Below are 113,686 nucleotides of genomic sequence, written 5' to 3' on the forward strand. Positions count from 1 at the left end.
ACCGTGAGGGAAAGGCGAAAAGAACCCCTGTGAGGGGAGTGAAATAGAACCTGAAACCGTGTACGTACAAGCAGTGGGAGCCCTTCGGGGTGACTGCGTACCTTTTGTATAATGGGTCAGCGACTTACATTTTGTAGCGAGGTTAACCGTATAGGGGAGCCGTAGGGAAACCGAGTCTTAACTGGGCGTCTAGTTGCAAGGTGTAGACCCGAAACCGGGTGATCTAGCCATGGGCAGGTTGAAGGTTGAGTAACATCAACTGGAGGACCGAACCCACTAACGTTGCAAAGTTAGGGGATGACCTGTGGCTGGGGGTGAAAGGCCAATCAAACTCGGAGATAGCTGGTTCTCCCCGAAAGCTATTTAGGTAGCGCCTCGGACGAATACTACTGGGGGTAGAGCACTGTTTGGGCTAGGGGGTCATCCCGACTTACCAACCCCATGCAAACTCCGAATACCAGTAAGTAATATCCGGGAGACACACGGCGGGTGCTAACGTCCGTCGTGAAGAGGGAAACAACCCAGACCGCCGGCTAAGGTCCCAAAGTTCTGGTTAAGTGGGAAACGATGTGGGAAGGCTCAGACAGCTAGGATGTTGGCTTAGAAGCAGCCATCATTTAAAGAAAGCGTAATAGCTCACTAGTCGAGTCGGCCTGCGCGGAAGATGTAACGGGGCTCAAACCAGGCACCGAAGCCGCGGATTCACACTAAGTGTGAGTGGTAGGGGAGCGTTCTGTAAGTCTGCGAAGGTGTGTCGAGAGGCATGCTGGAGATATCAGAAGTGCGAATGCTGACGTAAGTAACGATAAAGGGGGTGAAAAGCCTCCTCGCCGGAAGACCAAGGGTTCCTGTCCAACGTTAATCGGGGCAGGGTGAGTCGACCCCTAAGGCGAGGCCGAAAGGCGTAGTCGATGGGAAGCAGGTTAATATTCCTGCACGACTTGTAATTGCGATGGGGGGACGGAGAAGGCTAGGTGGGCCAGGCGACGGTTGTCCTGGTGAAAGTGCGTAGGTGGTGTTTCTAGGCAAATCCGGAGACACAACACTGAGACACGAGACGAACACACTACGGTGTGGAAGCCATTGATGCCCTGCTTCCAGGAAAAGCCTCTAAGCTTCAGATTACAAGTCATCGTACCCCAAACCGACACAGGTGGTCGGGTAGAGAATACCAAGGCGCTTGAGAGAACTCGGGTGAAGGAACTAGGCAAAATAGAACCGTAACTTCGGGAGAAGGTTCGCTCTTGACAGTGAAGTCCCTTGCGGATGGAGCAGTTGGGAGTCGCAGTGACCAGATGGCTGGGACTGTTTATCAAAAACACAGCACTCTGCAAACACGAAAGTGGACGTATAGGGTGTGACACCTGCCCGGTGCCGGAAGGTTAATTGATGGGGTTAGCGCAAGCGAAGCTCTTGATCGAAGCCCCGGTAAACGGCGGCCGTAACTATAACGGTCCTAAGGTAGCGAAATTCCTTGTCGGGTAAGTTCCGACCTGCACGAATGGTGTAACCATGGCCATGCTGTCTCCACCCGAGACTCAGTGAAATCGAATTCGCCGTGAAGATGCGGTGTACCCGCGGCTAGACGGAAAGACCCCGTGAACCTTTACTACAGCTTGGCACTGAACATTGAACCTACATGTGTAGGATAGGTGGGAGGCTTTGAAGGCGTGACGCCAGTTGCGCTGGAGCCGTCCTTGAAATACCACCCTTGTATGTTTGATGTTCTAACGCAGGCCCATGAATCTGGGTCGCGGACAGTGCCTGGTGGGTAGTTTGACTGGGGCGGTCTCCTCCCAAAGAGTAACGGAGGAGCACGAAGGTTGGCTAATCCTGGTCGGACATCAGGAGGTTAGTGCAATGGCATAAGCCAGCTTAACTGCGAGACGGACAGGTCGAGCAGGTACGAAAGTAGGTCATAGTGATCCGGTGGTTCTGAATGGAAGGGCCATCGCTCAACGGATAAAAGGTACTCCGGGGATAACAGGCTGATACCGCCCAAGAGTTCATATCGACGGCGGTGTTTGGCACCTCGATGTCGGCTCATCACATCCTGGGGCTGAAGTCGGTCCCAAGGGTATGGCTGTTCGCCATTTAAAGTGGTACGCGAGCTGGGTTCAGAACGTCGTGAGACAGTTCGGTCCCTATCTGCCGTGGGCGTTGGATGATTGAAGGGAGTTGCTCCTAGTACGAGAGGACCGGAGTGAACGAACCTCTGGTGTTCGGGTTGTCACGCCAGTGGCACTGCCCGGTAGCTAAGTTCGGAATCGATAACCGCTGAAAGCATCTAAGCGGGAAGCGAGCCCTGAGATGAGTCATCCCTGACCCCTTGAGGGTCCTAAAGGGCCGTTGGAGACCACAACGTTGATAGGTGGGGTGTGTAAGCGCGGCGACGTGTTGAGCTAACCCATACTAATTACCCGTGAGGCTTAACCATACAACACCCAAGAAGTGTTTCTGGCCTTGTAGCGAATGAGTGAACTACTAATTCAGTGATAGCGACCACCTCACCAGGTGACAGTTGTTATTCACGTCAGCTTTCCGAGATTGAAGAATTTGCCTGGCGGCCATAGCGCCGTGGAACCACCTGAACCCATGCCGAACTCAGAAGTGAAACGCGGTAGCGCCGATGGTAGTGTGGCATTCGCCATGCGAGAGTAGGACACTGCCAGGCACCCAATTAAACGGTGATGTGAAGAATCACATTACTGGCTGCGAGGATGACACCTCAATGAAGCGGCAGACAATTTAGCAAAAAGCTAACCAGACAGCGGAGCGGTAGTTCAGTCGGTTAGAATACCGGCCTGTCACGCCGGGGGTCGCGGGTTCGAGTCCCGTCCGCTCCGCCACTACTTAAGAAGCCCAGTCTAACGACTGGGCTTTTTTTCGTTTCCGACACCGCGCTCATGTTCCCCGAATTGCCTCTTTTGTCCTCACGGGACTCAGTAAAACACGCAGAGCCAGACGGTGGTCATGTCGGGATGGGTCCATTCCACCCTGTGTTTCTGGCGGGCGGGAAAGTTGATGTGGTCGCTGGCAATGAGCCAGCTTTGCGGCTGGGAGCCTTTCTTGATTGAAGATACACCATTTAAGAAGGTCTGAGCGAATGGAGGGGAGCTTTGTGGGTAGTGACTTGCCGGCTGCAGTACTAACCCAAAGCCGCGTTCGCGAAGCGGGGTTGAGAGGAGCTGGTATCTTGGCTGACATGAATATGGGAGCCGAGATCGAGGGGCACACACTATGTGCTGTGGCAGCGAATAGAGTCCTATGTCATTGACCCGCTCTGGTACAAAATGCACATAAAGAAAAGGGGACGGCGGCTGCCGTCCCCTCAAGTCATCTAGTCCAGTCCATGAACTGCAACGCTCCCTGCAATCCCTGACTTTATCCTGATCCTTCGGAATATCCCCTTCCCAATCCGTTGAGGTGTCCTGTGGCCATCCTAGCCTGGCAATCGCTCCTGATTGCTGCACTCTCTCCATCCTGGAGGTGTCCGTTACCACATCCCGTGGTGCTCCTTGCGTCATCCTGACAGACAACCGTCCGGGTTGTCTCGCCTCATCCTGAAGCTGTCCTGCTCGCTTCCTGCGAGGTCCATATTCTTCCTGAAGAGCAATAATCTGTTTGCTCTGCCTCATCCCGAGGTGTCCGCAACCACGTCCCGTGGTGTCCTGCAATCCGTTTGATAACCGTCCTGATTATCGGCCTCATCCTGAGGTGTTCCCTACCCACACCCTGTGGTTTATTCCCTGCTTATGCGCTGTTTCCGCATCCTGCCGAATCAGCTCCGTCCTTGTGAGACCCATATTAAGGGAACCAGGGGGCGGAACAAGGGAGGTCCCGGCGTTATTGGCGTGGTGATAACGGATTAATGACCAATACTACAGAGATAAAATCATATAAATCATGGAATTAGTTTGTTTCACAGGAAAGCATGTGGATTCAAAGATGGCTTCGCGTACGGTTCGACACAGTGGCCTCTTACAGCTGCCATGGCGGATCTCTTACACGCAAAAACGGGGCGAAAACGATGGTACAAGCAGGCTCAATTCGGTGGGTAAGACTTAAAAATTAGTTGAATAAATATGCTCAAAAAGAATACAAAAAGCCGGGCTTGGCCCGGCTTTTTCTGAGGTGGTCAGCTGACACGGCTACCCGGTGTCGGATATGCCTTGCGCAAGGACTCAGGCGCCAGCACTTCAAGGTTCCCGCTCATGTTGTTGAGCCAGGTACGGAACTCGGGGGTGTCCTGCACCTCGGTTTCTACCACCACGCTGCGCTTGTCGTAGCGGGTCATACGCGGGTTGTGGCCAGGGATCTGCCCGTCGACCAGGGTCGGGCAGTTGGCATCGATGCGACCGACGAAGCGGATCGGTCCGCTGACATCCTGGTACCCCTGATCGCGGATCAGTTTCTGGATATTGAAATCCTTCGGCTGGGTCGCGCTGAAGTTGGTCAGCTCCACGTTCTTGATGTGATCAAACGGGATACCGTAGACCTTGGGATCCAGCTCGGACAGGGTGCAGAGCAACGTCGGCCCTTCCGCCTGATTCAGGATACCGAGCGGATTGATGCGGTCGTAGCAGAGCCATACCGTGCGCTCCTTGATGACACGCTGGATCTCGGCACTGAACTTGCGACCGCGCCACAATGCATCGCGGATCAGGGTGCTGCGGCGGATCTCCGGGTTGCCAGCAAACGGACGCGGTGACTGGTGCACGCTCTCGAGCCAGCGTTCAGCCAGTTCGCTCTGGCTGTCGCGGATCACCTGGCTGGCCTTGTCGACCAAGGGGTTCAGTTCGGTCAGTACGCTGGCCGGCAACAGCTGGCTGGCCTGATCGCTCCAGGTTTTCAGCGCCACTGCCAGCGACAGCGGCATGATGTTGGCAAAATCGTTGAGGCCATGGCGCTCGAAGCACCAGCCGTGTGGTTTGCTGCGTTCATCCGAGGTGAGATCGAACAACCCCATGCCGGACATCTCTTCCAGGTCCCGTTGCACGGTACGCAGACTGACATGGATGCCTTCTTCTTCCAGTTTTACCTGGAGTTGGCTGGCGGTCAGCTTGTAAGGGCGGTGCGGGATGCAACGCGCCAAGGTCAGTTGTCGTAACAGCTTCTTACTCATGGTGCATGCCTTCACTGGTTTAGCGTTGAGTGTATCCTAGCCATGCCTTGCGACAGTCTATGTCGCAAGTTTTGCTGCGACAACTGTCGCCATTTTCATACAAACCAAGCTAACCACATGATCCTAAACATAATTGCCATCATTTTGGGCAGCAATCGAGGCTAAAAAATGATGAAAATTCACCAAATGAAAGTGCTGTCTTACGGATTTGGGATAGAGGAAAAAACAGAAATGACGGGGAAATGCAGAATATGATGTGGAGGGGATGGTACCGGTACCCCTCCATTAGGCTGGTATTTTTTGGCTGGATCAGGCCAGCCAGGACAGGGCGGATTTGGTGATGGCGGCGCCCACCATGTAGCCAAATACCGCCAGGGCAGCGAGGCCGGCCACCAGCTTCTGGCTGCGCGCAGGGCGCTTGAGTGCCATGACGCCGAGGCCGATGTAAACCACCAGAGCGATCAGCTTGGCCATCAGCCAGGGTTGTTGGCCTGGGCTCATTTGCAGGGTCACCGCCAGCAGCACCCCGAACAGCAACAGGAAGGTGTCGTTGACATGGGGCAGGATCTTCAGCCACTTCTGCTGCAGGCGGGCACTGCCCCCCAGGGCCAGCAGCCAGCGATAGAGGAACAGCAGCACGCTGACCAGCGCCAGCGTCATGTGCAGGTGTTTGAGCATGGGGTAATAGGCAATCATATTGCTTCCTTGTCGTTGTCGGGCAGACCGCTGTTCCAGTTGTGAGCGTGAATGCGCTCTTGTCCTTCCTGATCGTCTTGCAGCAGATCGGAGAGGATGTCCCGGTATTGCAGGCTCTTGTTGATATAGGTGTGTTCGTCGTCCAGGTAGTTGACTTGCTCCCGCAGCAGCCAGTTGTCGTGCTGCTTGAAGGTCTGTCCGGCCCGCCAGGCCTGGTTGGCCCGAAAGCCGAGCTGGGTCAGGGCTTCTACCCCCAGATCCACGGCAGAACCCAGGGTTTCCCGGTACACGCTGCCCACGCCCTGGCGCAGGATTTCGTGAGCATGGGGACGATCCTGGGCTCGCGCCAGTATCTTAAGGTGCGGGAAGTGTTTCTTCACCATTTCAATCACTTCGAGTGACGTGGCCGGATCGTTGATGGAAAGCACCAGCAGCTTGGCCTTGTGGGCGCCGGCGGCGTGCAGCAGGTCAAGCCGGCTGGCATCGCCATAGAACACCTGATAGCCATACTTGCGCAGCATCTCGATCTGGCTGGCATCCTGCTCGAGGATGGTGGTGCCGATGCCGTGGCCGTGCAGCAGACGGCCCACGATCTGACCGAAACGGCCGAAGCCGGCGATGATGACCGGGTGCTCCACCAGCTCCGGCTGCTCGTGCTGCGGCAATTCACTCTGGTTGCGATAGTCGAACCAGGGCTGGATGACCCGATCGTTGAGGATCAGCAGCAGCGGCGTCAGCGCCATGGAGAGCGCCACCACCAGCGTCAGCAGGGCGATGGTATCCCCCGGCAGCACCTTGTTCTGGGCAGCGAACGAGAACAGCACGAAGGCGAACTCCCCGCCCTGGGCCAGCGCCAGCCCGAAGGTCCAGCGCTGACTCGGCGAGATGCGAATGGCAAAGCCGAGCGCCATCAGCACCAGCCACTTGAGCACCATCAGGCCGACCACCAGAGCCGGGATCAGCAGCGGGTGCTCGGCAAACAGCCCGAAGTTGATGCCGGCGCCCACCGACATGAAGAAGAGGCCGAGCAGCAGTCCCTTGAACGGCTCTATGTCTGCCTCCAGCTCGTGGCGATATTCGCTGTCCGCCAGCACCACGCCGGCGAGGAAGGAGCCGAGAGCGGGGGAGAGGCCGACCGATTCCATCAACACGGCGATGGCGATCACCAGCAGCAGGGCGGCGGCGACGAAGATCTCCCGCATGTGGGACTGGGCGATGGCGCGAAACACCGGTCGCATCAGGTAATGACCACCCAGCACTATGCCGGAGATGGCGGCCACCACCAGCAGGCCGTGTTGCCAGCCGGCCAGCTCCGAGCTGCCGCTGCTGGCCACCGGCGCGATGGCCAGCAGCGGCAGGATCGCCAGGATGGGAATGACGGCGATGTCCTGGAACAGTAGCACGGCGAAGGCGGAGCGGCCGCTCTCGCTCTGCATCAGTTTGCGCTCCTGCAGGCTCTGCAGCACGATGGCGGTGGAGGAGAGCGCCAGGATGAGGCCGATGGCCAGCCCCTGTTGCCAGGGCAGGCCGATGAGGTGGGCCACGCCGGTCAGGGCGGCCGTGGTCAGCAGCACCTGCAGCCCGCCGGTGCCGAGGATCGGTCCCTTCAGCTGCCACAGCAGCGCCGGCCTGAGTTCCAGCCCGACCAGAAACAGCATCAACACCACCCCGAACTCGGCGAAGTGCATCACATCCTTCTGTTCACCCACCAGCCCCAGCAGGAAGGGGCCTATGATGATGCCCGCCAGCAGGTAACCGAGCACGGAGCCCAGCCCCCAGCGTTTGGCCAGCGGCACCGCGATCACCGCGGCGGAGAGGTAGATGAAGGCATCGAACAGCAAACCATGTCCCATCAGCGGATCCTCCGTACTGTGGTGGAGGCCGATGTCGGCAGGCCGGGCCGTCGCCCGGATCGAGAGCGGGTCATGAGAGTACCTCCAGCAGATCGCGCAGATAGGGGCTGCCGGCAAGCTGGGCCGGGGTCAGCTGTTCGTCGCGCAGGGCACACAGCAACTGGCGATAGTCCTGGCCACAGCGGCGCAGCGCCTCCTGATCCCGGATCTTGTGAAAGGAGTGCAGCACGAATGGCGGCAACCAGCTCATGCCGCACAGCTGGGCCGTCTGCCGGAACGGCAGCAGAAAGTCGAGCAGCGGGCGCTGGTTGTAGCCTTCACTGCAATAAGACTCGGGGGCGCCGCCGGTGGTGATGGCTGACAGCCACTGCTTGCCGTTGAGAGCGTGGGCTTCCGGGCCGTAGGCGTAGCCATACTCCAGCACCAGATCCATCCACTCCTTCATGATGGCCGGGCAGGAGTACCAGTAGAAGGGGTGCTGGAACACGATGATGTCGTGTTCAGACAGCAGGGCCTGCTCCCGCTTCACGTTGATGAACATGTTGGGGTAGTGCTGGTAGAGGTCGTGCAGGGTGACGCCTTCCAGGCCATCGATGGCCTGCAGCAGCTGTTTGTTGGCCCGGGAGCTCTGCAGCGCCGGGTGTGAAAAGATAACCAGAATGCGTTTCATGGGTTCCTGATCTGAAGAGGGGCCAAATACCGGTGCAAGCGACCGGCGAAAAAAAAGATGCATTGAGCAGCGACGTTATCAAGAAGCGCCATGGCTCGCCAGTTCCGGGATCAGCTCGCGCAGCGCCGGATTGAGGGTCTGGTGGGCGGGATAGCAGAGGCCGATGCGCCGGAACATCCGTGGCCCGCGCACCGGCACGGTACACAGACCCGCTTCGTCCTCCACCAGCCCGTCCGGCAGAAAGCTGATGCCGACCCCGGCCAGCACCAGCGCCATCACCAGCCCCTTGCTCTCGGCCTTGGCCACCAGATTGAGGGTCAGTCGGTCACAGGCCAGCAGGCCTATGGTCTGCTGATGGGCTTCGCAGGGAGGGCACTCAATAAAATCATAATGTTGCAGCTCGGCCAACTCGAGTTGCGGGCGGCTGGCGAGGGGATGGTCGCTTCGCACGCACAAGACATAATCCTCCTCCCACAGCGGCAGGAAGATTTCGTCTTCGCGGCGCAGGGCATCCAGGGTCAGTCGACAGTCGGCAGGCGTCCCGTAATCGGAGAGGGTGAGATCCAGCTCGGGCAGCACAGCCTGCACCTGCTGCAGTAATCCCGCCACCCGCCGCCGGCTCAGGTCCGGCATGATGGCCATGTTGAGCCGCGCACGCGTCGCCTTCTGGCGAAACAGCGCCGGCAGCCGGCGCGCCTCTTCCACCAGCTTGACCGCGTAGGGATAGAGGTAATGGGCCTGATCCCTGGCCGCCACCCCCTTCTTGCCCCGAATGAACAGGCTGTCACCCAGGGTCTCTTCCAGCTGGCGCAGCCCCGCCGAGAGGGAGGGCTGGCTGACGTGGCAGCGTTCGGCCGCCGCCGTGATGTTCTTCTCTTCATAGATGGCGATGAAGAAGCGCAGCAGTCTCAAATCCAGCATAAGCCCAACCATAGTTTTTTCAGATGATAACCAGCGGAAAACAATATTTATCACTGATGGATGCAGTGACTATAGTGATCCCGTTCCGTGCTGGCCAGCCGCTTGTTTGCTCAAACCGACTCTTGAATCAGAAGGAAAACATCATGTCCAAGCCTCTCGTCGTGATCACCGGTGCCTCCGCCGGGATCGGTGCCGCCATCGCCCGCGCCTTCTCCGCCACCGGCCATCCGCTGCTGCTGCTGGCCCGCCGGGTCGAGCCCATGCAGGCGCTGGTGCTGCCCGATACCCTCTGCATCGGGGTCGATGTGACCGACACTGCCGCCATGAAGGCCGCCATCCAGCAGGCCGAGGCGCAATTCGGCCCGGTCGGCTGCCTGGTCAACAACGCCGGCGTCATGCTGCTGGGACAGGCCGACGTGCAGGACCCGGTGGAGTGGCAGCAGATGCTCAACATCAACGTGATGGGGGTATTGAACGGTGTTCACGCCGTGCTGGCCGGCATGAAGGCCCGCCGCAGTGGCACCATCATCAACATCAGCTCCATCGCTGGTCGCAAGACCTTCCCGAACCATGCCGCCTACTGCGCCACCAAGTTCGCGGTGCACGCCCTGACCGAGAACATCCGGGAAGAGGTGGCCGATGTTGGCGTGCGGATGGTGACCATAGCCCCGGGCGCGGTGGAAACCGAGCTGCTCAGCCACACCACGGACGAGAGCATCAAGGCCGGCTACCACGACTGGAAGGATCAGATGGGGGGCGTCATTGCGCCTGAGGTGATCGCCGACGCCGTGCTCTATGCATGGAGCCAGCCGGCCAATGTCTGCGTGCGCGAGATCGTGCTGGCGGCCACCCGTCAGCAACCTTGATGGCGGCTGACTGGAAGCGGGGGAGGGCTTGACCCTCCCCCTGGGCCAAGGGTTACCATATGCCACCTTTCGTCAATGAGTCGTCTCATGGTTCTGACCCGTCGCCAACTCGCTCGCGCCCGCCGCTGGCTCCCCCTGTGGAGTCTGCTGATGGTGCTGATGTCGTTTGGCAGCCGGGCGGCGACCGATCTCTGTACCCTGACGCCTCATTGCAGCCAGAGCGAACGTACCCTGGAGAAGGCCATGCCCTGCGGCAGCTTCACCTCGGCGCTCGCCATGACGGTGCTCACCGGCGACAGCCTGACGGTTGCCATGCTGGAACCCGATACCCCGGATTTCATCTCCCCCTCCCAGTTCATGCCGGATGTTCCGACCGACCGGCTGGAGCGTCCGCCCCGTCATCTCGGTTGAGTCGAGTCCCCCTGTTTTTTGGGCATTTCTTCTTATCCGAGGTGAGTTATGTACAAGTCCCTGTTATTGGCCGTGCTGGCCGGTACCGTCAGTTTTTCTGCTCTGGCAACCGAGCAGATGACCGTCTACAAGTCCCAGTATTGCGGCTGCTGCAAGACCTGGATCAAGCACATGGAAGAGAACGGCTTTGAGGTCAAGGTCGTCGAAACCGAGCAGCTTGAACCGGTCAAGCAGCAGTACGGCATCACTCCGCAGCTGGCTTCCTGCCACACCGGGGTGGTGAACGGCTATGTGGTGGAGGGGCATGTACCCGCCGCCGACGTGCAGAAGCTGCTCAAGGAAAAACCGGCGATCCGCGGCCTGACCATTCCGGGCATGCCCCAGAGTGCGCCAGGCATGGATATTCCGGGTCAGCCCTATCAGGTGCTGAGCATCAGCAACGAGGGCGCGACCAAGGTCTGGTCGAGCTACCCCGGCTGATGAAAACTGGCCGTGAGCAGACACACTTCCATCATGTGAGGCACACCTGAGCGAGCCCGTGTCGCTCACGGTCAGGTATGGGGGCCGCCATCGCGAGATGGCGGCCCTTTTACATCAGGGCGCGGGAGAACTTGCAACTGAAGGCGACAAGGGGCAGATTGATCCCCTGTCCAAGGAGCCAAGGCTCAGGTCCGCCAACCCTTTTACAGCGCAAAGGATGCGACATGTTCACCTTTTCCCGAGGGCTTCTGCTGCTGGCTTGTCTGGCCGCCGTTCCCTGTTCATATGCCAATGATGAGTCCGCCATGCCCACAAGCGACACCCTGATCCAGCCTCCCGTGGCCGCCAAACACCCTCACGCCATCAAGAAACACGGGGATACCCGGGTCGACAACTACTACTGGCTGCGCGATGACGAGCGCCAGAAACCCGAGGTGCTGGCCTACCTCGAGGCTGAAAATGCCTACACCGACGCCATGCTCAAACCGATCAAGCCGCTGCGCGACCAGCTCTATCAGGAGATGGTGGCCCGCATTCCGCAGCAGGACGAGTCGGTGCCCTACGTGAAAAACGGCTACCGCTACCAGACCCGCTACGAGCCGGGCAAGGAGTACGCCATCTATTCGCGCAGCAAGCTGGGTGAAGAGGCTGCGAGCCTGCTGCTGGACGGCAACCAGCGTGCCGAAGGCCACGAGTTCTACGCCCTGGGGGCGCTCGAGGTGAGCCGCAACAATCGCTGGCTGGCGGTGGTGGAAGATTTCCTCTCCCGCCGTCAGTACCAGATCCAGTTCCTCGACCTGGAGAGCGGCAAATGGGCCACTGACACGCTGGAGAACACCTCCGGCAATCTGGTTTGGGCCAACGACAGCAAGACGGTGTTCTACGTGCGCAAGCACCCCAAGACGCTGCTGCCCTACCAGGTCTATCGCCATGAGCTGGGCACGGATCCAGCCAAGGATCAGCTGGTCTATGAGGAGAAGGATGACTCCTTCTATGTGAGCCTCTACGCCACCACCTCGGAAGATTTCATCGTCATCGCCCTCTCCAGCACCACCTCAGGCGAGGCGCGCCTCATCGATGCCAACGTGCCGACCCAGGCGCCGCGGCTGTTCCTGCCGCGCCAGGTGGATCACGAATACAGCCTGGATCACTACCGCGGCCGCTTCTATGTGCGTTCCAACAAGGACGGCAAGAACTTCGGCCTCTACGAGACCAAGGAGAGCCCGGTGGATCGCTGGAAGGCGGTGATCGCCCCCAATCCGGACGTGCTGCTGGAGAGCTATGCCCTGTTCAAGGAGTGGCTGGTACTGGAGGAGCGCAGTCAGGGACTGACCCGGCTGCGGCAGGTCAACTGGCAGAGTGGCGAGCAGAAGGAGATTGCCTTCGACGATCCGGCCTATGTCACCTGGCTCGCCTACAACCCGGAGCCGGATACCAGCGCCCTGCGCTATGGCTACTCCTCCATGACCACCCCCTCGTCCACCTACGAGCTCGATCTGAACAGCGGCAAGCGCACCCTGCTCAAGCAGCAGCCGGTGGCAGGCTTCAAGGCCGACCAGTATGCCAGCGAGCGGCTCTGGATCACCGCCCGTGACGGTGTGGCCGTGCCGGTGTCGCTGGTCTATCGCAAGGACAAGTTCAAGCAAGAGGGGGCCGGTGCGCACACCAATCCGCTGCTGGTCTACGGCTACGGCTCCTACGGTGCCAGCATGGACCCGGACTTCAGCAGCGCCCGGCTGAGCCTGCTGGACCGCGGCTTCGTCTACGCCATCGCCCACATCCGTGGCGGCGAGGAGCTGGGGCGCCACTGGTATGAAGATGGCAAGCTGCTGAAAAAGCAGAACACCTTCAATGACTTCATCGACGTGACCGAGGCGCTGGTGGCACAGGGCTACGGCGCCAGGGATCAGGTCTACGCCATGGGCGGCAGCGCCGGTGGCCTGCTGATGGGGGCCGTCATCAATCAGGCGCCCCAGCTCTATCGCGGCGTGGTGGCCCAGGTGCCGTTCGTCGACGTGGTCACCACCATGCTGGACGAGTCCATTCCCCTCACCACCGGGGAGTACGACGAGTGGGGCAACCCGAACCAGAAGCGCTACTACGACTACATGAAGGCCTACAGCCCCTACGATCAGGTCAAGGCGCAGGCCTATCCCAACCTGCTGGTGACCACCGGCTTGCACGACTCCCAGGTGCAGTACTGGGAGCCGGCCAAGTGGGTCGCCAAGCTGCGCGAGCTGAAGACGGATGATAACAAGTTGTTGCTGAGCACCGACATGGACGCCGGCCACGGCGGCAAGTCGGGTCGCTTCAAGGCCTACGAGGATATCGCGCTGGAGTTCGCGTTTATTCTGGATCTGGCCAAGCCACAAGCATAAGTCACCACAGTTGCAGCCCTTGCCAGTCAAGGGCTGCAAAAGAATCTCACTCCTCCCACTCTGTCTGCCGACCGGTAGCACATCCAATTAATCTCTGATCAGTAAATTAATGATCGGCTTCAAATTTCTCGTCATCCATATCCATCATTTTGTGTTTTTGTTTGATTTATGTTGGCGCCGTGTGCTTAATCGAAACCGTTATGACTCTTTAATTGGCCCCCTCGGGGCCAATTATCTTCGGTTGGCATGAAGCCGACTGTCTCACCACAGGATGCTGGTGGCTTTTTGGGGAACGTTCGCCGTTCACCCGATTCCTCATATCGAGGTCATGGGCAACCGCCGACGCAGAACGGTGGTTTGTCCGGCATTCGCCCGTGGAACGGGCGAGCTGAATCAATCAAAAAGGATGAACAACATGAAAGGATTATCCCTGGCGTGTGCCCTGTCGGCTGTCCTGGCCGGCGTCTCGTTCGGTGGCCCGGTGCAGGCGCAGGAGCGCTTCGTGACCATAGGCACCGGCGGTCAGACCGGTGTCTACTACGTGGCGGGCCAGTCCATCTGCCGCTTCCTCAATCGCGGCGCCGCCGATCACCAGATCAAGTGCAACGCCCCGGCCAGCGGTGGCGGGGTGGCCAACGTCAACGGCATCCGCAGCGGTGAATTCAACTTCGGCATCATGCAGTCCGACCATCAGTACAAGGCGATGAAGGGGCTGCCGCCGTTCCAGGCCGAGGGGGCCATGGACGACATGCGCGCCGTCTTCTCCCTGCAGAGCGAGGTGTTCACCATCCTGGCCCGCAAGGACGCCAAGATCGCCGGTTTTGACGATCTCAAGGGCAAGCGGGTCAACATCGGCAACCCGGGCTCCGGCCAGCGCGATACCTTTGAAGAGATCATGGCGGTGAAGGGCTGGAAGAAGGGCGACTTCGGTCTGGTCTCCGAGCTCAAGCCGGCCGAGCAGGCCTCGGCATTGGGCGACAACAACATCGACGCCATGAGCTACTTCGTCGGCCACCCCAACGGCGCCATCCAGGAAGCCTCCACCACCACCGACGCCGTGCTGGTCCCGGTGACCGGCGCCGACATCGACAAGCTGCTGGCAGAGAAGAGCTACTACAGCAAGGCCGAGATCCCGGGCGGCATCTACAAGGGCAGCGACCAGCCGACCCCGTCCATCGGCGGCAAGGCAGTGCTCTCCACCAGTGCCAAGGCCGATCCGGAAGTGGTCTATCAGCTGGTGAAGTCGGTGTTCGACAACCTGGATCGTTTCAAGCGCCTGCACCCGGCCTTCGCCGACCTGAAAGAGGCCGACATGATCAAGGTGGGTCTCTCCGCCCCGCTGCATGAAGGGGCTGCCCGCTACTACAAAGAGCGCGGCTGGCTCTGATAGCGGGCCCAAGGGCCGCTGTCACTCTCTTCGACACCCGCCTGCCGCAGCCCGTGGCAGCGGGTGTCGTGTCGTTGTACTCGTTGGCACAAGTTAACCCCTATGCAAGATAAACAACTCTCTACCGAGGAACTGATCGCCCAGGATGTGGGGGCGCGTCTGCCGCTCGGCATCATGGGTGGGTGCATCACCACCCTGGCGCTCGCCTGGTCGCTGTTCCAGCTCTGGATCGCCTCGCCGCTGCCCTTCATGCTGGGCTTCGGCGTGCTCAATGACACCGAGACCCGTGCCATTCACCTCACCTTTGCCCTGCTGCTGGCCTACCTGGTGTTCCCGGCCTTTCGCCGCTCACCGCGCGACCGGGTGCCGCTCGGCGATCTGGCGCTCGGGCTGGTGGCCGCCGGCGCCGCTTCCTATCTGTTCGTGATGTACGAGGCGCTGGCCCAGCGGCCGGGCAACCTCACCACTGCCGATCTGGCGACCGCCTGCATCGGCATCCCGCTGTTGCTGGAAGCAGCCCGCCGTGCGCTGGGGCCGGCCCTGGCGGTGATCGCCCTGGTATTTCTCGCCTACAGCCTGGCGGGGCCCTGGATGCCGGGCCTGCTGGCTCACCGCGGGGTGAGCTTCACCGCGCTGGCCAATCACCAGTGGATCACTACCGAGGGGGTGTTCGGCATCGCCCTCGGCGTCTCCACCAGCTTCGTGTTCCTGTTCGTGCTGTTCGGTGCCCTGCTGGAGCGGGCCGGTGCCGGCCACTACTTCATCCAGCTAGCCTTCAGCCTGCTCGGCCATCTGCGCGGTGGCCCGGCCAAGGCGGCGGTGGTGGCCTCCGGCCTGACCGGCCTCATCTCCGGCTCCTCCATCGCCAACGTGGTGACCACCGGCACCTTTACCATTCCCATGATGAAGAAGGTGGGGTTCAGCGCCGAGAAAGCGGGGGCGGTGGAAGTAGCCTCCTCGGTCAACGGCCAGATCATGCCGCCGGTGATGGGGGCTGCGGCCTTTCTGATGGTGGAGTACGTGGGCATCCCCTACGTCGAGATCATCAAGCACGCCTTCCTGCCGGCGACCATCTCCTACATAGCGCTGCTCTACATCGTCCACCTGGAGGCGCTCAAGCTCGGCATGCAGCCCATCGGCGATCATCAGCCCAAGCCCTGGCTGCGCCGGTTGACCGGCTTTGCCTTTGGCGCCGCCCTGATCAGCGGGCTGTCGATGGCGGTCTACTACGGCCTGGGCTGGCTCAAGCCGGCGCTGGGCGACCATGCCCTGCCCGGTATCGCCCTGCTGCTGGCTGCCACCTATCTGGGGCTGCTGAAGATTGCCGCCAGCAACGAGCCGCTGGCGGCGGAAGATCCGGACAAGCCGCTGACCGAGCTGCCCAACACCCGTACCGTGCTGCTCTCCGGCCTGCACTTCCTGCTGCCGGTGGTGGTACTGGTGTGGTGCCTGATGGTGGAGCGCCTCTCGCCCGGGCTGTCGGCCTTCTGGGGCACCGTCATGCTGGTGATCATACTGCTGACCCAGCGCCCGCTGCTCAACTGGCTGCGCAGCGATGGCCGGCACGATTACGGTTCCCTGCAGGACGGCTTGATCGATCTGCGAGAGGGGCTGGTGGCCGGTGCCCGCAACATGATCGGCATCGGCATCGCCACCGCCACGGCGGGGATCATCGTCGGTGCCGTCTCCCAGACCGGGGTTGGTCTGGTGCTGGCGGATCTGGTGGAGATGCTCTCCATGGGCAACCTGCTGCTGATGCTGCTGCTGACCGCCCTGCTGAGCCTCATCCTCGGCATGGGGCTGCCCACCACCGCCAACTACATAGTTGTCTCCAGCCTGCTGGCGCCGGTGGTGGTGACGCTCGGGCAGCAGAACGGGCTGATAGTGCCGCTCATCGCGGTGCATCTGTTCGTCTTCTACTTCGGCATCATGGCCGACGTGACGCCGCCGGTGGGGCTCGCCTCGTTCGCGGCGGCGGCCGTTTCCAAGGGCGATCCCATCAAGACCGGCATCACCGCCTTCTACTACAGCCTGCGCACCGCCGCGCTGCCGTTCCTGTTCATCTTCAACACCGACCTGCTGCTGATCGAGGTGGACTTTGCCCACGGGGTGCTGATCTTCATGGTGGCCACCGTTGCCATGCTGATCTTCGCCGCCGCCACCCAGGGCCATTTCCTGGTGAAGAGTCGCTGGTACGAAAGCGTGCTGTTGTTGCTGGTGGCCTTCACCCTGTTCCGCCCCGGTTTCTGGATGGACATGGTGCATGATCCCTATCGCGAGACACCGCCGGCCCAGCTGGCCCAGACCCTGGGCGAGGTGGAGGCGGAGAGCACCCTGCGGCTGCGGATCCAGGGTGAGGATGCGGTGGGCAAGCTGCGTCAGTCGACCGTGCTGCTGGCTGTGCCGGCAGGGGAGGATGGGGCAGCCCGTCTCGCCAGCCTGGGGCTCGCGCTCTATGAGCAGGATGGCAAGACCCTGATCGACAGCGTCACCTTCGGCAGCCCGGCGGCGGCAGCCGGCATGGAGTTTGACCAGGAGATCCTGGTGGTCAAAGCGCCCACCGAGCGCTGGCGCAAGGAGCTGATGTGGCTGCCCGGCTTCCTGATGTTTGCGTTGATCGTCTGGCTGCAACGGCGCCGGGTGGTGCGAGCATAACCAGGGTCAATAAAAACGGCGCCATCATGGCGCCGTTTTCATGCTCCCCGCTGGGGGGCTTATTCTTGCGGATCCTGCTCCTGCAGCAGGCTCAGGGTCTGTTGTTCCACCTGGCTCAGGCCAAGCTGCTCGCAGGCTTGCTCGACGCTGATGCCAAGGCGGCACATCATGATATCCATCACCGGGAGGGATTATTCCTGCGGATCCTGCTCCTGCAACAGGCTCAGGGTCTGTTGTTCCACCGGACTCAGGCCCAGCTGTTCGCAGGCTTGCTCGAAGCTGATGCCAAGGTGGCACATCATGATATCGATAGCGGGCAGATAGTTTTTCATTGCGTCTTCCATGGTGATCCTCCGAACCCGTCCCTTATGCCCGAACAGGGTGGGCGGGACAATTAGACTTTAGGCGTAGACTGCTCGTTTGCTGAGCGCCTCTGCCACTGGGCGGGGGAATTTGTTACTCTGTTTGTCAGCAAGAAGATGTTGCCGTATGACTGCGAGCAACACGTGAGGAGCAGGGCATGTTATTGAGTTTCTTGATCATCGTATCGGGCTGGTGGCACATTCGTGCGGCCTATGGCTCAGACTCCCGTCAGTTCTACATCAGCAAGCCGTTGACCATGCTGCTCATCATAGCGCTGGCCTTCGGCTATCAGAGCTATGACCACGACGGTTCCCACGCCTGGATCCTGCTCGGTCTCTGCCTGTCGCTGGCCGGCGACGTGCTGCTGATGTTGCCGAGCGACCGCTTCATCCAGGGGCTGGCGGCGTTTTTTGTCGCGCACCTCTGCTACATCGTCGGCTTCGCCCAGGGGCCGCTGGTGCTGAATCTGGTGGATGGCCTGCTGTTGCTGCTGGTGGCCGGCATGGTGTTCGGCCTGCTGTGGGGCAAGCTCGGGGAGATGAAGGTGCCCGTGTTCTGCTACATGCTGGTGATCATCGGCATGGCCTGGGTCGCCGCCGGCGCCTGGCACGCCTCCCTCACCGCCGGCAGTGCCGCCGCCCTGGTGGGGGCGCTGATGTTCCTGTTCTCCGACAGCATGCTGGCGCTGGACAGATTCCGCCGCCCTTTCCCCCATGCCACCGCCTGGGTGATGACCAGCTACTTCGCCGCCCAGTTTCTGATTGCCGCCTCGCTGGCGGGGTGAGGGTGTCGGAGTTACCCCCTCACCGAGGGGAGTGTGCAGACAAAAAAACGGGCCCTCAGGCCCGTTTTGCTATTCCATTTTCACCATTTTTCACGCCTCGAGCGGTTCGGCATCGGCTGCCCTGGGGGCGGGCTGCTTGAGCAGCAGCATCAGGCCGCTGGCAAGCAGCAGGAAGATGCCCATCACGAAGAACACCTGGTTGTAGGCCATGATGGCCGCCTCCCGGCTGATGGTGTTCGACAGCATGGCCTGGGCCTGCTGGCGGGCCAGCTCGGGGCCGGAGCCCTGCGCCATCATGGTCTGGGCCAGCTGCAGCAGGTAGCTCTGCCCCTCTATGCTGCTGGCGGCCAGGGTGCTGCTGATCTGGCTGACATGGATGCGGGTGTCGTTGTCGATCAGGGTGGCGATGATGGCGATGCCGAAGGCGCCACCCAGGTTGCGCAGCACGTTGAGCAGGGTCGAGGAGGAGGGGATCTCGTCGTGGGTCAGGCTGGCGGTCGCCACCAGGGAGAGCGGCACCATGATGAAGGGCTGGCCCAGCGCACGCACGATGAGCGACTGGATCAGCTGGGGCCCGGCGTAGTCGGCACTCATGTTCATGTTCATGAAGCAGCTGACGGCAAACACCAGAAAGCCGAAGCTCACCAGATAGCGCGGATCTATCTTGTGGGTCAGTCTGGGCACCAGCGGCAGCACCAGCAACTGCGGCAGCCCCATCCACATCAGCACCTCACCGATTTCCAGCGCGTTGTAGTTGTGGATCTGGGTCATGTAGAGCGGCAGTACATAGATGGAACCCATCAGCGCCATGCCGAGCACCAGATAGGCGAAGCAGGCCAGCGCGAAGCGCGGGTTGTGCAGCAGCCGCAGGTTGACCAGCGGGTGGCGCCGCAGCAGCTGGCTGATGACGAAAAATACCAGCGCCACCACCGAGATGACGGTGAGCCGCACGATGAAGCTGGAACCGAACCAGTCCTCCCGGTTGCCCTCTTCCAGCACCACTTCCAACAGGCCAAGTCCCACCGCCATGGTAAGGATGCCGATAAGATCCACCCGCTTGATCACCTCCCAGTCCACCGGCTTCTTGTCGAGCCCGTGGGCCAGCATGGCCATCACCAGCAGTCCCGGCGGCACGTTCATGTAGAAGATGTAGTGCCAGGACATCTGCTCGGTCAGCCAGCCGCCCAGGGTCGGCCCGATGGCGGGGGCGAAGGTGGCGCACAGGCCGAACAACGCCATGCCGGTGGCCCGCTTGTGCAGCGGCAGCAGGCTGACGATGAGGGAGAAGGCCATCGGGATCAGCGCCCCGCCGGTGAAGCCCTGCAGCGCCCGAAAGACGATCATGCTGGTGAGGTTCCAGCTGAATGAGCAGAGCACGGAGGCGACGATGAAGGCGCCGGTGGTCCACAGCAGGTAGCGCCGCACGCTCAACCCCCGGCTCAGCCAGCCGCTCAGCGGGATGGCGATCATCTCCGCCACCAGATAGGAGGTGGAGATCCAGGAGCTTTCGCTCAAGGTGGCCGACAGGGCCCCCTGAATGTCCTTCAGGGAGGCGTTGGTGATCTGGATGTCGAGGATGGCCATGAAGGCGCCGATGAGGCCCCCCATGACCGCGATCCAGTTGCGACGCGGGATGGGTTCCATCAGTGGGCCGCAACCACGGGATCAGGGCTGCGGGTGTCGACGATCACCTCGGTGGAGAGGCCCGGCAACAGCTTGCCCGCCAGCGGCCCCGGCTCCGGAATGCGGATCTTGACCGGCACCCGTTGCACGATCTTGGTGAAGTTGCCGGTGGCGTTCTCCGGCGGCAGCAGGGCGAACTTGGCGCCGGTGGCGGGGGCCAGGCTGTCGATGATCCCCTCGACCGGCTGATCCGGATAGGCATCCAGGATCACCTCCACCTTCTGGCCGGGCTGCATGTGGAGCAGCTGGGTCTCCTTGAAGTTGGCCTCGACCCACACCTGCTGCAGCGGCACCAGGCTGGCCACCTGCATGCCGGACTGGACGTAGAGCCCCGCCCGCAGACTGCGCTTGCCGATGATGCCGTCGGCCGGTGCCCGCAGCTCGGTATAGGCCAGCTCCAGCTTGGCCTGCTCCAGCTGGGCGGCGCTCAATGCCAGCTTGGCCTGGTTCTGCTTGGCCTCGGCATCCAGCACCAGCAGCCGCTCGCGGGCGGCCTGCAGGGCCGCTTTGGCCTCCTGCTCCTGGGCCTGGTTGACCTGCAGACCGGCCCGCACCTCGTCCAGGCTGTCCTGGGAGCTGTAGTGGCGCTGGTTGAGCTGGCTGACGCGGCGTACCTGTTGCTGGGCCCGCACCTGTTCGGCATTGGCCGAGCTGACCTTGGCTTCGGCCTGGCGAATGAGGCTCAGCTGCTGGGTGCGGGTGGCAGAGAGATTTTCCGCCGTCGCCTGATTGAGGCGCAGGTCGGCTTCGGCCTCGGCCACCTTGGTCTTGTACTCCCGGTCGTCGAGGCGGGCGATGAGCTGGCCGGCCTTCACCGGCTGGTTGTCGGTCACCAGCACTTCGCTGATGTAGCCGGACAGCTTGGAACCGATGCCGGTGACCTCGCTCTGCAGGTAGGCGTTGTCGGTGCTCTCGAAATAGCGGCCGTGCAGATACCAGTAACCGGCAAACAGCAGGCCGAGCAGGGCCAGGAGCATGGCTGCCAGCAGGGGGATCTTCTTGTGTTGACTCATGTGGGGGATTCCTGAACTTAAGAGAGGCAGGCTAACACTGGCCGACTGTTTCGATTAGTATCCATTTATGAGATATACAGTTTCACTGGTGCAACAATGGATCTGAACGCTGCATTGATTCTAGTGCGGATCGTCGACAAGGGTTCCTTCACGGCGGCTGCCCAGGAGCTGGGCATGACCAAGGCGACGGTGAGCCGGCGCATTGCCGAGCTGGAGCAGCGCCTCGGCGTACGGCTGCTCTACCGTTCGACCCGCCAGCTCACCCTCACCGAGGCCGGCGAGCAGTACTATCTGCGCTGCAGCAAGGCGGTGGACGAGCTGGCGCAGGCCGAGCTGATGGTGAGCGCCAGCCAGCAGGAGGTGACCGGCACCCTCAAGCTGGCGGTGCCCATCGAGGCAGGGCAGCTGGTGGTGGGCAGGCTGGTGGCTGAGTTTCTGCAGGCCTATCCCGGTCTGCAGGTGGAGCTGGAGCTGACCAATCGCATCGTGGATCCCATCAATGAAGGGCTGGATGCGATCGTGCGGATCGGCGACATGAGCGATTCGAACCTGGCGGCACGGCGGCTGTGGAGCAACGCCCGCCTGATCTGTGCCAGCCCGGCATACCTGGCGCGCAGCCCCGCCATCACTCATCCCGAGGATCTGGTGCATCATGAGCGGGTGGCGGTGACCAGCGGCTTTCTGGCGTCGCACTGGTGCTTCGAGCGGGATGATAGAGAGGTGCTGGTTGACCCTCCCTCCCGCTTCCGGGTTAATAATATAACCTGTGCCAGAGAGGCGGCGAAGGCCGGGCTGGGGCTCGCCTCCCTGCCCGCCATGCTCTGCCACGAGGAGCTGGCGAGCGGGACCCTGGTGTCCGTGCTGCCCGAATGGCAGCAGCCCAGGGTGCCGATTTACCTGCTGTTTCCGGAGCGGCGGCTGATGCCGCGAAAATTGCGGGTGTTCATCGACTTCATCGTGGCCAAGGGGGCCGACTACGGCATCGATACCCTGCTGTAGCCGGTCAGAGGCGGTGCCGTGGTTACGGCATCGTGAGTGGATCTGAGGGGGAAGACATGGATCACTGGATCAATCTGTATCGGGCTTCCCATTCGCTGGAGGCCCATGCCCTGAAAGGGGCGCTGGAAGTGGAGGGGGTGCCGGTGCGGCTCAATGGCGAGGCGCTGTCAGGCGCCCTGGGCGAACTGCCGGTGGATCTGCTGCAGGTGACCCTGATGGTGCGCGAACAGGATCGCAGCAAGGCGGGGCGGGTCATCGAGCGCTATCAGCAGCGCCAGGGCAACGGCTGGCTGTGTGGCCAATGTGGGGAGGAGAACGGCGCCAACTTCGATGTCTGCTGGCGCTGCCACCACGATCCCCACGAAAATTAATCGCTCGCCCTGCCTCAGCGCAGGGTGAAGTCGATGTCCTCGCCTGCGCTGGCGTCGTGATAGGTCGCCAGATCCAGCTCCCGCTCGCTGCGGGCAATCAACACGGATACCAGAATATCGCCGGAGACGTTGACCGTGGTGCGCGCCATGTCGAGGATCCGGTCGATCCCGGCGATCAGTGCCACCCCTTCCAGCGGCAGTCCCACCGCGGTCAGCGTCAGCGTCAGCAGCATCAAGCCGGTGCCCGGCGTACCCGCCGTGCCGATGCTGGCCAGGGTGGCGATGCTGATGATGGTCAGGTAATCCACCATGTGCAGATCCACCCCGAAGGCCTGGGCCACGAACAGGGCCGTTACCCCCTGATAGAGCGCGGTGCCGTCCATGTTGATGGTGGCGCCGATGGGCAGCACCTTGGCGGTGATGGCGGGAGAGACCCCGAGCCGGCGCTCGGCGCAGGCCAGGCTGATGGGCAGGGTACTGTTGCTGGAGCTGCTGGTGAAGGCCACCGCCTGGGCGTCAACGATGCTCTTGAAGTAGTGCAGCGGATTGAGGCGGGCCAGCAGGATCAGCAGGCTGCTGTAGACGCCGAGCACGTGCAGCAGGCAGCCGAGGTAGACGGCGCCGATCACCTTGAGCAGCGGCAGCAGCAGGCTCATGCCGTACTTGCCGGTCATCCAGGCCATCAGGGCGCAGACGCCGTAAGGGGCCAGTGCCATCACCATCTGGGTCAGCTTGAACATCCCCTCCGCCAGCGAGGTGAAGAACAGGATGGCGGGGCGGCCGCGCCGACCGGTGGCGTTGAGGGCGAGGGCGAGGGCCACCGCGAACACGATCACCTGCAGGATCTTGCCGTCCACCATGGCCTGCACCGGGTTGCGCGGCACCAGGTGGCTCAGCACGCTGGCCAGGGTGGGGGATTCCGCCATGCCGACCCGCTCATAGGGCCCCATGTTGGCGCCCATGCCGGGCTCCAGCAGCCAGCCCATCATCAGGCCGATACAGATGGCGACCGCGGTGGAACAGAGGTAGAGGCCGATGGCCTTGCCGGCGATCCGATCGAGGGTCTTGCCCTTGAGCAGCGAGGTGAGGCCGGCGATGACCGAACAGAAGATGAGGGGCACCATCAGCATCTGGATGGTGTTGACGAACAGCACGCCGATGGGCTTGAGCAGCAACGCCTGCTCGCTGAAACCGGCGCCGAGCCCGATCCCCGTCAGCATGCCGAGCAGGGTCTTCAACCAGAGCGGGCGGCGGGTCCAGATCCGCCAGGGCTTGAAAGCCAGTCCATGGAACAGCATGACGCCAATGTCCTTATATTCGGTCTGCGGTGGCAAAAAGGGGCGTTAGTGTAGCCATCCCCTGCTCAGGTTGCCACATTATCGACAAAGCCGCGGCCATCACCAGTACGGACGCAGGGAAATCGGCAATTTGTTGGCCTATATCAAGGTCGTCGGCAGTGGGGCAGGATTTAATAGGTATCAAATATGTCTATTCAAGAGGTTTGCAATGACTCAATCGGTACACGGTCACGAAGTGATGGAGATGATGCTGGCGCAAGGCGGTCAGTTTACCCGGGCCAGCCTCAAGCAGGCCATCGACGAGCGCTTCGGCGCCGAGGCCCGTTTTCATACCTGCAGCGCCAGCGAGATGGATGCCGAGGCGCTGATCGACTTCCTGGCCAAGCGCGGCAAGTTCATCGAATCGGAGCAGGGTTTCCAGACTCACGCCGACAAGATCTGCAACCACGGTTGATCCCCGCCGGCGAGCGCCCGCCGCGCTCGCCGAATCCCGCCGCCTTTGTTATATTTCGCCCTCTTTCCCCCTCCTTTTGTTGAAGGCTTAGCCTGGGCGTTGTATGGACACTTTCTCCGCTGCCGTCATGTTGTTTCTGATCATGGATCCGCTGGGCAACCTGCCGGTCTTCCTGTCGATCCTGCGTCATATCGATCCCAAGCGACGCCGCAAGGTGATGATGCGGGAGCTGCTGTTTTCACTGGTGATCATGATGGCCTTCCTGTTCGTCGGCCAGCAGATCCTCAATTTCCTCAACCTGCGGCAGGAGGCGGTCAGCATCGCCGGCGGCATCATCCTGTTCCTTATCGCCATCAAGATGATCTTCCCGAGTGAAGGCGGAGTGACCGGGCTGGCCGCGGGTGAGGAGCCCTTCCTGGTGCCCATGGCCATCCCCATGATTGCCGGTCCCTCGATCCTGGCGTCCTTGCTGCTGCTGGCCAACCAGGAGCCGACCCGGATGGCGGACTGGTCGCTGGCGCTGTTGATGGCCTGGGGCGCCAGCGCGGTGATCCTGATGTTCTACGAGGTATTCAACAAGCTGCTGGGTGAGCGAGGGCTCACCGCGGTGGAGCGTCTGATGGGCATGCTGCTGGTGATGATCTCGGTGCAGATGCTGCTCGACGGGGTGCATCACTACCTGGCGGTAACCGGTCAGAACTGACCGGCCGGCAGGCCAACAGAAAAGACACGGGGCTCGATGAGCCCCGTTTTTTTACCTGTGATCCGGCGTTGTGACCGTCAGGGTCTTGCGGCCCTGTGCCGGCAATCAGGCCGGTTCGGCAGCAGTGGGCTCCAGCTTGCCCATGATGAGGGTCAGCAGGGTTTCTCGCAGCCAGCGGTGGCCCGGATCCTCCTCGTGGCGCTGATGCCAGATCAGCAGGTGGGAGATGCTGTCGAGGGCGATGGGCAGCGGCAGCGGCACCAGCGGATAGACCTGGGTGGCGTGGCGGGCGTAGAGCCGGGAGAGGGTCACTATCATGTCCGAGTGCATACCCATCCGCAGCGCCGCCTCGAAGGAGGGTACGGTCGCCTCGATGCGGCGATAGAGATCCTGCTCCGCCAGTTTGTGATCCAGCATCCAGCGGTCGCGCCCCTCGCAATAGGTCTGCACGTGGGGATAGGCCAGGTAGCGGGTGAGATCCCACTCGGGTTCGTGCAGGGCGGGGTGGTCGTGCTGCACCAGGCAGGTCAGATCGTCGATGGCGAGCAGCCGCTGGCAGATAGCGTTGGGCAGGGTGTCGAGCCGAAAGTCCGAGTTGATGCAGTTCTCCCGCACCGTGAAGGCGATGTCCACCTGGCCCTGACTCATCTCGGTCAGGCTGTTCTCGGTCCACTCCTCGTAGCGCAGCCGGATGCCGGGGGCCTGTCGTTTCAGCTCGCTCAGGTAGAGCGGGGCGAACAGAGTAAAGGCGCTGTCCATGCTGGCGATGACGAACTCCCGCTCGGTGGTGGTCGGGTCAAAATCCGGCGGCTGGATCAGGTTGTCGAGCGACAGCAGGATGGGCTGCAGTTGCTGCTGCAGGCTGAGGGCGCGGGCGGTGGGTTCCAGCCCGTAGGCCGAGCGCACGAACAGGGGGTCGTCGAAGGTTTCCCGCAGTCGGCCGAGCGCCTTGCTGACGGCAGACTGGCTCAGGTGCAGCCGACGGGCCGCTCGGCTGCCGTTCCGCTCTTCCAGCAATACTTGCAGGATAATCAATAGATTGAGGTCTATGCGCCCCAACTGTTCCAGCAACATGATATGAATCCTCTTCAATTCTTAGATGAATTTATACCATTTGTTTTCATATCTAGGCGAATTTATGCTCGAAACGTCTCTCGCCTTCGATGGCGGCTGGTACAGGATGTAGTGGTTGAGGGGACAAGTAGCATCAAGCAATACGGCGACCCTGGGTCGCCGTATTTTTTGAGTGATTTATTTGCAAACTTGCACCTGTCTTGATTTTGCCCAACAATCTTTGCGCCTTCTTTTGATACAAACAATCGGTATCTATCAGTCAGGAGTATCCCTATGGGACTCGGTGGAATTCATATCTGGCATTTGTTGATCCTGCTCGTCGTCGTGGTCGTGGTGTTTGGCAGCAAACGCCTGGCCGGCGCCGGGGAAGATCTGGGCACCGCCATCAGGGATTTTCGTAAAGCCTTGCGTGACGATGAATCACAGCCGAAATAAGTGGGAGTTGAATGATGTCCGTAGAAGAGAAAGTGGAATTGAACGAGACCTGTGACAGCTGCGGCTGCTTCGCCGAAATTGGTACCATCATCGGCGAGGGTGATGATGTGATGGAATTGGTGATCGAGGCCGCTGCAGAAGCCGACGCTCGCGCCAAGCTGGCCGCCTACGAGGCGCTGGCCAAGCAGGTCACTGCCGAAGCCACAAGCAGTAGCGAACTGAGTCAGGGCGCCAACGGCGTGATCCTGAAAGCCCGCCTGCAATTCACCTGCACCGCCGAAAAACTCATTTTCGAGATGCGTGCCCGCTCTATCTGAGCCTGCTGATGACACGGCAGGCTTGCCTGCCGTGTTGACCCTTCTGCTGTGGGTCCGCGTTCTATAGTTAGTTATCCCACAGACGGTTTTGCCCGACGCGAGTCGGCCAACAGAAGGCGATCTCATCATGGTTCAGCGCTGGCTCTTCGCCATTTTCCCCACCCTTGTTCGCCACCCGTTTGACGGGATCTCGCTCGCAGCGAAGCAACCGCAGGCGCTTGCATCATGAGGCTGCGCTGGTGCTGGGGTCTGCTCGCTCTGTGTGCGCTGCCGCTGCTGGCGGCGGATCTCAAGCCGCAACAGCTGCCCCAGCCCGGGGATCTCGCCAGCATATTGCAAAAGAAAGAGCTCAGGGCCCTGGTGGTCTATGAGCGGGGTTTCTTCTTCTTCGACAAGGGGGCCCAACACGGCATCCTGGTCAACCAGCTGCAGGGGTTCGAGCGCTGGCTGAATCAGACCTACCTGGCCAAGGAGAAGATCAAGCTCAAGATCATCTACATCCCGGTGCGCCAGGACAAGCTGCTGGACTACCTTACCGAGGGGCGGGGCGATCTGGTGGCCGCCAACATGACGGTGACGCCGACCCGGCGCGAACAGGTGACCTTCTCCAACCCGGTGATTGCCCCCATCGAAGAGTGGGTGGTGAGCCAGCACAGCCTGCCGACCTTCAACCGTATCACCCAGCTCTCCGGCCGGCGGGTCTGGGTGCGGGCCAGTTCCAGTTATTACGAGAGCCTGCGCCAGCTCAACTGGCTGTTTCGCGAGCTGGGGCTGCCGCCCATCTATATCGAGACGGTGCCTGAATATCTGCAGGACGGGGATCTGCTGGAGATGGTGGCGGCCGGCATCATACCGCTCACCGTGACCGACAGCTTCAAGGGGCGGATCTGGCTCGGCATGATCAGCGGGCTGCGAGCCCACAAGCTTATCCCGCTGCGGGACAACGGCCGCAGCGCCTGGGCCCTGCGCAACAACAGTCCCGAACTGCTCAAGGCGGTCAACGACTATCTGGCCGATGCTGGCAAGCGTACCCTTTACAGCGACATGGCTCTGCGCCGTCTGCTGGCGCGCAACGACCAGATGAGCAATATACTGGCGCCGGATCCGCTGGGCAGGCTGTCGACCATCCGCAAGGTGCTGGAGCAGCAGGCCGACAAGTACCGGCTGGACTGGCTGATGCTGGCGGCGCTGGCTTACAAGGAGTCGGGGCTCAATGCCAACATCCGTTCCGAACGGGGGGCGGTGGGGATCATGCAGCTGTTGCCGAGCACCGGCGGCGAGGTGGGCATTCGCGGCGCCCGGCTTGCCAGCCTGGAGGGCAACGTGGAGGCGGCTTGCCGCTATATGCGGCTGATCCTCGACACCTATTTCAATGATCCCAAGCTGGATGTGCTCAACCGCCATCTGTTTGCGCTGGCGGCCTACAATGCCGGCCCGAACCGGGTGCAGGCGCTCAGGGCAAAGGCCGAGGCCGCCGGGCTGGATCCCAATGTCTGGTTCGGCAACGTGGAGCAGCTGGTGGCCAACGAGGTGGGTCAGGGGCCCATCAACTATGTCAGCACCATCTACAAGTACTATGTGGCCTACCGCTTCAGCCTGCCCCAGCTGGAGGGCAAGGCGGCCGCCATCGAGGCGGTGGCCCAGCCCTGACGTCCTGCTAGTGCGGTTGGGCGGGCGGGGCGAAGGGCTGCCAGGCCTGATCCTTATGCTGCAGATACCAGGGGGCCAGCTGGCCGCTTGGCGAGGGATCCGGCTCACTGGCCTGCGGTCTGTGACTGATGGCGGGGCGATCCGTGAGTTCCATGGTAAATTCCTTCATCCTGTTGCTACGAGGCCCTTAGCCAGCGTTATGCCATTTTCTCATGACAGGCGGATGACGCCATGATCCCTGCTGAATTCGCCCTGATAGACCAGCCCGAGCTGGCACTCAAACTGCGCTGCCAGCTGATCCGCGGCGCCAGAAGCCGGATCCAGGCCCAGTACTACAGCTGGGAGGAGGACAGCAGCGGCAAGCTGTTGCTGGCGGAGCTGCTGCATGCCGCCCGGCGCGGAGTGCGGGTACAGCTGCTCATCGATGACCTCTATGCCGGCGACAACCGTTTCCTGGAGATGGTGGCCCATCAGCCGGGCATCGAGGTGCGCCTGTTCAATCCCTTCTGGCTGCGCGGCTGGCGGCCGCTGACCCTGCTGCTGGAAGGGCTGCTCAGCTTTCGCCGCATCAATCACCGCATGCACAACAAGCTGTTGCTGGTGGACGGCAGTCAGGCGGTGATCGGCGGTCGCAACATCGGGGACCGTTACTTCGGGCTCGGTGGGGCGCCCCAGTTCGTCGATCTGGATCTCGCCTGTCGCGGCCCGCTCTGCCAGCAGGCCGAGCAGGGTTTCGATCAATTCTGGCGCAGCCGCTGGAGCCACCCGATCCGCCGTCTGTTGCGGCGCCCGTTGCAACGGGCCGAGGTGCAGGTGGTGAACGACTTTCTGCTGACGATGAACGAGCCGCAGGTGGCGGCCGTCTATGACCTGCCTGCCAGCCTGTTCGACCCCGAACCCGTCCCCCTGCGCTGGCATGCCGGACAGGCAGAAGTGTGGTTTGATCGACCGGGCAAGGGGCTGGTATCTCGACCCACCACCGCACGCCTGCTTTGGCGCAAGCTGGCCGACAATCAAGGCACGCTGAGTCTGGTCACCCCTTATCTCATCCTGACCCGGGGGCTGCGCCGCCGGCTCAGACAGCAGCGACAGGCGGGGGTGAACATTGACATCCTGACCAACTCCCTGGCCAGCACGGATGTGCCGTTGGTATACGGCGCCTACCGCCGTCACCGTCCCTGGTTGATACGGCAGGGCATCGCACTGTCGGAGCTGGAGGGGGAGTCGCTCAGTCTGCACGCCAAGCTGATCCTGGTGGGGGAGGAGGAGGCGCTGCTCGGCAGCTTCAATCTGGATCCGCGCTCTCTGCTGCTCAACACCGAGCTGGTGCTGCATCTGGCCTGTCCCGCATTGTGTGCCGAGTTGCAGCAGTGGCTGACGACCTGGCAGCAATGCTCTTCCCACTCGGTGGCGGCCCCGCCCTCCACCCTGCGCCGCCTGCTGGCGAGGGTCAGTGACTGGTTGCCGCTGCAGCGCTGGTTGTGAGCGGGCCGAGCGTGTGCGAGATCTCGCAAAGCCTTGTGCGCCTTCGAGGATAACGTTTGCCATCCTATGGCGATGAACTGGTCTATCGTATTGTTTTTAATCGAATTGTTTTCTGACTGAAGTTCCATGAAGGGTTGCGGCTTGCATACATGGGCGCATAAAACGGTTTTTTATTTTATTTATCTGCGTAATATTTCAACAGCAAGGACAACACGGTGGCTTGCCGCCGTGCGGAAGAGGGTCGTGAAGGGAACTGGCCGACTGGATTGCTCCAGCAGGCACCTGCTTCAGATGGGTAGCGGAAACTCAGGAAACAGGAGCAGCACCCGACAGGACCGGATTCCAATATGGAACATGCTATTTGCGAGGGGGTGACATGCGAGTGTCACCCCATTTTTTATGGCTCTGTCCCAGTTATGTGTTGAAAGGCTAACCTTGAAGTAGGTCATCACCTTGAGGGCCGCCATCATGGATACCCAAGCCTTTCAACATCTACTGTCCCTCTTCCCATTGCTCACTTTGCGTCAGCGTCGTCTCGCGCAACAGGAACTCACCACCCCTCACCCCATCACCTCGTTGGCCACTCAACTTCCCGCATGCCAATGCTGCCCTCACTGCCAGGCCGAGGCCACACAGCTGGCTCCCTGGGGCTGGTCTCGCGGGCTGCGTCGTTATCGCTGCAAGCAGTGTCTGCGCACCAGTTCCGTGCTCACCAACACGCCTCTCGCCCGACTTCGCAAGCCACAATGCTGGGAAGACTATGCTCAGGCCCTCATCGACGGTCTGACCGTCCGGCAGGCGGCGCTCCGCTGTGGGGTCGGTAAAAACACCGCCTTTTTGTGGCGTCACCGCTTCCTGAAGGCCATGGCCAGCCACCAGGCGGTACGGGAAGAGGGTATTGTCGAGGTCGATGAGACCTTCTTCCTGGAGTCGTTCAAAGGACAGCGCGGATTGCCCCGCCCGGCCCGCCATCGTGGAGGTAAAGGCCGTACCCGAGGCACAGGACCGGATTACATCCCGGTGATGGTGGTGCAAGACCGGGCAGGCCACCTGGCTGACTTCCAGTTGGAACAGTTGAATGCCAGGGCGGTGAAGGCAGTGCTTCAGCCGCTTATCGCCCCGGATGCCGTCCTGTGCAGCGATGGTGCCGGGGTGTATGCGAGTTTCAGCAAGGGGCAAGGGATAACACACCAAGTGGTGCGCAATCGAGCGGGAGAGCGGGTGGTGGGTGCATATCACATCCAACATGTGAACGGGTACCACAGGCGATTGAAGGAGTGGATGGAGCGGTTCCATGGGGTAGCGACCCACTATCTGAGGAATTATCTGGGTTGGCGCAGGATGTTGGAGCGCTATGGGCGGGAAGTGAATATCTCACGCTGCTTGCATGAGGCGCTGGGGCGCCCCATGCAACACGTAATTGGGACATAGCCTTTTTTATGGCTCGCTGGCTGAGTAGCACCCAGAAAAAGACCGCCGATTGGCGGTCTTTTTCTTTGTTAAGCCCGACGTTCCAGGGTCAGGCGATGCCTGCCAGCAGTCGGCTCCAGTTGCGTTTGGCGGCGATGAAGGCATCGTGCAGGTTGCGATACTCCAGCTGCAGCTTCAGTTGGTCGTAGCGGGCCAGTGCCTTGCGCTTGCGCTGCTCCAGCAGGCGTTTGCGGCTGGCGTAGTAGTGCTGCAACTGCTGGTTCAGCTTGTCGTACTCCTCCTGCAGCAGGGCCTGCCACAGCTCCCTGTCATCCTGCTTGCGCAGCTTGGCCTGGGCCCGTTTCAGCTGCATCTCCAGCCTGGCCTGTTCGATCCGCTCTTCCGGACAGGCGCGCAGATCCCGAGTCAGCCCGCACCAGGAGGCGCTGCGGATCAGCCACTTGGTGGGATCGAACTGCCACCAGTGGATGCCGTTGCGATAGTCGTTCTCGAACAGGTGATGAAAGTTGTGGTAACCCTCGCCGAAGGTGAAGAAGGCCAGGATGCCGTTGTCCCGTGCGCTGTTGCGGTCGGTGAAGGGCTGGCTGCCCCAGATGTGGGCCAGCGAGTTGATGAAGAAGGTGGTGTGATGAGTCATCACCATGCGCAGCACCCCGGCCAGCAGCAACATACCGAGCAGATCGCCGTGGACGAGCCCCAGCAGCAGCGGGATGCCGATGTTGGTGGCCAGGGTCAGCGCCAGATAGTGCTTGTGCTGGAAAACGACGATGGTGTTGTTCTGCAGATCTCGCACGTTGCTGTAGTCGTGATAGGTGTCGCCCTGATATTCACGCAGCATCCAGCCGATGTGGGAGTACCAGAAACCGCGTCCCGCACTGTAGGGATCCTGCTGGTTGTCATCCACGTGGCGATGGTGGCGGCGATGGTCGGAAGACCAGTGCAGGGCCGAGTTTTGCAGGGCGAGGGCACCGCCGATGGTGAAGATCCACTGCAGGATCGGGTGTGCCTTGTAGGCCTTGTGGGACCAGAGCCGGTGGTAGCCGGCGGTGATGGAGATGCCGCAATAGCAGAACAGCAGCAGGAAGCTGCCCCACTGCCAGAGGTCATAGCCATGGGTCATGCCGTACCAGGGCACGGCGATCAGTGCGGTCAGCCCGGAGAGGGCAAACAGCAGGGTGTTGGTCATGATGATCGGGGGGCGTTCCATCTCACTCGGTTCCTTTCAGCGAACAGCTGTGCGCCATTCTCCATGCAGCCAGAATTCGGGTCAATGGTAAAAAAGTAGGAGACAAACCTGATCCTGGCGCAGCCTTCGGGTTATCATTTGGCCTCGATAACCTGAAGGTGACTGTTTTCGTGGGTATTCGCGCGCAACAAAAAGAAAAAACCCGGCGTACTCTGATCGAGGCGGCGTTCAGCCAACTGTGCGCCAACCGCAGTTTTTCCAACCTCAGCCTGCGGGAAGTGGCGCGGGAGGCCGGCATAGCGCCCACCTCCTTCTATCGTCATTTTCGCGACATGGAGGAGCTGGGGCTGACCCTGGTGGATGAAGGCGGCCTGACCCTGCGCCAGCTGATGCGCCAGGCGCGCCAGCGCATCGCCGGGGGCGGCAGCGTCATCAGCACCTCGGTGCAGACCTTCATGGAGTTCGTCGAGAACAACCCGAACATCTTCCGGCTGCTGCTGCGCGAGCGCTCCGGCACCTCGGCGGCATTTCGGCAGGCGGTGGCGCGGGAGATCCAGCACTTCATCGCCGAGCTGACCGATTACCTCGAGGCCACCACGGGGGCACCGCGGGAAGAGGCCTACATCCAGGCCGAAGCCATGGTGACCATCGTCTTCAGCGCCGGTGCCGATGCCCTCGACATGACCAGCGAGGAGTGCCGGGCCCTGTCCGATCGCACCATCCGTCAGCTGCGCATGATCGCCATGGGCGCCGAGGTCCAGAACCAGAAGCGCCGTGAACCTCTCTCTTAAGTCAAAGGATGGACAGCTCCATGCATGATCAGAACCCGATCCCGAAGAAACCCCTGCTGCTGGCCCTGCTCATCGGCATCTGTGGTGATGCCTCCCTGACGGTCTTGTCGGAGTCGGTGGTGCCCTTCTCCTTCTTCCCGATGATCGCCCTGGTGCTGGCTGCCTATCAGCTCTACCAGCACTATCGTCATGTCTCGCTGGAGGGCAACACACCCGTTTGCATGCTGCTCTGCTTCTTCATCGGCGTGTTCGGCCACTCGGCGCTGGTCAAGGTGCAGTACCCCGAGCTTGGCAGCAACTTCTTCTCGCTGATCATGATGTTGCTGCTGCTGGCGGTGCTCTCCATCAAGCTCGGCATCAGCGTGGGGAAAAAAGAGAAGGAGTGACCAGCACTCCTTCCAGAACCACCATGACAGAGCCGGGATCACCCGGCTTTGTTGTCTGTGCCGCGCTGTTTGGCATCGACGATGGCCTGCAGCCTGGCGCGGATCTCCACCATGCCGAACACCCCGAACACCAACACCTGGGTGAACTCGAGCCGGCTCACCGCGAAGTAGGGCTTGCAGGCCGCCTTGACCATGCTGGCCTGCACCCAGTGCATCAGGGCCACGATCACGCCGCACACCGGCAGAAAGCCGTTGAGCTTGCCCGGCAGCGGGGCGATCAGGCTGACCAGCACGCCGAACCAGAAGAACAGGATGAGGCCCATCGCCAACAGATTAAACACCCGCTTCATCGTTTACCTCCCGCAGATAGAGTTGATAGCAGACTTGGATTTGATCGACCTGCTTGTCCTTGAGCCGTTGCCCAAATTGACGGGGAGGGGCACCGCGCCCACCTCCCTCTTTTAAACTGCAGCGTCATGCTTGGTGTCTCGCAGATAGAGCTGATAGCAGACCTGGCCTGCCTGTTTGTCCTTGAGTAGTTGCCAGCTGGCCGGCAGCGGCAGATCGGCCATCTCCTTCTCCCGCTCCAGATAGATGAGGGCATCCGGTGCCAGCCAGCCGCGTTGCTCCAGCAGCTCGCACACCTGAGGCAGCAGTTCGCGGCGAAAGGGGGGATCGAGAAACACCAGATCGAACGGCGTGGCCGGCCCCTGCAGCCAGCTGACGGCATCGGACTGGATCACCTGGCCCTGGCTGCTGCCAAGGGTGGTCAGGTTCTTCTTGATCTGGTCGGCGGCGCCCTTGTCCATCTCGATCAGGGTGACCTGCTCGGCATAGCGCGACAGCGCCTCCAGCCCCAGGCCGCCGCTGCCGGCGAACAGATCCAGACAGCGGGTGCCACGAACATGCGGAGCCAGCCAGTTGAAGATGGTCTCTTTGACGCGATCCGTGGTGGGTCTGAGTCCCTCCACATCCCTGACCGGCAGTTTGCGGCCTCGCCACTGGCCGCTGATGATTCTTACAAAGCCCGATTTCCCCTGCGGGGCTGGGCTCTTGCTCGGGCCGTTACGGCTGGATTTCACTCTGGGCATCGCGTTTCGTCGTCAGAAAATAAAGTGGTAGTATAAGGCGGTTCATTTTTATGCCGACCCGCCGAGGGACGGCTATCTTAGCAGTCAGCCTTTGATGTGAGTATTTTTAGATGGCAAAAGGTTTGTTTTCCTGGCTGGGTTTCGGCCGCAAGAAAGAAGAGGCTGAGGCTGTCCAACCACAGACACCGCAAGCCACCCCGATTACCGCTGAGCCCGAGGTCGCTGCTGCCCCCGCTCCCGTTTCCGATCCTACGCCAGCCGTGGCGGCTGAAGTGCCCGCCAGCGCACAGAATTCCGTTTTGCATGATGATTGCTGCCCACCTGCCGAGCTGGACGACCATGGTCCGCTGGTAGTGGAGGAGTGTGCCTCCGATCTGGAGCCGGTGATCGTCAATGAAGCCCTGCTGGCCGAAGAGGAGCGTGCCGCTGCCGAAGCGCAGGCGCAAGAGGCTGCCCGTGTTGCTGCAGAGCTCAAGGCGGCGCAAGAAGTTCGTATAGCTGCCGAAGCCCGCGCTGCAGAAGAGGCCCGCATTGCCGCCGAAGCCCGTGCTGCGGAAGAGGCGCGTATTGCTGCCGAAGCCCGTGCCGCGCAAGAGGCCCGTATCGCTGCCGAAGCCCGCGCTACGGAAGAGGCTCGTATTGCTGCCGAAGCCCGCGCCGCAGAAGAGGCCCGTATTGCCGCCGAGGCCCGTGCAGCAGAAGAGGCTCGTCTTGCCGCCGAAGTCCGCGCTACGGAAGAAGCGCGTATTGCTGCCGAAACCCGCGCTGCAGAAGAAGCCCGTATTGCTGCCGAAGCCCGCGCCGTAGAAGAGGCCCGTATTGCCGCCGAAGCGCAGGCTGCCGAGGAAGCCCGTCTCGCCAAAGAGGCCCAGCGAGCGGAAGATCTGCGCCTGGTCGCTGAGATGGAGGCTGAGGCCGCAGCCCTAGCCGCCCTGCCGCTGGCCGCCAAGGTGGATGACGACACCCAGGAGAAGCCGCAGCGGGAGGGCTTCTTCGCCCGCCTCAAGCGCAGTCTGGTGCGCACCCGGGAGAATATCGGCTCCGGCTTCTTCGGCCTGTTCCGTGGCAAGAAGATCGACGACGAGCTGTTCGAGGAGCTGGAGACCCAGCTGCTGACCGCCGATCTCGGTGTCGATACCACCAGCCGCATCATCGAAGGGCTGGTGCAGCACGCGGATCGCAAGCAGCTCAAGGATGCCGAGGCGCTCTACGGCCTGCTCAAGCAGGACATGGGCGAGATGCTGGCCAAGGTCGAGCAGCCGCTGGTGATCGACACCAGCAAGAAGCCTTACGTGATCCTGATGGTGGGCGTGAACGGCGTCGGCAAGACCACCACCATCGGCAAGCTGGCCAAGCAGTTCCAGGCCGAGGGTAAGAGCGTGATGCTGGCCGCCGGCGATACCTTCCGTGCCGCCGCCGTCGAGCAGCTGCAGGTGTGGGGCCAGCGCAACAACATTCCGGTGATCGCCCAGCACACCGGCGCCGATTCCGCCTCCGTCATCTATGACGCCATCGAGGCTGCCCGCTCCCGCGGCGCCGACGTATTGATCGCCGACACCGCCGGCCGCCTGCAGAACAAGAGTAACCTGATGGAAGAGCTCAAGAAGGTGGTGCGGGTGATGAAGAAGCTGGACGATGCGGCGCCCCACGAGATCATGCTGACTCTGGACGCCGGCACCGGCCAGAACGCCCTGAGCCAGGCCAAGCTGTTCAGCGAGGCGGTGGGCCTGACTGGCATCACCCTCACCAAGCTGGACGGCACCGCCAAGGGCGGCGTCATCTTTGCGGTGGCTGACAAGTTCCAGATCCCGATCCGCTACATCGGGGTGGGCGAGGGGATCGACGATCTGCGTCCGTTCGTCGCCAACGACTTCATCGAGGCGCTTTTCAGTCGCGAGGAGTGATCTCCTTCGCGATGAGCAAGCTCGGGCGCCGCGAGTCGTGCGCCCCCAACCCCGACCCTGGTCGGGGTTGGTCACTGTCAGGGAACCGTTATGATCCGTTTTGACAAGGTCAGCAAGGTCTACAGCGGCGGCCATCAGGCGCTGCAGAAGGTCAGTTTTCACCTGCGCAAGGGGGAGATGGCCTTCCTGACCGGGCACTCGGGTGCAGGCAAGAGTACCCTCCTCAAGCTCATCAGCGTGATGGAACGGCCCACCGACGGCCGTGTTTTCTTTCATGGCGACGACGTCAGCCATATCAAGCGGGGGGAGATCCCCTACGTGCGCCGCCAGATCGGCATGATCTTCCAGGATCACCGGCTGCTGATGGACCGCACCGTGTTCGACAACGTGGCGCTGCCGCTGGTGATTGACGGTTACAGCCATGCAGACATCAACAAACGGGTGGCGGCGGCGCTCGACAAGGTCGGGCTGCTCGGCAAGGAACGCTACCAGCCGCGCATGCTCTCCGGCGGGGAACAGCAGCGGGTCGGCATCGCCCGCGCCATCGTCAACAAGCCGCCGCTGCTGCTGGCGGATGAGCCGACCGGCAACCTGGATCCCCAGCTCTCCATGGACATCATGCGGCTGTTCGAGGAGTTCAACCGCTTCGGCGTCTCCGTGCTGATTGCCACTCACGATCTGGGGCTGATCGCCCGTATGCGTTATCGCACCCTGACCCTCAAGGCGGGTCGCATGTATTCGGCAGGGGAGGAGCTCTGATGGCTATCGTTCGTCATAAACAGCCACCGCTACGTCGCTTCATGATGTACTGGGTCGACCATGCCCGGCAGGCTTTTTCCAGCCTGGGAGAGCTGTGGCGCAACCCGCTCGCATCGCTGATGACGCTGGCGGTGCTGGGGGTCAGCCTGGCGCTGCCCTCCTGTTTCCACGTGCTGTTGAAAAACGCCGAGGTGGTAGAGGGCAGTTGGCAGACCAGCTCTCAGATCTCCCTCTATCTGCGCAAGGATCTGCCCGAGCAGAACATCCTCGACATGAAACAGCGGATCCTGCTCTACCCGGAGGTGGAGTCGGTCACCTACATGAGCCGGGATGAGGCGCTCAAGGAGTTTCGCGAGATCTCCGGGTTTGGCGATGCGCTCGACTACCTCGACAGCAATCCGCTGCCGCCGGTACTGAGCGTGATCCCGGATCCGCGTTGGCAGAACCCGGAAGGGGCGGCCGAGCTGCTCAACAAGCTCAACAACGAAGACGGGGTCGAGCAGGGCAAGCTGGATCTGCAGTGGCTGACCCGGCTGCAGGGGATCATGAACCTGCTGCGCCACACCATCACCGGCATCGCGGTGCTGCTGCTCTCCGCCGTGTTGCTGATCGTCGGCAACACGCTCAGGCTGAATATTCTCAACCAGCGCTCCGAGATCGAAGTGCTCAAGCTGGTGGGGGCGACCGATGCCTTCATCCATCGTCCTTTCCTTTATACCGGTATCTGGTTCGGGGTCATCGGTGGCATGCTGGCCTGGTGGTTGACCGAAGTGATGGTGATCTGGAGCGAAGGGGTGGTGAAGGAGCTGGCCGGCCTCTACAACAGCAACTTCCGGTTGGTGGGGATGGGGGCGGTGGACGGGATCAACCTGATCCTGCTGGGCGCCTTGCTGGGGCTGATCGCCTCCTGGTTTTCGGTCCATCGTCACATTCGCGACATCGAACCGTCCTGATTAATTTATCAGCGTTTTAAAGCGCTGGATTTTGCGACCTGGATCAAGTAAAAGAGTGGCCGTTTCTGGCACGGCCGCCGTTCTGGGAGTAATCTGAACATTGCCGATCTTCGGGATCTTCTCTGGATCCTGTGAACCTTCTGATTTATAAGCAGTCTACAAATGCTGAAGAATTTATACGGGTGTGGCCCCTATGCCTTGCTCGTCTGACTTGGCAAGCATGTGAAGGTTGCGAGCTCCGCAACAATGGACTTAGCATGCTACTTTTCGGGGGTCCTTTATTGTGACCCCCTTTTTTTGACTGTTCATTCATGATTCATCCTGCCGGCCTAAGATAACCCCGGTTCAAACATGTTCAGCATGTTTGATGCAGGCCGCAGAATGGCGTCCGGTCAGTAGACAGGCCCTCTCAGGGTGTTAGACTGATTCGATTGAAAAGTAAGAGGTAGAACATGGGAACTTCATTGCAGCGCACTATGGCTCTGATTCCGCAAGGTAGTCTGGAAGGCTATATCCAGGCAGTAAACTCGATTCCGGTGCTGAGCGCAGAGGAAGAGCGTGAACTGGCTGAGCGTTTGCAGCAGGGTGGCGATCTCGAGGCTGCCCGCCAGCTCGTTATGTCGCACCTGCGCTTTGTCGTTCATGTCGCCAAGAGTTATGCCGGCTACGGTCTGCCCCAGGCCGACCTGGTGCAGGAAGGCAACATCGGCCTGATGAAGGCGGTCAAGCGCTTCGACCCGAGTGTCGGTGTGCGCCTGGTCTCCTTTGCCGTGCACTGGATCAAGGCCGAAATTCACGAATACGTTCTGCGCAACTGGCGCATGGTCAAGGTGGCGACCACCAAGGCCCAGCGCAAGCTGTTCTTCAATCTGCGCAAATCCAAGAAACGTCTGGGCTGGCTGAACCACGAAGAGGTGCAGGCCGTGGCTGCCGACCTCGGCGTCTCCGCCGCCGACGTTACCGAGATGGAAGCGCGCATGAGCAACTACGACCAGGCGTTCGATCTGGTCGGCGATGACGAAGAAGAGGGCGGTTTCGCACCGGTCCACTATCTGGAGGACAAATCCTCCGATCTGGCCGCAACCATCGAGAACGACAACTGGGACGATCACGCGACCCGTCGCCTGAGCTCGGCCCTGGCTACCCTGGACGAGCGCAGCCAGCACATCATCCGTGCCCGCTGGCTCGACGATGACAGCAAGACCACCCTGCAGGAGCTGGCCGATACCTACGGCGTCTCCGCCGAGCGGGTGCGTCAACTTGAGAAAAATGCCCTCAAGAAGCTGAAGGATGCGATGGAAGCATAAGCCTGTGCGCCGAGCGGGTCCGTCAACTTGAGAAAAATGCTCTCAAGAAGCTGAAAGATGCCATGGAAGCCTGATGCTTCCTCTCATAACAACAGGGCCTGATGGCCCTGTTTTTGTTTGACGGGGATCTGGTCGGCCTTGCCTTGGTTACCCTTGTGTATGGTATGTTGCCGCCACTGCCACAGTAGGGAGAGCAGATAGTGAAACTCTTGAACGACTTGTTTACCAACAACCGCGAGTGGGCGGAACGGATCAAGGCCGAGGATCCCGAATTCTTTGCTACCCTCTCCGCCCAGCAGGCCCCCGAATACCTCTGGATCGGCTGCTCCGACAGCCGGGTACCCGCCAACCAGCTGATGGGGCTGCTGCCGGGGGACGTGTTCGTCCACCGCAACGTCGCCAACCTGGTGGTACACACCGACTTCAACTGCCTCTCGGTGCTGCAATACGCGGTCGAGGTACTCAAGGTGAAGCACATCATCGTCTGCGGCCACTACGGCTGCGGCGGCGTCAAGGCGGCGATGCAGAACCAGGAGCTGGGGCTCATCGACAACTGGCTGCGCAACATCAAGGATGTCTACTTCAAGTATCGCGAGCAGCTGGATGCCATCGAGGATGAGCACGAGCGCTTCGACTACCTGTGCGAGCTGAACGTGGCCGAGCAGGTGGCCAACGTCTGCCACACCACCATCATCCAGAACGCCTGGCGCAAGGGTCAGGAGCTTGCGGTACACGGCTGGATCTACGGCATCAAGGACGGTCTGCTGCACGATCTCGATCTCTGCATCAGCGGGCCCGAGCAGATCCCGGACGTCTATCGCGCCTGGCCGGACATGCGTCCGCCCCACCGCCGTCGCTGAGGAGCATCCCGTTGGCACCGGCCCTCTATCTGCAGATCAAGCAGCACATCCTGGACGGGATCCGCGAACGCCACTATCAGGCGGGCGACCGGATCCCGACCGAGGCAGCCCTGTGCGAGCAGTTCGCCGTGAGCCGGATGACGGTCAACAAGGCGCTGCGCGAGCTGGTGGCCGAGGGCTGGCTGGTGCGCACCGCCGGCTCCGGCAGCTTCGTGGCGGACAGGCGCACCGAATCGCCGCTGCTGGCCATTCGCAATATCGCCGACGAGATCGCCGAGCGGGGCAGCGAGTACAGCGGCCGGGTGATCCGGCTGCAGCGTCAGGCCGCCGACGAGAAGGTGGCGGTGCAGCTGGGCCTGCGGGTCGGCGCCCCCATCTTCCACAGTCTCATCGTCCATCAGGCCGATGGTGAGCCGCTGCAACTGGAAGAGCGCTTTGTCGATGCCGAGCGGCTGCCGGCGTATGGCGAGCAGGATTTTGCCAGCCAGACCCCCAACCGTTATCTGATGGAGGTCTGCCCCCTCTCCGAGATGGAGCACGTGGTGGAGGCGGTGCTGCCGAGTGCCGGCGAGGCCGGCTTGTTGCAGGTGCGGGTCGACACCCCCTGCCTGCTGCTGCACCGGCGTACCTGGTCCGATGGTTATCTGGTCTCCTATGCCCGTTTGCTGTCGCCTGGCTCCCGCTACAAGTTGAGCTCCAAGACCAGCCTTAGTTAATTGTATATACATATTCTTTTTGACAAAGCCCGCCTCTGGCGGGCTTTTTTGTGTTTAAGCTCTAATGAACACGCTGTTATCAAGATGTGAACTTGATCCTTTCTTTCCCGTCAGAGATCGGATATAAGTTAATGTATATACATTTAGAGGTCGGTATGAACAAGGAACTGTTGAACTGCGAGCGGGTCTGGCTCAACGTGACACCCGCCACCCTGCGCTCCGATCTGGCCGACTACGGTCTGCTGGAGCCCCATGCCCTCGGCGTTCACGAGGGGCGGATCCACGCCCTGGTGCCGATGCAGGATCTCAAGGGCCCCTATCCCGCCCATTGGCAGGAGATGAAGGGCAAGCTGGTCACCCCCGGCCTCATCGATTGCCACACCCACCTCATCTTCGCCGGCAGCCGTGCCGAAGAGTTCGAACTGCGCCAGAAAGGGGTGCCCTATGCGGAGATCGCCCGCAAGGGCGGTGGCATCATCAGCACGGTGCGCGCCACCCGTGCCGCCAGCGATGAGCAGCTGTTCGAGCTGGCGCTGCCGAGGGTGAAATCCCTGATCCGGGAAGGGGTCACCACGGTGGAGATCAAGTCCGGCTACGGCCTCACTCTGGAAGACGAGCTCAAGATGCTGCGGGTGGCCCGCCGACTGGGGGAGGCGCTGCCGATCCGGGTCAAGACCACCCTGCTGGCGGCCCATGCGGTGCCGCCGGAGTATCGCGACGATCCCGACTCCTGGGTCGAGACCATCTGCCAAGAGATCATCCCGGCCGCCGCCGAGGCGGGCCTGGCCGATGCGGTGGACGTCTTCTGTGAACACATCGGCTTCTCGCTGGCCCAGACCGAGCAGGTCTATCTGGCGGCGGATCAATACGGTCTGGCGGTGAAAGGACACATGGATCAGCTCTCCAACCTGGGCGGCAGCACGCTGGCCGCCAACTTCGGCGCCCTCTCGGTGGATCATCTGGAGTACCTGGATCCGGAAGGGATCCAGGCGCTGGCCCATCGCGGCGTGGTGGCCACCCTGCTGCCCACCGCCTTCTACTTCCTCAAGGAGACCAAGCTGCCGCCGGTCGCCGCGCTGCGCAAGGCGGGGGTGCCGATGGCGGTCTCCTCCGACATCAACCCGGGTACGGCCCCGATTGTGTCGCTGCGGATGGCCATGAACATGGCTTGCACCCTGTTCGGCCTGACCCCGGTGGAGGCCATGGCCGGGGTGACCCGCCACGCCGCCCGCGCGCTTGGCGAGCAGGAGCAGCTGGGGCAGCTCAGGGTCGGCATGCTGGCGGACTTTCTGGTCTGGAACTGCGGCCATCCGGCCGAGCTCAGTTACCTCATCGGCGTCGATCAGCTGGTGAGCCGGGTGGTCAACGGCGAGGAGACGCTCTATGGATAAGTTCAACCCGGTCGACATGTCGGTCTGGCAGGGGCGTCAGGATCCGGAAGATGGCGAGCTGGCCCTGCGCTGGCACGACAAGGTACAACCCTGGCTACAAGCCGGCCGCGCCGCCCCGGGCGTAGCCCTGGTGGGCTTTGCCTGTGACGAGGGGGTGCGCCGCAACAAGGGGCGGGTCGGGGCCGCCGGTGCCCCGCTGGCGGTGCGCAAGCTGCTGGCCAACAGCGCCTGGCATCTGGGTCGGCCCGTCTATGACAGCGGTGACGTGAACTGTGAGGATGGCGATCTCGACGCCGCCCACAGCCGCCTGGCCGAACGGGTAGCCCGCTTGCTGGACGAGGGGCACTTCCCACTGGTATTGGGCGGTGGCCACGAGGTGGCCTTCGGCAGCTGGAGCGGCCTCAACCGTCACCTTCTGCAACAGAACGCTGGCCGTGGCCGGGTCGGCATCATCAACTTCGACGCCCACTTTGACCTGCGCATGAAGCTGGAGCAGGCGAGCTCCGGCACTCCCTTCTTCCAGATTGCCGAGCAGTGCGCCGCCCAGGGCACGCCGTTTACCTACGCCTGCCTCGGGGTGGCCGAGACCGCCAATACCCAGGCGCTGTTCGCGCGCGCCGAGGCGCTGGGGGTGTGGCACGAGCTGGACGAGGCGATGACGCCGGCCGAGCTGCCGGTCTTGCTCAGCGGGCTGGATGCCTTTATCGCCCGCTGTGATCACCTCTATCTGACCATCGATCTCGACGTGCTGCCGGCGGCCGTGATGCCGGGAGTGAGCGCCCCCGCCGCCCGCGGTGTGGAGCTGGCGGTCATCGAACCCCTGATTGCCCATATCCGGGCCAGCGGCAAGCTCAGGCTCGCCGATCTGGCCGAATACAACCCGAGTCTGGATCAGGACAACCGTAGTGCCCGCGTGGCCGCCCGGCTGGTCCACCAGTTAACCAAGTAGCGGCCTGCCACTGGCCGGCCGCCACCCTGCTGCATCGATAAACAAGGAGTGTATATGTCTGAGCAACACCAGGATCCCCGTCACGATCCCAATCGCGTGATCCGCGCCCCGCGCGGCACCACGCTGACCGCCAAGAGCTGGCTCACCGAAGCGCCGCTGCGGATGCTGATGAACAACCTGGATCCCGAGGTGGCCGAGCATCCCCAGTCGCTGGTGGTGTATGGCGGCATCGGCCGCGCCGCCCGCAACTGGGCCTGCTTCGACAAGATCGTCGAGGTGCTGACCCGGCTGGAGGAGGATCAGACTCTGCTGGTGCAGTCCGGCAAGCCGGTCGGGGTGTTCCAGACCCACAAGGACGCACCGCGAGTGCTGATCGCCAACTCCAACCTGGTGCCGCACTGGGCCAACTGGGAGCACTTCAACGAGCTCGATAAGAAGGGCCTGATGATGTACGGCCAGATGACCGCCGGCTCCTGGATCTACATAGGTACTCAGGGGATCGTGCAGGGCACCTACGAGACTTTCTTCGCGGTGGCCAACCAGCACTTCAACGGCGAACCCAAGGGGCGCTGGATCCTGACCGGGGGCCTGGGTGGCATGGGCGGCGCCCAGCCGCTGGCGGCCACCATGGCCGGCTTCTCGATGATCGCGGTGGAGTGCGACGAGACCCGCATCGATTTTCGTCTGCGTACCCGTTATGTCGACAAGAAGGCCCACAGTCTGGATGAGGCGCTGGCCATGATCGAAGAGGCCAAACAGAGCGGCAGCGCCGTCTCGGTCGGTCTGCTCGGCAACGCCGCCGACGTGTTCGCCGAGCTGGTGGCCCGTGGCATCACCCCGGACGTGGTGACCGACCAGACCTCGGCCCACGACCCGGTGCACGGCTACCTGCCGCAGGGCTGGAGCGTGGCCCAGTGGCGCGCGCTGCAAAAATCCGCGCCCCAGGAGGTGAACGTCGCCGCCCGCCACTCCATGGCCCGTCAGGTCGAAGCCATGCTGACCCTGCAAAGCCGCGGTGCCGCCACCCTGGATTACGGCAACAACATCCGCCAGATGGCGCTGGAGGAGGGGGTGAAAAACGCCTTCGACTTCCCCGGCTTCGTCCCGGCCTATATTCGCCCGCTGTTCTGCGAGGGGATTGGCCCGTTCCGCTGGGTGGCGCTCTCCGGCGATCCGGAAGATATCTACAAGACCGACCAGAAGGTGAAGGAGCTGATCCCCGATGATCCTCACCTGCACAACTGGCTCGACATGGCTCGCGAGCGCATCGCCTTCCAGGGCCTGCCGGCGCGGATCTGCTGGGTCGGGGTCAAGGATCGGGTACGCCTCGGCCTGGCCTTCAACGAGATGGTCAAGAATGGCGAGCTGAAAGCGCCCATCGTCATCGGCCGCGATCACCTGGACTCCGGTTCGGTGGCGAGCCCGAACCGCGAGACCGAGTCGATGATGGATGGCTCCGATGCCGTCTCCGACTGGCCGCTGCTCAACGCCCTGCTCAACACGGCCGGCGGCGCGACCTGGGTCTCCCTGCACCACGGTGGCGGGGTCGGCATGGGCTTCTCCCAGCACTCCGGCGTGGTGATCGTCTGTGATGGCTCCGATGACGCCGCCAAGCGGGTCGGTCGGGTGCTGCGCAACGACCCGGCCACCGGGGTGATGCGTCATGCGGATGCGGGCTACGAGATTGCCATCAACTGCGCCCACGAGGCGAAACTGGATCTGCCGATGATTGACGGCGCCAACGGTGTCAAAGGAAAGGTGTAACACCATGTTTGAATTGACTATTACCCCGGGCGAGCTGGATCTTGCCACCCTGCGCCGCGTCAGCCGCGAGCCGGTACACATTGCACTGGATCCCGCCGCGCTGGCGGGGATCCACGCCTCCGCCGCCGTAGTCACCAAGGTGATCGAGCAAAATCGGGTGGTGTATGGCATCAACACCGGCTTTGGTCTGCTGGCCAACACCCGCATTCCGGTGGAGCAGCTGGACGAGCTGCAGCGCTCCATCGTGCTCTCCCACGCGGCAGGGATTGGCGAGTACATGGATGACGCCACCGTGCGGCTGATGATGGTGCTCAAGCTCAACTCGCTGGCGCGCGGCTTCTCCGGCATCCGGCTGGTGGTGCTGGAGGCCCTGATGCGGCTGATCAACGCCGAAGTCTACCCGGTGGTGCCGAAGAAGGGCTCCGTCGGCGCCTCCGGCGATCTGGCGCCGCTGGCCCACATGAGCTGTCTGCTGATCGGGGAGGGCAAGGCCCGCCACGCTGGCGAGCTGATCGACGCCGCCACGGCCCTGAAGATTGCCGGGCTCGAGCCCATCGCGCTGGCCCCGAAAGAGGGGCTGGCCCTGCTCAACGGCACCCAGGCGAGTACCGCCTTCGCACTGGAAGGCTTGTTCCACGCCGAGGATCTCTACGCCGGCGCCATCACCATCGGCGCCATGAGCGTGGAAGCCGCCCTTGGCAGCCGCCGCCCGTTCGATGCCCGCATCCACGCGGTGCGCGGTCAGCGTGGCCAGATCGATGCGGCCGCCTGCTACCGCCACCTGCTGGTGGATGGCAGCGAGATCGGCATGTCCCATCACAACTGCGAGAAGGTGCAGGATCCCTACTCCCTGCGCTGCCAGCCGCAGGTGATGGGCGCCTGCCTGACCCAGATCCGCCAGGCCGCCGAGGTGCTGGTGTGCGAGGCCAACGCGGTCTCCGACAACCCGCTGGTATTTGCCGAGGACGAAGACATCCTCTCCGGCGGCAACTTCCACGCAGAACCCGTGGCCTTCGCCGCCGACAACCTGGCGCTGGCCATCGCCGAGATCGGGTCGCTGTCCGAGCGGCGCATGGCGCTGCTGATCGACTCGCGGATGTCCGGTCTGCCGGCCTTCCTGGTCAACAACGGCGGCGTCAACTCCGGCTTCATGATCGCCCAGGTCACCTCGGCGGCGCTCGCCTCCGAGAACAAGACGCTGGCCCATCCGGCCTCGGTAGACAGCCTGCCCACCTCCGCCAATCAGGAGGATCACGTCTCCATGGCCACCTTCGCCGGCCGTCGACTGGCGGACATGGCCGAGAACACCCGCGGCATTCTGGCGGTGGAACTGCTGGCGGCAGCGCAAGGACTGGATTTTCGTGCTCCCCTGCGCAGCACCGAGCTCATCGAGCTGGCCAAGGGCCGACTGCGGGAAGAGGTCAGCTTCTACGACAAGGACAGGTACTTTGCGCCGGACATCGAGGCGGCCGCCGCCCTGCTGGGCCGCGCCAGTTACAATGACCTGCTCCCGGCCGGCGTGTTGCCGAGCCTGTAAGCAGCGACTTTGCCCATAACAAAAGACCGCCCAATCGGGCGGTCTTTGCGTTGCTGCGGTTGGTGCGCGGTTATTCGTGCTCGAACATCAGGAACAGGTACACCACGAACAGCACCAGGTGAGTGGCCCCGTGCAGCACATTGGTGCGGCCGCTGCTGAAGGTCACCTTGCACACCATGAGGGTGGTGAACAGCAGCACCATGTCGGCAGCGGAGAGGCCCAGGCGCACCTCCTGCCCCAGCATGGCGCCGATGAACAGCACCGCAGGCACGGTGAGGGCGATGGTGGCCAGCACAGAGCCGAAGTAGAGGTTCATGGCCCGCTGCAGCTGGTTGTTGAAGGCCGCCTTGATGGCGCCGACCGCCTCGGGGGCCAGCACGATACAGGCGACGATGAAGCCGCCCAGCGCTGGCGGCGCCGCCAGCACCTTGACCCCGTGGTTTATGGGAATGGCGAGGGTCTTGGCCAGCAGGATCACCACCACCAGATAGGCGAGCAGCAACAGGGTGTGGTAGACGTTGCTCTGCAGCGGGCCGTGGTGTTCCTCGTAATCCTCGTGATCGCTGTCGATGAAGAAGTGGCTGTGGCTGCGGGTCTGGATCAGCAGGAAGACGCCGTAGAGCAGCACCGAGATGATGATCAGCATCCAGGACATGGCGCTCGACATGCTGCCGATGTTGCCCCCTTCGGTGAAGTTGGGCAGCACCAGGCAGAGCAGCGCCAGCGGAATGATGGCTACCAGATAGGATTTGACCCCGTCCAGATTGAAGCTCTGGGTGTGGTAGCGCCAGCCGCCGAACAGCAGGGTGAAGCCCACCAGGCCGTTGGTCACCAGCATCACCACGGCAAACATGGTGTCGCGGGCCATCACCGGATTGGGTTCGCCGGTCAGCATGACCGAGGAGATCATCACCACTTCCAGCGAGATGACCGACAGGGTGAGGATCAGGGTGCCAAAAGGCTCGCCAAGCTTGATGGCAAGGGCATCCGAGTGGCGCACCACCGAGAAGATGGCCCAGGTGACGATGGCAAGCAGCACCGCCGAGACAGGAAGATAAATCCCGAGCGGAGTGGCCTCTGTCAGCAGGTCGCTGCCGAGCGTCTTGAAAAAGAGCAGGGTGAGCAGGCCAACGGGCAGGGCAATCTCTTGCCGGATAAATGACTTCATAGGCAATGGTTCTCATCATCAGGGCGGCGTGAGCCGACGGGTAAGGAACAGGGTGGCGGCGCCACACGAGGTGGCGCGCCTGTTCATGATAAGGGGAGTTGTCCGCTCAAGGGAAAATCATTTTGTTGCTCATTTTGTTGCAAGATATGAGCGGCCGGCCTCGGCAGCGTGGATCAGCGCTCACCCGTGTGGTTCTGATACCAGGCCAGCAGCCAGATCTTCAGCTTGGTCAGCGCCATGGGCGGGGCATAGACATAGCCCTGGATCAGGTGCACGCCGTGCTGCTGCAGATAGTCGACCTGCTCCTGGCGCTCCACCCCTTCGGCGATCATCTCCATGCCCGACTCGCGGCCGAAGGCGATGGTGGCATCCAGTACGCTGCGCTTGAGGTCGTCGGTACCTATGGTGTCGACGAACATCTTGTCGATCTTGATCTGGCGGATGCCGAGCCGCTGCAGGTAGGCGAAGCCGCCGTAACCGGTGCCGAAATCATCCAGCTTGAAGTGGTAGCCCTGCTGCTGCAATGCGGTGATCTCGATGACGGCCGTCTTGATGTCGGTGATGGGCTTGCGCTCGGTCAGCTCGAAGGTGAGCTGGGCGGGCGAGGGCCAGCCGTGCTGCAACAGCAGGTTGCGCAAATGCGGGTGCTCGAGGTGGGCGGCCACTATGTTGACGCTGACCCACTGGCCGGGGGCGAGCCTGGGCAGATCGGCGATCACCTTTTCCAGCAGCTGGCTGGTCATCGGCAGGATCAGCTGTTGCTCCTCTGCATAGTCGATGAAGGCGCCGGGCGGGATCAGCTCGCCGCCCCGCTGCCAGCGCAGCAGCGCCTCGAATCCCACCACCTGCTGGCTGCGGCTGTCGACCACGGGTTGATAGAAGGGCACGAACTCCCGCCGTGCCAGCCCGGCCTGCAGCAACCCCTTGAGCGAGCGCCGGTAGTTGCGCAGCCCCCAGTAGGCGGCGACCAGCAGGGCCCCGACCGCCGCGCCACCCCAGAGCCCGTCGTGGCGGGCCTGCTGCTGGGCGTAGCGCTCCAGCGCCTCGCCCGCCCACAGGGTTTGCCGGATCTGTTCATCGGGATCGAGGAAGCTCAGACCTATGCTCTGACTGCCGGCCTCCTGCTTGATGGCACTGTCGCCGCGGGGAAAGGTCTGGCTCGATGTCCCCGGTTGCTGGTCGAATTCCAGATAAAAGCAATCGGAGCAAGGATATTGCAGCAGAGCATGGCTCCAGCTGTTGCTCAGCACCCAGTAGACTATGTTGCCAGCGGTGCGGTAGTAGGCGACCAGCTCCTGCTCGGTATGGAAGCGGGCCTGGGTGGCGGCGACTCCGAACGGCTCCAGGTTGGTGTAGGGGGGCAGTTCGGCCGGGGTGAAGGGCAGATCCAGCCCCAGACTGGAACAGCCGCCACCGGCGGCGAGCAGGATCCCCTGGATGCGGATGTGGCTGTTGTAGAAACGGGGATCCCGCAGCAGCGCCATATCTTGCTCGCCGCAGTCGAAGCGAAACTGGGTCAGCTGACTACGAATGTTGTCGTCCAGCAGACGGTGACGTTCCGCCAGCGCGGTCTCGATCTCTTCTTTCTTCTCCTGCAACAGCTGGTGGGCCAAGGGGCCGCCGAGCAGCTGACTGAGAGGCAGGCTGACCAGCAGGGGCAGGCAGAACAGCAGCAGGTTGAGCCAGAGGGGGGAGATGGGTCGCATGGTGCACCTGCCTGGTGTGCGGATGGGATGCATATGGGTGGCATCATCATAGTGCATTAGCTGGATCGATTTGAGCGGAGGCGATCACACTTGTGGCGTGAATTTATAATCTGCTGATAAATAATGGTTTTATAAAATGAGTTGCTGAAGATTCAATCGCTGACCTGTCATAAATGACAATTGTCCAGCTTATCTGAAGTGGCTAGAGTAGCCGTGCGGTTTGACTCACCGTGTGTTCAATACTCCTGTATCTGTTTTTTTGTCAGTAGCACAGAGTGTTAGTTTTGATATGAGTGTTTCTTTTGGTCCCCTTTGTGGGACCATTTTTCTGCCCGTCGCTCAGCCAGTGCGCTGAGTTCCCTCCCGTTTCTCCCCCGTCATCCGTCATTTTTTGGCCGTCACCCCGCCCGGGGCTTGGTGTTCTCGTACCGGTTTGGGTATGCTCGCCCGCTTAATTCCAGAAGCGGGATCTTCGTCCATAGGCGCGCTTCGAGGTTGGCTGATACGATGAAGCCACATGGATGTTGTCGGGCATACGGAAAGGCACATGAAACTGACCACTCAGCTTGTCTCGTTTATTACCCTGTGTGTCATTGCGGCCATGGCCATGGTGCTGCTTGGCGGGGTGTTCAGCTTTCGTGAGCTGGGCATGGAGATGCAACAGAAGAAGGTCAACTCGCTGGTCGAGATCATCGACAAGCAGCTGGAGGTGGCCGACGATCATCAGGATCTCACCCGCTGGCTGCCGATCCTGCTGCGCTCGGCCCACGTGGTGGAGCTGGAGATCCGCCAGGACAAACAGCGGATCTACTGGTTTCGCGACGTACAGCAGCCGACCGACGAGAGCCTGCTGATCCCCTATCACCAGCCCATGCCCCATCAGTCTGGCATGCAGGCCGACTTCAAGCTGGAGCGGCCGTTCAAGGAGTTCGAGTACTCCATCAAGGCGATGTCCGGCATCTCCCTCGGCGTCTTCATCGTGGTGTTCGGCCTCTGGTACTCGATTCGCTGGCTGCGGTTGCAGTTGCGGGGAGCCGAGCTGCTGGCGGAACGGGCCCAGCTGATCCTCGACAACAAGCTCACCAAGCTGGCCCATGATCCGGCCGACGAGTGGCCGCAGTCGGCCAGCCAGGCCCTCGACTATCTGCTGGCCGAGCTGGCGGATGCCCGCAAGGAGCGCAGCCGCTTCGACAACTTCATCCGCAGCAACGCTTTCGTCGACAAGCTGACCGGCATCGGCAACCGGCTGTTCTTCGACAACCGGCTGGAGAGCGCCATCATGGAGGCGAGCGTGATGAGCGGTGGCGTGCTGCTGATCGAGCTGGCCGGCCTGGAGGAGCTGGATCCCGAGCTGAACGGCCGCCAGAGCCAGGATCTGCTGATGGAGGCGAGCGCCTCCATCGCCGCCTTCGTGCGCAAGCACAACGGTGCCCTGCAGGCCCGCTATGCCGGCCAGGTGTTTGCCGTGCTGCTGCCCAACATGTCGGAAAGCGAGATGGTGGATGGTGCCGGCCAGCTGCACAAGAGCCTGCAGCGGCTGCACTGGCCCGAGGCGGTCAATGCCGACACCGCCGTCTATCTCGGCGCGGTCTGCTATCAGGCCGAGGATTCTCTGCTCAAGGTGCAGGAGGAGGCGGAGCTGGCGCTCAAGAGCGCGCGGTTGCAGGGCCACACCGGCTGGTTCCTCTACGAGAAACAGCTGGACGAGGAGCAGAGCAGCAAGGGCACGGTGCGCTGGCGCACCCTGATCGGCCGGCGTATCGAGGAGCACGGCATCGATTTTTATGTGCAACCGGTGCAGCAGGAGCGGGATCAGGTAGTGTTGCAGCAGGATCTGCTGATCCGGATCCACGACGAGCAGGGGCGGGAGCTGCAGGCCGGCGTCTTCATGCCGATGGCGGAGAAGGCGGGGCTGTTGCTGCCGCTGGATCGGCTGGTGGCGGAGCAGACCCTCGGCCTGCTGCGCCAGCGCTCCGAACAGAGCTGCCCCATCAGCCTGACCCTTTGCGCCCAGAGCCTGCTACACCGGGAGTTTCAGCGCTGGCTGTTCTTCGATCTGTTCCAGCTGCCGCGCAGCACCAACGAGCGCTTGATCCTGCAACTCTCCGAGGCTCAGGTCACCCGCCACTACGAGGCGCTCAAGCGGCCACTGCGGGCACTGCGTATGCTGGGCTGCCAGCTGGCTATCGACCACGCCGGCCAGGATGTGGTGAGCACCCAGTACATCAAGGAGTTCGAGATCAACTTCCTCAAGTTGCACCCCAGCCTGGTGCGCGAGATCCATACCCGCCAGGTCAACCAGATGGCGGTGCGCAGCCTGGTGGGAGGCTGCGCCAACACCCGCACCCGGGTCATCGCCGTGGGGGTGGAGAGCGGTGACGAGTGGAAGATGCTGCGCCACCTCGGGGTGCACGCCGGGCAGGGCCCCTGGTTCGCCGAGCCGGAACGGCTGGTGCTGGAGCCGGCCGGCGCCTGATGGTTGCAAGAGAGGGTCGCCTGGGCGACCCTCTCTTTTTGTGGTTCAGCGCCGGTATTGCGCCCGGCACGCCGTCACAGGCGCCCCTGCTCCCTCAGTCCCGCCAGCCCCTGCATGCCGCCGGTGTGGATGAAGACGATCTTGCTGCCGCGCGGGATGCGGCCTGCCGCCAGCTCGCGAAACAGCCCCCACATCGCCTTGCCGCTGTAGATGGGCTCCAGCGGCAGGCCGGTCTCGGCGCAGAAGGCCTGCACCCACTGCCAGAGCGCCGGGCTGAATTTGGCATAGCCGCCGTCGTGGTGATCCAGCGCGATCCGCCAGCCGGGCGTGTCGGCGGCAGCGGGATGGAGTCGGCGTACCTCGTCGGCGATGAAGCTTCCCCCCTTGAGCACCGCGATGGCGAGGATCTGCTGTGGTGCCCGCTTGCCGGTGATGAGCCCGGCCAGGGTGCCTCCGCTGGCGCAGGGCAGCACCCAGAGATCCGGCGAGAAGGGCACTTCATCGACCAGCTCGGCTACCCCGGGAATGGCCAGCGGGCTGCTGCCCCCTTCCGGCACTATCAGGGTCTCTTCATCCTCGAATTGGGCCAGCCAGGCGGGATCCTGCCGCCGCCGGTAGCTTTGGCGGTCGACAAAAACGAGATCCATGCCCCAGCCTTTTGCAGCGCTCAGAGTGCAGTTGCTGACGGCTTCCGGCTCCCCGCGTATGATGCCGGTAGTGCGCAGGCCAGATTGGCACCCCGCTGCCGCCAGGGCATGGATGTGATTGGAGTAGGCCCCGCCAAACGAGAGCAGATGGCGTTTGCCCTGCTCCCTGGCGTGCAACAGGTGGTACTTGAGCTTGCGCCACTTGTTGCCCGAGATGGCGGGGTGGATCAGATCGTCCCGTTTGCACCAGAGCTGGACTCCATAGGCGCTCAACAGCGGGTGCGAGACAGCTTGCAGAGGCGAGGGCAGCAGGGCGGGTTGCAGCGGCAGCGGTGCCCTTGGGCCGGTCTGGGATGGCAATGCGTAATCGGTCATTTATCTGGAGGCTAATGCTCTGTTTATGCTAAGGTTTAATCCGTTTTGGGCAGCCAGGTGCGGGTTTCAATGAAACAACTTTTCAGACGTTCGACCCCCAGCCGTCAGGTAGGACTCCTGCTGGCCAGCGATCGGATCATGCTGGCTTCGCTCGGCAACCCGCCCATCTTCGCCACCCGCGCCATCAATGGCCCGCAAGAGTGGCCCCAGGCCATGGCCGAGCTGTTCAGCCGCCACGGTCTCGCCAAGTCTAAGGTGCGAGTCGCCCTCGCGGCCAGCCTTTATCAACAGGTCCAGATCGACAAGCCCGCCGTCCCCGATGCCGAAATGGCCGGTGCCCTACCCTGGGCGATCAAGGATTATGTCAGCGAATCCGTGCTGCAGCTCGCCATGGATTATGTGGATCTGCCCACCCCGCCGGCGGGCCGGCCGCGCATCAACGTGATCTGCGTGCCCAAGGCGCGAGTACAGCAGCTGGCGGATGCGGTCAACGGCATCGCCAGCCTGGACGCCATCGTCAGCGACGAGCTGGCGATGACCGCGCTCTACGAGCCGGATCAGACGGTGCGCATGCTGCTGTGGCAGCCGAAGGGGCAGGATCTGCAACTGCTGGTGTTCCATCAGGGGGGGCTCTGCTTCTCCCGCCAGTTGCGCGGTTTCGGCGCCCTCACCGGCGAGCATGAGCCTGACGCCATGCTGCTCGATTCGCTGGCGCTGGAGATCCAGCGCTCCCTCGATTACCTGGTGGGCCAGCTCAAGCTGCCGGAACTCGGCCAGATGCAGCTCGCCATCGCCTCGCCCTTTATCGGTACTCTGGTGCGCCACATGGAGCAGACCTTCGGCTTTGCCGTCTCTGCCATGGCCAACAAGGCGATCCTGTCCGGTGTGGAATATCTCTCGGCCTATGCAGCCGCCCTGGGAGGTGAGCAATGAGCGCGCTTGCCATGTCGACTGCCAAGGCCAGCAAGTCCGAGTTACTGTTTGGCATCGAGTATCTCTCGGCCTATGAAACTGTCCTGGGGGAGGATGCCTGATGAAACGCCAGATCAACCTCTACGGCGCCGAGTTTCGGCCCAGACGGCAGTGGGCCAGCCTCAACCAGATGGCGCTGGTATGGGGCGGCAGCGTGCTGTTGCTGCTGTGTGCCGCCGGCGTCATCGCCTGGCAACAGCACGTTGTCGGGCGCGAGCTGGTGCAGGTGCGGGCGGCGCTGGAGATCAAGCGCGGCGAGGCGCAGCGGCTGGATGCCGAACTGGCCCGCCATCAGGCCGATGGCCTGCTGCAACAACAGCTTGCCACCAAGCAGGAGGAGCTGACCGCCAAGCAGGGCTTGATGCGGCAGCTGGGCAGCCTGGCGCTGCAAAAATCCCAGGGCTATGCCGGGCTGATGGCCGATCTGTCCCGTATCCGCGATCCGCAGCTCTCCTTGCAGCGGATCGAGATCGCCGACGGCTACGTCAACCTGTCCGGCTTCGCCGGGCGCAGCCAGGATGTGCCGGCCTGGGTCAACCGTTTCAAGCAGACCCCGTCGCTGGCGGGCAAGCAGTTTGGTGAGCTGACGTTAAGCCGTGACAAGGAGGGCCGGCTGGCCTTCCAGCTCAGCGGCATCGAGCGGGAGAAGCCCTGATGAGCCTGAAAGAGCAGTGGCAGGCCTGGGCCGACAAGATCGCCGCCCTCAGCCAGCGCGAGCGGGTACTGATCCTGCTGACCGGGGTGGTCGTGGTCGGCGCCGTTGCCATTTATGGCTGGCTGGATGGGGCCGCGGTGCGGCTGGAGCAGGAGCGGCTGGCGCTGAGCACTGCCCAGCGGGATCTGGAGATCATGGATCTCGAAAACCAGGGCAAGCAGGCCAAACTGGCGCGAGATCCGGATCTGCATGTGCGTACCCAGCTGGCACAGCTGGATGGCGAGCTGGGCAAGCTGGACGCCGAACTCAAGGCCCAGACGGTGGATCTGATCCAGGCCCATGAGATGCCGGCCGTGCTGGAGGCCCTGTTGTCGCGCTCCGTCAATCTGCACATGGTGGCACTCACTTCGCTGACGCCGGAGCCGCTGATGGCGGGCGAGCAGCGCATCAACCTGTTCAAGCACGGCATCCGGCTCAAGCTGGAGGGCGGCTATTTCGATGTGTATCAGTATCTCAAGGCGCTGGAGGGGCTGCCGCGCCACTTCTACTGGAAGCAGTTTGACTACCAGGTGCAGGAGTATCCCAAGGCGGTGGTGGAGATGGAGATCTACACCCTCAGCACCAGCAAGGAGTTTATCCGTGGCTAGATGGTTTCCCCTGTGGGCGTGTCTGTTCAGTCTGCTGGCCCAGGCGCAGCCCGAGCTGTTGCAGGATCCCACCGCGCCTTTGAGCGGCGCGACCAGCGGCGCCAGTGCAACCGGCCAGCGCGAGGCCGGTCTGCCCAGGCTGCAGAGCATCATGCTGGGCAACGGCCCGGCACTGGCGGTGCTCAACGGCAGCAGTTATCGGGTCGGCCAGCAGGTCGACGGTTATCGCGTGGTGGCCATAGGTGCAGATGCCGTGGTGCTGGAGAAGGGGGGCAAGCGCCAGTCGCTGACCCTGTTTGCCAGCAAGGTCCGGATCTGAACGCGCTCCACCCGGGATGGGCGGAGCCAGGTTTGTCGAGTTTAATTGCAAGTCAGGGTGCACTTATTACATGAAAAAACATCATCTCTGCCTGATCTCCGCCGCCGTGCTGACGGCAGGCTGTACCAGCTACCGGCACCCCGAACCCGTGCAGGCCAAGGACGCACTCAGGCATGCCATGACCGAGCAGAACAAGGGCGGAGCGCTGACCAGCGTACCCAAGTCGGTACAGAGCGAACTGCTGCAGCTCAATCGTCCGCCCCAGGCCATCAGCATGCCGGAAACGCGGCTGCGCATTGCCGCCCACGACGTGGATGCGGTGGAGTTTTTCGGCTCCCTGTTCAAGGGCTCCCGCTACAGTGTGGCGGTACACCCAGGGGTGGCCGGCCAGATCTCGGTCGAGCTCAAGGACGTGACCCTGACCGAAGTGCTGGCGGTGGTGGGCGACATGTACGGCTTCGACGTGCAGCGCAAGGGCAACGTGTTCCACGTCTATCCGGCCGGGCTGCGCACCGAGACCATCCCGGTCAATTACCTGATGATGTCCCGGCGCGGCCTCTCCCGCACCTCGGTCAGTACTGGCGGGGTGACGGCCAACGACAATAATTCAAATAACGGCGGCATCAATTCCAGCAGCAGTGCTGAAATATCTTCCAACCAGAATGGCACTGGTATCTCGAGCAGTTCCAAAACCCAATCAACATCTAATGGAACCCAGATCGAAACAGATACCAATAGCGACTACTGGACCGATCTGCGCGACACCCTGCAGACCCTGATCGGCAGCGGCGACGGCCGTGCCGTCATCACCAGCCCGCAGGCGGGCCTGGTGACCATCCGGGCCTATCCGAAGGAGCTCAAGGCGGTGCGCGAGTTCCTCAACCAATCAGAGAGCCACTTGAAGCGTCAAGTGGTGCTGGAGGCGCGGATCCTGGAGGTGGCCCTCAACGAGGGTTACGAGCAGGGGGTGGATTGGAGTGGCTTGACCGCTAGTTGGGATGGCAATAAGGGGATTCCCAAGGTGGCTCAGCCAAAGTTAGTAGCCCCTGGTGCTACACCTGAGTATAACCTGTTGAATGGTGGCGGTTCTCTCGGCGATAGCTTGGTTGGTGCTGTGAACCCTATCTTTAACGCGATTGGTGGTGGCGCCGGTTTTACTATTACTGATGGTAACTTCAACGTGGCGGTCAATCTGCTCAAAACCCAGGGGGACGTGAATACCCTTTCCAGCCCGCGGGTAACGGCGACCAACAACCAAAAGGCAGTTATCAAGGTGGGGACGGATGAATACTTTGTGACCAACGCGACGACAACCATTACCTCTACCACGACGGGGTCTGAGAGGACTCCTAATGTAGAGCTAACCCCCTTCTTCTCCGGCATCGCGCTGGACGTGACGCCGCAGATCGATGAAGAGGGCAAGGTGTTGCTGCATATCCACCCCTCCGTCATCGACACCGAAGAGCAAAATAAGACAATCGATTTGGGTACCACAGGCGGGAAGATGACTCTCCCGCTGGCCAAGAGCTCGATCCGCGAGTCCGATACCGTGGTGCAGGCCAACAATGGCGACATCATCGTCATCGGCGGCCTGATGAAGACCGACAAGCAGGAGATCGTCAGCAAGGTGCCGCTGCTGGGGGACATTCCCTGGGTCGGTGAGGCCTTCACCAACCGCCGCGAAAGCACCAAGAAGGTGGAGCTGGTGATCATGCTCAAGCCGACCGTGGTGGAGAAGGACACCTGGCAGAATGAACTGCAGCGCTCCTCCGAGCTGCTCGACAAATGGTATCCGCCCAAGGGCTGAGTCATGATCCTGGACCGGTTTGATCACGTGCCGGGGGCCATCACGGGCTCCCTGGCAGAGATGGCAAGGGATTGCCCATGTACCTGAACCACTTCGGTTTGCAGGAGGCTCCCTTCGGCCTCACCCCCAACACCGGTTTCTATTACGGGCTGCCCCCGCACGAGGAGGCGCTGCAGGTGCTCAACTGGGCGCTGGCGCAGGGGGAGGGCTTCATCAAGGTGACCGGCGAGGTCGGCACCGGCAAGACCCTGCTCTGCCGCAAGCTGCTGAGCGAACTGGGCTCCGAGGAGCGGCCGGTGCGTCTGGCCTGGCTGCCCAACCCCCACCTCAACCCGGCCGAGCTGCGCATCGCCCTGGCGCTGGAGCTGGGACTGGCGGTGCGGGATCAAAGCGAGCTGGATCTGACCGATCGCATCCATCGCCACCTGATCGCCTTGCACCAGCAGGGGAGCCGGGTGGTGGTGCTGATCGACGAGGCGCAGGCGCTGCCGGACGAGACGCTGGAGGCGATCCGGCTGTTCGGCAACCTGGAAACCGAATCGAGCAAGTTGCTGCAGATCGTGCTGTTCGGCCAGCCCGAGCTGGACGCCAGGCTGGCCAAGCCCCATCTGCGCCAGCTGCGCCAGCGGATCGGCTTCTCCTACTGCCTGCGGCCGCTGCGTTTCGATGAAACCCGGGCCTACCTGGAGCACAGATTGCAGATTTCCGGTTATCGCGGGGCCCCGCTGTTTGGCGGCCGGGCGCTGCGCCAGCTGTGGCGCGCCTCGCGCGGCATTCCGCGACTCATCAACATACTGGCGCAGAAGTGCCTGATGCTGGCCTATGGCCAGGGGGCGCGCCAGATCGATAGCCGGCTGGTGCGGCTGGCCGTGCGCGACACCGACGATGCCCGCCGCTTGGTGCCGCGGCGCTGGTGGCCACTCGTGCTGCTGCTGGGCTGTGCCCTCGCCTATGGAGTCTGGCAATGAGCGTGATCAATCAGATGCTCAAGGATCTGGAACAGCGCCAGCAGGGGGGCGAGGGGGCCGTCTATGTGCCACCCGTGCGCCAGCAGGGCTGGTGGATGCTGCTGCTGACACTGATCTGCGGGCTGGCGCTCGGCATTCTGGGCTGGCGTACCTGGATTTACTGGCAGCAGAGCCAGCGGGTCGTCGAGGCCCGCCAGCTGCAGGCGGAGCCCACACCGGACGCCATCGCCCGAGCGGTTCCCGCAGCGGTGCCGGCCAGTGCAGAACAAGAGCCGGTGGATCAGGTGGTGGCGCTGCCAACCCCGCGCCACCTTGCTGCCCCGCCTGCCGACGCTCCGCAGCAGGCGCAGGAGAGCGCAGCCGATGATGCCGACGTGGCCGCCATCGATGAGGAGGGGCCGAGCGACGAGGAGCTGCAACCTGACCTCTATGCCGAGCTCGCGGCGGAGCAGGAGGCCCCCGCGGCCGCGCCGCGCAAGCCCGGCGTGCTCAAGATAGAGACGGTCAACCTCTCCGAGGCCGAACTGGCCACCCTGGCCGAGCGCAAGGCCACCACCGCCATGGCCAAGGGGCAGCTGCGCGATGCCCAGGACAACTACTATCAGGTGCTGGCCCACGACCCGCGCAATCAGGGGGCGCGCGAGCAGCTGGCGGGCCTGCTCTACGGCGAGGGGCGGCTGAGCGAAGCGAGCCAGTTGCTGGAAGAGGGGCTCAGATTCGATCCCGAACAGGCCGATTTCCGGCTGCTGCTGGCGCGTCTCGCCATCAGCGGTGGCGATCAGCTCAAGGCGCTCGGCTGGCTGACCGGCCATCGACCGGATCTGGCCAGCAATCTGGATTATTACGCTACCTGGGCCGGGCTCAGCCAGGAGCTGGGTCAGCATGCCGAGGCGGCGGATCTCTACGTGAAATTGTTGCGCCAGCAGCCGGATCAGGGCCGCTGGTGGCTCGGGCTCGGCGTGGCCGAAGATGGCCAGGGCCATAGCCAGCGCGCGCTGGATGCCTATCGCAATGCCCAGTTGCACGGCAACCTGGGCGAGGCGTCGACCAGCTGGCTCGAACAGCGGATTGCCCAGCTCGCCCCCTGACGGGCGGCCGGGATCACTTTTTTGGAGTTTGCATGGCACAACCCAGACTGAAAATGCGCCTCGGCGACCTGCTGGTACAAGAGCAGATCATCTCGGATGATCAGCTGCAGCTCGCCCTGCAGCAGCAGCGTCAGACCGGCCGCAAGCTGGGCACCACCCTGATCGATCTCGGCTTCATCAGCGAGGTGCAACTGCTGCAGTTCCTCGCCCGCCAGCTGGATGTGCCCTTCTTCGATCTCAACAACCTCACCATAGATGCGTCGGCGGTGCCGCTGCTGCCGGAAGTGCAGGCGCGCCGCTACCGTGCGCTGGCGGTCAACCTCACCGACAACAAGGTGACGGTGGCCATGTCGGATCCGGCCGACCTTAGCGCCCTTGACGCCATCGCGGCGCTGCTGCGCCCGCGGGAGATGGGGCTGGCGGTGGCGCGGGAGGGGCAGCTGCTGGAGTATTTCGACCGTCTCTATCGCCGCACCCGCGAGATAGAGAGCTTCGCCGAACAGCTGCACGAGGAGTATCAGGACGCCGGCTTCGAGCTCGGCTCCAGCAACCTGGGGGCGGGTGACGAGGGGGAGGCGACGGTGGCCAAGCTGCTGCGCTCCCTGTTCGAGGATGCGGTGCAGGTGGGGGCTTCCGATATTCACATCGAGCCGGACGAGAAGGTGCTGCGCATTCGCCAGCGCATCGACGGCATCCTGCACGAGAACATCCTGAGCGAGGTGCGTATCGCCCAGGCGCTGGTACTGCGCCTCAAGCTGGTGGCCGGGCTCGACATCTCCGAGAAGCGGCTGCCGCAGGATGGCCGCTTCAACATGAAGGTGCGCGGGCGCGATGTGGATGTGCGGATGTCGACCATGCCGGTGCAGTACGGCGAATCCGTGGTGATGCGACTGCTGGACCAGTCCTCCGGCATCCTGTCGCTGACCGAGACAGGCATGCCGCCGGAGATCCTGACCCGCTTCCGGCGTCAGCTCAAGCGACCCCACGGCATGATCCTGGTGACGGGGCCGACCGGCAGCGGCAAGACCACCACCCTCTATGGCGCCCTCTCCGAGCTTAACCAGGCCAGCCAGAAGATCATCACGGTGGAAGATCCGGTGGAATATCGGCTACCCAGGGTCAATCAGGTACAGGTCAATCCCAAGATCGGGCTCACCTTCTCCCACGTGCTGCGCTCCACCCTGCGTCAGGATCCGGACATCCTGCTGGTGGGCGAGATGCGAGACAACGAAACGGTGGAGATCGGCCTGCGCGGCGCCATCACCGGTCACCTGGTGTTGACCACGCTGCACACCAACGATGCGGTCACCAGCGCCCTGCGCCTCATTGACATGGGGGCTCCCGGCTATCTGGTGGCGAGCGCGCTGCGGGCCGTGGTGGCCCAGCGACTGGTGCGGCGGGTGTGCGAGCACTGCGTGGAAGAGAAGGCGCCGGATGAAGGTCAGGCCACCTGGCTGACCGTGCTCTCCGGCGAAGCGCCGGGCCAGCACGTCTATCACAAGGGGCGCGGTTGCCAGAGCTGCAACTTTACCGGCTATGCCGGCCGGATCGGGGTGTACGAGTTGCTGGAGCTGGATCAGCCCATGATGGACTCCCTGCGCCGCAACGACGCCGAAGGGTTTGCCAAGGTGGCCCGCCTACACCCGCACTACCGGCCGCTGGCGCTGACCGCACTCGATTACGCCCGCCAGGGGATCACCTCGGTAGACGAGGTGCTGCGGCTGGCGGAGGACCTGGGGTAAGTGATGACCAACTTCATCGGCAATGAACGCGGCTGGCTGGCGCGAGGCACTCCATGAGCAGCTTCGCCTACAAGGGGCGCGACAGCCAGGGCAATGCCGTCAGCGGGGTGGTGGACGCGGCCACCGAGATGGCCGCGGCCGAGCAACTGATGCGCCGCGGCGTGATGCCGACCGAATTGAAAGCCGGCAAGGCGAAGGCGGCCGCCCTCGACTGGTCCCTCTTGCTGGAGCGGGGCGTGCGGCTGGATGAGCTGGTGGTGTTCAGCCGCCAGATGTATGCCCTGACCCGGGCCGGCATCCCCATCCTGCGCGCCATCGCAGGGCTGGAGGAGAGCGCCCACAGCAAGCCGCTCAAGCGGGCGCTGCACGCGCTGGGAGAGGATCTGGGCAACGGCCGGCCGCTGTCGAGCTCGATGCAGGCCCACCCCAGGGTGTTCAGCAGCCTGTTCGTGGCCATCATCCACGTGGGGGAGAACACGGGTCAGCTGGAAGAGGCGTTCTTGCAGCTTGCCAACTATTTCGAGCTGGAGCTGGAAACCCGCAAGCGGATCAAGACCGCCATGCGCTATCCCAGCTTCGTGCTGATTGCCATCGGCATCGCCATGGTGATCCTCAACATCATGGTGATCCCGGTCTTTGCCGGCATGTTTGCCAAATTTGGCGTCGAGCTGCCGCTGGCGACCCGGATCCTGCTCGCCACTTCCCACTTCTTCGTGCACTACTGGTGGGTGATGCTCGGCGTGTTGCTGGCCATGGTGTTTGGCTGGCGGCGCTGGGTGAGCACGGTCAAGGGCAAGCTGACCTGGCACAGATGGCAGCTCAAGTTGCCGATCGTCGGCACCATCATAGAGCGCTCCCTGCTGGCCCGTTTTGCCCGCAGCTTCTCCATGATGCTCAAGGCCGGGGTACCGCTCAACACGGCGCTGAGCCTGGTGGCCGATGCGGTGGACAACGCCTGGATGGCGGGCCGGATCCGCGACATGCGGGCCGGCATCGAGCGGGGCGAGAGCCTGCTGCGCACCGCCGGCAGCAGCGGCCTGTTCACCCCGCTGGTGATGCAGATGATCGCGGTGGGGGAAGAAACCGGTCAGGTCGATGATCTGCTGCACGAGGCGGCCGAGTATTACGAACGGGAGGTGGATTATGACCTCAAGAGCCTCACCGCCCGGATCGAGCCGATCCTGATCGGGATCGTGGCGGTCATGGTATTGATCCTGGCGCTGGGCATCTTCACGCCCATGTGGGACATGATGCGGGCCGTGCGCGGCAAGTAACCGGGCAATAAGGCGGGCGGTATGGATAAATGGCAGAGCGTGGAGCGAGATGGGTGAGTCGACAGTCACAACAGGATGAGCACTGGCTGGGGAGCTATCGGCGGCTGGCCGTGGGGATCCTGTTGCTGATCATGGTGGCGACCCTGGCCCGGAGCTATCTTGTCCACCGGGAGGAGGCGCTGGCCGTCAGCCTGACCCTGCTGGGGGAGCAATTTGCCGAGCGCGCACAAAGGTTGCATGGGCTCTGGCTCGATCAGCGGCGTCCCGCCGTGCTGCATGCCGATGGGATGGCCTGGCAGTTTGATGAGCGTGGCTGGCCACTGGGTGCCGGTACAGTGATGACGCCGTCGGAAAACTGCCGCTGGCTGTGGGAGCAACTCATCGGTACCGCGGCGTCGACCCAGCCGCCGGTGCAGGCCTTGGCGAGCCTGGATGGCGAAGGGTGCCAGTTCGGCTGGGAGAATAATTGGCTGATTTATCAATTTTCTGACGGCAGAGTACAACAAAAGCCCTGAATGAGGCTTGTTTTGCGATTCAGTTAAATGATTTTTTTATATCTGCATGAAATAATGCGGGTTATTACGGAGGGTCCATGACAACAACGCGACTGGTACCAAGATATTCCGGTGTGGCGAGTCCCCATCGGGCGGCGGGTTTCTCGTTGATCGAGCTGGTGATCGTCATCGTCATCCTGGGGATCCTGGCGGTCACCGCCTTGCCCCGCTTTCTCGATGTCACGGACGAAGCCAAGAAAGCCAGCGTGGAGGGGGTCTCCGGCGGGTTTGCCACCGGCGTGTCGCTGGTGCGGGCTCAATGGGAGGCCGAAGGGCGCGCCAAGCAGGACAGCCTCAACACCGTGCTCTATGACGGTTCACGTTTTTATCTGACCACGCCGACCGACACCCAGGTCAGCAACGGCGAGCTGTCGCCCGGTTACCCCATGGATACCTCGGCCGGTGGCGGCATCGACGTGGATCCGGCCAACCTGACGGCCCCGCGCTGTCTCAAGATTTGGGAGGGTCTGCTGCAGAATCCGCCCAAGGCTACCGCCAGCTTCAGCGAGGTGCGTGGTAGCGGCAATGACCTGAAATACTATGTCAGTGTGACCAATAACGGCCTGGACTCGGTCTGCCGCTACTATCTGGTCAATAGTTTGAGTAAGGGTAGTGATGGCAAGTATCAGGATCCGCAAGGCAGTACTGATGCATTCATGAGTTTCAGTTACCGTCCGGCTTCCGGTCAGGTGACCACCAATATCAATTGACAGAGGAAAGTAATATGAAAAAACAGGCGGGTTTTACCCTGATCGAACTGGTCATCGTGATCATCATTCTGGGTATCCTGGCAGTGACCGCGGCTCCCAAGTTCCTGAATCTGCAGGATGATGCCAAGAAGTCCGCCGCTCAGGGCGTGCAGGCCGCAGTCAGCAGCTCGGCTCAGCTGGTTTACAGCAAGTCAGCACTGGTAGGTGTCGAGCGTGCTGCAAGCGGTTCGGTAAGCACCAGTGACGGAGCCAGCATTGATGTTGTGTATGGTTATCCGGCTGCGACCAGCACTGGCATCCAGCGTGCCGTCACCATCGATGGTTCTTGGGCTGGTGCCGTGTCTGGTTCCACTTTCGTATTCGCCACCAGCGGATCCAAGTGCACCGTGACCTATGCTCCCGCTACCAGCACTGCGGGTGCCACCACCACTCTGGGTGGATGCTGATTCAGAGTCAGTGTCAAGGAGGCGAGGCTTATGCCTCGCCTCCTTGTTTATGAACAGGGAGCAAGAATGCAACGAGGTTTTACCCTGATTGAACTGGTTATCGTGATCCTGCTGCTCGGGATTCTGGCCGCTTTTGCCGTGCCCAAATTGCTGGGCAAAGGCGGCTTTGAAACCCAAACCCTTCGTGATGAGCTGCTGACCCGGCTGCGGCTGGTGCAGACCATCAACATGCATGAACCCGCCGACCGCTGTACCCAGCTGGTGGTGGAGGCTTCCCGTGTTGCCCATATCACGCTGGCGGTTGCCGGTGCGACATGCCCGGCTCCCGGCCCCATGACCGGCTGGAGCGACAATCAGCGCACCCGTGGCCGCCTTGTGACCCCTTCCGCCGGTATGGCGGTCTCCCTCAATAACGCCAGCAGCTTTGTGATCCGTTTTGATCAGATGGGCAGACCCCTCGGCAGCTGTGCCACGGGTTGTACCCTGCTGGTGAGCGATGGCCGCGAAACCGGCCGCATCAAGATCGAATCCGAGGGCTATATCCATGAGAGCCCTTGAGCGCGGTTTTACCCTGATCGAGTTGATCGTCGGCATAGTGCTGCTGGCGGTGGCACTGACCGGCATCCTCGGCCTGTTGATCAATCAGGCTCCCCAGGCGGTGGATCCGGTGCAGCAGGTGCGGGCCGCCCAGCTGGCCCAGCGCCTGGCCGGCGAGCTCCAGCAAACATCGTTCGATGAACAGTCGGATCACAACGGTGGCCGCTATCGCTGCGGCGAGACGGTGGCCGGCGTCACCATCCCCGCCTGCTCGACCGATTATGGTCCGGACGGTGAGCCCACCCCCTACATGTTCAACGACGTGGATGATTTCGATACTGCTGGCAGCTGGAAAGATGCCAGCTTTTACACCCAGAGCGGCGGCATTATCGCCAGCGACGAGTATCGCAACTATCGAGTCAAGATTGCGGTGAGCCCGGTCGACTTCAGCGATGGCACCTTCAAGAGCTGTACGTCGCCCTGCTCGGTGGGCAAGCGCATCGATCTGCAGGTGCGCCTGCCTGACGAGAGCGTGCTCGACTTCTCCTTCTATCGGGGCAACTACTGATGCGGACGGCGGGCGGTTTTACCCTGATCGAGCTGGTGATGGTGATCCTGCTGCTGGGCATCATGGCCACCTTCGCCAGCCAGTTCATCGGCATCGGCAGCCAGATCTACGGCGATGCCAGCAGTCGCGAGCAGCTGATGAGCGATGCCCGCTTCGCCATGGAGCGGCTAAACCGCGAGGTGCGCGATGCGCTGCCGGGCTCCGAGCGGATTGAAACTCTGGATGGCAGCTGGGATGACAGCGGCCCCTGCCTGCGTTTCTGGCCCATCAGCACCTCCAGCCGCTATCTTGCCCTCAACCGAGCCCAGTCCGGCAGCACATCCACCCTGGAGCTGGTTATGGCAATCCCCGCCTCTGCGGCCAATCCGCTCAACCAGGATGCCAATGCGGTCAAGGCAGGGGATCTGATGGCCGTCTTCCCTGTGCCGAATTCAGGCGTGGATTCACTGACCGCTGGTTGCGAGTATGGCCGCTGTGTCGCCAGGGTCACCGAGGTGCTGGCGCCGGTATCGGGGGCCCAGACCGTTCGCTATACCAGTGGCGAGACCCTGGCCGGGATCTCGCCCGGCAGCCGGGTCTATTTTGCCAATCAGCAGGTACGCTACTGCGTGGAAGGCAGCACGATGACCCGATCCAGCGCCGCGATCGGTGCCCCTGTTGCAGCGGGTGTGCTGATGGCCGAGTCGCTTCGTGCCGGCAACTTCTATCGGGAGGTCTCGGCCTTCAACGCCGAAGGGGAATTTGGCCTGCGGCTGGTGTTCGAGCGCAAAGGTGAAACGGTCACCTTCAACCACAAGCTGGGGGTCTTCAATGTTCCCTGAGCGTCGCCAGAGCAAGAAGATGGGGGGCAGTGCCCTGATGATCGCCTTGTTCGTGATCGTGGTGATGGCCATATTGGCGGCGGCCATGGGGCGCTTTTTGCTCGACAGCAGCGAGAAGAATACGGTGGAGGTGCGCAGCGTGCGTGCCTTGCTGGCGGCCCAGAGCGGGTTGGAAGTGGCGCTCTATCGGCTGTTTCCCAACCGGACGGCGGCCCAGCCCCAGCCACCTGCAGTGTGTGAGTCGAGCAGAACTATCAGCTTCACCGGCAATCCGGGGCTGATCGACTGTCAGGCGGTGGTACAGTGCCGCAGTGTCTCGGCGACCTATAACGGCGTGACCAGTGCCGGCTATCGCCTTCAGAGTGTCGGCACCTGCGGTTTGCGCAATGACCTGACCAGTGCCAATCCAGACTTCAGGGTGAGCCGCACCCTGATGGTCGAAGCGTATGACGGAGGCTGATGATGAAATGGCTGTGGGCACTGGCCCTCTTCACTAGCCAGGTCTGGGCGTTCGATCCCATCGACACCAGCACCGTCTTTCCGGCAGTGGCGCAGGGCCACCATGGCAACAACAACAACAGCTGCCACCAGATCAGCGGTTATCAGCTGAGCCAGCTCAACAATCCCAAGATCAATGGTACCGGCGGGCTGCCGCTCAACTTCTGCTCCATCCGGCCTGATCAGAACAACACCCCCCGTTGCGATAACGGGGCTGGCGGCTACAAGGTTTGTGCCATCACCGGCAGCGATATTCGCGGCCTCCCTCTGACAGGAAACAACACGTTTCCGACCATTACCTCGGTGATGCCGCTTCTTTGTCTGCAGGGTCAGCAAACCGCCCTCTTTTCCGACTATGGGTCCGCTGCAGTCGAGAATTGCACCGTGACTTTTCCCAGCCGCAGTACCTACCAGATCAAGTCGCTGAGCGTGCGCAACAACGGTGTGCTGGTATTGGGGGACGGGGATTACTTTATCGACTCGCTGACCCTCGACAACGCCACCATCCGTCTCTCCGGCAGCGGCACCACCCGCATTTTTGTCAATCAGGACGTGAAGCTGCTCAACACGGTCAATATCAATGCGATCAATCAGGGCAGCCTGGTCTGGGTCAACTATGGCGACATGACCATCGACAACAGCTCCAAGTTTTATGGCTACCTCTACACCGACGGCCGTTTGACCATGAACAACAATGCCACCGTCTATGGACGGGTGACGGCCCGCTATCTGAGCATGGATACCCAGTCCAGCATCAACGACTATGCCGTTCCTCCCCCGTTGACCTGTTTTGACGATGGTTTTGACAGCGCCCAGATCAACCCGGACAGCTGGGTGGTGGCCCAACGCAACAACAGTACCCTGCCATCGGTGCAGAATGGCCGCCTGCGCCTCACCCAGAACGTGACCGATCAGGCGACTTCGGCCACCTTCCAGCGCCTCTTCCCGGGGGCCGGCAACCTGGTGACGGTCGAATTCGATCAATTTGCCTACAAGACCTTTGGCACGAGCGGGGCGGACGGCATGGCGGTGGTGCTCTCGGATGCCACCCTGACACCGCAGCCGGGGGCCTTTGGCGGCCCGCTGGGTTATGGCTACAAGCCCGGGATCAGCGGCTTTGCCGGCGGCTGGCTCGGGGTGGGGCTTGACGAGTACGGCAACTATGCCAACGAGGGAGGCACTTACAACCTGGGGTCGCGGCCGCAGGCGGTTTCCATCCGTGGCTCGGGGTCTGGCACCTCCGGCTACAACTATCTAGCCGGTACCGCCAGCAACCTGAACCCGCCCGTCGACAGCGGTACCAACGGCAACCGCCCTCACCGTTACCGCATCACGGTCGACTCCCGCACCGCGGGCAGCTCGCTGACCAAAGTCGAGCGGGATACCGGCTCGGGTTACAGCACCCTGGTCGGCCCCATCAACATGACGAGCCAGAGCGGTCAGGCGGCGGTGCCTGCCAATTTCCTGCTCTCCCTGACCGGCTCCACCGGCTCGGTGACCAACTTCCACGAGATCGACAACGTGCGGATCTGTGCCCTGCGCTCCAATCCGGTGGGGGTACAGATCGACCACTTCCAGCTCGATCACTCGGGTCAGGCGCTGACCTGCAATCCGGAGACGGTGACGGTCAATGCCTGCGCCGATGCCGCTTGTACCACACTTATCCAAGATCCGGTGACCGCGACCCTGAGTCTTACCCCTACTTCTGTCAGCAATGGTTGGATTGGCGGCAATACGGTGACCTTCAGTGGTGGTTCCACGACCGTTCAACTGCGCAACAACACCGCCACTGCGGTCACCATAGGGGTATCCGGTTCGGTCCCGACTACCAAGCCGTTCAGCACCACCCTGTGCAAGGCTGGCGCCGGGACACCCAGTGCGGCTGCCTGCACCCTGAGTTTTGCCGACAGCGGCTTCTTCTTCGATGTGCCTGATACCTATTCCAATCAGCCGCAGACGGTAGCCATCAAGGCGGTCAAGAAGAGCGACGTGACCAAGCTGTGCGTGCCGGGGTTTGCCAATCAGAACAAGAGCGTCAAGTTCTGGAGCAGTTATATCTCGCCGACCAGCAATAACTACAACAGCAAGATAAGCGTCAACAGCAGTGTGATTGGTACCGATCTGGGCAGCGCGACCCTGGTGCCGCTCGCTTTTGACGCGCAAGGCCAGTCGACCATCACGGTCAAATATCCGGATGCCGGCCAGATGCAACTGGATGCCCGCTACGACGGCACGGGCAATGAAGCGGGGTTGGTGATGACCGGCGCCGACCAGTTTGTGGCGCGGCCGGTCGGCTTGTGCATTACGACCCCGCAAGGAATTTGCTCGGCAGGGGACAGCAGTTGTCCGGTGTTCAAGAAGGCGGGAGATAGCTTCCAGATAGATATCAAGGCGATGGCCTGGGAATCGGCCAATGATGGGGATATTTGTGCCGGGAACCAGACCACGCCCAACTTTGCCCTGCCCAATATTGCCCTGGGCAGCATCTTGGTGGCGCCAAACCCCGGCACCAATGCAGCGGTGGGAATGGCTACCTATAACCATGTTCCCGCGAGCAACAGCCTCAACAGCGTTACCCAGACGGTGAGCGAGGTCGGGGTATTCCGGATGACGGCGACGCCACCGGTGGCAATGCAGCCAGAGGGAAGCACTGTATCTACGGGTTATTTCGGTTACACCATCCCTCCCGCCAGCAGCGTGCCGGTGGGCCGTTTTATTCCCGCCGACTTCAATCTGGCCAGCGGAGACATAGTGCCGGCCTGCAATGTCTTCTCCTATATGGGGCAGCCCTTCGGGGTCGCGCTGGATGTGCTGGCCCGCAACGTGTCGGGTGGCCAGACCAAGAACTATACGGGGTCGTTTGCCAAGGGCAGCGCCTATCTCTCGGTTGCCAACAACAAGGATGGCAAGTCCCTCGCTAACCGGTTGCGCAGCCTGCCGTCGCTGCCATGGCTCAATGGCCGGGCGGCGTTGGCGGCCGGCAGCAGCGAATTTGTTCGCCTCTCCGATACCCAGTCGGATGGCCCCTACAAGTCGCTCTTGTTTGGCCTCTATATGCGTGACAACGATGGCGACAGAACAGTGATTGCCAGCCCCGATTTCAACGATGCGGTGGTTGGCAATTGCAGTGGAGCCAGTTGCAATGCCCGTCTGATCGACAGCGTGCCGATGCAGGTCTATTTCGGTCGCCTGCTGGCGGGGACGGGGGCGGGTCTTGCCTCTGCGCCGCTGGCCGTGCCTCTCCAGCTGCAGTATTACGAGGCAGGCAACTGGCAGTTGAACAAGCTGGACCAGTGCACCCAGTTCTCTCTGGCCAATCAGGGCTTCACTTTCCTCAATCCGAGCCATGTCTTTGATGCGGCCAGCCGCGACCTGAGTCTGGGGAACAATCGCAAGATCCGGCTGGGGTTGGGGAGTTCGGCGCCGGGCGGGGCTTCTGCACAGGCAACCGATGGCGAGATCCTGTTCCAGTTCGCCAGGCCGGATATCTCGGTGCGCATTCCCTACCGGGTCGATTTGAGCAAACAGCCGTCACAGCCGCTCTGGTTGTCTGATCCGGCCACCCTGCAAGGAGAGGCGATTTTCGGCTCCAGCCGGGGTAATGACAGAATTATTTATCGGCGCGAAGTGATGCACTGAGCGGGGAGTTGGGGCGGATCTGTCAGCTTCGCCCCCCTATCCCCTTGTTTATTAGCGTTTGTCGGCTTGTGCGGGTGAGTGATGACTCGCATTTTTGTCGCGCCCGATGGGGTGGCGACAGTTTGAGCGCTTGCCGATTGGGGTGGGCATTGGTAAAGTTAGCCGGTTTTCTGCACCTCCAAATTCTTAGGATTTCCCGTAGCCATGTTCAAAAAGCTCAGAGGCGTCTTTTCCAACGATCTGTCGATCGACTTGGGAACTGCCAACACCCTGATCTATGTAAAAGATCAAGGGATCGTCCTTAACGAACCCTCAGTTGTCGCCATTCGCCAAGAGCGCGGGAACGCCAAATCGGTCGCTGCCGTCGGTCATGCCGCCAAGCAGATGCTGGGTCGTACCCCTGGTAACATCTCCGCCATTCGCCCGATGAAAGACGGCGTGATCGCCGATTTCTACGTGACCGAGAAGATGCTGCAGCACTTCATCAAGCAGGTTCACGACAACAACTATTTCCGCCCCAGCCCGCGTGTGCTGGTGTGCGTGCCGTGCGGCTCCACCCAGGTGGAACGTCGTGCCATCAAGGAATCCGCACTGGGCGCCGGTGCCCGCGAGGTCTACCTGATCGATGAACCCATGGCTGCCGCCATCGGTGCCGGCCTGCCGGTCTCCGAAGCGACCGGTTCCATGGTGGTCGATATCGGTGGTGGTACCACCGAAGTGGCCATCATCTCCCTGAACGGTGTGGTGTACTCCCAGTCCGTCCGTATCGGCGGCGACAAGTTCGACGAAGCCATCATCAGCTACGTGCGCCGCAACTACGGCAGCCTGATCGGGGAAGCCACCGCCGAGCGCATCAAGCACGAGATCGGCTCCGCCTACCCGGGCGAAGAGGTGCGCGAGATCGAAGTGCGTGGTCGCAACCTGGCTGAAGGTGTGCCGCGCAGCTTCACCCTCAACTCCAACGAGATCCTGGAAGCGCTGCAAGAGCCGCTGTCCGGCATCGTTTCCGCAGTGATGGTAGCGCTGGAGCAGTCTCCGCCCGAGCTGGCCTCCGACATCTCCGAGCGTGGCATGGTGCTGACCGGTGGTGGTGCTCTGCTGAAAGATATCGACCGTCTGCTGATGGAAGAGACCGGTATCCCGGTTGTGGTTGCCGAAGATCCGCTGACTTGCGTGGCCCGTGGTGGCGGCAAGGCACTGGAGCTGATCGATATGCACGGTGGCGATCTGTTCCACTACGAATAAGACCCAAAGCCGGCCAGCGTGCCGGCTCTTTTTTGACGACCCATGAAACCCATTTTTGGTAGAGGCCCTTCGCTTCAGTTACGGTTGTTTCTCGCCGTCATCATCTCCATTGCTGCCATCGTAGCGGACTCCCGCTTCGGTGTGTTCAGCCACGTCCGCGTCTACCTCAGTTCGCTCGTCAGTCCGCTGCAATACATGGCCAATGCGCCGGGTATCATGCTCGATACCATGTCGACCCAGGTGCAGACCCGGGCCGGCCTCATCGAGCAGACCAAGCAGCAGGAACAACAGCTGTTCACCCTGCGCTCGCGCCTGCTCAAGATGGATCATCTGGAGCACGAGAACCAGCGCCTGCGTGAGCTGCTGGGTTCGCCGGTGCACAAGGAGTCCCGCAAGATGGTGGCCGAGCTGCTGTCGGTGGATTCCGACCCCTTCAGCCATCAGGTGCTGATCAACAAGGGGGCGCTGGACGGTGTCTACAACGGCCAGCCGGTGATCAACGATCAGGGGGTGATCGGTCAGGTGCTGCACGTGGGTTCCACCACCAGCCGCGTCCTGCTCATCACCGACTCCAGCCACGGCATCCCGGTGCGGGTGCTGCGCAACGACTTGCGCGCCATTGCCTCCGGCAGCGGCGAGCTCGACAAGCTGGAGCTGCGCAACCTGCCGCGCAACACCGACGTCCAGGTCGGCGATCTGCTGGTCACCTCGGGCCTGGGCGGCCGCTTCCCGGAAGGTTATCCGGTGGCGACCGTGACCCGCTCCGACTACGTGGAGGGCAAGCCCTTCGCCCAGGTCGAGGCCAAGCCGCTGGTGGCGCTGGACCGCTTGCGCTATCTGCTGCTGCTGTGGACCGACAAGAAACCGGAAGTGCATGACGATGAAGAGGCGCCGACCCCTGCGGCAGCCCCGGCTGCGGCGCCTTCGGCTGCGGGAGCGACGCGCTGATGTTGCAACCCGCCAGCGGCAGGATCTGGATCTGGATCTCGATCCTGCTGGCCCTTAGTCTGTCGATCCTGCCGCTTCCTTTCCAACTCGAACCCTTCCGCCCGGACTGGCTCGCCATGGTGCTCATCTACTGGGCGCTGGCGCTGCCACACCGGACCAACGTCGGCACCGCCTGGGTGGCGGGCCTGCTGCTGGACGTGCTGCTCGGCAGCACCCTCGGCGTGCGGGCCATGGCGATGGCCATCACCACCTATCTGGCGGCGTTCCAGTTCCAGAAGATCCGCAACTTCTCCCTCTGGCAACAGGCGCTGATCATCGGCTGTCTCTCGCTGGTGGGCAAGGTGACCATCTTCTGGGCCGAGCACCTGTTCAGCCGCGCCAGCCTCAATTTCGCCTACTTTTGGTCGACCCTGAGCACGATGCTAATATGGCCCTGGGTTTTCCTGGTCTTGCGCAAGGTGCGCCGGCGCTTCAATATCAAGTGAATATGAGTAAAAACAACTCATTGTAACCGTACCCTGGCTCGCGAAGTGATTATGAACAAGCACAACGAACTGCAACTCTATCTCGCCTCGGGCTCGCCCCGCCGTCACGAACTGCTGACCCAGCTGGGCTACCGCTTCGAGGTACTCAGGCTGGATGTGCCGGAACAGCGGGAAGAGGGCGAGAAGCCCCAGGACTATGTCTGCCGGTTGGCCCGCGACAAGGCAACGGCTGGCGTGGCCGCCGCGCCCACGGCGCCGCCGGTGCTGGGCGCCGACACCATAGTGGTGCTGGGTGACCGGGTGCTGGAGAAGCCGTCCGACCTGCTCGACGCCAAGGACATGCTGGAGGCGCTCTCCGGCAAGGTGCATCAGGTGATGACGGCGGTGGCGCTGGCCACCCCGGAGCGCTGCGACGTGCGGCTGGTCACCACCAACGTGGCGTTTCGCAAGCTGGACGAGGCCGAGATTGAGGCTTACTGGCGCACCGGTGAGCCCTGTGACAAGGCCGGCGCCTATGCGATTCAAGGCATTGCCGGCAAGTTCGTCAGCCGCATCGAGGGGAGCTACAGCGCCGTGGTCGGCCTGCCCCTGCTGGAAACAGACCTGCTGATCAAGCATCATCTGGAACAGTCCCGGTAATCCAACCGCAGCCTTGTTGCGCAGACCGGTTCCGCGAACCGCTGGCAACAGGGCGATCAGAATTTGAAGCCATCACAGGCAAGGCATAGGTCGGTGACATGCACCGGCTGTTTCTTACTGCGTTACTCACCGGGCACGTGCCGGTTTGGCTGCCAGAATTTAAAACTAGAAAGGCAAGGTAACTTATGTCGGTAGAACTGCTGGTAAACGTCACCCCCTCCGAAACCCGGGTTGCCCTGGTCGAGAACGGTCTGCTGCAGGAAGTGCACGTGGAGCGTCAGGCCAAGCGCGGCATCGTGGGCAACATCTACAAAGGCAAGATCAGCCGGGTACTGCCCGGCATGCAGGCGGCTTTCGTCGATATCGGCATGGACAAGGCGGCCTTCCTGCACGCCTCCGACATAGTGCCGCACACCGAGTGCGTGGCGGTGAAGGAGAAAGAGCAGTTCCAGGCCGGCAACATCGCCGAGCTGGTGCGCCAGGGGCAGGACATCATGGTGCAGGTGGTGAAAGACCCGCTGGGCACCAAGGGTGCCCGCCTCACCACCGACATCACCCTGCCGTCCCGCTATCTGGTGTTCATGCCGGGCAGTGCCCACGTCGGCGTCTCCCAGCGCATCGAGTCCGAGGCGGAGCGCGAGCGCCTCAAGCGCACCGTGGCCGGCTATGTGGACGAGCTGGGTGGCTACATCATCCGCACCGCCGCCGAAGGGGTGGGGGAGCAGGAGCTGGAGCAGGATGCTGCGTTCCTCAAACGCTTGTGGCGCAAGATCCTCGAGCGCAAGCAGAAGTATCCCCCCTGCAAGATCCTCTACGAGGATCCCAGCCTGGCCTTTCGGGTGGTGCGCGACTTCGTCGGGGCCGAGCTCGACAAGATCCGGGTCGACTCGCGCCAGAGCTTCGATCAGCTCAAGCGCTTCACCGAGGAGTACGTGCCCGAGCTGGCCAACAAGCTGGAGTACTACTCCGGCGAGTCGCCGATCTTCGATCTCTACGACGTGGAGAACGAGATCCAGCGCGCGCTGGAGCGCAAGGTGGAGCTCAAATCCGGCGGCTACCTCATCATCGACCAGACCGAAGCCATGACCACGGTGGACATCAACACCGGGGCCTTCGTCGGCCATCGCAATCTGGAAGAGACCATCTTCAACACCAACGTCGAGGCGACGGCGGCCATCGCCCGCCACCTGCGCCTGCGCAACCTCGGCGGCATCATCATCATCGACTTCATCGACATGCAGTCCGAGGATCACCGCCGGCGGGTGCTGCACAGCCTGGAGCAGGCGCTGTCGAAGGACCGTGCCAAGACCAACGTCAACGGCTTCTCCCAGCTCGGTCTGGTGGAGATGACCCGCAAGCGCACCCGCGAGAGCCTGGAGCACGTGCTCTGCTCCGAGTGCCCCGAGTGCAAGGGGCGCGGTCGGGTCAAGACGGTGGAGTCGGTCTGCTTCGAGATCCTGCGGGAGATCATCCGGGTCAACCGGGCCTACGATGCGGATCAGTTCACCGTCTACGCCGCCCCGGCGGTGGCCGACTACCTGCGGGGCGAGGAGTCTCACAGCCTGGCCGAACTGGAAGTGTTCATCGGCAAGCAGGTAAGGGTGGTGAGCGAGCCGCTCTGCGGGCAGGAGCAGTTCGACGTGGTGATGATGTAATTGGTCTATCGCTGGCTGAGTCGGGGCTGGTTGGCCCTCGGGGTCTTCTTCGTGCTGCTGGCCATCCTGGTCAGCCTGGTGCGCTTTGGCGGCCCCTTGCTCAATCAGCACCGGCAGGCGCTGCTCAATACCCTGCTGGCCGACAGCAAGCTGGAGGCCAGCGTCGATCGCATCGGGCTGGACTGGACCCAGCGTGGCCCGGCCCTCGAGCTGCAGCAGCTGGTGATCGCGCCGAATTCGGGTCGCTTCGCCCTGCGGCTTGGCAAGGTGTGGGCCCACCTCGACTTCTGGCGCTCCCTCAACGAACTCAAGCCGGTGTTTGGTCAGCTGATCCTGAGCGATGGCGACATCGCGCTGGATCTGGGCCAGCCTGCGGAGCCGGAAACCGGCAACGGCAGCGACCAGCAGCAGGCCCTGCTGCGCTTTCTGCTGACCCAGCTCTCCACCTTCGACATTCACGATACCCGCCTCAGCCTCACCACGGCACTGGGGGAGGTGCGCGCCCTCGACATCGCCCAGCTGCGCTGGCAGAACCGCGGCAAGCGCCATCAGGGGGTCGGCAAGGCCTATCTCATCAACGGGGTGGGCGAGAGTACCCTCGATCTCATCGTCGATGTGGATGCCCCCCAGGTGCGGCTCGATCGACTCAAGGGCCAGCTCTATCTGGGGGCGCGCCAGCTCGACATCAGCCCCATGCTGGCCCGCACCCATTCAGGGGAGCCCAAGGTGAGCGGCCAGCTCGACTTCCAGCTCTGGAGCGAGTTCAAGGCCGGTCAGCTGGGGGATTCGCTGCTGGCGTTTGGCGACAACTATCTGATCTGGCAGGATGAAAAACAGGGTGACCTGCACCGGCTCGGGCTGCAGGGGGGCAAGATCCAGCTGCGCCGGGACGGCAAGGAGTGGCAGTTTGCCAGCCACGACGTCACCTTCAAGCTCGACGGCAAGCCCTGGCTGCACAGCCGGTTGCAGCTCGAGCGGGTCGGCGATCGCATCCAGGGTTATGTGCCGGCCATCGATCTGGACCAGATCGCCAACTTGAGCCAGCTGGTGTCGGGGATCTATCCCGAGCTGACCGAGACCCTCAAGCGCACCCGCCCGACCGGCAAGATCCAGGATCTGATCCTGCAGGCGGATGCCGGCTGGCAGGGGCTCTCCGTCAGCGGCCAGCTGTCCCACATCCGGGTCAACGCCTGGCACGACGTGCCCGGCGTGCGCGACCTCAACGGCGAGTTCTGGCTCACCCCGACCGGCGGCGGCGCCAGGCTGCGACTGGCAAACGATGCCATAGATCCGGCCCGCCACTTCAAGGAGCCGATCCCCATCGACAGCTTCTCGGCGCGGCTCGACTGGTGGCAGGTGCCGCAGGGCTGGGTGCTCTATGGCCAGGATCTGGTGCTGGACAACCCGGACTTGAGCCTTGCCAGCCGCTTTCGGCTCGATCTGTTCGAGCACCCCTTCCTCGCCCTGACCGGTCGCATCGACGTCAAGAATGCGGCCAACGCCGACCGTTACTATCCGCTGCAGGTGATGGACAAGAGCCTGGTGGATTACCTGAGCGGGGCCATCAAGGGGGGCAAAGCCAAGGGGGCTGATCTGCTCTGGTACGGCGAGTTCCGCGACTTCCCCTACCGCAAGGGCGAGGGCATCTTCCAGGTGGCGGTGCCGCTGCAGCAGGCCTCCTACGAATTCTTCCCCGGTTGGCAACCGCTCACCGACCTGCAGATCGATCTGTTGTTCCAGAACGCCAGCCTCGACATGAACAGCCGCGCCACCCAGCTCGGCAAGGCCAGCTCCGACTCGGTGCACGCCTGGATCCCGGACCTCTATCCGGGGGCTCACCTCTACGTGGACGCCAAGGTTGAGGGCGAGGGCAAGGCCATCAGCGACTACCTGCAGGACTCGCCGCTCAGTGGCTCGGTCGGTCAGGCGCTGCGGGAGGTGGAGATCCGCGGCCCCATGAAGGGGTCGGTGAAGCTGGATATTCCGCTGGATGGCGAGAGCGAGGTCAAGGCCAGCGGCGACGCCCTGTTCAGCAACAACAAGGTGCGGGTCACCAGCCTGGATCTGCCGCTGGAGCAGGTGCAGGGGCGGCTAGAGTATGACAACGAACAGACCCGCTTCAACAACCTCAAGGCGAGCCTGTGGAACCAGCCGCTCACCCTCGACTATCAGGGCCGCCAGCAGCCCAATCGCTACCAGGTCGATCTCAAGTTCAAGGGACAGTGGGACAGCCGCCGCCAGCGGCAGAACATCCCGGCGCTGGACATCCTCAAGGGGCGCGGCAACTGGTCCGGCAGCCTGGGGCTGACCCTGCCGAGCGATCAGCCGTTCAGCTTCCAGCTGGCGCTCGACTCCAACCTGCAAGGCATGGGGCTGGATCTGCCCGCGCCGCTCGCCAAGGCGGCCGGCAGCCGGCTGCCGCTCAAGGTGACCGCGCGCGGTCGCGACGGCAGTGCCGACATCCGCGCCGTGCTCGGGGCCGACGTGGATATGCAGAGCCGGCTGGTGTACGGCGACGGCGTGCCCTATCTCAGCCGGTTGCGGGTGGACGTGGGGCAGCCCGGCGCCCGGGTGCTGCGCGATCGGCCCATGCTGCTCGCCATCAACCAGCAGCAGGCCGACGTGGCTGGCTGGCTGGCCCGTCTCAAGCAGTGGCTGCCGGCCAGCACGGCGCCGAGCGGCAATGCGGTGGTGGGCCCCTCTTTCTTGCCGCAGGAGTGGTGGGTGGACGGCCGTCTGGCTCGCGCCGACATCGGCAGCGCCAACCTCAAGGCGGTGCACTTCACCGTGGGGCCGGTCAATCAGGCCACCGAGGTGATGATCGACAGCCCGGACGTGATGGGGGTGGTGCGCCTGCCGGTGTCCGAGCGTCAGCCCATCGACGCTAAATTTGCCCGCATCCACTGGTCCGGCAAGAGTTCGGATCTGAGCCCGGATCCCGATGCCAGACAGGACAGAGCCATCATGGATGCCATCCCCTGGCTCACCTTCAGCTGCGTGGATTGCCGCTTCGGCGAACTACCGCTGGGGGAGGTGAAGGGGGAGCTGATCCCGGGGGCCGACAAGCTGAGCCTCAAGGGGCTGGAGATGCGGCTGGCGGGCAGCCAGCTGAATGGCAGCGCCGAGTGGCTGGCCGGCGCTGACGGCATGCAGACCCGTGCCCGCGCCCACATCAGCAGCAACAACAGCGAGCTGCTGCTCAAGCGGCTCGGCTATACCTCGCCCATCGGCGATGCGCCCGGCAAGATGGCGCTGGATCTGAACTGGCGCGACGTGCCCTACCGGCCGAACGTGCCGACCCTGACCGGCACCGCCGACTATCAACTGGAAGGTGGCACCCTGCGCGAGGTCAACGACAAGGGGGCGCGACTGCTCTCCCTGCTCAGCCTGGATTCATTGCTGCGCAAGCTGCGGCTCGATTTTCGCGACGTGTTCGACAAGGGCTTCTACTTCGAGTCCATGTCGGCCTCCGCCAAGATCAAGCAGGGGGTAGTGGACAACCGCGACTTCTACATGAAGGGGGCGGCCGGCAACCTGCGCGGCGAGGGCATCGCCGATCTGGTGCGCTGGCGGCTCGACTACGAGCTGAGCTTCTCCCCCAACCTGGGCGGCACCCTGCCGGTGGTGGCGGCCTTCTCGCTGACCCCGATCACCGGGCTCTACGTGCTGGCGCTCTCCAAACTGCTGGAGCCGGTGGTGGACGTGGTCACCCGCATCGATTTCCGGGTCTCAGGCCCGCTCGACGATCCCAAGCTCATCGAGGCGGGACGGGATCGGGCCCGCATCAAGCTTAACCAGCAGCAGAAAGAGGCGGTCGACGCGGTGGCCCCCAACCTGCCGACGCAGGAGGTGACCCCCTTCCTGCTGACCCCCAAACACGCGGGGCCCGCCCAGCGCTGAACGAGCGGCCCGGCACCATCACAAGGAGTGAGCCATGATCCGACATATCCTGCTGATCGCCTTCAAGCCGGGCACTCTGCCCGAACAGATAGACGCGGTGCGCGCGGCCTTTCTCGCCATCCCCCATCAGGTCAGCGGCGTGCTGGCGGTGGAGTGGGGGCGGGATGACAGCCCGGAAGGGCGGGCCGAGGGCTTCACCCACAGCGTGCTGATGACCTTTGCCGACGAGGCGGCCCGTCAGCGCTACCTGCCCCACCCGGATCACGATGCTCTCAAGGCCATCTTCCGCCCGGTGCTGGAACGTATCATAGTGCTGGATTACACCCTGCAGGCCGGCGATGCGGTCAGCATCTGACGGTGGCAACAACGACAAGGAGCGCCTCATGTGGTTAGCCGCAATACAGCTGGTATCGGGCCGCAACTGGCAGGATAACCGGGAGCAGATCGCCGCCGAGCTGGCCCTGCTGCCGAGTGAGCGGCCACTGCTGGTGCTGCTGCCGGAGAACTTCGCCCTGTTTGGCGAGCGGCAGGGTTATCTGGACGGGGCCGAGACCATAGGCCCCGGTCTGGGCGGAGCAGCGCCGATCCAGCGGCAGCTGGCCGAATGGGCCCGTGACTATGGCATCTGGCTGGTGGCGGGGGCTATGCCGACCACCATCGCCGGTTCCGACCATATCCACACCAGTACCCTGGTGTTCGACCCCAGTGGCGAGCACAAGGGCCACTACCACAAGATCCACCTGTTCGACGTGGACGTGGCGGACAATCACGGCCGCTACCGGGAATCGGAAACCTTCAGCCCCGGCGAGGAGCCTGTGCTGGTGGACTCCCCGTTTGGTCCCCTTGGCCTCTCGATCTGTTATGATCTGCGCTTTCCCGAGCTGTACCGCCGGCTGGCCCGCGCCGGTGCCCGCGTGCTGCTGGTGCCTGCCGCCTTTACCGCCGTGACCGGCGAGGCGCACTGGGAGCCGCTGCTGCGGGCCCGCGCCATAGAGAACCAGTGTTACCTGGTGGCCGCCAATCAGGGCGGCACCCACGAGACGGGGCGCCAGACCTGGGGCCACAGCATGGTGATCGACCCCTGGGGTCGGGTGCTGGCCAGCCTGGACAGCGGGCGCGGCACCGTGCTGGCACCGCTGGACCCCGGTCTTGTCGACGAACTGCAACGCACCATGCCGGTGCTGGGCCATGCCCGTCTGCTATGAACATGTGCAGGTTCGATTCGCCCTGTGGCGGGGGAGTCGGACGCTTGCAAGCCCGATGGTGGGTTGGACGTCCGCTGACGTTTCGCCAAGCGAACCCACGGTCTGGGATTTAACCGTTACGACATCTCGCATCGAGAGTGGAGAGAAAGATTGAGTCTATTGAGCCAGGTTAGTGCCTCCCTGTTGGCCCCCCACGACCTCGACGAAGGGCGGCTGCAGCAGCTGCTCGGCAGCCTGATGAGCCATCAGGTGGAGTTCGGCGACCTCTATTTCCAGCGCAGCTGGCACGAGTCCTGGATGCTGGAAGATGGCATCGTCAAGGATGGCAGCTACAACATCGATCAGGGGGTGGGGGTGCGCGCCGTCAGCGGCGAGAAGACCGGCTTCGCCTACTCGGACGAACTGAGCTTGCTGGCACTGCAACAGTCGGTGACCGCCGCCCGTGGCATCGCGGCCGCCGGTGCGCAGGGCAAGGTGAAGGCGTGGGCGCGCACCGAAGCAAACCTGCTCTACCCGGCGCTGGATCCGCTGCAAACCCTCGACAAGCAGCAGAAGATCGCCCTGCTGGAGCAGATGGACAAGTTCGCCAGAAGCCTGGATCCCGCCATCAATCAGGTGATGGCCTCCATCAGCGGCGTCTATGAAGAGGTGCTGGTGGCCGCCACCGACGGCACCCTGGCCGCCGACGTGCGTCCGCTGGTGCGCCTCTCGGTGACCGTCATCGCCGAGAAGGGCGATCGTCGCGAACGCGGCAGTGCCGGTGGCGGTGGCCGCTTCGGCTACGACTATTTCCTCGAGCTGGACGGACTGGAGAGCCGGGCGTTTGGCTATGTGCGCGAGGCGGTGCGCCAGGCGCTGGTCAACCTCGACGCCATCGACGCGCCGGCCGGCACCATGCCGGTGGTGCTCGGTGCAGGCTGGCCCGGTGTGCTGCTGCACGAGGCGGTGGGCCACGGTCTGGAGGGGGATTTCAACCGCAAGGGCTCCTCTGCCTTTGCCGGCCGTATCGGTGAGCAGGTGGCCTCCAAACACTGCACCATCGTCGATGATGGCACCCTGCCGGGTCGGCGCGGCTCCGTCTCCATCGATGATGAGGGGACGCCGGGCGGCTACAACGTGCTGATCGAGAACGGCATCCTCAAGGGTTACCTGCAGGACAAGCAGAATGCCCGTCTGATGGGTGTGCCGCTCACCGGCAACGGCCGCCGCGAATCCTACGCCGCCCTGCCGATGCCGCGCATGACCAACACCTACATGCTGGCGGGTCAGTATGATCCGGCCGAGATCATCGCCTCGGTGAAGAAGGGGATCTATGCCCCCAACTTCGGCGGCGGTCAGGTGGACATCACCTCCGGCAAGTTCGTCTTCTCCGCCTCCGAGGCCTACCTCATCGAGGATGGCAAGATCACCGCGCCCATCAAGGGGGCGACCCTGATCGGCAACGGCCCCGAGGCGATGAGCCAGGTTTCCATGGTGGGCAAGGATCTCGCGCTGGATCGCGGGGTCGGGGTCTGCGGCAAGGAGGGGCAGAGCGTGCCGGTCGGTGTCGGCCAGCCCACCCTCAAGCTGGATCAGCTCACCGTGGGCGGCACCCAGTAAGGGCGCCGCAGAACAAGCAGCAGAGAGAACCCATGCTTACCCTGTCGAAAATTTCCAATATCCGCAGTCAGCTCTCCCCCAGCGAGCTCAAGATCGCCGATTACATCCTGGCTTGCCCGGAGCAGGTGACCCACTTCTCCTCCCAGGAGCTGGCCCAGCAGGCTGACGTCAGCCAGTCGAGCATAGTGAAGTTCACCCAGAAGATCGGGTTCAAGGGCTTCACCGCCTTCAAGCTGGCGGTCAGCGAGGATCTGGGGCGCAAGCACGCCATCAAGACCGACAACGTAGGGGATCTCTACAACGGCATCGGCCGCGACGACGATCTGGAGACCATGGCCAAGAAGCTGGCCCAGGAGAAGATCAACTCCATCGTGGAGACCACCCAGGCCCTCGACAACGCCACTTTGGCGCGGGTGCTCGACGTCATCAACCAGGCTGGCCGGGTCCAGCTGGTGGGGATCGGCGGCTCGGCGCTGACCGCCAAGGATCTCTGGTACAAGCTGCTCAAGATCGGGGTCACCACCCTGTTCGCCCAGGACTGCCACGTGCAGATCTCCATCGCCCAGACCCTGGGACCGGGCGACGTCCAGCTGGTGGTCTCCTATTCCGGTGCCAGCCGGGACGTGCTGGCGGCGGCGGAGTTGGCCAAGCGCAACGGCGCTACCCTGATCGCTGTCACCTCGTTTCGCAACACCCCTCTACGGCAGATGGCCGACATGGTGCTGGACACGGTGGCCGACGAGAACGAGCTGCGCATCTCCTCCATCTCGTCGCGAACCGCCCAGAACACCATCACCGACATCCTGTTCCTCGGCCTGGTGCAGCGCCGTGACGAGGCCTGGGCGCTGATCGACGGCACCCGGGGTGCCATCGACCGACTCAACAAGGAGTGACGCGGGCCCGGCTGCAACAGAGGCCGAGACCTGCCGAGAGAAAAAACCACCCGCCTGCGGGTGGTTTTTTTATGGGCCAGTGCCGGCTCAGAGGGCGAGGGCCCAGCGCAGGAAGGCCTTGCGCTGGGCCTCATCGGCGGCGAGGTAGCGCCGTTGCAGTTCAGGGTCGACGGGCACGGCGCCAGAGGTGGCTGCGGGCAGCACGGGCGTGACGGCGGGCAGGGCGGTGGCTGCGCTGGCCGACCCGTCGTAACGGGCCAGCAGCGCCTGATAGTCGGTCAGCAGGCTGTCCTGGCTGCGCGGCAGGGCGGTGGCCAGCAAAGGGCGGGTGCCGTCAGCGGTCGCCAGCTGCAGTGCCGGGCTGGCCGCAAAGCGGCGAATGGCCTGCGGCGTGGGCAGCGGCGGGGTGACCAGCCGCAGGGTGCCGCTGGCCGGCAGGGTCAGGGTCAGCAGCAGCGGGGCGGAGCGGACGCGCCCCTGGCTCTCGTTGGTGGAGCCGGGATCGAGCGGGCTGTCGAAGCGTACCAGCAGCCGGGTTTCACCGGCGGGCAGCGTGAAGGTGCGCTCGAAGGGAGAGGCCTTGCCCCGGGATGAGGCCAGCAGGGTGAGGTTGTCTGCCAGCTCCAGCCGGGCGGCCTGGGTCGGCAAGGCCAGCAACAGCAGCAGGGTGGTGAGCAGTGGGAGGCGGATCATGGGGGGCTCCAGCAGAAAGCAAAAAGCCGGCCGACTGGCCGGCAGGGGATCAGAACTCGTAGCGCAGGCCGAGGTGGTAGAAATCCTCGCTGTTGCTGCTGCCGCCAAAACTGGTGACCGTGCTGCCGGCCAGCCCGTCTTCACCGCCCCGGAACACGTAGGCGCTGTAGAGGGAGGAGCGCGGAGTGAGCTTGTACTGCAGCTCCAGGGTGGTGTCGCGCAGGCTCATGCCGTCCCCCCCGTCGTTGTCGAGGTGGCGGTAGCCGGCGCGGGCGGCCCACTTCTGGTTGATGTCGTAGACGGCGGTCAGTTCCCACACCTTGTCTTCGCTGTCCGCCTGGCCGTTGCGATAGCTCACCTGATCCTTGGCATAGAGGGCGCCCAGCATCAGCGGGCCCAGGGTGTAGCGGGTGCCGATGCCGCTGAAGCGGTACTCGTCGGCATTGGGGTCGACCTTGCTGGCACCGGTCTGTGCCGCCTTGCTCTGCTGGTAGGCGATGACCGGCGCCAGCTTGCCCGCCGCCCCGAGATCGAAGGTGTAGCGCAGGGCGCCGTTGTAGCCGTAGTCGAGATCCGAGGTGCCGTTGCCGAGGATGTAGGCCAGCGACAAGTCCAGATTGCCGAGGGTGTTCTGGTATTGCAGGGTGCCGTCCTGACGAAACACCTGTACCGCGGTGGAGTCCACCTTGCTGGCCTGGCGCGCCATGGAGACATCGGAGGCGGCAAACACGTCGCCGATGTCGGTGAACATGATGAGTCCGGAGGAGACCCGGCCACCGGTCAGCCTGCCCCACTGGCCGCCATCGAGCCCGGCCCAGACGTAACGGGCGGTGAGATCGCTGCTGTTCTTCTGCACGTTGTTGGCGTATTCGGCGGCATTGACCTGGTACTGGGCCATGCCGATCACGGCCACCTGCTCGTTGACGGTCTGGCGGGCGGTGAAGCCGATGCGGCCGTCGAAGTCGCCCTGATCGTTGCCGCTCTTCTTATCCGAGATGTTGAAGCCGAGGCGACCGTAGAGATCGACGTTGGAGCCGTCATCGGCCTGATAGATGACGGCAGCCTGCGCCGTACCGACGGCAAGCAGGGCAGGAATGGCCAGGGCAAGCATGGACTGTTTCATTGTTGTCTTTCCTGTGTGGGCTCTGTGCCAGAGCCAGGGTGAGTTTGGCCGTGGCCCCGATTGCTCGGGGCCAGACCTTGGCGATAAATCCGGAGGGGGGATTAACTCAGATCGACGTTCTTGCAGCCGAACATCAGGGTGATGAGGTAGCCGCCGAGGTAGGCGACGGCGAGGCCGGCGGCGTAGACCAGCATGCCGGGGAAGATCCCCTGGGCCGAGGTCATCAGCGGCAGCGCGACGATGCCGGAGGGGCCGAACACGGTATTGAGACCGACCGGCAGGCCCAGCCAGGAGATGAGACCGACCAGGAAGCCGCCGAGGGCGCCGCCGCAGCAGGCGGTGATGAAGGGTTTGACCCGCGGTAGGGTGACGCCGTAGATGAGCGGCTCACCCACCCCCAGGATGCCGGGAATGATGGTGCCCTTGACCTGGGTGCGCAGCAGGGAGTCCTTGCCGGCGCGGCTGTAGAGTGCCAGGGCGGCGCCGACCTGGCCGGCCCCTGCCAGCGCCAGGATGGGGAACAGGGAGTTGAAGCCCTGGGCATCCATCAGCGCGAAGTAGACGGGCACGAACCCCTGGTGGATGCCGAACATCACCGAGATGAGGAACAGGCCGGCCAGGATGGCGGTGCCGAACGGATTGCCGTTGAGGTGGATGAAGAGCCAGGACATGCCGTTGTAGAGCTGCACGCCGAGGGGCATGATCAGGACGAAAGTGACGGCCCCCATGATCAGCAAGGTGATGCCGGAGGTGAGGATCATGTCGAGGCTGTCGGGTATGAAGCGGCGTACCTGACGTTCCACCGAGGCGCCGATGATGCAGGCGATCAGCACCCCGATGATGTTGCCGCGCGGATCTATCTGGTGGCCGAAGAAGTCGCTGACCCCGGCATAGATGCCGCTGGTGGCCTGCGGGTCATAGCCCATCACGAACAGCGAGGCGAGGATGGCACCATTGACCCCGGAGCCGCCGAACGCCTTCTGGGCGTTGTAGCCGATGAGGATGCTGAGGAAGCTGAACAAGCCCTTGCTGAACAGCTTCATGTAGCCGACGAATTCGGTCAGCATGCCGCCCGCCTGCTGGCCTTCCAGCAGCAGGGTCTGCTCGATCAGGGTGGCGAAGCCGAGCAGCAGGCCGGCGGCGATGAAGCCGGGGATCAGCGGAGTGAAGATGGTGGCAAACTTGGCCAGGAAGCGGTGGGCCGCACTGGTCTGTTTCTGCTTCAGCGCCTGTTTCTTGGCGGCGGCGATCTCGCCCAGATCGGCGGATTGGGCGGTTGGCGCCTCCAGTGCGCCGAGCCCCGCGCTCAGCATGCCGTTCATCAGCTCGCAGGCGGTCTGGGCCTTGCCCGGCCCCAGCACGATCTGGAACTGGTCGTCGCTCTCGATGACCCCCATCACGCCGGCGATGCGCTTGATGGTATCCCGGTCGGCATGCAGGCTGTCGGCCAGGCTCAGCCGCAGCCGGGTCATGCAGTGGCCGCAGTGGGTGATGTTGTCGCGACCACCGATGGCCTGGATGAGCTGGCCAACCATGGTGTCAGTTATTTTTGCCATAAAGAACCCAGTCAGTCTGTTGTGTCATGAGGGTGCCTGGGCACCCCGTTCTTGTTGTGGTATTGCCGTCCCTGGCCCGGCCAATGTGCGGTTGGCCGATCAGTGGGTGCACTGGCTGATGAAGCCGTTGCTGCTTTGCAGACGGGTGCGGGCTTCGTCGGCCGTGAGTCCGGCCAGGATCATCACGATGGCGGTCTTGCAGTGGTTGTCCGCCTGCGCCAGCGCCCGCTCCGCCACGGCGCGCTCGCAGTCGGTGGCCTCCATCACGATGCGTTTTTGCCGCTCCACCAGCTTGGCGTTGGTGGCTTCCACGTCCACCATCAGGTTGCCGTAGACCTTGCCGGTGCGGATCATGGCACCGGTGGAGAGCATGTTGAGGATCAGCTTCTGCGCGGTGCCCGCCTTCATGCGGGAGGAGCCGGTGACGATCTCGGGGCCGACCACCGCCACCATGCTGATGTCGGCCGCCTGGGCCAGCGGGCTGCCGGGGTTGCAGCTGATGCTGCAGACCGTGGCACCCACCGCTCTGGCGTGGGCCATGGCGCCCAGTACGTAGGGGGTTCTGCCGCTGGCGGCGATGCCCACCAGCACATCGTTGGCACAGAACTGGATATTTTTCAGATCCTGAGCGCCGAGTTCGGCGTCATCTTCGGCGTTCTCGACCGCCTGCAAGATGGCCTTGTGGCCGCCGGCAATCAGGCCGACCACCTGCTCGGCAGAGACGCCGTAGGTCGGCGGGCATTCGCTGGCATCCAGAATGCCGAGCCGGCCCGAGGTGCCGGCGCCGATGTAGACCAGCCGGCCTCCCTTGCCGAACGCTGCCGCGATGGCATCGACCGCCCGGGTGATTTCGGGCAGCAACTGGCTGACCGCCAGCGCGACCTGCTGATCCTCCTGATTGATGACACGCAGCATCTCCAGGGTCGGCAACTGGTCGATCTCGACGCTGGCCGGGTTGCGGGTCTCGGTAATCATGCTTGATAGGTCAATGGTCATCGTTTCCTCTGCTTAAGGTCATCGCCACTCCCGGCGTAAAACATCCCTCTTGATGACAGGCATGATTATCGATTTTTGATTTCTATGATGAGATCAATGTCGCATAATTAATTATTCCATTTATTTTTGTTTTTAAGTTATGAAAATTCCTGCACGGTGGCATCCATGGAGGGAGCTAGGTGGTGCTGATTGTGCCGAGGGGGGGGTGAGCGTCAGCCAATAAAAAGGCTATGTCCCAATTACGTGTTGCATGGGGCGCCCCAGCGCCTCATGCAAGCAGCGTGAGATATTCACTTCCCGCCCATAGCGCTCCAACATCCTGCGCCAACCCAGATAATTCCTCAGATAGTGGGTCGCTACCCCATGGAACCGCTCCATCCACTCCTTCAATCGCCTGTGGTACCCGTTCACATGTTGGATGTGATATGCACCCACCACCCGCTCTCCCGCTCGATTGCGCACCACTTGGTGTGTTATCCCTTGCCCCTTGCTGAAACTCGCATACACCCCGGCACCATCGCTGCACAGGACGGCATCCGGGGCGATAAGCGGCTGAAGCACTGCCTTCACCGCCCTGGCATTCAACTGTTCCAACTGGAAGTCAGCCAGGTGGCCTGCCCGGTCTTGCACCACCATCACCGGGATGTAATCCGGTCCTGTGCCTCGGGTACGGCCTTTACCTCCACGATGGCGGGCCGGGCGGGGCAATCCGCGCTGTCCTTTGAACGACTCCAGGAAGAAGGTCTCATCGACCTCGACAATACCCTCTTCCCGTACCGCCTGGTGGCTGGCCATGGCCTTCAGGAAGCGGTGACGCCACAAAAAGGCGGTGTTTTTACCGACCCCACAGCGGAGCGCCGCCTGCCGGACGGTCAGACCGTCGATGAGGGCCTGAGCATAGTCTTCCCAGCATTGTGGCTTGCGAAGTCGGGCGAGAGGCGTGTTGGTGAGCACGGAACTGGTGCGCAGACACTGCTTGCAGCGATAACGACGCAGCCCGCGAGACCAGCCCCAGGGAGCCAGCTGTGTGGCCTCGGCCTGGCAGTGAGGGCAGCATTGGCATGCGGGGAGTTGAGTGGCCAACGAGGTGATGGGGTGAGGGGTGGTGAGTTCATGTTGCGCGAGACGACGCTGACGCGAAGTGAGCGATGGAAAGAGGGACAATAGATGTTGAAAGGCTTGGGTATCCATGATGGGGGCCCTCAAGGTGATGACCTACTTCAAGGTTAGCCTTTCAACACATAACTGGGACAGAGCCAATAAAAAGCCCCGGCAAGGGCCGGGGCTGCAGATACGGGGCTCGGTCAGTTGACCGAAATGGCGCGGGCGTCGATGAAGAAGCGTGCGTTGCCTTGTTGATCGACCCTGATCTGGGCAACCAGACGATCGCTCTGCTTGTACTCCCACCGGCTCTTGATCCGGGTCAGAGCGGGGCTGGCGGCACCGACCACGTTCAGATATTCATGAAACAGGCTGTAGCTTCCAATCTCGGTCAGCATCTTTTCCATTTGCACATCTCCTGAAGTGAGTGGGTGTCCATCCATAAACCTACCAAGCACTCTCTGAATCGAATCTGTATGAAAAACACACTAACTCATTTATGTGTCAACAACATGATCAGGCGCAAGATCAGCGACGATTCCTGCGCTTTTATGACACCGTTTTCAGTCAGGGCTGGCGCGGGTCCGGCAATTGATCAAGGGCGCCGGATACGTGTGGCAACGCGGGTGCCGTTTGTGCCGCCGGCGCACCGTGGAACACCGGATCCTGCGCCACTTCCTTGATGCCATTGATGCAGAACTGCATACCCATGCAGACCAGCAAGAAGCCCATGATCCGGGTCATGGCATCGATGCCGGTGGCGCCGAGGATCTTGCAGACCGGATCCGCCAGCTTTAGCACCCCCCAGCTGAGCAGGCTCATCAGGGCGAAGGCGGTGACCATGGCGGCATAGATGGTGAAGCGGTTGTATTCGTCCGGCAGCTCGGCGATCTGGGCGGCACCGCTGATCACCAGCGCCATGGTGCCCGGTCCGCACATGCTGGGCATGGTGAGCGGCACGAAGGCGATGCTCTGGTTGATGTCGACCCCGGCCGCCTGGCTCGGTGCCGGGAACAGCATGCGAAAGCCGATGAAGGCGATGATGAGGCCGCCGGCCAGGCGCAGGCCGGGAATGGAGATCCCGAACAGATCCAGGATGGAGGAGCCGATGAAGAAGCTGACGCAGAGGGTGCAGAACAGATAGATGGCGGCCAGGTTGATCTGGCGGCGCACGTGCTCGCGCGACATGCCCTTGCTCAGCCCCAGCAACAGGGTGGCCGTGGTGGGCGGGTTGACCATGGGCAGCAGCGCCAGCAAGGCGAGAAATACGACCTGAAAGAACATCATGAACCTCGGATGACTAGGGTGGAGGAGTGTCCCGGGCCGTCGAGGGGCCCGAGAGGGAGGCTATCTTATGTCGGCCGGGCTGAACACCAGCCATATGAAAAAAGCCCCGCACTGGGCGGGGCTCGGAATGGTTCAGGCGGCCTGTGGCGCGCTCTGGCTCTGGCTGCGCTGCTGCAGCCAGAGCCGCAGGCCGAGCACGAAACCGAGCGCAGCCAGGCTGACCACGTAGTGGGAGGGGGCCAGCACGTCCTCCTTCATCCAGAGCGTGACCAGCATGGGCGTCAGGCCGCCGAAGATGGCGTAGGCCACGTTGTAGGAGAACGATAGTCCGGAGAAGCGCACCACCGCCGGGAAGGCGTTGACCATGACGTAGGGCACGGCACCGACGATTCCTACCGAGAAACCGGCCAGCGCATAGAGCGGCACCAGCTGGCTGGTGTCGGTCGCCAGCCCGTGATAGAAGGCGTAGCTGGCGCCGGCCAGCAGCAAGGAGCCCAGTATGAAGGTGGGACCGCTGCCGAGGGCGTCGATCAGCCGGCCATAGACGATGCAGCCGAAGGTGAGCGCCAGAATGGCCAGCGAGTTGGCGGTCAGCGCATCGGCCGGGCTGATGCCGTGCACCTTCTGCAGGTAAGTGGGGGTCATCAGGATCACCACCACTATGCCGGCGGAGAGCAGCCAGGTGAGCAGCATGGAGACCACAACGCTGCCCTTGTGGCTGCGCAGCACCGTCTTGAGCGGCAGCTCTTCCGCCAGAGCCTTGTTGGCCTGCATCTCGGCAAAGACCGGGGTCTCGTGCAGCCAGCGGCGCAGGTACATGGCGACGATGCCGAACGCTCCGCCGAGCACGAAGGCCAGCCGCCAGCCCCAGTCGCTCACCTCGCTCGGGCTCATGCCGCGGTTGATGGCAGTGGCCACCAGGGAGCCGAGCAGGATGCCGGCGGTCAACCCGGCGGTGAGGGTGCCGCAGGCGACACCGACCCGGCGGGCCGGCACGTGCTCTGCCACGAATACCCAGGCACCGGGCACTTCACCGCCGATGGCGGCTCCCTGCAGGATCCGCAACAGCAGCAACAGCAGGGGCGCGGCGATGCCGAGGGTGGCGTAAGTGGGCAACAGACCGATCAGCAGGGTCGGCAGTGCCATCAGCAATATGCTGAGGGTGAACATCCGCTTGCGGCCGATGAGATCGCCAAAGTGAGCCATGATGATGCCGCCCAGCGGGCGAGCCAGATAGCCGGCGGCGAAGATGCCGAAGGTCTGGAACTGGCGCAGCCACTCGGGAATGTCGGCCGGGAAGAACAGCTCGCCGATCACCACGGCGAAGAAGACGAAGATGATGAAGTCGTAAAATTCGAGGGCACCGCCCAGCGCCGCCAGGCTCAGGGTCTTGTAGTCCTGTCGGTTGAGGGGACGGCTGTGGTCGTAAGCTGGTGTGACTGTCGTCATATCCTTATGTTTCCCATCGTTTTTTTAGTTATTGTTCCCCCATCCTTGCAGGGGACACGCTCATTACCGAGGGTATGCTTTTGCATCCCGTGATGTAAATCGCACAATTCGCAACACTGTCTTGCAGCTTTTTGGTGCAGTGAGACGGAGCGACACGCTCAAGCGCCGGGCTCATCTCTCGGGGCGAATAATCAGGACGATGACCGGCGCCTTGCCGGCTCCGACCTCAAGATAGCTGGAGAAATCATATGAAGACCAAGGTGCTGCTCTCCTGGAGCAGCGGCAAGGACAGCGCCTGGGCGCTGCACGCACTGCAGCAGGATCCGGCCATCGAGGTGGTGGGACTGTTCACCACCCTCAACCAGGCGTTCGAACGGGTGGCCATGCACGGAGTACGCAAGCAGTTGCTGCTGGCACAGGCCGAGTGCGTGGGCTTGCCGCTGACCACCATCGACCTGCCCTGGCCCTGCAGCAATGAAGATTACGCCCGCATCATGACCGACTTCATCGCGGACGTGGTGGCGCAAGGGATCCGCCACATGGCGTTTGGCGATCTCTTCCTCGAGGATGTGCGCGCCTATCGGGAGCGGCAGCTGGCGGGGACGGGGATCACGCCGCTGTTTCCGCTGTGGGGCAGCAAGACCGACGAGCTGGCTGGCGAGATGATGGCGGCAGGGCTCAGGGCCAGGATCAGCACTCTGGATCCGCGCAAGCTGCCCGCCACTCTCGGTGGACATGAGTTTGACACGGCCTTGCTGGCGGCCCTGCCCGCCGGGGTGGATCCCTGCGGCGAGAACGGCGAGTTTCATACCCTGGCCTGGGACGGCCCCATGTTCCAGCGGCCACTGGCCATCCGGGTGGGGGAGACGGTGGAGCGGGACGGCTTCGTCTTCACCGACCTGCAGCCCGCCACCGCCTAGTCGCGGTTGGACTCCCGCTCGCCCTTGTCGTCGTTGTAGCGCAGGGCGATCTCGTGGAATTGCTGGTGGATGCGGGCAAAGGCATCCGTGATGTCGGGGTCGAAGTGATTGCCCCGCCCCGCCAGTATGATGGGCACCACTTCCTGGTGGGACATGGCGGCCTTGTAGCAGCGCTTGCTGATGAGGGCGTCGTACACGTCGGCCAGCGCCATCAAGCGGGCCGAGAGGGGGATCTCGTCACCGATCAGGCCATAGGGGTAGCCGGTGCCGTCCCACTTCTCGTGGTGGTAGCAGGCGATCTCCTTGGCCAGCCGCAGAAACTCCACCTCCACCCCCAGCGCCTCCTCGGCGTGAACGATGGCCTCCTTGCCGAGAATGGAGTGGTGCTTCATCTGGGCAAACTCGTCCGCATCCAGCTTGCCGGGCTTGAGCAGGATCCGGTCTGGCACGCCAACCTTGCCGATGTCGTGCAGCGGGGCCGATTTGAACAGCAGATCGATGGTCTTGGGGGTCAGCTCGGCACGAAAACGGGGATGCTCGCAGAGGGTCTCCGCCAGCAGCCGCACATAGTGCTGGGTGCGCAGGATATGGTTACCGGTCTCGTTGTCGCGGGTTTCGGCAAGCGAGGCGAGGGAGTGGATGGTGATGTTCTGGATCAGTTCGTTCTCCCGGGTGCGCCGCTCCACCTCTTGCTCCAGAAAGGCGTTCTGGTCGTGCAGCAGATCCCGCGCCGCTTTCAGCTCCAGATGGTTTCTGACCCGGGCCAGCACGATGGCGGGGGTGATCGGTTTGTGGATGTAGTCGACGGCCCCCAGCGCTAGGCCGTGCGCCTCCGCACTCTCCTCCACCTTGGCGGTCAGGAAGATCACCGGGATCTCCCGCGCCTGCGGCATCTCCTGCAGCGCCTGCATCACCTGATAGCCATCCATCTGGGGCATCACCACGTCGAGCAGGATCAGGTCCACCCGGGTGCCGGCCGAGAGGATCTCCAGCGCCCGCTGGCCGCTGATGGCGACCTTGACCCGGTAGTGGGGGCTGAGCAGGGCGCTGAGCAGGGAGAGGTTCTCCGGTGTGTCATCGACCACCAGCAGGGTGGGTTTGGTATCGGGATCCAGCAAGTTGAGCATGATGGTGGCCTCACTCTTGGTTGAACAGATCGGGTCTGAGGGCCCGGACTTGTTGCAGATGTGCCAGGGCGTCGGCGAAGCGAAAACGGGTCATGGCATCGTGCATGGCCGGTGCCGCCTCGCCCAGCAGGGGGGCGAGCCTGGCCTGATTGCGCTGGAACAGGATGAAGGCTTCCGCATCGTCTTCCAGCAGCAGCCCGGTCAGCTGGTGCAGCAGGGGGGCCAGCTCGGCGGGGGTTGCCTCCGGCAAGCCGGGGGCGGCAGGGGCCGGCAGCAGTGTCAGCAGGCCGGCGGCCAGTTGTTGCTGCTGTTGCAGCCCCAGTTCGGCCAGCGACAGCAGGCTGGCGGCATCGTCTCCCCGGGCGAGGGCGCTCTCCAGCCGGGCCGAGACCTCCTGCAGCGACCCGGCCCCCAGGGTTGCGGCTATGCCCTTGAGGGTATGGGCCTGGCGATGTGCTTCTTCCCGGTCATTGGTCTGCAAGGCGGCCAGCAGGCTTTCCATCGGCTGGCTCCCCTGGCGGGCGAAGCGTTGCAGCAGATCCCGATACCACTCCCAGTTGTGCATCAAGCGTTGCAGGGCGGTTTCGGCATTGAGGCCGAGCGCCCGCAGCTGTGGCAGCAAGGCGGTGGCGGGGGATGCGCGCGAGGCAGTGAGTCTGCTGCTGACCTCGCGGCTGAAGGAGGTTGCCCAGCGCTGCAGGGCCGCATACAGCCTGTCGGGGTCGATGGGCTTGGCGATGTGATCGTCCATCCCGGCAGCGAGGCAGCGTTCGCGATCACCGGCCATGACGTTGGCCGTCATCGCCAGGATCGGGGTGTGTTGTCCGACGTCTTCCCGCTCGCGCAACAGCCGGGTGGCGGCCAGGCCATCCATCACCGGCATCTGCATGTCCATCAGGATCAGGTCGTAGTGGGTCTGGGCCACCATCTCCAGCGCGATGGCGCCATTACTGGCGATGCTGACATCGGCGCCGACCGCCCGCAGCAGCTCCAGCGCCACCTGCTGATTGAGATCGTTGTCTTCCGCCAGCAGGATCCTGAGCCCGTCGAAGCGGTAGTGATGGGTTGCCTGGGGTGGCTTGAAGGTGAGGGGACTTGCCTGCTGGCCGAACAGGCCGATGACGGTATCGAACAGCACGGAGGCGCATACCGGCTTGACCAGCACCCGATCAAAGCCGGCGGTATCGGCCTGGCGAAAGACCTCCTCCCGTCCGTAGCCGGTCACCATGACCCGGTAGGGACGCTGGCCCATGCCGCGGGCGATGAGGCGGCGGCCGGTCTCGATGCCATCCAGCCCTGGCATGTGCCAGTCCAGCAATACCACTTCGTAGGGCTGCCCTTCCTGCTCGGCGCCGGCGATCATCTGCAGTGCCTGCTGACCCGATTCGGCGGTGTCCACCACAAAGCTCATGCTGCGCAGCAGGGCGGCCATGATGGTGCGGGCGCTGGCACTGTCATCGGCCACCAGCATGCGGCGCCCGCGCAGATCCAGGCTCGGCAGATAACGGGATCTGCGCCTGCCCCGGCCGAGTCGGGCGGTAAACCAGAAGGTACTGCCCTGGCCCGGTTCGCTCTGTACCCCCACCTCGCCGCCCATCAGCTCCGCCAGTTTGCGGGAGATGGCGAGGCCGAGGCCGGTGCCGCCGTATTTGCGGGTGGTGGAGCTGTCCGCCTGCTGGAATGACTGGAACAGCCGCTGCTGCTGCTCCTGGCTCATGCCGATCCCGGTGTCCTGTACCGAGCAGTGCAGCAACACCTCCTGGGGTTGTTTCTCCAGGCAGCTGACCTTGACCAGGATCTCCCCCTGCTCGGTGAACTTGACCGCGTTGTTGGCGTAGTTGATCAGGATCTGGCCGAGGCGAAGGGGATCGCCATAGAGCAGGGTGTCGAGCTGGTGATCGACCTCGAACAGCAGTTCTATACCCTTGGCCTCCGCCTTTTCACCCACCAGAGTGGCCAGATTCTCCAGCACATGGTCGAGATCGAACTCGATCCGCTCTAGATCCAGTTTGCCGGCCTCAATCTTGGAGAAGTCGAGGATGTCGTTGATGATGCCGAGCAGATGCTGGGCCGAACGCTGGATCTTGCTGACGTAGTCGAACTGCTGCGGATCGAGCCGGGTCTGCAGGGCGAGATGGGACATGCCGAGGATGGCGTTCATGGGGGTGCGGATCTCGTGGCTCATGTTGGCGAGAAAATCGCTCTTGGCCCGGGTCGCGCTCTCCGCCAGCTCATAGGCCACTTCCAGCTCCTGGTTCTTGGCCTGCATCACCGCAAACAGCTCGTCCCGGGTCGGTTCGGCGAACTGCCGCTGCATCTGTTGCAGCAGCAGTTCATCAGGCCAGCGGGGCAGGCGGTAGACCAGGGCGATGGCGTTGTCCGCCTGTGATACCAGCCGGATGCCACGTGAATGGCGGCCGTCCGGCTCGGGGGCAATAGGGGCATCAGCCGAGAGCGAGAGCCACAACTCCTGCGCGTGCGGCTCCAGCCACACCTGCAGTTGCAGCGGCTCAGCGTTTGCCACCAGCTGGCGTACCAGCTCGGAGGTGGCGCCCGCCAGCGGTGCCACGAAGGTGGGACTTCTGTCGAGGCAGGTGAGTACCTGGATCACCTTGCGCCGGGCGGTGAGTGCCGCCGCCGGGCCTGACAGCAGGGTTTCGCCGATCAGTTGCCGCATCTAGTCCTCCTCCCCTGCCAGCACACGCAGCACGATGCAGCTGGCATCGTCGGTGCTGCGGCCACTGTGAGCGATCACCTGGCGTGCCAGCTGGGCGGGCTCGGCGGCCAGATCCAGCGCACCATCGCGCAGGTTGAGGGATTCGCTGATACCGTCCGAATAGAGCATCACCACGTCCCCCGCGACGAGCGGCTGGCGCTGCAGCAAGGGGGTGGGAAAGCGCTCTCCCAGCACCCCATCGCGGGAGATGCCGCGCCACGGCTCGCGGCCGCGCAGGCAGATGCGGGTATTGCCGATGCCGGCATAGCTCAGCTCACCCCGCTCGCCGTTGACCAGGGCCACGCCGGCGGCGGCGCCCCGGGTACCGATGCAGTGCTGGTGCAGCAGTTGCAACAGGCGGGCCGGCTCCTGCTCGCGGGTTTGCTGCAGCGCCGCCTCCAGCACCTGTACCAGCTTGTTGGCCGAGGTGCCGTGGCCGCTTACGTCGATCAGGATCAGCGATACCCCCTCCGGCCCCGGCCGGATGAAGGCCAGATCGCCGGAGACCCGTTCCGGATAGCAGGGGCGGTTCTCGCTGGCCCATGCCAGTTGCAGGCCGGCGTACAACTGGCCGGCACAGGCGAGGGGGGCGATTGGCTTGGATACCAGAGGCGCCGCGCCCAGCCATTTGCGGGCCTGCACCAGAGTTCCCCCTTCCGGCGGGGTGCTGATGGTGAGCTCCGACATCATGCGGCGCACGCCGGGCAGGCCTAGCCCCAGGGTGCCTGAGGTGCTGTAGTGATCCTGCATGGCCTGATGCACGTCCCCAATGCCGGGGCCCTGATCGCGGGCAACGATGTCGATGCAGGGGCGCCCTCTGGGATGGTGGAGGGTGAGGGTGATCTCCCCCCGCTCGGCGTATTTCAGGATGTTGCTGCCAAGCTCGGAGACCACGGTGGAGAGCATGGCACGGTCCACCTCGGACAGGTTGGCGATGAAGGGGAGGCGGCGCACCGCCATCACTGTCAGGTGCAGGTCGATGTCGTGGCGCAGCGGGTAGCTGGCCTCTTGAACGCTCTGTTCCAACTGCATGCTGTGCTACTCCCCATCCTTGAGCGTCGTGCGAACATGGGCGAAGGCATCGTCCATGTCGAGAAAGCAGCGCAGCGGCCCGGGCTCGGCATCGGCCAGCGCCAGAAAGGCGGCGATCCCCGCATTCAGTCCCACCAGCAGGCAGACGGCACCGAGCAGGCGACACACTTCGGCCAGTTTGCGTACCTGCCTGAATTCGTGGTGATCGAGCAGCATGACCCCGGAGAAGTCGAGCAATACCGCGTGCTGGCGGCCCAGCATCAGCCGCTGGGAGAGGGCCTGCATCAGTTGTTGCATGCCCTCGTCACCGAGGTCGGGGCGCATGCTGACCACGATGCAGTCGGCCACGTCGGCGATGCCCAGATCATTGTTGAGCAGCATGCATCTCTCCTAGAGGGTGGATCCGACCCGCTTGAGGGCGATCTCGAAGGCATCCCGCAGGGTCGCCGTGGTGCGGATGTCGCCGACAGAGACCCCCAGCTCCACCATGGTGCGGGCGATGGCCGGCGAGACGCCGGAGATGATGGCCTCGCACCCCATGAACTGGGTCGCCTTGGTGATCTTGATCAGCTGGTTGGCGACGCCGGTATCCACGGTGGCGACCCCGGCGATGTCCAGCACGAAGACCCGGGCCCGGGTCTCGGCAATCTTGGTGAGCGACTTGTTCATCACGTCGGCGGTGCGCATGGAATCGATGATCCCCACCAGCGGCAGCAGCAGGATCCCGTCCCAGATGGGGGTGACCGGGGTCGACATCTCCTGCAGCGACTTGTGCAGCTCCTCGCGCACCCTGGCGGCCTCTTCGGCCTCCTCCATGGCGCGCTTGAGCTGGCGATGCTGCGCCACCTGGGCCGTGATGTCGGTGGCAAACTTGACGATCTTGCTGGGCTTGCCAGTGAGATCCAGCACCGGGTTGTAGGAGCCCTGGATCCAGATCTCTTCCCCCTGTTTGCCGAGCCGGCAGAACTCTCCCGCCAGGAATTCACCCCGGCGCAGAGTCTCCCAGAAGCTGCGATAGTCGGCCGACTGGGCGTAGTCAGGATCGACCAGCAGCCGGTGGTGCTGGCCCTTCAGCTCCTCCAGCTGATAGCCCACCGTCTCCAGAAAGCGGGCATTGGCATCGAGGATGATGCCATCCAGTGAAAACTCCACCTTGCCCATGACCCGGCTGAGGGCGTTGAGCTGCCCTTCGAAGTTGGCGTTCAACTGCTTCTGCTCGGTCAGATCCATGGTGTATTCGATGACCTGGACCAGTGCACCCTGTTCGTCCAGCTGGGGGCTGCAACTGCCTCGCAGCCATATGTCCCGTCCCTGCCGATCGAGCCGGTGAAACTCGCCCTCCTGTGCCTGCCCCGTCCGCAGCGCCTGCCAACGGGCGGCCTCGTCGGCGGATTCTGCCGCCTCAGCGGGGAGCAGCATGCTGTAGTGCTGACCCTTGAGCTCGGCCAGCTGATATCCCATGATGGCGAGAAAACGGGGGTTGGCATCCAGGATCAAGCCGTCTGGCGCGAGCTCGAGCCGGGCCATCAGCTGGTCGATGGCCTCCAGTCTGGCCTGGGGTGAAGCGGGAGTGACTGTGTTCGAATGGGCAGCTGCGGTGTGCACGTCCATGGCATCTCCAATAAATGGTGCAATTGATTTGAATGTCATTAGAAGGCGTACAGCAGTTATAGCCCACCGGGGCGAGAGCGGGGGGCAAGAAGTGCCGAAAGAGCCTGCTGGTGGATGGGCTTTGGGCCTGGGGAGTTCGTAATGAACCTCTTGTATCGCGACTACCCGCAAGGCGCGCTCACCGCCCTCCACTGTCACGGCGGCTCACAGTTTTGCTACCTGCATCGGGGTGGGGGCGTGATCAGCAGTGAGGCGGCAGGCGTGCTGCTGGTGGCGGGCCAGCTCTGCCTGATCCCGGCCGGGCTGGCCCATGAGTTCAGGGTGCTGCGTCACTCCCGGCTCAGTCTGATCTATCTGGATGACCTGGATGAGGGGAGCGAGCTGACGACCCGCCAGGTGAGCCCGCTGCTGGCCGGCCTGTTCGAGCGGCTGGCGGACATGGCGGAGCCGGGGCTCAGGGATGCCTATCTGACGGTATTGGCGGCCGAGCTGCGACAGGCGCCGGCGGCAGCCGGATTCATGCTGAGCGCGGCGCTGGATGTGCGGCTGCTGCGGGTGCTGGAGCGGGTCTGCCGGCACCCTTCCATCGAATACGGGTTGGCGGAGCTGGCGGCCGATTCAGGTGCCTCGGTGCGCACCCTCAACCGGCTGTTCAGCCAGCAGCTGGGTTGCAGTTTTCGGCAATGGCGGCAACAGGTGGTGATGGGGCGGGCCCGCCAGTTGCAGCAACAGGGCCAGCCGCTGTCGCGGATAGCCCTCGAACTGGGTTACGGGGATTTCAGCGCCTTTTCTCACGCCTTCAATCGCTTCTTGCGGGAGCCGGCGGGGTCGTGAGGCGGGAGCCGAGATCCCGGTCGGCCGGCTCCCCCACCAGCAGGCAGGTCAGCTCATCGGTGTGACTCAGGCGTTCGCCCTGAAAGGTGAACAGGGCGCTTACCTTGCACTCGATCTGGGCGCCGTCGTGACGCCAGGCCCGCACCCGATGCAGGGAGTGAACCCGGTTTCCCTCGGCCAGCAGCGAGACAAAGTGGATCTCGCAGCGGGCCAGGCTCTGGCGCAGGGCCAGCAGATGTTGCTCGAAGGCGGCGCGATCCAGCCGCTGGTCATCCACCAGCTGGACATAGTCCGGGCAGAACCAGTGATCGAGCTCGGCCGGGGTGAAATCGGGGTCGCAGATGACCCGGTTGAGGCAGGCTTGCAGCCGTTGCTTGTAATCCATGATGGGCTCCTGAGTGGATGGGAGTGGCCAGTATGGGGCGCAGCGTCGGCTCCGGCCTTGGCGCCCACGTCATCCTGTTTGGCGATTGTGCCAAGATGGGGGCTTGCCGTGGCGATGCGTGTCACTTGGCCCTGTTTTGTGGCGGGTTTCACGGTTTGCGGTGCCGGCATGGGGCAGGATCGGCCCCCTGTTTCCTTCATGTCACGAGCCGTATCATGTCCTTATCCCCCCGTTTTGCCCTGCTTGCCTCCCTGGTCGCCGCCAGCTTGACCCTGCCCGCCGTGGCGGTCGAAGCCCCGGCCAGCCCCGCCGGTGTCACTGCGGTGACCCTGGCCCAGCAGGCCCCCATTCACTGGGTGTCGGTGACGCAGATTGCCAGGAGCCTGGATGGGTTGCCGCCGATGGCGGTAGGTTTCGACATCGACGACACCCTGCTCTTCTCCAGCCCGGGGTTCTATCGCGGCAAGCAGGAGTTCTCCCCCAACGACGAGAGCTACCTGAAGAACCCGGCCTTCTGGGAGAAGATGAACAACGGCTGGGACGCGTTCAGCGTGCCGAAAGAGGTGGGCAAGGCACTCATCGCCATGCACCTTGAGCGCGGCGATCACATCTATTTCGTCACTGGCCGTTCGGCCACCAGGACTGAGACCGTCAGCAAGACCCTGCAGCAGACCATGAATATTCCGGCCGACCAGCTCAACCCGGTGATCTTCGCCGGCGATCAGCCGGGCCAGAACACCAAGGTGCAGTGGCTCAAGGAGAAGCAGATGAAGATCTTCTACGGCGATGCCGATGGCGACATTAAGGCGGCGCAGGAGCTCGGCATTCGCGGCATCCGGCTGCTGCGCTCGGCCAACTCCACCTACCGGCCGCTGCCGCTGGCTGGCGCGTTGGGGGAGGAGGTGATCGTCAACTCCCAGTACTGACGTTCACCCATGAATGGAAAAAGGGCCGGATCCTGTCAGGATCCGGCCCTTCTTTTTGGCGTCTAGCGGGCGGCGAAGGTATTGCAGCTGGCGGGCTTGCCGCTGTCGAAGCCGCGCTTGAACCAGGCGTAGCGCTGGGCCGAACTGCCGTGGGTGAAGCTGTCCGGGATCACCCGGCCCTGGCTCTGCTGCTGCAGACGGTCGTCGCCGATGGCCTGGGCAGCGTTGAGCGCCTCTTCCAGATCGCCATGCTCCAGTACCTGCTCCCGCTGCATGTAGTGGCCCCAGACGCCGGCAAAGCAGTCAGCCTGCAACTCGAGTTTGACCGACAGCTTGTTCTGATCGGCCCGGCTCAATCCCTGCTGCTGTTCACGCATCTTGCGCTCGATGCCGAGCAGGTTCTGCACGTGGTGGCCCACCTCGTGTGCCACCACGTAGCCCTGGGCGAAGTCGCCGTCGGCCCCCAGCTTGTCGCGCATCTCCTGATAGAAGGAGAGATCGATGTAGACGGTGCGATCCGCCGGGCAGTAGAAGGGGCCCATCACCGACTGGCCCTGGCCGCAGCCGGTACGGGTTGCGCCGCGATAGAGCACCAGTTTGGGGGCCTGATAGCGGTTGCCGCTCTGCTGGAAGATTTCGCCCCAGGCATCCTCGGTGGAGGCGAGCATCACCGAGGTGAACCTGGCGAGGGGATCCTTGGCCGGCTGAGACATCTCCTGACGCTGGGGCTGGCTCTGGGTGGTCGGCTCGCTGAGCAGGGGGGAGAGGTCCACCCCGTAGTAGCCGGCCACCATGACCACCACCAGCAGGATCAGGCGCCCCTTGCCGCCGATGGGGATGCCGCCCCCGCCGCCCTGCTGGCGCCTGTCTTCCACATTGTTGCTCTCACGGCGATCTTGCCAGCGCATATGCTTGCTCCCCTGCTGTCCGGTGGCAGTAATGATAATGGCTGGCGGGGTGGCTTGCCTAACGGGGGCAGGCCGGCGACCGGGTCGCCGGCGGCGGGAGTGGGCGTTTATTCAGCCCAGGGCATCTCGGGCAGGGAGTCCAGAAACTGGCCGTAGCGCTCGAGGTTGAAGGGGCCCTGATCCGCTTCCATCGCCATCAGCTCGGCCCCCAGGGCACAGGCGATATATTGCAGCGCCTCTTCGCGCGGGGTGCCCTTCATCACCAGCCGCATCAGGGTCGCCTTGACCTGCAGCGGGTGGCCGTCGCTGAGCTGGTTGTCGACCATCTCCAGCAGGGTTTGTTCGTCGAAGAACTCGGTGGGTTCGCTCATGCTCTGCTTCCTAGTGATGCCATAAAGGGTGTCAGTATAGCGAGATAGCAATTAACACATTGAAATATTTCGATAAAAACATTTCGGTATGGGCAGTTTTTGTTATTCATAATTAATGTGGGTTTGCTGTCGGCAAACGACAACCATCATAAAATCGCATGGACGGATATCAATATGCCCACCATAGACTCTCTGTTATCCCAGCCCCAGAACCTGCCCAACGTGCCTGAAGTCATGCGCGAACTGGTGCAGACCTTCAACGAGAAAGAGCCGGATATCCTGCTGATTGCCAAGAAGATCAACAAGGATCCGGTGATCTCCGCCAAGCTGCTGCGGCTGGCCAACTCCGCCAAGTTTGGCGGCAGTCGCCAGGTCGCCACCGTCAACGAGGCCGTGGTGCGGCTCGGGGTCGACGTGGTGCGCAACATGGTGCTCGCCTGCGGCCTGACCGGCTCCATCAATGCGGTGCCCGGCATCGATCTCAAACATTTCTGGGGCAAGGTATTCGACGTGGCCGAACTGGCCAGACGGCTGGCCAAGCTCAAGGGCATGAAGGGAGAGGAGGTGTTCACCTGCGCCCTGCTCTACGACATGGGGCGGCTCATCATGCACGTGGGGCTGCCGGAGAACATGGTGAACCACATCAAGGATCTGGAGCCCAGCAAGGGACGCGCCAAGGCCGAGGAGCTGGTGGTCGGCTTCAACTATGCCCAGACCGGGGCCGAGATGGCCAGGCGCTGGCAATTCCCCCTGAGCATCTGCCATGCGGTGGAGTATCACTACAACCCCTTGCTGGCCAAGGAGTTCTCTGTCGAGGCCGCCCTTATCCATCTGGCCATCGCCCTGGCAGCGCAGTCCGACGTGGGGGATGAGGCGCCGCCCGAATGGCCCGCCCAGGTGGCCGAGCGGCTCGGTCTCTCCTGGTCCGACTGCGCGGCGGTGTTCGTGGCGCTGCGCGAGCAGGGCAATGGCTACGCCGGGCTGCTGGCGGCCTGACACGGCTGATTTCATTGACCGGGGCCGCGCTGCGGCCCTTTTTCATGGTGGCGGCCTTGCCAATAGCCGGTGGCGGGGGCAGTCTTGGGGCCTGTCTCTTCTATGCGAGCCCTTGTCATGATCCTCTCCGAGCGCCTGGAACTGCGCGAACTGACCGTTGCCGATGCCCCCTTCATTGTCGAACTGCTCAACGACCCCGACTTTCACCGCTACATCGGCGATCGGGGTATCCGCACTCTGCAGGATGCCGAAAACTACATCCAGCAGGGGCCGGCGGTCAGCTATGCCCGCCACGGTCACGGCCTCTATCTGGTGGCCCGGCGCAGCGACGGCGCCAAGCTAGGCATCTGCGGGTTGATCAAGCGCGATACCCTGCCTTGTGAAGACATAGGCTACGCCTTCCTGCCCGCCTATCGCGGTCAGGGTTATGGCATCGAAGCGGCGCAGGCAGCGCTGCAGGATGGTCGGGAGCGGCTCGGCATCGAGCGGGTGGTCGCCATCGTCACCCCGGGCAACGAGCGCTCGGTGGCGCTGCTGGCCAAGCTGGGGCTGGTGCAGAGCAGGCTGGTCAAACTGAGTGAGGACGCGGATGAGTGTCTGCTGCTGGAGGCTGAAGGAGCGCAGGCTTGTCGGGTCTGAGAGGGCTGGTCAAGAGTGCGGACTAGGTGATACCGGAACAATTTGCGGAAGTGATACAAAGAGGCCGCCGTGAGTTGCGGCCTGTCTGCATCGGGCGCTGCCGTTGGGCAGGCAGGATCAGTTGAGGTCTTCGATGGAGAACTCGCCAGCGATGCCGTCACAGGAGATGGCAAAACCGCCGCTGAAGCGGGTGCTGAACTGGATCAGGAACCCGTCGTCATCGTGCTCTTGCACGGGCAGGTTGATGGGTTTGCTGCGACGCAGGGGTTTGTGTGTTTGTACTGCTTTCATCATGGTATTTCTCTATATCAATTAGGTGTTTGCTCCTTGTATTGGCAAATGTCAGGTCAATGGGCGCGGTCAGCACGATTGCGGACGAGCGCGCAGGAATACCCAGCCCGGTTCAGGGGCGTCTGCACTTTCAAGGAATGCGCCAAGGACCACGCGGATGCATGATGCTACTTGGGAGTGGGCAGATCGGGTCTGCACCGTGAGAGCCGGGCAACGCAGGCAGACAGCCTGAACGGTTCTCAAGGCGAGTAAATCAGAAGAAGGTTATGCGGGTACTGGCAGGATTCATCGTGAGGTGAAGCATTTCAGGGTAAACATAATCAGGGCTGATTAACTAGCCGGCGCGCATTCTCTCCTCGACATGCGTAAAAAGCAAACAATTATTTGCAGTTTTTCCTTGATGGCCGTCTGTCGGCCACAAAAAGGGCTCCCGAGGGAGCCCTTTTTTCATCACCAGGTGACGTCAGCCGGCGACTCAGTAGTCGCCGCTGGCCTTCTTGGCGGCGGTGATCATCGGGGTGATGGTCATGCCCTGTACCACGATGGAAAACATCACCACCGAGTAGGTCATCACCAGGATCACTTCCCGCAGGTCGACGCCGTGTTCCGGCAGCATCATGACGCCGGAGGGCAGCGCCAGCGCCATGGCCATGGCCAGACCGCCGCGCAGGCCGCCCCAGGTGAGGATCCGCACCGAGAACTTGTTGTAGCTGCGATAGCGGCGGAAAGCCATGTAGGGCAGCGACACGCTGATGAAGCGGGCGGCGAGGCAGAGCGGCACCGCGATGACCAGCAGGATCCAGTCACGCCAGGCCAGATCCAGCAGTACCAGCGCCAGACCGATCAGCAGGAACAGCAGGGCGTTGAGGAACTGGTCCATCAATTCCCAGAAGTGATCCAGGTGATGGCTGCTCTGCTCGGAGAAGCCCACGTTCCGGGTCCAGTTGCCGATCATGATGCCGGTCACCACCATGGCCAGGGCGCCGGAGACGCCGATCATGTTGGCGAAGGCGAAGCCGGCGGTCGGGATGCAGAGGGTCAGCAGCAGCTCCAGGGAGCCGTCGTCGGTGGCGCTGATCATCACGTGGGCGATGAGGCCCAGCACGGCGCCGAACAGGATGCCGCCGAGGGCCTCATGCAGGAACAGGCCGGCCACGCTGCCGAAGGTGGGCTCGACGCCGCCGAACGCCACGGCGAACACGGTGGCGAAGATCACCAGGCCGACACCGTCGTTGAACAGCGACTCCCCTTCGATCTGGATGGCGATCTGGGGCGGCGCCTTCATCTTCTTGACGATGGCCAGTACGGCGATGGGGTCGGTGGGGGAGATCAGGGCACCAAACAGCATGCAATAGACCAGCGGCAGCTCCCAGCCCAGCAGCTTGGCGATGAACCAGAAGCCGTAGCCGACCATGAAGGTGGAGAGCAGGGTCGCCACGATGGAGAGAATGGTGATCTCCCACTTCTGGCTGCGCAGGGCTTTCAGATTGATCCCGAGACCACCGGCGAACAGCAGGAAGCCCAGGATCCCCTTCAGCAGGAAATTCTGGAAGTCGATGCTCTCCATGGTCTTGACGGCCAGGGGTTCCAGATTGAACCAGCCCAGCTTACCGAACAGCACCAGCAGCGCGGAGATCAGCATGGAGCCCGCAGTGATGGCGATGGTGGTCTGGATCTTCACAACATACTGATTGGCAAAGGCGATAAAGATCGCCAACGCTGCCAGGAAGCAGAGTGTGTAGTAGACGCTCATAGTTATTTTTCTCTTTAGTAAACAGCAAGCACGTGTCCGGATTGAGGACGGGCATAGGGTACTCTTGGGTTACATGTTACTCATTACCTATTTATGAGTATATAGGTCGCTAATATAGACAGATAGACGGCTAGATTTCCATTTGATTTGTTTGCTGTTAGGATGCTGTTTACGCAGTTGCATGGATGTAAGAGGAACGAGCGGTGTCGAACAAAAAGTCGGATGTGACAAACAAACTGGAAGCCTATCTCAAGGAGCGGATCCTGATCATCGATGGCGCCATGGGCACCATGATCCAGGGCTACAAGCTCGGTGAGGCCGATTATCGCGGCGCGCGCTTCGCCGACTGGCACACCGATATCAAGGGCAACAATGACCTGCTGGTGCTGACCCGTCCCGCCGTGATTCGCGAGATCCACGAGCAGTACTGCGCCGCCGGCGCCGACATCCTCGAGACCAACACCTTCAACGCCACCCGCATCGCCATGGCCGACTACGAGATGGAAGAGTTCTCGGCCGAGATCAACCGCGAGGCGGCCCGGCTGGCGCGCGCCGTGGCAGATGAATGGACGGCGAAAGAGCCCCACAAGCCGCGCTTCGTGGCCGGGGTCTTGGGCCCGACCAACCGCACCGCCTCCATCTCGCCGGATGTGAACGATCCCGGCAAGCGCAATGTCACCTATGACCAGCTGGTGGCCGCCTACACCGAATCGACCCACGCCCTGATCGAGGGCGGTGCCGACATCATTCTGATCGAGACCATCTTCGATACCCTCAACGCCAAAGCCGCCGCCTTCGCGGTGGAAGGGGTGTTCGAGGCGCTGGGCTACAGCCTGCCGGTGATGATCTCCGGCACCATCACGGATGCCTCCGGTCGTACCCTCTCCGGCCAGACCACCGAAGCCTTCTATCACTCGCTGCGCCACGTCAAACCCATCTCGTTCGGCCTCAACTGCGCGCTCGGCCCGGACGAGCTGCGCCAGTACGTGGAAGAGCTGTCGCGCATCAGCGAGACCCATGTCAGCGCCCACCCCAACGCGGGCCTGCCCAACGCGTTTGGCGAGTACGACCTCGATGCCGTCGAGATGGCCGAGCATATCCGCGAGTGGGCCCAAAGCGGCTTTCTCAACCTGGTCGGCGGCTGCTGTGGCACCACCCCGACCCATATTCGCGCCATGGCCGACGCCGTGGCGGGCATCAAGCCGCGCGTCCTGCCGGATCTGCCGGTAGCCTGCCGCCTGTCGGGCCTCGAGCCCCTCATCATCACCCCCGAATCCATGTTCGTGAACGTGGGGGAGCGCACCAATGTCACCGGTTCGGCCAAGTTCAAGCGGCTGATCAAGGAGGGGCTCTACGACGAGGCCCTCGACGTCGCCAAGCAGCAGGTAGAGAGCGGCGCCCAGATCATCGACATCAACATGGATGAGGGGATGCTGGATGCCGAGGCGGCCATGGTGCGCTTCCTGAACCTCATCGCCGGCGAGCCGGACATCGCCCGGGTGCCTGTGATGATCGACTCCTCCAAGTGGGAGGTGCTGGAGGCCGGCCTCAAGTGTGTGCAGGGCAAGCCGGTGGTCAACTCCATCTCCATGAAGGAGGGGGAGGAGAAATTCATCCAGCAGGCCAGATTGCTGCGCCGCTACGGCGCCGCCGTCATCGTGATGGCGTTCGACGAAGTGGGCCAGGCCGATACCCGTGCCCGCAAGTTCGAGATCTGCCAGCGCGCCTACCGCATTCTGGTGGACCGGGTGGGCTTCCCGCCGGAAGACATCATCTTCGACCCCAATATCTTCGCGGTAGCGACCGGCATCGACGAGCACAACAACTACGCGGTGGACTTCATCGACGCGGTGAAGGACATCAAGCAGAACCTGCCCCACGCCATGATCTCCGGCGGCGTCTCCAATGTCTCGTTTTCGTTTCGTGGCAACGAGCCGGTGCGTGAGGCGATCCACGCGGTGTTCCTCTATCACGCCATCCAGAACGGCATGGACATGGGGATCGTCAACGCCGGTCAGCTGGCCATCTACGAAGACATCCCCGCCGAGCTGAAGGAGAAGGTCGAGGCGGTGGTGCTGAACCTCAATCCGGACGCCACCGAGGCGCTGCTGGCCATCGCCGAGCGCTATCGCGGTGGTGGTGCCCAGGCCGAGGATCCACGGGATCAGGCGTGGCGCAGCTGGCCGGTGGGCAAGCGGCTGGAGCATGCGCTGGTCAAGGGGATCACCGATTTCATCGAGGAGGATACCGAGGAGGCGCGCAGCCAGGCCGAGAAGCCGCTGCACGTGATCGAAGGGCCGCTGATGGACGGCATGAACGTGGTGGGCGATCTGTTCGGCGCCGGCAAGATGTTCCTGCCCCAGGTGGTCAAGTCGGCGCGGGTGATGAAGCGGGCGGTCGCCTACCTGCAGCCCTATATCGAAGCGGAGAAGTCCGGCGGTTCCAGCAACGGCAAAATCGTGATGGCCACCGTGAAGGGGGACGTGCACGACATCGGCAAGAACATCGTCGGGGTGGTACTGCAGTGCAACAACTACGAGATCGTCGATCTCGGGGTCATGGTCTCTTGCGAGACGATCCTCAAGACGGCGCGGGAGGTCAATGCCGACATCATCGGCCTGTCGGGCCTGATCACCCCGTCCCTGGACGAGATGGTACACGTGGCGAAAGAGATGGAGCGCCAGGGCTTCAAGCTGCCGCTGCTCATCGGTGGCGCCACCACCTCCAAGGCCCACACCGCGGTGAAGATAGAGCAGAACTACTCCGAGCCGGTGGTCTATGTCTCCAACGCCTCCCGCGCGGTGGGGGTGGCCCAGAGCCTGCTGAGCCCTGAGCTCAAGCCCGCCTTCGTGGCCCGCATCGACAAGGAGTACGAGATTGCCCGCGAGCAGCACGCCCGCAAGCAGCCGCGTTCCAAGCCGGTCAGTCTGGCCCACGCCCGTGCCAACCGTCATCAGCTGGACTGGGTCGGCTATCAGCCACCCAAGCCCCGGGAGCCTGGCGTGCAGACCTTCGAGGATGTGCCGGTCTCGGTGCTGCGCCCCTACATCGACTGGACGCCGTTCTTCCTCAGCTGGGAGCTGGCGGGCAAGTTCCCCCGCATCCTGGAAGATGAAGTGGTGGGGGAGGAGGCCACGCGCCTTTACGCCGACGCCAACGCCATGCTGGATCAGCTGGAGCAAGATCGGAGCGTGCGCTGCGCCGGCATCATAGGCCTGTTCCCCGCCAACGCCGTTGGCGACAGCATCGAGGTCTACACCGACGAGTCGCGCAGCGAGGTGCGCAAGGTGCTGCACCATCTGCGCCAGCAGAGCGAGAAGCAGGGCTTCCCCAACTACTGTCTGGCAGACTATGTGGCGCCGAAAGAGAGCGGCAAGCCCGACTGGATCGGCGCCTTCGCGGTGACCGGCGGCATCGGCGAGGAGGCCATCGCCAAGGCCTACAAGGCAGAGCACGACGACTACAACGCCATCCTCATTCAGGCGGTGTGCGATCGCCTCGCCGAAGCCTTCGCCGAGTACCTGCACGAACAGGTGCGCAAAGTGCACTGGGGCTATGCCCCCAACGAAGCGCTCAGCAACGAGGAGCTGATCCGCGAGAACTATCGCGGCATCCGCCCGGCACCGGGTTACCCGGCCTGCCCGGAGCACACCGAGAAGGGCAGCATCTGGGAACTGCTAGGGGTGGAGCAGGCCATCGGCATGAAGCTCACCGAATCCTACGCCATGTGGCCGGGGGCGGCGGTGTCGGGCTGGTACTTCTCTCATCCCGACAGCAAGTACTTCGCGGTGGCGCAGATCCAGCCCGATCAGGTGGAAGATTATGCCCAGCGCAAGGGCATGACGCTGGCCGAAGCCGAGCGCTGGCTGGGGCCAAACCTGCATTAAAGGGGTGGCAACCGGGTCAATCCCGATTGATCCTGGATGAACAACGGCGGCATCCTGTACTGGGGGACAGACCAGTCTGGTGCCGCCGTTTGACAAGCTAGTGACGGTGGGATGGCAGCGCAGGTTTCTGTGTGGTTTGTCTTGTTGTCAGGAGAAACAATTGGCGTTGTCTTGGCGCTGTGGCACCTTATACTCTCCCGCCCCATCCTGCCCAGGCACTGCCTTCTAGCGGAATTGTCATGAAGATCGCCATTTTATCCCGTGAGCCCAACAACTACTCCACCCGCCGTCTGGTCGAGGTGGCGCAGGCGCGCGGTCATCAGGTCGAGGTGCTCGACACCCTGCGCTGTTACATGAACATCGCCTCCCACAACCCCTCCATCCACTACGAAGGGCGGGAACTGGAGAGCTATGATGCGGTGATCCCGCGCATCGGGGCCAGCATCACCTTCTACGGCACCGCCGTGCTGCGCCAGTTCGAGATGATGAACACCATGGCGCTCAACAGCTCGGTGGCCATCTCCCGCTCCCGCGACAAGCTGCGGGCCATGCAGCTGCTCTCCCGCCACGGCATCGGCCTGCCGGTGACCGGCTATGCCCACAGCACCCACGACGTGCCCGACCTCATCACCATGGTGGGCGGCGCGCCGCTGGTGGTGAAGTTGCTGGAGGGGACCCAGGGGATCGGCGTGGTGCTGTGCGAAACCCAGAAGGCCGCCGAGAGCGTGATCGAGGCCTTCATCCAGACCAACAACAACATCCTGGTGCAGGAGTACATCCGCGAGGCCAACGGCGCCGACATCCGCTGTCTGGTGGTCAACGGCAAGGTGGTGGCCGCCATGCGCCGCCAGGCCCAGCCGGGGGAGTTTCGCTCCAACCTGCATCGGGGCGGCACCGCCGAGGCGATCAAGATAAGCCCGGAAGAGCGGGCCACCGCGGTGCAGGCCGCCAAGATCATGGGGCTGGATGTGGCCGGGGTGGATATCCTGCGCAGTGCCCGCGGCCCGCTGGTGCTGGAGGTGAATTCCTCCCCCGGTCTGCAAGGGGTGGAAGCGGCCTCCGGCAAGGACGTGGCCGGCAAGATCATCGAGTTTCTCGAGCTCAAGGCGAGTCGCAAGCACAAGCCGGCGGAGTGACGCCGGGCTTGCCGCCACTCCATCATACAGGGCGCCTTCGGGCGCCCTGTTGCTTTTGGACTGATCGCTTGGATGAAGAGAGGGTCAGCAGGGGGCTCGAACCTGCGGGGGCCGCGAACGGCAAGACGGGTAACAAATGACGCCTGTTACGGCATTATCATCTGTTGCAAAATTGCACCACACCAATATCAAACACCATTGCTTAATTATTTTCTGGATGAAGTGACTGGATTGTCGTGCCGCACTTGCCTCGAGTTGGCACAAACGCTCTACTTGTCGCCCTTCGCAGGTCGCGAAACATAAAAATTTAATAAAACTATCTGCGGATTTTTTGCACGAATAAACCATTCGTGCCGACTTCCGTCATGATTTGACATTGTCATAGGCAGATTACGCAGCATGAATAACCAAAAATTAACATCCAGAGACATAGTCGCGTTGGGCTTCATGACCTTCGCGCTCTTCGTCGGTGCCGGCAACATCATTTTCCCGCCCATGGTGGGGTTGCAGGCCGGCGAGCAGGTGTGGGGCGCCGCCGCCGGCTTCCTGCTGACGGCGGTCGGCCTGCCGGTGCTCACCGTGGTGGCGCTGGCCAAGGTCGGGGGCGGTGTGGATGCCCTGAGTGCGCCCATCGGCCGCAAGGCCGGGCTGCTGCTCGCCACCATCTGCTATCTGGCCGTAGGGCCGCTGTTTGCCACCCCGCGTACGGCAACCGTCTCCTACGAGGTGGGGCTGGCGCCGCTGTTTGGTGACGATGGTTCGGCCTTGCTGATCTACAGCCTGGTCTACTTCAGCCTGGTGATCGGCATCTCCCTCTATCCGGGCCGGCTGCTCGACACCGTGGGCCACGTGCTGGCGCCGATCAAGATCCTGGCGCTGGCGGCGCTGGGTCTCGCCGTTCTGCTGTGGCCCGCCGGTTCTGCCATTCCTGCTGTCGAAAGCTACCAGCATCAGCCTTTCTCCAATGGTTTCGTCAATGGCTACCTCACCATGGACACCCTGGGTGCCATGGTGTTTGGCATCGTCATCGTCAATGCGGCCCGCTCGCGCGGGGTGAGCAGCGCCAAGTTGCTGACCCGTTACACCGTACTGGCCGGCCTTATCGCCGGGATGGGCTTGACGCTGGTCTACCTCAGCCTGTTCCGCTTGGGCTCGGTGAGCGGTGAACTGGTACCCCACGCCCAGAATGGCGCCGAGATCCTGCACGCCTACGTCCAGCACACCTTCGGCAACATGGGCAGCGGTTTCCTGGCACTGCTCATCTTCATCGCCTGTCTGGTGACGGCCGTTGGCCTGACCTGTGCCTGCGCCGAGTTCTTCGCCCAGTACCTGCCGCTCTCCTACCGTACCCTGGTGTTGCTGCTGGGCGGCTTCTCCATGCTGGTTTCGAACCTGGGGCTGAGCCACCTGATCCAGCTCTCGGTGCCGGTGCTGACCGCCATCTATCCCCCCTGCATCGTGCTGGTGGTGCTGAGCTTCACCCTGCGCTGGTGGGGCAACGGCACCCGGGTGGTAGGGCCTGTCATGCTGATCAGCCTGCTGTTCGGCCTGATCGACGGGCTCAAGACCTCGGCCCTGGCCGGCCTGCTGCCGGCCTGGAGCCTGGCCCTGCCCCTGAACGAGCAGGGGCTAGCCTGGCTGCCGCCCTCGCTGTGTGCCCTGCTGCTGGCGGCCCTCTGGGATCGCCTGCAAGGTCGCCCACAGGTGGCGCCTGTCAGTAAGAGCGTGGCCTGAATGCAAAACCGGCCTTCTGGCCGGTTTTGGTGGCGGAAACAATGAACAAGGCGCCCTCGGGCGCCTTGTCGTTTTTACTCCCGCATCGCCAGTCTGGCGCTGAAGATGCCGCCCTCCAGCCGGGTCTCTATCTGCCAGCCCAGCTTCTCGCAGATGCGCTGGATGATGGTGAGGCCGCAGCCGTAGCCGAGGATCTGATCCGGCGCGGCGGCGGTGGGGTTGCTGATGGTGAGCACGGGGCCGGCCAGCTCGATGTCGATGTGCCCCTCGGCGTAGCTGAGGGCATTCTTCAGCAGGTTGCCGAGCGCAATGGCGAGCAGGGAGAGGGGGGCCAGCGCCTCGCTCTCATCGTCCAGCTGCAACCGGATATCCAGCTCCTCTCGCTGTAGCAGCGGGGCGAGGCGGGCCAGCTCCTGGCGAATGAGCGGCGCCACCTGCTGGGGCGGGCGCTCCACCGGCTCCTTGCGGCCCAGCAGCAGAAAGGTCTCGGTGAGCAGCGCCATCTCGTCGGCGGCGGCGCGGATGCGGGTGGTGGCACGGGCAGCGGGCGCGGGCAGATCGCTCACCTTGCCGAGCAGGGCGGCCGAGCCCTGGATCACCATGTTGGGGGTGCGCAGCTCGTGACTGGCGAAGCGACTGAACTCCTGCTCGCGGGCAAACACGGCGGCCACCTCCTGCTTGCCGGCCAGCAGCGCCAGCTCGATGTCTCTGAGCTCCTGCCAGGGGGCGTCGGGGACGAAGTCGGCCTGATCCGGGGTGAGGTGGGCGACCCGCTGCTGCAGCCGCTGCAGCGGCCGGGTGATGTGGCGCACCAGCCAGATGCCGAAGCCGATGCAACCGAGCAGCAGGGCCAGTCCGATCAGCCGGGTTGCCAGGTGCAGCTGATCCTCGTAAGGATCCAGGTAGTCATCGGCGTCGTCGTTGAACACCAGG

The 113,686-nt window shown here is 62.9% G+C and carries 101 protein-coding genes, 1 tRNA gene, 2 rRNA genes and 1 pseudogene (2 of these 105 running past the window's edge); 67 read left to right on the plus strand and 38 right to left on the minus strand.

Annotated features, from left to right (window positions below):
• The 3 genes from R2E40_RS01590 to R2E40_RS01600 form a co-directional block, all read left to right on the plus strand.
• Nucleotides 1-2,437, plus strand: a 23S ribosomal RNA gene (locus R2E40_RS01590); it begins 452 nt to the left of the window's first position.
• A gap of 122 nt (nt 2,438-2,559) precedes the next feature.
• Nucleotides 2,560-2,674: ribosomal RNA gene (gene rrf, locus R2E40_RS01595) — 5S ribosomal RNA — on the plus strand.
• Nucleotides 2,675-2,772: 98 nt separating this feature from the next.
• Nucleotides 2,773-2,849: transfer RNA gene (locus tag R2E40_RS01600), tRNA-Asp, on the plus strand.
• A 93-nt stretch (nt 2,850-2,942) separates the two neighbouring features.
• Here R2E40_RS01600 and R2E40_RS01605 read toward each other — a convergent pair.
• The 6 genes and pseudogenes from R2E40_RS01605 to R2E40_RS01630 all read right to left on the minus strand — a co-directional run.
• Nucleotides 2,943-3,032: pseudogene (locus R2E40_RS01605) on the minus strand (phosphoribosylaminoimidazole carboxylase); the annotation flags it as partial.
• A 1,106-nt stretch (nt 3,033-4,138) separates the two neighbouring features.
• Complete coding sequence (locus R2E40_RS01610) at nt 4,139-5,125, minus strand: helix-turn-helix transcriptional regulator (RefSeq protein ID WP_005308002.1); 987 nt, start codon at nt 5,123-5,125, stop codon at nt 4,139-4,141.
• 309 nt (nt 5,126-5,434) lie between these two features.
• Nucleotides 5,435-5,821 carry a SirB2 family protein gene (locus R2E40_RS01615; RefSeq protein WP_016349116.1) on the minus strand — a complete coding sequence of 129 codons (387 nt, stop codon included), beginning with the start codon at nt 5,819-5,821 and terminating at the stop codon, nt 5,435-5,437.
• Nucleotides 5,818-7,674, minus strand: a complete 1,857-nt coding sequence (locus R2E40_RS01620) for a monovalent cation:proton antiporter-2 (CPA2) family protein (RefSeq protein ID WP_029304384.1) — start codon at nt 7,672-7,674, stop codon at nt 5,818-5,820. Before R2E40_RS01620 ends, R2E40_RS01615 begins: the two co-directional genes overlap by 4 nt.
• 70 nt (nt 7,675-7,744) lie before the next feature.
• Complete coding sequence (locus R2E40_RS01625; RefSeq protein WP_016349118.1) at nt 7,745-8,344, minus strand: NAD(P)H-dependent oxidoreductase; 600 nt, start codon at nt 8,342-8,344, stop codon at nt 7,745-7,747.
• Nucleotides 8,345-8,422: 78 nt separating this feature from the next.
• Nucleotides 8,423-9,265, minus strand: coding sequence for a LysR family transcriptional regulator (locus R2E40_RS01630; protein WP_201886846.1), 843 nt, complete (start codon nt 9,263-9,265; stop codon nt 8,423-8,425).
• 143 nt (nt 9,266-9,408) lie between these two features.
• On the opposite strand from R2E40_RS01630, the gene R2E40_RS01635 reads away from it, so the two are divergent.
• The 6 genes from R2E40_RS01635 (at nt 9,409) to R2E40_RS01660 (ending at nt 17,442) form a co-directional block, all read left to right on the plus strand.
• Entirely contained in the window at nt 9,409-10,131 is a 723-nt protein-coding gene (locus R2E40_RS01635) for an SDR family oxidoreductase (RefSeq protein WP_318164598.1), read from the plus strand.
• An 87-nt stretch (nt 10,132-10,218) separates the two neighbouring features.
• Nucleotides 10,219-10,542 carry a hypothetical protein gene (locus tag R2E40_RS01640; RefSeq protein ID WP_011704326.1) on the plus strand — a complete coding sequence of 108 codons (324 nt, stop codon included), beginning with the start codon at nt 10,219-10,221 and terminating at the stop codon, nt 10,540-10,542.
• A 48-nt stretch (nt 10,543-10,590) separates the two neighbouring features.
• A complete protein-coding gene (locus R2E40_RS01645) occupies nt 10,591-11,022 on the plus strand; it encodes a DUF411 domain-containing protein (protein ID WP_011704327.1) in 432 nt (143 codons plus the stop codon).
• A 224-nt stretch (nt 11,023-11,246) separates the two neighbouring features.
• Nucleotides 11,247-13,400, plus strand: a complete 2,154-nt coding sequence (locus R2E40_RS01650; protein ID WP_318164599.1) for a S9 family peptidase — start codon at nt 11,247-11,249, stop codon at nt 13,398-13,400.
• A 415-nt stretch (nt 13,401-13,815) separates the two neighbouring features.
• The gene (locus R2E40_RS01655; protein WP_016349123.1) at nt 13,816-14,787 is read left to right on the plus strand and encodes a TAXI family TRAP transporter solute-binding subunit; all 972 of its coding nucleotides are present in this window, start codon (nt 13,816-13,818) and stop codon (nt 14,785-14,787) included.
• Nucleotides 14,788-14,889: 102 nt separating this feature from the next.
• A complete protein-coding gene (locus tag R2E40_RS01660) occupies nt 14,890-17,442 on the plus strand; it encodes a TRAP transporter permease (RefSeq protein ID WP_318164600.1) in 2,553 nt (850 codons plus the stop codon).
• A gap of 59 nt (nt 17,443-17,501) precedes the next feature.
• Here R2E40_RS01660 and R2E40_RS01665 read toward each other — a convergent pair whose 3' ends face one another.
• Together R2E40_RS01665 and R2E40_RS01670 are read right to left on the minus strand one after the other, a co-directional pair.
• Nucleotides 17,502-17,624: a hypothetical protein gene (locus R2E40_RS01665; RefSeq protein ID WP_279536488.1), complete on the minus strand. Its 123-nt coding sequence runs from the start codon at nt 17,622-17,624 to the stop codon at nt 17,502-17,504.
• Nucleotides 17,625-17,633: 9 nt separating this feature from the next.
• On the minus strand, nt 17,634-17,774 hold the full coding sequence (locus tag R2E40_RS01670; protein ID WP_162489544.1) for a hypothetical protein: 141 nt from the start codon (nt 17,772-17,774) through the stop codon (nt 17,634-17,636).
• 188 nt (nt 17,775-17,962) lie between these two features.
• Between R2E40_RS01670 and R2E40_RS01675 the strand changes: the two genes are divergently transcribed.
• On the plus strand, nt 17,963-18,589 hold the full coding sequence (locus R2E40_RS01675; protein WP_318164601.1) for a lysoplasmalogenase: 627 nt from the start codon (nt 17,963-17,965) through the stop codon (nt 18,587-18,589).
• Nucleotides 18,590-18,679: 90 nt separating this feature from the next.
• On the opposite strand, the gene R2E40_RS01680 is transcribed toward R2E40_RS01675, so the two are convergent.
• Nucleotides 18,680-20,233 carry a DHA2 family efflux MFS transporter permease subunit gene (locus R2E40_RS01680; protein WP_017408785.1) on the minus strand — a complete coding sequence of 518 codons (1,554 nt, stop codon included), beginning with the start codon at nt 20,231-20,233 and terminating at the stop codon, nt 18,680-18,682.
• Complete coding sequence (locus R2E40_RS01685; protein WP_318164602.1) at nt 20,233-21,285, minus strand: HlyD family secretion protein; 1,053 nt, start codon at nt 21,283-21,285, stop codon at nt 20,233-20,235. The genes R2E40_RS01680 and R2E40_RS01685 overlap by 1 nt, the downstream gene beginning before the upstream one ends.
• A gap of 96 nt (nt 21,286-21,381) precedes the next feature.
• On the opposite strand from R2E40_RS01685, the gene R2E40_RS01690 reads away from it, so the two are divergent.
• Both R2E40_RS01690 and R2E40_RS01695 read left to right on the plus strand, forming a co-directional pair.
• Nucleotides 21,382-22,284, plus strand: a complete 903-nt coding sequence (locus R2E40_RS01690) for a LysR family transcriptional regulator (protein WP_024946229.1) — start codon at nt 21,382-21,384, stop codon at nt 22,282-22,284.
• Nucleotides 22,285-22,340: 56 nt separating this feature from the next.
• Nucleotides 22,341-22,655 (plus strand): DUF2007 domain-containing protein, encoded by a 315-nt coding sequence (locus R2E40_RS01695; RefSeq protein WP_011704337.1) that lies wholly within the window; start codon nt 22,341-22,343, stop codon nt 22,653-22,655.
• A 14-nt stretch (nt 22,656-22,669) separates the two neighbouring features.
• Here R2E40_RS01695 and R2E40_RS01700 read toward each other — a convergent pair whose 3' ends face one another.
• On the minus strand, nt 22,670-23,953 hold the full coding sequence (locus tag R2E40_RS01700; protein ID WP_026080178.1) for a dicarboxylate/amino acid:cation symporter: 1,284 nt from the start codon (nt 23,951-23,953) through the stop codon (nt 22,670-22,672).
• A 208-nt stretch (nt 23,954-24,161) separates the two neighbouring features.
• Between R2E40_RS01700 and R2E40_RS01705 the strand changes: the two genes are divergently transcribed.
• The gene (locus R2E40_RS01705; protein ID WP_016349130.1) at nt 24,162-24,407 is read left to right on the plus strand and encodes a YecH family metal-binding protein; all 246 of its coding nucleotides are present in this window, start codon (nt 24,162-24,164) and stop codon (nt 24,405-24,407) included.
• Between the two features lie 103 nt (nt 24,408-24,510).
• Nucleotides 24,511-25,110, plus strand: coding sequence for a YhgN family NAAT transporter (locus tag R2E40_RS01710; RefSeq protein ID WP_010635400.1), 600 nt, complete (start codon nt 24,511-24,513; stop codon nt 25,108-25,110).
• A 105-nt stretch (nt 25,111-25,215) separates the two neighbouring features.
• Here R2E40_RS01710 and R2E40_RS01715 read toward each other — a convergent pair whose 3' ends face one another.
• Nucleotides 25,216-26,184 carry a LysR substrate-binding domain-containing protein gene (locus tag R2E40_RS01715; RefSeq protein WP_017408788.1) on the minus strand — a complete coding sequence of 323 codons (969 nt, stop codon included), beginning with the start codon at nt 26,182-26,184 and terminating at the stop codon, nt 25,216-25,218.
• Between the two features lie 273 nt (nt 26,185-26,457).
• Here R2E40_RS01715 and tatA point away from each other — a divergent pair, with 273 nt between their 5' ends.
• The 3 genes from tatA to R2E40_RS01730 all read left to right on the plus strand — a co-directional run bounded on the left by tatA (nt 26,458) and on the right by R2E40_RS01730 (nt 28,586).
• Complete coding sequence (gene tatA / locus R2E40_RS01720) at nt 26,458-26,619, plus strand: twin-arginine translocase TatA/TatE family subunit (RefSeq protein WP_005308036.1); 162 nt, start codon at nt 26,458-26,460, stop codon at nt 26,617-26,619.
• 14 nt (nt 26,620-26,633) lie between these two features.
• Nucleotides 26,634-26,936, plus strand: coding sequence for a YfcZ/YiiS family protein (locus R2E40_RS01725; RefSeq protein ID WP_011704341.1), 303 nt, complete (start codon nt 26,634-26,636; stop codon nt 26,934-26,936).
• A gap of 225 nt (nt 26,937-27,161) precedes the next feature.
• Nucleotides 27,162-28,586 (plus strand): lytic transglycosylase F, encoded by a 1,425-nt coding sequence (locus R2E40_RS01730; protein ID WP_318164603.1) that lies wholly within the window; start codon nt 27,162-27,164, stop codon nt 28,584-28,586.
• Nucleotides 28,587-28,593: 7 nt separating this feature from the next.
• On the opposite strand, the gene R2E40_RS01735 is transcribed toward R2E40_RS01730, so the two are convergent.
• Nucleotides 28,594-28,740: a hypothetical protein gene (locus R2E40_RS01735; RefSeq protein WP_168755950.1), complete on the minus strand. Its 147-nt coding sequence runs from the start codon at nt 28,738-28,740 to the stop codon at nt 28,594-28,596.
• Nucleotides 28,741-28,817: 77 nt separating this feature from the next.
• Here R2E40_RS01735 and R2E40_RS01740 point away from each other — a divergent pair, with 77 nt between their 5' ends.
• The gene (locus tag R2E40_RS01740) at nt 28,818-30,071 is read left to right on the plus strand and encodes a phospholipase D family protein (RefSeq protein WP_318164604.1); all 1,254 of its coding nucleotides are present in this window, start codon (nt 28,818-28,820) and stop codon (nt 30,069-30,071) included.
• 468 nt (nt 30,072-30,539) lie between these two features.
• Entirely contained in the window at nt 30,540-31,502 is a 963-nt protein-coding gene (locus tag R2E40_RS01745) for an IS1595 family transposase (protein WP_318163763.1), read from the plus strand.
• Between the two features lie 88 nt (nt 31,503-31,590).
• On the opposite strand, the gene R2E40_RS01750 is transcribed toward R2E40_RS01745, so the two are convergent.
• Nucleotides 31,591-32,709 carry a fatty acid desaturase gene (locus tag R2E40_RS01750; RefSeq protein WP_318164605.1) on the minus strand — a complete coding sequence of 373 codons (1,119 nt, stop codon included), beginning with the start codon at nt 32,707-32,709 and terminating at the stop codon, nt 31,591-31,593.
• Between the two features lie 149 nt (nt 32,710-32,858).
• Here R2E40_RS01750 and fabR point away from each other — a divergent pair, with 149 nt between their 5' ends.
• Entirely contained in the window at nt 32,859-33,479 is a 621-nt protein-coding gene (gene fabR / locus R2E40_RS01755) for an HTH-type transcriptional repressor FabR (RefSeq protein ID WP_005308043.1), read from the plus strand.
• Nucleotides 33,480-33,499: 20 nt separating this feature from the next.
• Entirely contained in the window at nt 33,500-33,865 is a 366-nt protein-coding gene (locus R2E40_RS01760; protein ID WP_113995426.1) for a YijD family membrane protein, read from the plus strand.
• A gap of 38 nt (nt 33,866-33,903) precedes the next feature.
• Here R2E40_RS01760 and R2E40_RS01765 read toward each other — a convergent pair whose 3' ends face one another.
• Together R2E40_RS01765 and rsmD are read right to left on the minus strand one after the other, a co-directional pair.
• On the minus strand, nt 33,904-34,215 hold the full coding sequence (locus R2E40_RS01765; protein ID WP_016349137.1) for a DUF1145 domain-containing protein: 312 nt from the start codon (nt 34,213-34,215) through the stop codon (nt 33,904-33,906).
• A 111-nt stretch (nt 34,216-34,326) separates the two neighbouring features.
• Entirely contained in the window at nt 34,327-34,956 is a 630-nt protein-coding gene (gene rsmD / locus R2E40_RS01770) for a 16S rRNA (guanine(966)-N(2))-methyltransferase RsmD (protein ID WP_011704347.1), read from the minus strand.
• Between the two features lie 110 nt (nt 34,957-35,066).
• On the opposite strand from rsmD, the gene ftsY reads away from it, so the two are divergent.
• From ftsY to hutH, 10 genes are all read left to right on the plus strand, one after another.
• Complete coding sequence (gene ftsY / locus R2E40_RS01775; RefSeq protein WP_318164606.1) at nt 35,067-36,860, plus strand: signal recognition particle-docking protein FtsY; 1,794 nt, start codon at nt 35,067-35,069, stop codon at nt 36,858-36,860.
• 90 nt (nt 36,861-36,950) lie between these two features.
• The gene (gene ftsE, locus R2E40_RS01780; RefSeq protein WP_011704349.1) at nt 36,951-37,619 is read left to right on the plus strand and encodes a cell division ATP-binding protein FtsE; all 669 of its coding nucleotides are present in this window, start codon (nt 36,951-36,953) and stop codon (nt 37,617-37,619) included.
• Nucleotides 37,619-38,572, plus strand: a complete 954-nt coding sequence (gene ftsX, locus R2E40_RS01785; RefSeq protein WP_011704350.1) for a permease-like cell division protein FtsX — start codon at nt 37,619-37,621, stop codon at nt 38,570-38,572. The genes ftsE and ftsX overlap by 1 nt, the downstream gene beginning before the upstream one ends.
• A gap of 452 nt (nt 38,573-39,024) precedes the next feature.
• The gene (rpoH, locus tag R2E40_RS01790; protein ID WP_016349143.1) at nt 39,025-39,879 is read left to right on the plus strand and encodes an RNA polymerase sigma factor RpoH; all 855 of its coding nucleotides are present in this window, start codon (nt 39,025-39,027) and stop codon (nt 39,877-39,879) included.
• 200 nt (nt 39,880-40,079) lie between these two features.
• Nucleotides 40,080-40,739, plus strand: a complete 660-nt coding sequence (gene can, locus R2E40_RS01795; RefSeq protein ID WP_005308055.1) for a carbonate dehydratase — start codon at nt 40,080-40,082, stop codon at nt 40,737-40,739.
• Nucleotides 40,740-40,750: 11 nt separating this feature from the next.
• On the plus strand, nt 40,751-41,455 hold the full coding sequence (hutC, locus tag R2E40_RS01800; protein WP_017408794.1) for a histidine utilization repressor: 705 nt from the start codon (nt 40,751-40,753) through the stop codon (nt 41,453-41,455).
• A 155-nt stretch (nt 41,456-41,610) separates the two neighbouring features.
• Complete coding sequence (gene hutI / locus R2E40_RS01805; RefSeq protein ID WP_318164607.1) at nt 41,611-42,846, plus strand: imidazolonepropionase; 1,236 nt, start codon at nt 41,611-41,613, stop codon at nt 42,844-42,846.
• On the plus strand, nt 42,839-43,795 hold the full coding sequence (hutG, locus tag R2E40_RS01810; RefSeq protein WP_318164608.1) for a formimidoylglutamase: 957 nt from the start codon (nt 42,839-42,841) through the stop codon (nt 43,793-43,795). Before hutI ends, hutG begins: the two co-directional genes overlap by 8 nt.
• 54 nt (nt 43,796-43,849) lie before the next feature.
• On the plus strand, nt 43,850-45,559 hold the full coding sequence (gene hutU, locus R2E40_RS01815; protein ID WP_318164609.1) for a urocanate hydratase: 1,710 nt from the start codon (nt 43,850-43,852) through the stop codon (nt 45,557-45,559).
• 4 nt (nt 45,560-45,563) lie between these two features.
• On the plus strand, nt 45,564-47,096 hold the full coding sequence (gene hutH / locus R2E40_RS01820) for a histidine ammonia-lyase (protein ID WP_016349147.1): 1,533 nt from the start codon (nt 45,564-45,566) through the stop codon (nt 47,094-47,096).
• 70 nt (nt 47,097-47,166) lie between these two features.
• On the opposite strand, the gene R2E40_RS01825 is transcribed toward hutH, so the two are convergent.
• Both R2E40_RS01825 and R2E40_RS01830 read right to left on the minus strand, forming a co-directional pair.
• On the minus strand, nt 47,167-48,264 hold the full coding sequence (locus tag R2E40_RS01825) for a calcium:proton antiporter (RefSeq protein ID WP_017408799.1): 1,098 nt from the start codon (nt 48,262-48,264) through the stop codon (nt 47,167-47,169).
• Between the two features lie 173 nt (nt 48,265-48,437).
• Entirely contained in the window at nt 48,438-49,970 is a 1,533-nt protein-coding gene (locus R2E40_RS01830; RefSeq protein ID WP_318164610.1) for an EAL domain-containing protein, read from the minus strand.
• Between the two features lie 547 nt (nt 49,971-50,517).
• Between R2E40_RS01830 and R2E40_RS01835 the strand changes: the two genes are divergently transcribed.
• The gene (locus R2E40_RS01835; protein ID WP_318164611.1) at nt 50,518-52,446 is read left to right on the plus strand and encodes an RNase E specificity factor CsrD; all 1,929 of its coding nucleotides are present in this window, start codon (nt 50,518-50,520) and stop codon (nt 52,444-52,446) included.
• A 74-nt stretch (nt 52,447-52,520) separates the two neighbouring features.
• Here R2E40_RS01835 and R2E40_RS01840 read toward each other — a convergent pair whose 3' ends face one another.
• A complete protein-coding gene (locus R2E40_RS01840; protein ID WP_318164612.1) occupies nt 52,521-53,468 on the minus strand; it encodes a 1-aminocyclopropane-1-carboxylate deaminase/D-cysteine desulfhydrase in 948 nt (315 codons plus the stop codon).
• A gap of 69 nt (nt 53,469-53,537) precedes the next feature.
• Here R2E40_RS01840 and mshI point away from each other — a divergent pair, with 69 nt between their 5' ends.
• The 27 genes from mshI (at nt 53,538) to R2E40_RS01975 (ending at nt 83,282) form a co-directional block, all read left to right on the plus strand.
• Complete coding sequence (gene mshI, locus R2E40_RS01845) at nt 53,538-54,401, plus strand: MSHA fimbrial biogenesis protein MshI (protein WP_011704361.1); 864 nt, start codon at nt 53,538-53,540, stop codon at nt 54,399-54,401.
• A 100-nt stretch (nt 54,402-54,501) separates the two neighbouring features.
• Complete coding sequence (mshI1, locus tag R2E40_RS01850; protein WP_016349153.1) at nt 54,502-55,095, plus strand: MSHA fimbrial biogenesis protein MshI1; 594 nt, start codon at nt 54,502-54,504, stop codon at nt 55,093-55,095.
• Nucleotides 55,095-55,742 (plus strand): MSHA fimbrial biogenesis protein MshJ, encoded by a 648-nt coding sequence (gene mshJ, locus R2E40_RS01855; protein WP_201975551.1) that lies wholly within the window; start codon nt 55,095-55,097, stop codon nt 55,740-55,742. The genes mshI1 and mshJ overlap by 1 nt, the downstream gene beginning before the upstream one ends.
• Entirely contained in the window at nt 55,735-56,061 is a 327-nt protein-coding gene (mshK, locus tag R2E40_RS01860) for an MSHA fimbrial biogenesis protein MshK (protein WP_016349155.1), read from the plus strand. Before mshJ ends, mshK begins: the two co-directional genes overlap by 8 nt.
• A gap of 70 nt (nt 56,062-56,131) precedes the next feature.
• The gene (mshL, locus tag R2E40_RS01865) at nt 56,132-57,868 is read left to right on the plus strand and encodes a pilus (MSHA type) biogenesis protein MshL (protein ID WP_318164613.1); all 1,737 of its coding nucleotides are present in this window, start codon (nt 56,132-56,134) and stop codon (nt 57,866-57,868) included.
• 77 nt (nt 57,869-57,945) lie between these two features.
• On the plus strand, nt 57,946-58,836 hold the full coding sequence (mshM, locus tag R2E40_RS01870) for an MSHA fimbrial biogenesis protein MshM (protein ID WP_101616907.1): 891 nt from the start codon (nt 57,946-57,948) through the stop codon (nt 58,834-58,836).
• Complete coding sequence (mshN, locus tag R2E40_RS01875; RefSeq protein ID WP_318164614.1) at nt 58,833-59,924, plus strand: MSHA fimbrial biogenesis protein MshN; 1,092 nt, start codon at nt 58,833-58,835, stop codon at nt 59,922-59,924. The genes mshM and mshN overlap by 4 nt, the downstream gene beginning before the upstream one ends.
• Before the next feature lie 32 nt (nt 59,925-59,956).
• Nucleotides 59,957-61,666: an MSHA fimbrial ATPase MshE gene (mshE, locus tag R2E40_RS01880; protein ID WP_318164615.1), complete on the plus strand. Its 1,710-nt coding sequence runs from the start codon at nt 59,957-59,959 to the stop codon at nt 61,664-61,666.
• A 53-nt stretch (nt 61,667-61,719) separates the two neighbouring features.
• Complete coding sequence (gene mshG / locus R2E40_RS01885) at nt 61,720-62,940, plus strand: MSHA fimbrial biogenesis protein MshG (RefSeq protein WP_318164616.1); 1,221 nt, start codon at nt 61,720-61,722, stop codon at nt 62,938-62,940.
• 53 nt (nt 62,941-62,993) lie between these two features.
• Nucleotides 62,994-63,455, plus strand: a complete 462-nt coding sequence (locus tag R2E40_RS01890) for a hypothetical protein (RefSeq protein ID WP_043125773.1) — start codon at nt 62,994-62,996, stop codon at nt 63,453-63,455.
• A 77-nt stretch (nt 63,456-63,532) separates the two neighbouring features.
• A complete protein-coding gene (gene mshB, locus R2E40_RS01895) occupies nt 63,533-64,204 on the plus strand; it encodes an MSHA fimbrial major subunit MshB (RefSeq protein WP_017408812.1) in 672 nt (223 codons plus the stop codon).
• A 14-nt stretch (nt 64,205-64,218) separates the two neighbouring features.
• Entirely contained in the window at nt 64,219-64,650 is a 432-nt protein-coding gene (locus R2E40_RS01900) for a prepilin-type N-terminal cleavage/methylation domain-containing protein (RefSeq protein WP_318164617.1), read from the plus strand.
• 66 nt (nt 64,651-64,716) lie between these two features.
• Nucleotides 64,717-65,208, plus strand: coding sequence for an MSHA fimbrial minor subunit MshC (gene mshC, locus R2E40_RS01905; RefSeq protein WP_318164618.1), 492 nt, complete (start codon nt 64,717-64,719; stop codon nt 65,206-65,208).
• Nucleotides 65,195-65,755, plus strand: a complete 561-nt coding sequence (locus R2E40_RS01910) for a type II secretion system protein (protein ID WP_318164619.1) — start codon at nt 65,195-65,197, stop codon at nt 65,753-65,755. Before mshC ends, R2E40_RS01910 begins: the two co-directional genes overlap by 14 nt.
• Nucleotides 65,755-66,576 (plus strand): type II secretion system protein, encoded by an 822-nt coding sequence (locus R2E40_RS01915; RefSeq protein WP_318164620.1) that lies wholly within the window; start codon nt 65,755-65,757, stop codon nt 66,574-66,576. Before R2E40_RS01910 ends, R2E40_RS01915 begins: the two co-directional genes overlap by 1 nt.
• Entirely contained in the window at nt 66,566-67,036 is a 471-nt protein-coding gene (locus R2E40_RS01920) for an MSHA biogenesis protein MshP (protein WP_318164621.1), read from the plus strand. The genes R2E40_RS01915 and R2E40_RS01920 overlap by 11 nt, the downstream gene beginning before the upstream one ends.
• Nucleotides 67,036-70,713, plus strand: a complete 3,678-nt coding sequence (locus tag R2E40_RS01925; protein WP_318164622.1) for a DUF6701 domain-containing protein — start codon at nt 67,036-67,038, stop codon at nt 70,711-70,713. The genes R2E40_RS01920 and R2E40_RS01925 overlap by 1 nt, the downstream gene beginning before the upstream one ends.
• A gap of 204 nt (nt 70,714-70,917) precedes the next feature.
• Complete coding sequence (locus tag R2E40_RS01930; protein ID WP_005308111.1) at nt 70,918-71,958, plus strand: rod shape-determining protein; 1,041 nt, start codon at nt 70,918-70,920, stop codon at nt 71,956-71,958.
• 42 nt (nt 71,959-72,000) lie between these two features.
• Nucleotides 72,001-72,906, plus strand: coding sequence for a rod shape-determining protein MreC (mreC, locus tag R2E40_RS01935; RefSeq protein ID WP_011704376.1), 906 nt, complete (start codon nt 72,001-72,003; stop codon nt 72,904-72,906).
• Nucleotides 72,906-73,391 carry a rod shape-determining protein MreD gene (mreD, locus tag R2E40_RS01940; protein WP_005308115.1) on the plus strand — a complete coding sequence of 162 codons (486 nt, stop codon included), beginning with the start codon at nt 72,906-72,908 and terminating at the stop codon, nt 73,389-73,391. Before mreC ends, mreD begins: the two co-directional genes overlap by 1 nt.
• 51 nt (nt 73,392-73,442) lie before the next feature.
• Nucleotides 73,443-74,030 carry a nucleoside triphosphate pyrophosphatase gene (locus R2E40_RS01945; RefSeq protein ID WP_318164623.1) on the plus strand — a complete coding sequence of 196 codons (588 nt, stop codon included), beginning with the start codon at nt 73,443-73,445 and terminating at the stop codon, nt 74,028-74,030.
• A 185-nt stretch (nt 74,031-74,215) separates the two neighbouring features.
• On the plus strand, nt 74,216-75,685 hold the full coding sequence (gene rng / locus R2E40_RS01950) for a ribonuclease G (RefSeq protein WP_011704378.1): 1,470 nt from the start codon (nt 74,216-74,218) through the stop codon (nt 75,683-75,685).
• Entirely contained in the window at nt 75,686-79,585 is a 3,900-nt protein-coding gene (locus R2E40_RS01955) for a YhdP family protein (protein WP_318164624.1), read from the plus strand.
• A 34-nt stretch (nt 79,586-79,619) separates the two neighbouring features.
• A complete protein-coding gene (locus tag R2E40_RS01960) occupies nt 79,620-79,940 on the plus strand; it encodes a Dabb family protein (protein WP_005308123.1) in 321 nt (106 codons plus the stop codon).
• 28 nt (nt 79,941-79,968) lie between these two features.
• Nucleotides 79,969-80,790, plus strand: coding sequence for a carbon-nitrogen hydrolase family protein (locus tag R2E40_RS01965; RefSeq protein WP_318164625.1), 822 nt, complete (start codon nt 79,969-79,971; stop codon nt 80,788-80,790).
• A gap of 150 nt (nt 80,791-80,940) precedes the next feature.
• Nucleotides 80,941-82,389: a metalloprotease TldD gene (tldD, locus tag R2E40_RS01970; RefSeq protein WP_016349174.1), complete on the plus strand. Its 1,449-nt coding sequence runs from the start codon at nt 80,941-80,943 to the stop codon at nt 82,387-82,389.
• Between the two features lie 32 nt (nt 82,390-82,421).
• Nucleotides 82,422-83,282, plus strand: a complete 861-nt coding sequence (locus R2E40_RS01975; RefSeq protein WP_318164626.1) for an SIS domain-containing protein — start codon at nt 82,422-82,424, stop codon at nt 83,280-83,282.
• Between the two features lie 87 nt (nt 83,283-83,369).
• Here the strand turns inward: R2E40_RS01975 and R2E40_RS01980 are convergent, their stop codons facing one another.
• The 8 genes from R2E40_RS01980 to R2E40_RS02015 all read right to left on the minus strand — a co-directional run bounded on the left by R2E40_RS01980 (nt 83,370) and on the right by R2E40_RS02015 (nt 91,487).
• On the minus strand, nt 83,370-83,975 hold the full coding sequence (locus R2E40_RS01980; protein WP_318164627.1) for a DUF2057 domain-containing protein: 606 nt from the start codon (nt 83,973-83,975) through the stop codon (nt 83,370-83,372).
• 49 nt (nt 83,976-84,024) lie between these two features.
• The gene (locus R2E40_RS01985; protein WP_318164628.1) at nt 84,025-85,098 is read right to left on the minus strand and encodes a porin; all 1,074 of its coding nucleotides are present in this window, start codon (nt 85,096-85,098) and stop codon (nt 84,025-84,027) included.
• A 101-nt stretch (nt 85,099-85,199) separates the two neighbouring features.
• Nucleotides 85,200-86,654, minus strand: coding sequence for a PTS N-acetylmuramic acid transporter subunit IIBC (gene murP / locus R2E40_RS01990; protein WP_318164629.1), 1,455 nt, complete (start codon nt 86,652-86,654; stop codon nt 85,200-85,202).
• Between the two features lie 99 nt (nt 86,655-86,753).
• A complete protein-coding gene (murQ, locus tag R2E40_RS01995) occupies nt 86,754-87,650 on the minus strand; it encodes an N-acetylmuramic acid 6-phosphate etherase (RefSeq protein ID WP_011704387.1) in 897 nt (298 codons plus the stop codon).
• A gap of 228 nt (nt 87,651-87,878) precedes the next feature.
• Nucleotides 87,879-88,841: an IS1595 family transposase gene (locus tag R2E40_RS02000; protein WP_318164300.1), complete on the minus strand. Its 963-nt coding sequence runs from the start codon at nt 88,839-88,841 to the stop codon at nt 87,879-87,881.
• A 113-nt stretch (nt 88,842-88,954) separates the two neighbouring features.
• Nucleotides 88,955-89,158 (minus strand): hypothetical protein, encoded by a 204-nt coding sequence (locus R2E40_RS02005; RefSeq protein WP_005308127.1) that lies wholly within the window; start codon nt 89,156-89,158, stop codon nt 88,955-88,957.
• A 160-nt stretch (nt 89,159-89,318) separates the two neighbouring features.
• Complete coding sequence (locus R2E40_RS02010; protein ID WP_016349179.1) at nt 89,319-90,035, minus strand: MarC family NAAT transporter; 717 nt, start codon at nt 90,033-90,035, stop codon at nt 89,319-89,321.
• Between the two features lie 135 nt (nt 90,036-90,170).
• On the minus strand, nt 90,171-91,487 hold the full coding sequence (locus R2E40_RS02015; protein WP_318164630.1) for an MFS transporter: 1,317 nt from the start codon (nt 91,485-91,487) through the stop codon (nt 90,171-90,173).
• Nucleotides 91,488-91,735: 248 nt separating this feature from the next.
• Between R2E40_RS02015 and R2E40_RS02020 the strand changes: the two genes are divergently transcribed.
• On the plus strand, nt 91,736-92,407 hold the full coding sequence (locus tag R2E40_RS02020) for an ATP-binding protein (protein WP_318164631.1): 672 nt from the start codon (nt 91,736-91,738) through the stop codon (nt 92,405-92,407).
• On the opposite strand, the gene R2E40_RS02025 is transcribed toward R2E40_RS02020, so the two are convergent.
• The 5 genes from R2E40_RS02025 to R2E40_RS02045 are packed head-to-tail and all read right to left on the minus strand — an operon-like array spanning nt 92,404 to nt 98,893.
• A complete protein-coding gene (locus R2E40_RS02025; protein ID WP_016349182.1) occupies nt 92,404-93,534 on the minus strand; it encodes an HD-GYP domain-containing protein in 1,131 nt (376 codons plus the stop codon). The two genes, R2E40_RS02020 and R2E40_RS02025, sit on opposite strands and share 4 nt — an antisense overlap.
• 10 nt (nt 93,535-93,544) lie before the next feature.
• Nucleotides 93,545-96,211, minus strand: a complete 2,667-nt coding sequence (locus R2E40_RS02030) for a response regulator (protein WP_318164632.1) — start codon at nt 96,209-96,211, stop codon at nt 93,545-93,547.
• Complete coding sequence (locus R2E40_RS02035; protein WP_318164633.1) at nt 96,212-97,282, minus strand: ATP-binding SpoIIE family protein phosphatase; 1,071 nt, start codon at nt 97,280-97,282, stop codon at nt 96,212-96,214.
• A 6-nt stretch (nt 97,283-97,288) separates the two neighbouring features.
• Nucleotides 97,289-97,663, minus strand: coding sequence for an anti-anti-sigma factor (locus R2E40_RS02040; protein ID WP_223951051.1), 375 nt, complete (start codon nt 97,661-97,663; stop codon nt 97,289-97,291).
• Nucleotides 97,664-97,672: 9 nt separating this feature from the next.
• Entirely contained in the window at nt 97,673-98,893 is a 1,221-nt protein-coding gene (locus R2E40_RS02045; RefSeq protein WP_318164634.1) for a PAS domain-containing protein, read from the minus strand.
• 141 nt (nt 98,894-99,034) lie between these two features.
• Here R2E40_RS02045 and R2E40_RS02050 point away from each other — a divergent pair, with 141 nt between their 5' ends.
• On the plus strand, nt 99,035-99,727 hold the full coding sequence (locus R2E40_RS02050; RefSeq protein WP_318164635.1) for an AraC family transcriptional regulator: 693 nt from the start codon (nt 99,035-99,037) through the stop codon (nt 99,725-99,727).
• On the opposite strand, the gene R2E40_RS02055 is transcribed toward R2E40_RS02050, so the two are convergent.
• Nucleotides 99,693-100,112: a nuclear transport factor 2 family protein gene (locus R2E40_RS02055; RefSeq protein WP_318164636.1), complete on the minus strand. Its 420-nt coding sequence runs from the start codon at nt 100,110-100,112 to the stop codon at nt 99,693-99,695. The genes R2E40_RS02050 and R2E40_RS02055 overlap by 35 nt on opposite strands.
• 215 nt (nt 100,113-100,327) lie before the next feature.
• Between R2E40_RS02055 and aphA the strand changes: the two genes are divergently transcribed.
• The gene (gene aphA / locus R2E40_RS02060) at nt 100,328-101,038 is read left to right on the plus strand and encodes an acid phosphatase AphA (protein ID WP_318164637.1); all 711 of its coding nucleotides are present in this window, start codon (nt 100,328-100,330) and stop codon (nt 101,036-101,038) included.
• Nucleotides 101,039-101,100: 62 nt separating this feature from the next.
• Here aphA and R2E40_RS02065 read toward each other — a convergent pair whose 3' ends face one another.
• Together R2E40_RS02065 and R2E40_RS02070 are read right to left on the minus strand one after the other, a co-directional pair.
• Nucleotides 101,101-101,946, minus strand: coding sequence for a neutral zinc metallopeptidase (locus R2E40_RS02065; RefSeq protein ID WP_318164638.1), 846 nt, complete (start codon nt 101,944-101,946; stop codon nt 101,101-101,103).
• Nucleotides 101,947-102,053: 107 nt separating this feature from the next.
• Entirely contained in the window at nt 102,054-102,317 is a 264-nt protein-coding gene (locus R2E40_RS02070; protein WP_005308154.1) for a hypothetical protein, read from the minus strand.
• Between the two features lie 174 nt (nt 102,318-102,491).
• Here R2E40_RS02070 and R2E40_RS02075 point away from each other — a divergent pair, with 174 nt between their 5' ends.
• The gene (locus tag R2E40_RS02075; RefSeq protein ID WP_318164639.1) at nt 102,492-103,313 is read left to right on the plus strand and encodes an HDOD domain-containing protein; all 822 of its coding nucleotides are present in this window, start codon (nt 102,492-102,494) and stop codon (nt 103,311-103,313) included.
• 117 nt (nt 103,314-103,430) lie between these two features.
• Nucleotides 103,431-103,952, plus strand: a complete 522-nt coding sequence (locus R2E40_RS02080; RefSeq protein ID WP_318165526.1) for a GNAT family N-acetyltransferase — start codon at nt 103,431-103,433, stop codon at nt 103,950-103,952.
• Nucleotides 103,953-104,069: 117 nt separating this feature from the next.
• Here R2E40_RS02080 and R2E40_RS02085 read toward each other — a convergent pair whose 3' ends face one another.
• Nucleotides 104,070-104,246 (minus strand): hypothetical protein, encoded by a 177-nt coding sequence (locus R2E40_RS02085; RefSeq protein WP_017408838.1) that lies wholly within the window; start codon nt 104,244-104,246, stop codon nt 104,070-104,072.
• Nucleotides 104,247-104,718: 472 nt separating this feature from the next.
• Nucleotides 104,719-105,996, minus strand: coding sequence for a cation:proton antiporter (locus R2E40_RS02090; protein ID WP_042064951.1), 1,278 nt, complete (start codon nt 105,994-105,996; stop codon nt 104,719-104,721).
• 203 nt (nt 105,997-106,199) lie between these two features.
• On the opposite strand from R2E40_RS02090, the gene metH reads away from it, so the two are divergent.
• The 3 genes from metH (at nt 106,200) to brnQ (ending at nt 112,753) form a co-directional block, all read left to right on the plus strand.
• Nucleotides 106,200-109,883, plus strand: coding sequence for a methionine synthase (metH, locus tag R2E40_RS02095; RefSeq protein ID WP_318164640.1), 3,684 nt, complete (start codon nt 106,200-106,202; stop codon nt 109,881-109,883).
• Nucleotides 109,884-110,122: 239 nt separating this feature from the next.
• Nucleotides 110,123-111,019 carry a 30S ribosomal protein S6--L-glutamate ligase gene (gene rimK / locus R2E40_RS02100; protein WP_016349212.1) on the plus strand — a complete coding sequence of 299 codons (897 nt, stop codon included), beginning with the start codon at nt 110,123-110,125 and terminating at the stop codon, nt 111,017-111,019.
• Nucleotides 111,020-111,418: 399 nt separating this feature from the next.
• Nucleotides 111,419-112,753: a branched-chain amino acid transport system II carrier protein gene (gene brnQ / locus R2E40_RS02105; RefSeq protein WP_318164641.1), complete on the plus strand. Its 1,335-nt coding sequence runs from the start codon at nt 111,419-111,421 to the stop codon at nt 112,751-112,753.
• Between the two features lie 74 nt (nt 112,754-112,827).
• Here the strand turns inward: brnQ and R2E40_RS02110 are convergent, their stop codons facing one another.
• Nucleotides 112,828-113,686 carry the 3' portion of a sensor histidine kinase gene (locus tag R2E40_RS02110; RefSeq protein WP_024945661.1) on the minus strand. 353 nt of this gene lie beyond the right edge of the window, so only the last 859 of its 1,212 coding nucleotides appear in the window; its start codon lies off the right edge, out of view; its stop codon occupies nt 112,828-112,830.

This window comes from Aeromonas sp. CD, from assembly GCF_033349375.1.
GTDB classification, from domain to species: Bacteria; Pseudomonadota; Gammaproteobacteria; order Enterobacterales; family Aeromonadaceae; genus Aeromonas; species Aeromonas hydrophila.

What these genes read in the sequence shown, in the direction of transcription:
- R2E40_RS01610 (WP_005308002.1), bottom strand. Translation starts at nt 5,125, where the DNA reads ATGAGTAAGAAGCTGTTACGACAACTGACCTTGGCGCGTTGCATCCCG.
- R2E40_RS01615 (WP_016349116.1), bottom strand. Translation starts at nt 5,821, where the DNA reads ATGATTGCCTATTACCCCATGCTCAAACACCTGCACATGACGCTGGCG.
- R2E40_RS01620 (WP_029304384.1), bottom strand. Translation starts at nt 7,674, where the DNA reads ATGGGACATGGTTTGCTGTTCGATGCCTTCATCTACCTCTCCGCCGCG.
- R2E40_RS01625 (WP_016349118.1), bottom strand. Translation starts at nt 8,344, where the DNA reads ATGAAACGCATTCTGGTTATCTTTTCACACCCGGCGCTGCAGAGCTCC.
- R2E40_RS01630 (WP_201886846.1), bottom strand. Translation starts at nt 9,265, where the DNA reads ATGCTGGATTTGAGACTGCTGCGCTTCTTCATCGCCATCTATGAAGAG.
- R2E40_RS01635 (WP_318164598.1), top strand. Translation starts at nt 9,409, where the DNA reads ATGTCCAAGCCTCTCGTCGTGATCACCGGTGCCTCCGCCGGGATCGGT.
- R2E40_RS01640 (WP_011704326.1), top strand. Translation starts at nt 10,219, where the DNA reads ATGGTTCTGACCCGTCGCCAACTCGCTCGCGCCCGCCGCTGGCTCCCC.
- R2E40_RS01645 (WP_011704327.1), top strand. Translation starts at nt 10,591, where the DNA reads ATGTACAAGTCCCTGTTATTGGCCGTGCTGGCCGGTACCGTCAGTTTT.
- R2E40_RS01650 (WP_318164599.1), top strand. Translation starts at nt 11,247, where the DNA reads ATGTTCACCTTTTCCCGAGGGCTTCTGCTGCTGGCTTGTCTGGCCGCC.
- R2E40_RS01655 (WP_016349123.1), top strand. Translation starts at nt 13,816, where the DNA reads ATGAAAGGATTATCCCTGGCGTGTGCCCTGTCGGCTGTCCTGGCCGGC.
- R2E40_RS01660 (WP_318164600.1), top strand. Translation starts at nt 14,890, where the DNA reads ATGCAAGATAAACAACTCTCTACCGAGGAACTGATCGCCCAGGATGTG.
- R2E40_RS01670 (WP_162489544.1), bottom strand. Translation starts at nt 17,774, where the DNA reads ATGAAAAACTATCTGCCCGCTATCGATATCATGATGTGCCACCTTGGC.
- R2E40_RS01675 (WP_318164601.1), top strand. Translation starts at nt 17,963, where the DNA reads ATGTTATTGAGTTTCTTGATCATCGTATCGGGCTGGTGGCACATTCGT.
- R2E40_RS01680 (WP_017408785.1), bottom strand. Translation starts at nt 20,233, where the DNA reads ATGGAACCCATCCCGCGTCGCAACTGGATCGCGGTCATGGGGGGCCTC.
- R2E40_RS01685 (WP_318164602.1), bottom strand. Translation starts at nt 21,285, where the DNA reads ATGAGTCAACACAAGAAGATCCCCCTGCTGGCAGCCATGCTCCTGGCC.
- R2E40_RS01690 (WP_024946229.1), top strand. Translation starts at nt 21,382, where the DNA reads ATGGATCTGAACGCTGCATTGATTCTAGTGCGGATCGTCGACAAGGGT.
- R2E40_RS01695 (WP_011704337.1), top strand. Translation starts at nt 22,341, where the DNA reads ATGGATCACTGGATCAATCTGTATCGGGCTTCCCATTCGCTGGAGGCC.
- R2E40_RS01700 (WP_026080178.1), bottom strand. Translation starts at nt 23,953, where the DNA reads ATGCTGTTCCATGGACTGGCTTTCAAGCCCTGGCGGATCTGGACCCGC.
- R2E40_RS01705 (WP_016349130.1), top strand. Translation starts at nt 24,162, where the DNA reads ATGACTCAATCGGTACACGGTCACGAAGTGATGGAGATGATGCTGGCG.
- R2E40_RS01710 (WP_010635400.1), top strand. Translation starts at nt 24,511, where the DNA reads ATGGACACTTTCTCCGCTGCCGTCATGTTGTTTCTGATCATGGATCCG.
- R2E40_RS01715 (WP_017408788.1), bottom strand. Translation starts at nt 26,184, where the DNA reads ATGTTGCTGGAACAGTTGGGGCGCATAGACCTCAATCTATTGATTATC.
- tatA (WP_005308036.1), top strand. Translation starts at nt 26,458, where the DNA reads ATGGGACTCGGTGGAATTCATATCTGGCATTTGTTGATCCTGCTCGTC.
- R2E40_RS01725 (WP_011704341.1), top strand. Translation starts at nt 26,634, where the DNA reads ATGTCCGTAGAAGAGAAAGTGGAATTGAACGAGACCTGTGACAGCTGC.
- R2E40_RS01730 (WP_318164603.1), top strand. Translation starts at nt 27,162, where the DNA reads ATGAGGCTGCGCTGGTGCTGGGGTCTGCTCGCTCTGTGTGCGCTGCCG.
- R2E40_RS01735 (WP_168755950.1), bottom strand. Translation starts at nt 28,740, where the DNA reads ATGGAACTCACGGATCGCCCCGCCATCAGTCACAGACCGCAGGCCAGT.
- R2E40_RS01740 (WP_318164604.1), top strand. Translation starts at nt 28,818, where the DNA reads ATGATCCCTGCTGAATTCGCCCTGATAGACCAGCCCGAGCTGGCACTC.
- R2E40_RS01745 (WP_318163763.1), top strand. Translation starts at nt 30,540, where the DNA reads ATGGATACCCAAGCCTTTCAACATCTACTGTCCCTCTTCCCATTGCTC.
- R2E40_RS01750 (WP_318164605.1), bottom strand. Translation starts at nt 32,709, where the DNA reads ATGGAACGCCCCCCGATCATCATGACCAACACCCTGCTGTTTGCCCTC.
- R2E40_RS01760 (WP_113995426.1), top strand. Translation starts at nt 33,500, where the DNA reads ATGCATGATCAGAACCCGATCCCGAAGAAACCCCTGCTGCTGGCCCTG.
- R2E40_RS01765 (WP_016349137.1), bottom strand. Translation starts at nt 34,215, where the DNA reads ATGAAGCGGGTGTTTAATCTGTTGGCGATGGGCCTCATCCTGTTCTTC.
- rsmD (WP_011704347.1), bottom strand. Translation starts at nt 34,956, where the DNA reads ATGCCCAGAGTGAAATCCAGCCGTAACGGCCCGAGCAAGAGCCCAGCC.
- ftsY (WP_318164606.1), top strand. Translation starts at nt 35,067, where the DNA reads ATGGCAAAAGGTTTGTTTTCCTGGCTGGGTTTCGGCCGCAAGAAAGAA.
- ftsE (WP_011704349.1), top strand. Translation starts at nt 36,951, where the DNA reads ATGATCCGTTTTGACAAGGTCAGCAAGGTCTACAGCGGCGGCCATCAG.
- ftsX (WP_011704350.1), top strand. Translation starts at nt 37,619, where the DNA reads ATGGCTATCGTTCGTCATAAACAGCCACCGCTACGTCGCTTCATGATG.
- rpoH (WP_016349143.1), top strand. Translation starts at nt 39,025, where the DNA reads ATGGGAACTTCATTGCAGCGCACTATGGCTCTGATTCCGCAAGGTAGT.
- hutI (WP_318164607.1), top strand. Translation starts at nt 41,611, where the DNA reads ATGAACAAGGAACTGTTGAACTGCGAGCGGGTCTGGCTCAACGTGACA.
- hutG (WP_318164608.1), top strand. Translation starts at nt 42,839, where the DNA reads ATGGATAAGTTCAACCCGGTCGACATGTCGGTCTGGCAGGGGCGTCAG.
- hutU (WP_318164609.1), top strand. Translation starts at nt 43,850, where the DNA reads ATGTCTGAGCAACACCAGGATCCCCGTCACGATCCCAATCGCGTGATC.
- hutH (WP_016349147.1), top strand. Translation starts at nt 45,564, where the DNA reads ATGTTTGAATTGACTATTACCCCGGGCGAGCTGGATCTTGCCACCCTG.
- R2E40_RS01825 (WP_017408799.1), bottom strand. Translation starts at nt 48,264, where the DNA reads ATGAAGTCATTTATCCGGCAAGAGATTGCCCTGCCCGTTGGCCTGCTC.
- R2E40_RS01830 (WP_318164610.1), bottom strand. Translation starts at nt 49,970, where the DNA reads ATGCGACCCATCTCCCCCCTCTGGCTCAACCTGCTGCTGTTCTGCCTG.
- R2E40_RS01835 (WP_318164611.1), top strand. Translation starts at nt 50,518, where the DNA reads ATGAAACTGACCACTCAGCTTGTCTCGTTTATTACCCTGTGTGTCATT.
- R2E40_RS01840 (WP_318164612.1), bottom strand. Translation starts at nt 53,468, where the DNA reads ATGACCGATTACGCATTGCCATCCCAGACCGGCCCAAGGGCACCGCTG.
- mshI (WP_011704361.1), top strand. Translation starts at nt 53,538, where the DNA reads ATGAAACAACTTTTCAGACGTTCGACCCCCAGCCGTCAGGTAGGACTC.
- mshI1 (WP_016349153.1), top strand. Translation starts at nt 54,502, where the DNA reads ATGAAACGCCAGATCAACCTCTACGGCGCCGAGTTTCGGCCCAGACGG.
- mshJ (WP_201975551.1), top strand. Translation starts at nt 55,095, where the DNA reads ATGAGCCTGAAAGAGCAGTGGCAGGCCTGGGCCGACAAGATCGCCGCC.
- mshL (WP_318164613.1), top strand. Translation starts at nt 56,132, where the DNA reads ATGAAAAAACATCATCTCTGCCTGATCTCCGCCGCCGTGCTGACGGCA.
- mshM (WP_101616907.1), top strand. Translation starts at nt 57,946, where the DNA reads ATGTACCTGAACCACTTCGGTTTGCAGGAGGCTCCCTTCGGCCTCACC.
- mshN (WP_318164614.1), top strand. Translation starts at nt 58,833, where the DNA reads ATGAGCGTGATCAATCAGATGCTCAAGGATCTGGAACAGCGCCAGCAG.
- mshE (WP_318164615.1), top strand. Translation starts at nt 59,957, where the DNA reads ATGGCACAACCCAGACTGAAAATGCGCCTCGGCGACCTGCTGGTACAA.
- mshG (WP_318164616.1), top strand. Translation starts at nt 61,720, where the DNA reads ATGAGCAGCTTCGCCTACAAGGGGCGCGACAGCCAGGGCAATGCCGTC.
- mshB (WP_017408812.1), top strand. Translation starts at nt 63,533, where the DNA reads ATGACAACAACGCGACTGGTACCAAGATATTCCGGTGTGGCGAGTCCC.
- R2E40_RS01900 (WP_318164617.1), top strand. Translation starts at nt 64,219, where the DNA reads ATGAAAAAACAGGCGGGTTTTACCCTGATCGAACTGGTCATCGTGATC.
- mshC (WP_318164618.1), top strand. Translation starts at nt 64,717, where the DNA reads ATGCAACGAGGTTTTACCCTGATTGAACTGGTTATCGTGATCCTGCTG.
- R2E40_RS01910 (WP_318164619.1), top strand. Translation starts at nt 65,195, where the DNA reads ATGAGAGCCCTTGAGCGCGGTTTTACCCTGATCGAGTTGATCGTCGGC.
- R2E40_RS01915 (WP_318164620.1), top strand. Translation starts at nt 65,755, where the DNA reads ATGCGGACGGCGGGCGGTTTTACCCTGATCGAGCTGGTGATGGTGATC.
- R2E40_RS01920 (WP_318164621.1), top strand. Translation starts at nt 66,566, where the DNA reads ATGTTCCCTGAGCGTCGCCAGAGCAAGAAGATGGGGGGCAGTGCCCTG.
- R2E40_RS01925 (WP_318164622.1), top strand. Translation starts at nt 67,036, where the DNA reads ATGATGAAATGGCTGTGGGCACTGGCCCTCTTCACTAGCCAGGTCTGG.
- R2E40_RS01930 (WP_005308111.1), top strand. Translation starts at nt 70,918, where the DNA reads ATGTTCAAAAAGCTCAGAGGCGTCTTTTCCAACGATCTGTCGATCGAC.
- mreC (WP_011704376.1), top strand. Translation starts at nt 72,001, where the DNA reads ATGAAACCCATTTTTGGTAGAGGCCCTTCGCTTCAGTTACGGTTGTTT.
- mreD (WP_005308115.1), top strand. Translation starts at nt 72,906, where the DNA reads ATGTTGCAACCCGCCAGCGGCAGGATCTGGATCTGGATCTCGATCCTG.
- R2E40_RS01945 (WP_318164623.1), top strand. Translation starts at nt 73,443, where the DNA reads ATGAACAAGCACAACGAACTGCAACTCTATCTCGCCTCGGGCTCGCCC.
- rng (WP_011704378.1), top strand. Translation starts at nt 74,216, where the DNA reads ATGTCGGTAGAACTGCTGGTAAACGTCACCCCCTCCGAAACCCGGGTT.
- R2E40_RS01960 (WP_005308123.1), top strand. Translation starts at nt 79,620, where the DNA reads ATGATCCGACATATCCTGCTGATCGCCTTCAAGCCGGGCACTCTGCCC.
- R2E40_RS01965 (WP_318164625.1), top strand. Translation starts at nt 79,969, where the DNA reads ATGTGGTTAGCCGCAATACAGCTGGTATCGGGCCGCAACTGGCAGGAT.
- R2E40_RS01975 (WP_318164626.1), top strand. Translation starts at nt 82,422, where the DNA reads ATGCTTACCCTGTCGAAAATTTCCAATATCCGCAGTCAGCTCTCCCCC.
- R2E40_RS01980 (WP_318164627.1), bottom strand. Translation starts at nt 83,975, where the DNA reads ATGATCCGCCTCCCACTGCTCACCACCCTGCTGCTGTTGCTGGCCTTG.
- R2E40_RS01985 (WP_318164628.1), bottom strand. Translation starts at nt 85,098, where the DNA reads ATGAAACAGTCCATGCTTGCCCTGGCCATTCCTGCCCTGCTTGCCGTC.
- murP (WP_318164629.1), bottom strand. Translation starts at nt 86,654, where the DNA reads ATGGCAAAAATAACTGACACCATGGTTGGCCAGCTCATCCAGGCCATC.
- murQ (WP_011704387.1), bottom strand. Translation starts at nt 87,650, where the DNA reads ATGACCATTGACCTATCAAGCATGATTACCGAGACCCGCAACCCGGCC.
- R2E40_RS02000 (WP_318164300.1), bottom strand. Translation starts at nt 88,841, where the DNA reads ATGGATACCCAAGCCTTTCAACATCTATTGTCCCTCTTTCCATCGCTC.
- R2E40_RS02005 (WP_005308127.1), bottom strand. Translation starts at nt 89,158, where the DNA reads ATGGAAAAGATGCTGACCGAGATTGGAAGCTACAGCCTGTTTCATGAA.
- R2E40_RS02010 (WP_016349179.1), bottom strand. Translation starts at nt 90,035, where the DNA reads ATGTTCTTTCAGGTCGTATTTCTCGCCTTGCTGGCGCTGCTGCCCATG.
- R2E40_RS02015 (WP_318164630.1), bottom strand. Translation starts at nt 91,487, where the DNA reads ATGACGACAGTCACACCAGCTTACGACCACAGCCGTCCCCTCAACCGA.
- R2E40_RS02020 (WP_318164631.1), top strand. Translation starts at nt 91,736, where the DNA reads ATGAAGACCAAGGTGCTGCTCTCCTGGAGCAGCGGCAAGGACAGCGCC.
- R2E40_RS02025 (WP_016349182.1), bottom strand. Translation starts at nt 93,534, where the DNA reads ATGCTCAACTTGCTGGATCCCGATACCAAACCCACCCTGCTGGTGGTC.
- R2E40_RS02030 (WP_318164632.1), bottom strand. Translation starts at nt 96,211, where the DNA reads ATGCGGCAACTGATCGGCGAAACCCTGCTGTCAGGCCCGGCGGCGGCA.
- R2E40_RS02035 (WP_318164633.1), bottom strand. Translation starts at nt 97,282, where the DNA reads ATGCAGTTGGAACAGAGCGTTCAAGAGGCCAGCTACCCGCTGCGCCAC.
- R2E40_RS02040 (WP_223951051.1), bottom strand. Translation starts at nt 97,663, where the DNA reads ATGCTGCTCAACAATGATCTGGGCATCGCCGACGTGGCCGACTGCATC.
- R2E40_RS02045 (WP_318164634.1), bottom strand. Translation starts at nt 98,893, where the DNA reads ATGGACGTGCACACCGCAGCTGCCCATTCGAACACAGTCACTCCCGCT.
- R2E40_RS02050 (WP_318164635.1), top strand. Translation starts at nt 99,035, where the DNA reads ATGAACCTCTTGTATCGCGACTACCCGCAAGGCGCGCTCACCGCCCTC.
- R2E40_RS02055 (WP_318164636.1), bottom strand. Translation starts at nt 100,112, where the DNA reads ATGGATTACAAGCAACGGCTGCAAGCCTGCCTCAACCGGGTCATCTGC.
- aphA (WP_318164637.1), top strand. Translation starts at nt 100,328, where the DNA reads ATGTCCTTATCCCCCCGTTTTGCCCTGCTTGCCTCCCTGGTCGCCGCC.
- R2E40_RS02065 (WP_318164638.1), bottom strand. Translation starts at nt 101,946, where the DNA reads ATGCGCTGGCAAGATCGCCGTGAGAGCAACAATGTGGAAGACAGGCGC.
- R2E40_RS02070 (WP_005308154.1), bottom strand. Translation starts at nt 102,317, where the DNA reads ATGAGCGAACCCACCGAGTTCTTCGACGAACAAACCCTGCTGGAGATG.
- R2E40_RS02075 (WP_318164639.1), top strand. Translation starts at nt 102,492, where the DNA reads ATGCCCACCATAGACTCTCTGTTATCCCAGCCCCAGAACCTGCCCAAC.
- R2E40_RS02080 (WP_318165526.1), top strand. Translation starts at nt 103,431, where the DNA reads ATGATCCTCTCCGAGCGCCTGGAACTGCGCGAACTGACCGTTGCCGAT.
- R2E40_RS02085 (WP_017408838.1), bottom strand. Translation starts at nt 104,246, where the DNA reads ATGATGAAAGCAGTACAAACACACAAACCCCTGCGTCGCAGCAAACCC.
- R2E40_RS02090 (WP_042064951.1), bottom strand. Translation starts at nt 105,996, where the DNA reads ATGAGCGTCTACTACACACTCTGCTTCCTGGCAGCGTTGGCGATCTTT.
- rimK (WP_016349212.1), top strand. Translation starts at nt 110,123, where the DNA reads ATGAAGATCGCCATTTTATCCCGTGAGCCCAACAACTACTCCACCCGC.
- brnQ (WP_318164641.1), top strand. Translation starts at nt 111,419, where the DNA reads ATGAATAACCAAAAATTAACATCCAGAGACATAGTCGCGTTGGGCTTC.